This window comes from Pseudoalteromonas luteoviolacea (assembly GCF_021654285.1).
Taxonomy (GTDB): Bacteria; Pseudomonadota; Gammaproteobacteria; order Enterobacterales; family Alteromonadaceae; genus Pseudoalteromonas; species Pseudoalteromonas luteoviolacea_J.
In genome coordinates this window covers 1-115,343 of sequence record NZ_JAKFZS010000004.1, presented here as the reverse complement: position 1 = coordinate 115,343, position 115,343 = coordinate 1, and the positions used below count along the sequence as shown (strand labels likewise).

Below are 115,343 nucleotides of genomic sequence, written 5' to 3'. Positions count from 1 at the left end.
TGTTGATAAGCACAGATAGCGAGCCAAAGTCTTGTACAATTTTATCAAATACTTCTTCTACGTTGCTTTCAATACTGACATTTGCAACGTAAGTTCTAACGGTTACATCAAATTGGCTAAGCTCTTCAACTGCAGCATGCAACACTTCTTCTTGCATGTCTACAAGTGCAAGGTTTGCACCTAAGCTTGCCATTTTATGTGCCATAGCAAGACCTAAGCCTTGCGCGCCCCCAGTAATAACAACCGTTTTATTTTCTACATTCATAATTAAATTTTAAACCTTTACATTTTAAGACTTTTCAGAGAAAAGTTTAAATATCGCACTAAAATCTTCCGACCCTTTGCCTTGATTTTGCATCAGGTTATACAGATTTTTCGCCAGTGCGCCCATTGGGGTGGCTGAATTTGTCTGCTGAGCGGCCTGCATTGCAAGTCCTAAGTCTTTTGCCATCAAATCCACCATGAAACCCGGTTTGTACTCATTTGAAGAAGGCACATTGTCCAGTACATTCGGGCATGGGTTATACACTTCAAGTGTCCAATTGCGCCCAGAGCTATTGAGCATGATTTCGCTCAATACTTTGGGATCTAAGCCGTGATCTACACCCATTTGGAGTGCTTCGCTGGTCCCTGCCATTAAAATTGACAGCAGCATATTATTACAAATTTTTGCGACCTGCCCGGCACCTATGTCCCCAGCATGATAGATATTTTTACCCATATCTTTCAACACTGTGTGCGCTTTGGCAAATTCTTCGTCGCGTCCACCAACAATGAAAGTCAACGTCCCAGCAGCGGCTCCTGCCACACCCCCAGACACTGGTGCATCAACAAAAGACACGCCCGCATTTGCCAGTGTTTTACCAACAAACTGAGCAGACTCTGCATCTATTGTCGAACAGTCAATAACCAGTGCCGACTTACTAAGGTAGTTGATTAATCCATCTTCGCCAGTATAAATTGAGCGAACATGTTTGCCCGCAGGCAGCATGCTGATCACAAAGTCTGCACCTGCGCAGGTATCAGATACTTTCTTAGCAGCGCTTGCGCCTTGCTCAACTAATTGATTTACCACTTCTTCATTTAAATCAAATACAGTGACATCATGACCTGCTTTGACTAAATTCGCAGCCATTGGGCCACCCATATTACCTAGGCCAATAAATCCAACTTTTGCCATCTTTATTTCCTTACATACTTGCTAATGGGTGGTTTTCATCATCCCACTTTGGTACAAAAAAGCCGTCAACCACCTTACTATCAACCTCAGCAATTGATTTAAAGCGCCAATTTGGCTTGCCGTCTTTATCTATTAACAGTGCACGCACACCTTCTTGAAATTCACCAACCTCACCACAGTGAACGGACATACTAAGTTCTTGTGAAAAACAGGCTTTTAACGATTGACCAGCAAGGCGTTTAAGTTGCTCACTGACCAGCACGGCACTTAAAGGTGAACCATGCTTTAAACCTGCTTGTGCCTTGCTAAGCCACTTATTATCGCTGCTATCCATTGACAAAATATGGTCAACCTGTGCGGCTAAACCAGTGTGTTCCACTAACTTCTTAATGTCTTTTTCCAGTGGCTTTATTGCACTGTTCGGCAATGAATGTGCGCCCTCCTCTATCGATAATAGAAGCTGCGTCAACTTATCATGGTTGAGCACATTCGTTTTGCCCCAGTTCACTTCACTTAAGTTATGAAGCAAAATATCAAAATGATCTGCATTGATGAAATGATCAGCTAATCCGACAAACTTTGCATCATTGGCATTCACAGAGGCGCCTGTTAAACCTAAAAATAGACCAACACCTTCTGGCATTTTGTTGAGGAAATACGAGCCACCTACATCAGGATATAAACCTATGGTAATTTCAGGCATCGCAATACGAGATGTCTCAGTAACTACACGGTGACTTGCACCAGCCATTAGACCAAGGCCGCCACCCATAATGATACCGTTACCCCATAAAAGGATAGGCTTGTCATAATTATGGATTTGATAATCTAGGCGGTACTCTTCGCTAAAGAAGGTTTCCAAGTAATTATTGTCGTCGTCAGCAGCCATCGCTTTGTACAGACTAACAACATCACCACCTGCACAAAATGCCTTTTCGCCAGCGCCTTTAAGCACGACCATGGCGATGCTGTCATCTGCCGACCACTCGCTTAACTGCGGCGCAAGTAAACGAATCATATCTAAGTTAAGCGCATTCAACGCTTTTGGCGCATTTAAGGTCGCAACTGCGACCTTCATGTCGTTATTACAGTGCGCCAATTGGAACACGACTGGCGCGTCTTCTTGGTTTAGTAACTGTAATTCAACCATTAGCCATTCACCCAATTTGCTTTGCGTTTCTCTAAGAATGCGTTCACGCCTTCTTTTTGATCTTGTGTATCAAATAATGTTACGAACAATTCGCGCTCAAGCGGCAATGCACTGTCAATCGTGCCTGTACGACCTTTTTGAATAAGTGACTTACATGCTGTAACCGCAACAGGGCTTTGATCTTCCACTTTTGTAGCAAGTGCCAGCGCAGCTTCTAAAGCTTGACCCTGCTCTACCACTTCTTCAACTAAGCCAATCTTCTCTGCTTTGTCAGCTTTGAGGCGCTCACCGCATAAAATCATACGCTTCGCCCAACCTTCACCAACCAGCCAAGACAGGTTTTGTGTGCCACCCGCACAAGGAAGCAGACCAACCTTTGCTTCAGGCAGTGCCATTTGAGCTTGTGCTTCAGCAATACGAATATCACACGCCAACGCCACCTCTAAACCGCCGCCCATTGCAAAGCCATTAATGGCCGCAATTGATACACCACGGAAGTTGCTCAGTGTTTCGAATGCTTCACCAAAGACACGCGACATATCGGCAGCAACGCCTTTGTCACCATCTGCAAATACATTTAAATCAGCACCCGCTGAGAAGAACTTCTCACCTTCGCCGGTAATGACCAACGAGTAGATTTCTTTATCCGCGTTTAATTCGTTTACCAGCTCTTTTAAGCCAACCAGCGTGTCACGTGTCCACGTGTTTGCAGGTGGATTAGACATAGTAACTATTGCAATGTGACCACGTTTTTCAAGTTTTAATTGTGCAGACATTTATTTGCTCCTTATAAAACGCTTGCAGCGCCTTCGGCTAAAATTCGACGGGCAATGATCACACGCATGATCTCGTTTGTGCCCTCTAAGATTTGGTGAACGCGCACATCACGTAAATGGCGCTCAAGTGGGTATTCTTTGATATAACCATAACCACCGTGGATCTGCAGTGCATCATCACACACCTTTGTGCCTACATCTGTCGCAAAACGTTTTGCCATCGCACAGTAAGTGGTTTTCTCCGGGTCATTGCTATCTAGTTTAAACGCTGCCAAGCGAACCATTTGGCGCGCAGCAACCAGCTCAGTGTTCATGTCAGCAATTTTAAATTGCAGTGCTTGGAATGCAGCCAAAGGTTTTCCAAACTGCTGACGTTCTTGCATATACTCTTTTGCTGTATTCAGTGCTTGCTGCGCAGTACCAATAGAGCATGTGGCAATATTGATACGACCACCATCAAGGCCTTGCATTGCAAATTTAAAGCCTTCGCCTTCTTTACCCATCAGGTTGGCAGCTGGAATTCTGACATCTTCAAAGGTAATTAAACGTGTTGGCTGTGCATTCCAGCCCATTTTCTCTTCGGCTTTACCATAAATAACGCCTGCCGCATCCGCTGGGACAACAAATGCTGAGATCCCTTTAGGGCCTTCTTCGCCAGTACGTGCCATGACAACTAACACGTCCGTCTCACCTGCACCAGAGATAAACATTTTTGAGCCATTTAAGACATATTCATCACCTTCAAGCACCGCTTTGGTTTTAAGTGACGCCGCATCAGAACCTGAACCAGGTTCCGTTAAGCAGTAAGATGCTAATAATTCCCCCATTACCAGCTGGTCCATATATTGGCTCTTTACCGCATCGGTACCAAAACTGGCGATCATCCAAGTTGCCATGTTATGGATAGTCAACATCGCTGTCGTCGCGGTACAGCCCATAGACAGCTGCTCAAAGATAATGCTTGAATCTAGGCGAGATAGACCTAAGCCACCCGCTTCTTCTGGTGTGTATAAACCGCAAAAACCCAACTCACCCGCTTGTTTAATTACATCTTTAGGAAAAATATGCTCCTGATCCCAGCGCGCAGCATTTGGCGCAAGTTCAGTCATAGCGAATTGGTAAGCGGTTTCGGCGAATGCCTGTTGATCTTCATTCAGATTAAAGTCCATAAAAGACCTCTCTTGTTGTCGTATCAAGCGATTTTCATCACTTGTTTTTATTCTTGTTGCACCTGATCTGCGTCAGGCGGTACTACTAAAAGCCCAGCATAGGTACTGGGCTTTGGAAATATATTGGATTAACGTAAGTTAATGCTCATATTAGGGCCGGTTACCGCTTCATCAGCAAACCAGCGAGATGTGATAGTCTTCGTCTCTGTGTAGAAACGAACACCTTGTTTACCATACGTGTGCACATCACCGTAGAAAGAGTTTTTCCACCCCGTGAATGAGAAGAAAGGAAGTGGCACAGGAATAGGAATATTAATACCCACCTGACCTACTTGAATTTCTTGTTGGAATTTACGAGCAGCAGCGCCGCTTGCTGTGAATAACGATACACCGTTACCATATGGGCTGTTATTAACCAGCGTGATTGCCTCTTCAAGCGTATCAACAAACACACAATTTAATACTGGACCAAAGATCTCTTCTTTGTAAATGTCCATGTCTGTTGTCACATTGGTAAATAGTGTTGGGCCTACCCAGTTACCGTTTTCATAACCTTCAACGGTAAAGTTAGAGCCATCAAGTAAACAAGTTGCACCTTGCTCTTTGCCCGATTCAATCAAAGACAGAATACGCGCTTTTGCTGCTGCTGACGTTTGTGGGCCATACGCAGCTTCCGGATCATTCCACACACCCGGACGCACTTTTTCAAGGCCCGCTTTTAAGTCATCAACCCATTCTTGTGATTTGCCGACAAATACAGCAACTGAAATACCCATACAACGCTGGCCAGCAGCACCCACTGATGCACCAACAAGGTTATTAATTGTTTGCTCTTTGCTCGCATCAGGCATAATTACCATATGGTTCTTAGCACCTACACAAGCTTGGACGCGTTTAAGGTTTTCCGTGCCTTTACTATAAATGTATTGACCAACACCACACGAACCAACAAATGAGACCGCACGGATCTCTGGAGCTTCTAAAATCTGGTCAACTTGATCTTTGCCACCATGCACAACCTGTAACACCCCTTTTGGCGCACCGGCTTCTTCGAATAATTCTACTAGGCGCATTGGTGTTAGTGGGTCTTGCTCTGATGGTTTTAGTACAAATGTGTTTCCGCATACAATCGCCATTGGGAACATCCAAAGTGGGATCATTGCAGGAAAGTTAAATGGCGTGATACCCGCACATACACCAAGCGGTTGAATGTATGAATATGTATCAATGTTACGTGCTACATTTTCAACGGTTTCACCCATCATCATAGCTGGCGCATTAGCTGCTTGTTCAACTACTTCAATACCGCGCCAAACATCGCCTTTGGCATCTTCGAATGTTTTGCCAAGCTCATGACAAATGATGGTTGCGATTTCTTCTTGGTGCTCTTTTAATAATGCAGCATAACGCATCATGATACGTGCACGCTCAGGTACAGGGACATTCTTCCAAGTTTGGAACGCCTCTTGTGCTGAATTAATAGCTGCTTGTACTTCTTGTGACGTAGCGCAAGGTACCTGTGCAAGGACTTCTTGATTTGCTGGATTAACAACGTCTAACCATTTGTCAGACTGCGACTGTGTGAATTCACCGTTGATGTATAGTGGTACCTGGTGCATTTTGCACTCCTCCCCAAAAAAACTGAAAGTAGCGCCGCGTTAGAAATTAGTATAAGTGCGGCGCTTTGACGATTTTAAACTTCTACTGCTAGTGCAACCGCCTCACCACCACCGATACACAGTGATGCGATGCCTTTTGATAGGCCACGATTGCGAAGTGCATGGATAAGTGTCACCAAAATACGCGCACCACTTGCGCCAATTGGGTGACCTAGTGCACATGCACCGCCATTGACGTTAACTTTTGCACTATCAAGTTGCATTTCATTGATAGCAAGCATAGTTACCATGGCAAATGCTTCATTGATTTCCCAAAGGTCTACGTCTTCTTTTGACCAACCTGCTTTATCAAGCAATGAGTTCATCGCACCCACTGGCGCAATTGTAAACTCAGCTGGCGCTTGAGAATGTGTAGCATGTGCCACAATTTTACATAGCGGTGTTAAGCCATGTGCCTTTGCTTCTGACTCACTCATCAAAATAAGCGCCGCTGCACCATCTGAAATAGATGACGAATTAGCTGCTGTGATGGTGCCGTCTTTTTTGAAGGCTGGACGTAGTGAAGGAATTTTATCTGGACGCGCGTTACCTGGCTGCTCGTCTGTTGTTACTTCGATGTCGCCTTTGCGAGTAGAAATAACATGCGGGATAACCTCATTGTCGAAGTTGCCGCTTTCAATTGCTGCGTTTGCTTTACTTAATGAATTAAGAGCAAACTCATCCATATTTTCGCGAGTAATGCCATATTGATCTGCAGTATCTTGAGCAAAGCAGCCCATTGCTTTTTTATCATATGCATCTTCAAGACCATCAGCCATCATGTGATCGATAACTTGATTGTGGCCCATGCGCATACCACCACGCGCATTTGGCATGAAATATGGTGCATTTGTCATGCTTTCCATACCACCTGCAATCGCAGTTTTGATACTACCTGATTTAATTAAATCATGAGCGAACATGGCTGCTTTAAGACCTGAGCCACATACTTTATTGATAGTTGTTGCACCAGTTGAACGTGCAAGACCTGCATGCAAAACAGCTTGGCGCGCTGGCGCTTGGCCAAGGCCCGCAGGCAGTACACATCCCATAATAACTTCATCGATGCTGGCATCCGATAAACCAGTATCATTCATGACAGCTTTAATTGCAGTTGCACCTAAATCTGTTGCAGCTGCACCAGATAGGCTTCCCATAAAACCACCCATAGGGGTACGTTTGGCTGCTACGATGACTACGGCTTCGTTACTCATTTAAAACTCCTGTTAACAAGCAAATTGCTTGCTTTTAGTAATCTCTTACGTCGAGCATACCTAAAATTTACGTTTACGCCAACGTAAATCTAAAAACAAGCGCTTTGCGATTTTCAAAAATGTAAAGTTTACTTGCACAGCTGTCTTGCCAAGTTGGCATTTTACTGCGCATTCCCTTGCTATATCCCATGTTTAAGAGCAAATTAACAAAGCATATAGTGCCTTATGCGAGCTAAAAGTAGTTCAAGATCCAGATTTTGCATATGCGACTAAAGCATGATGCAAAAACGACACTTTACCTTTACGTAAACTTCACTTATATTGATCTAATCAGTTTCGAAGTAAGTGTGTAAATAATGCAAGACACCAATAAAGAACCAACCTACTCAATAAGCGAACTCGCTAAGGAATTTGACATTACCACACGAAGTATTCGTTTTTATGAAGATCAAGGATTACTTTCGCCAGAACGTAATGGTCAGACCCGAATTTATTCAAAACGAGACAAAGTGCGCCTCAAACTTATTCTGCGCGGTAAGCGACTTGGTTTTACGCTTGCCGAAACTGGTAGATTGTTTGAGCTTTATGATGCAGACAAATCCAGCGAAAAACAGCTCCATACTATGCTGCAATTAATAGAAGAAAAAAAAGCAGATCTAAGTCAGCAGATGGATGACATAAAAGTCGTCCTCATGGAACTGGTGACAGCAGAAAGACGCTGTCTAGATACACTAAAAGAATTACAAGACTAATCAGTACACAGTATTTGTTCGCTGAGGCGTATACCAAAAGCAGCCTCAGCCACCCGCTAGGGTATAACACAAATTCTCACACAGGATGACAACAAGATGAGCACAGTATCACTATATAAAGAACTCAATTTTGGACTTGGTGAAACCGCAGATATGATCCGTGATCATGTCAATAACTTTGCCACCAGCGAAATCGCGCCATTGGCAGAAAAGACCGACCAAGAAAATAACTTTCCAAATGAGCTATGGCCAAAGTTTGGCGAAATGGGCTTACTCGGCATCACTGTGCCAGAGGAATTTGGCGGTGCGAATATGGGCTATTTAGAGCACGTAATCGCAATGGAAGAAATTAGCCGTGCAAGCGCGTCTATTGGTTTGAGCTACGGTGCACACTCTAATCTGTGTGTAAACCAAATCAACCGCAACGGTAACCAAGCACAAAAAGAAAAATATTTACCTAAGCTAATCAGCGGCGAGCACATCGGCGCATTGGCAATGAGTGAGCCGAACTCAGGTTCTGATGTAGTTTCAATGAAACTCAAAGCCGAGAAAAAAGGCGATAAATACGTCCTGAACGGCAACAAAATGTGGATCACCAATGGTCCTGATGCCGATGTATTTGTTATATACGCCAAAACTGAATTAGATGCAGGCCCTCGCGGTATTACCGCTTTTATCGTTGAGCGTAACTCTCCTGGTTTTTCTACTGCGCAAAAACTCGATAAGTTAGGTATGCGTGGTTCAAACACCTGTGAGCTTGTATTTGAAGACTGTGAAGTGCCTGAAGAAAATATTCTAGGTACGTTAAACGAGGGCGTTAAAGTCCTCATGAGCGGACTTGATTATGAGCGCGTTGTATTAGCAGGTGGCCCACTGGGTATCATGCAAGCATGTATGGATGTGGTTGTGCCGTATATTCATGAGCGTCAACAGTTCAATCAATCAATTGGCGAATTCCAATTGGTACAAGGCAAAATCGCAGATATGTATACGCAAATGAATGCGGCGCGTTCGTACGTATATACAGTAGCAAAAGCCTGTGACCGTGGTGAAACCACCCGTAAAGATGCCGCTGGCGCAATTTTATATGCCGCTGAACTTGCCACCAAACTTGCTCTAGACGCGATTCAGCTACTTGGCGGTAATGGTTACATCAATGAATACTCAACTGGTCGACTTTTGCGTGATGCCAAACTCTATGAAATTGGCGCAGGTACGTCTGAAATACGTCGTATGCTGATCGGTCGTGAGTTATTCAATGAAAGCCGTTAAGGAGAAGTGGCATGACGGTATTAAATACTTCAGTTAATACGCATGACCAACAATTTAAAGACAACCATGACGCTATGGCGTCATTGGTTGCTGATTTAAATGATAAGGTCGCAAATTTAAGTCAAGGCGGTGGCGAAGCCCTCATTGCTCGCCATCAAAGTCGCGGTAAACTGTTTGTGCGTGACAGGATTGATACCCTACTTGACGAAGGCTCTCCCTTTTTAGAAATTTCTCAATTTGCCGCGTTTGGCGTATACGAACAAGACATTCCATGTGCTGGTGTTGTCGCTGGGATCGGACGCGTTAAGGGCGTCGAATGTATGATTGTTGGCAACGACGCGACTGTAAAAGGCGGTACTTATTTCCCTTTAACAGTTAAAAAGCATTTAAGGGCGCAAGAAATCGCAGAGCGTTGCCACCTACCATGTATTTATTTGGTCGATTCTGGTGGCGCTAATTTACCTGAGCAAGACGAAGTATTCCCAGATAAACTGCACTTTGGCCGCATCTTTTATAATCAAGCCCGTATGTCAGCCAAAGGCATTCCGCAAATTGCCGTGGTCATGGGTTTATGTACCGCAGGTGGTGCCTATGTACCCGCCATGGCTGATGAAAGTATCATTGTTAAAGAGCAAGGTACGATTTTCTTAGCTGGTCCGCCTTTAGTAAAAGCGGCTACTGGTGAGGAGGTCAGTGCAGAGGATTTGGGTGGTGCAGATGTACACTGTAAAGTGTCTGGTGTGGCCGATCACTATGCAGAAAATGACGAGCACGCCCTCTCAATTGCACGCCAATGTATTGAACGACTAAACCATCAGCGCCCTACCCAACCTATTCTAAAAGACATCAAACCACCTAGATATGATATTAGAGAGATCTACGGCATTGTCGGTACCGATCTTAAAAAACCATTTGATGTCAGAGAAGTGATTGCGCGCATCGTGGATGACTCTCAGTTTGACGAGTTTAAGCGCTACTTTGGCGAAACGCTTGTCACCGGCTTTGCCGAAATATTTGGTCGTCCAGTAGGGATCGTCGCAAATAACGGTATCTTGTTTTCAGAGTCGGCGCAAAAAGGCGCACACTTTATCCAACTATGTGCACAACGTGATATTCCTCTGTTGTTTTTACAAAATATCACTGGGTTTATGGTTGGCCAAAAATACGAAGCCGAAGGCATCGCCAAACATGGTGCCAAAATGGTTACCGCTGTGTCCTGCGCCGACGTACCTAAATTTACGGTACTTATTGGTGGCTCATACGGCGCTGGTAACTACGGCATGTGTGGTCGCGCATACGAACCCACCATGATGTGGATGTGGCCAAATGCACGAATATCCGTCATGGGCGGTGAACAGGCAGCTGGCGTACTCACACAAGTCCGTCAAGATGGCTTAGCGCGTAAAGGCCTGAGCATGAATGACGACGAAGTTGCTGAGTTCAAAAAGCCGATTGTCGAGCAGTATGAAAAGCAAGGTCATCCATACTACGCCAGTGCAAGGCTGTGGGATGATGGCATCATCGATCCAGCAGACACACGCAACGTATTAGGTCTGGCGCTAGAAGCTGCGGCGAACGCGCCGCGTCAAGAATCTAAGTTTGGTATTTTCAGAATGTAGGGGGCGTACATGTCTGTCACTTTAAATATTACAAAGAGCAAAGTGGCGATTTTAGAATTAAGTCGCCCTGAAAAACACAATGCATTTAATGCTGAAATTATCGCAGAGCTAATCAAAACCATTGATTATGCCAATGAGCTAGACATTCGCGCATTGGTTTTAAAAACCAATGGTAAGCATTTTTCAGCTGGCGCTGACTTAGCTTGGATGAAGTCAATGGCGGATAACAATTATGAAGAAAACGTCGCTGACTCTCTAGAGCTGGCAAAGCTGATGCAAGTGCTGGCTTCCTCCCCTCACCCAACTCTATGTTTGGTACAAGGTGCTGCTTTTGGTGGCGCTCTTGGCCTTATCGCATGTTGTGATATTGCGGTTGCAACACCCAATGCGAAATTTTGCTTGAGTGAGGTCAAACTGGGCCTTATCCCTGCGGTTATTAGTCCATATGTGATTAAAGCGATTGGCGAAAGGCAAGCGAGACGTTACTTTTTAACGGCTGAAGTCTTTCAAGCTGAGAAAGCCCTCGAGCTTGGGCTTATTCACCAGATCAGTGACAATTTAGAGCAAAGCGAAGAGTACTTCATTGAGCAGCTTTTAAATAATGGTCCAACTGCCGTCAAAAGTGCAAAGTCTCTGATTGATGAAGTCGCTGGTAAAGCCATCGATGAGCAACTGATCACACACACCGCAAAACGCATCGCTGAAATTCGAGTAAGTGAAGAAGGACAAGAAGGTTTGAGTGCCTTTTTTGATAAACGCGCGCCTAATTGGCAACCGACGGCAAGCGAATAAGGAGAATAACATGTTAAAAAAAATCTTAATCGCTAACCGAGGTGAAATCGCCTGCCGAGTCATGCGCACCGCAAAACGCTTAGGCATGAGTACAGTCGCGGTTTATTCAGAAGCGGATGCCGATGCACTGCATGTAAAACAAGCAGATGAAGCCTATTTCATTGGCCCAGCACCTAGCAAAGACTCATACCTTGTTAGTGAACGTATTTTAGAGGTTGCCAAGCAAAGTGGCGCTGATTGCATTCACCCAGGCTACGGCTTTTTGTCAGAAAACGATGCTTTTGCGAATGCCTGTGAAGAAAACAATATTGTTTTCATTGGCCCACTTGCCAGCTCAATCGAAGCCATGGGGTCAAAAACCCGCGCAAAAGAAATCATGGCACAAGCCAATGTTCCACTTGTGCCAGGCTACTACGGCCAGCAGCAAGACACCGAGTTTTTAACCTCAGAAGCTGAAAAGGTTGGCTACCCAGTCCTTATCAAAGCCGCTTTTGGTGGCGGTGGTAAAGGTATGCGTGTTGTCAGAAGTGCTGATGAATTTTTGAGTGCATTAGAAGGCGCTAAGCGCGAAGCTTTGGCAAGCTTTGGTAACGATCTAGTGTTACTAGAGCGTTTTGTCGATAAACCGCGCCACGTAGAAGTACAGGTGTTTGCTGATAACCATGGCAATTGCGTGTACTTGGGTGACAGAGATTGTTCTTTGCAACGACGTCATCAAAAAGTCATTGAAGAAGCACCAGCACCCGACTTAAGTGATGCGCTACGCAAAGAGATGGGTGAAGCGGCTGTTCGCTGTGCACAAGCCATTAATTATCGAGGTGCTGGTACTGTTGAATTTTTACTGTGCGGTGACGAGTTCTTCTTTATGGAAATGAATACGCGCCTGCAAGTAGAGCACCCAGTCACTGAAATGGTAACTGGACAAGACCTGGTTGAATGGCAAATTCGTGTGGCAAATAATGAGCACCTGCCACTTTCGCAAGAGCACATCACATTACAAGGCCACAGCTTCGAAGCACGTATTTATGCTGAAGACCCTGAAGAAAACTTCATGCCCTACTCGGGTAATTTAGCGCATCTGAGCTTCCCTAAAGCACAGCGCGGCGTGCGAATTGACACTGGCGTGCAACAAGGTGATGAAATTAGTCCGTTCTATGACCCAATGATCGCCAAATTAATTGTGCACGGTCACGACAGACGCACGGCTTTGCTTAAGCTCAGATCTGCGCTTAATGAAGTGCACCTAGCGGGTGTGAAAAGCAACATTGCATTTCTACATCATTTAGCTGAACACCCAACCTTTATGGCTGGTGCACCTGATACGCACTTTATTGATACGCAAACAGACGAGCTAACAGCATCTAAAGCACCAAGTAACACTTTAGTTTGCTTGGCAAGTATTGCTTACCTTGCTCATAAACAAGCACCAAAACTCAATACTCCGTGGCAGCAAGTGGGCTTTAGACTCAATCAAGCTCGTAAGCTCACTGTACCATTCACCGAGCACTTTGTCGTTGCACAAGCGCAAGGTCATCATTGGCAAGTTCACTACCAAGACTTTGAACACCGCGTAGAAGCCAAGCTTGAAGGTCACCAACTGATTGCGAATGTTGATGGTAAACGCATGATTGCCGATGTACTCATTGACGAGTCAACAATCACGGTAATGTACGGCCCTTATCAGCACACCTTCGAGCTCAAAACTAAGCACTACGTGAGCGAGCAAGAACATCAGGAGGCTCCTTTGGCTGCGCCGCTCAATGGCACCGTCGTGAAACACTTACAAACAGTGGGAGCAAAAGTCAGTAAAGGAGATCCTATTGTCGTTATTGAAGCGATGAAGATGGAATATACCCTCAACGCACCATTTGATGGCACACTGACAAGCTACTGCTTTGATGAAGGTGAACTCGTAAGCCATGGCGCTATGCTGGCCATTGTTGAGGAAGAAGCAAATGGCTAACTACCCTACTCAAGTCAAAATTGTCGAAGTGGGTGCCCGCGATGGCTTGCAAAACGAGGCCTCAGTCAGTACGCAAAGCAAAATTACGCTTTTAAATGCATTAGCCGACGCCGGATTAAAGCACCTTGAAGCCGGCGCTTTTGTCTCCCCTAAATGGGTGCCGCAAATGGCTGATTCGGCGCAAGTGATACAAGGTATTACACGCAAAGAAGGCGTAGAAATAAGTGCCCTTACACCGAATCTAAAAGGGGCTGAATTAGCCCTTGAAAACCAAGTTGACGAATTTGCTATCTTCACGGCTGCCAGTGAAGCGTTTACGCAAAAAAACATCAATTGCAGCATTAAAGAAAGTATTGAACGCTTTCGTCCTGTGGTTGAGCTTGCACAAAAAAACAACATCAAAGTAAGAGGTTATGTCAGTTGTATTGCAGGCTGCCCCTACCAGGGAAAAGTGGAACCCGAGCAGGTTCTCGCAGTATGTAAACAATTGTTGGCACTCGGCTGTTATGAGATAAGCCTCGGCGATACCATAGGTGTCGGCACGGCAAATCAAATAGAATCACTGCTAAGCTTGCTACTCGAACACATACCAGCACAAAGGCTTGCAGTGCATTTCCATGATACATATGGCCAAGCGCTTGCAAACATTCACAAGGCGCTAGAAATGGGTATTGCAACCATAGACAGCGCGGTTGCAGGTCTCGGCGGCTGCCCTTATGCCAAAGGGGCGTCAGGAAATGTTGCCACTGAGGATGTTATTTACTTGCTGCAAGGACTTGGCATTAGTACCGAAATTGATTTAGAAAGGCTAGCAAAAGCAGGCTGGCAAATTTGCGATGCGCTTAACAAAGCGCCTGTAAGTAAGGTTTCTTTGGCATTAAAAAATACGTGCCAGTCTTAACAACAAGACAATATTGACAACGAGGAGTGGGCTAATGGCCGGTTTCGATAAAGTAGTTTCTAGCTACGAAGAAGCAATGGAGGGTCTCAAAGATGGAGATACCGTTATTGCCGGTGGTTTTGGACTGTGTGGTATTCCAGAAGGTTTAATCGCTGAAATCAAACGTAAGCAGACTAAAGAGCTGACTGTGGTATCTAATAACTGCGGTGTTGATGATTTTGGTCTTGGTATTTTGTTGCACGACCGTCAAATCAAAAAAATCATCGCATCCTATGTTGGTGAAAATGCCCTATTCGAGCAGCAACTACTTGACGGCATTATTGACGTAGAGCTTACCCCACAAGGCACGCTAGCAGAAAAAATGCGTGCTGGCGGTGCAGGTATTCCAGGTTTTTACACCGCAACTGGATATGGTACACCTGTTGCTGAAGGCAAAGAGGTTAAAGAATTTAACGGTCGCCCTTATATTCTTGAGGAATCTATCACCGGTGAATTTGCCATTGTTAAAGCTTGGAAAGCAGACCGCTATGGCAACTTGGTCTTCCGTCATACCGCGATGAACTTCAACCCGATGGCTGCAACAGCTGGCAAAATTACCGTTGTTGAGGTAGAAGAAATAGTTGAGCCTGGCGAATTAGAGCCAAGCGAAATTCACACCCCAGGTATTTATGTTAACCGCGTTATCAAAGGTAACTTTGAAAAACGCATCGAACGTGTTACTACGCGCAAGTAAGGAGATCACCATGGCTTTAAATCGTGAACAAATTGCAATGCGCGTTGCGCAAGAGCTTCAAGATGGTTACTACGTAAACCTAGGTATTGGTATTCCAACGCTTGTTGCGAACTACGTACCTGACAATATGGAAGTGATGCTACAGTCTGAAAATGGCTTACTGGGTATGGGTCCGTACCCAGATGCTGACCAAGTTGACGCAGATATGATCAATGCGGGTAAAGAAACCGTGACAGCAGCCACAGGAGCAGCTATTTTTAATAGCGCAGAAAGCTTTGCCATGATACGTGGTGGTCATGTAGACTTAACGGTATTAGGTGCATTTGAAGTGGATCAGAGCGGCAATATTGCTTCTTGGATGATCCCGAAAAAGTTAATCAAAGGCATGGGTGGTGCGATGGATCTCGTCGCAGGCGCACAAAATATTGTTGTGACCATGACCCATGCTAGTAAACACGGCGATTCTAAATTACTTGAGTCATGTACACTGCCACTGACTGGGGTAAATTGTGTGAAAAAGATTGTGACCGATCTCGCTGTGTTAGAAATAAAAGACGGCGCATTTCATTTGCTTGAGCGCGCGCCAGGTGTTAGTGTTGATGAAATTATCAGCAAGACTGCAGGTAAATTAATCGTCGAAGGCGATATTCCTGAAATGCAGTTTGCGTAAAACGTATATTACGTGGTCAACATAGAAGATTAAAAACTAACACAATTGTACCGACCTCATTCCCAGTGCCAAAGGCGCTGAGTTACCCAAAACCCCTCGCAAGAGGGGTTTTTTTTATCCTCTTGGCTTAGTTTACCTACCCTCATTGCAAAGCAAAGACGATTTACAGGCTTTTTCACCCGACAACATCTTGTAACACTTCAACGCCATACTCGCTATTGAGAAAATCAATTTGTCCTCCATATTGATAGAGAGCAATGAACACTTTTTGCGTAGCAAGAGTAAAAATAAGTAAGTAAATTCAATTTTAATGAGGTGACTATGAAACGCGTGTTACTTTTTCTAGCAACAAACTTAGCCATCATGGTTGTGTTGTCCATTATTTTATCCATTCTAGGGGTTTCCTCTAGAAGTTATGCCGGCATGCTCACCATTGCAGCCGTATTTGGTTTTGGTGGTGCATTTATTTCGCTATATATCTCAAAGTGGATGGCCAAAAAGTCAACGGGTGCCTATGTAATCGAGCAGCCTCGCAATGAGACCGAGCATTGGTTAGTCAGCACCGTGGCAGCGCAAGCACAAAAAGCGGGTATCAAAATGCCAGAGGTTGCCATTTATGACAGCCCAGAGATCAATGCCTTTGCTACAGGCCCCAGTAAAAATGACTCACTCGTTGCTGTCAGTAGCGGCTTACTTGCAGGCATGAGCCAAAGTGAAGCAGAAGCAGTGCTCGCACATGAGGTATCCCATGTTGCTAATGGTGATATGGTCACACTGACGCTGATTCAGGGGGTCGTAAATACATTCGTCATTTTTATTTCAAAAGTACTGGCCAATATTGTCGACGGCTTCTTAAATGGTGATGAAGAAGGCGAAGGCTTTAGCTGGACCTACATGATCTTTGACCTTATCTTCCAAATTCTGTTTGGCTTCTTAGCATCTATGATCGTTGCTTACTTTAGCCGTAAGCGAGAATATGCTGCCGACAAAGGGGCTGCTGACTTAGTCGGTGCACACAAAATGAAAGCTGCACTTGAACGTCTACGTAGCAATCAAGAATCTAAGTTAGAAGGTTCAATGATGGCATTTGGTATCGCATCAGGTAAGAGCGTGGTCGATTTGTTTGCCTCACACCCACCACTTGAGCAAAGAATTGCCGCACTATCTTAGGATAGCGATGTAAACACAATGTATATTTTATAACCATAGGCCCTAACGGGCCTTTTTATGGACGATTTACAAATAATTAAATTTAGGAATTAAATTCAATTTTTACGTAATAAATAGTTATAAAAAATTATATCTTTATATGGCAAAGATATATAATTACTTTCCTTAATATTCTCTATAAAACAATACTTAAGTTCTTTCACCTACGAATAAACCAGTAAATATGTCGTTTATTTTATGACCAAAAGACAGGGAAAGTTACTTTTTGGTTATTTATTAACCCACATTTAACTCAAATCTTAATCTAAACCATACTTTTTGCGTGTATCTATACCGGGCCCATTTGTTTAAAATATGTAACCCACTTTATTGACATAATAGCAATATTCTACGTTCGCAAGGTAAAAAGAAGTATGCTGATCAAAACTCGATTACTCATTTCATTTATGCTCATTGGTCTAATACCAGCAGGTATACTGGCGATGGTCTCTTTGTGGACCGCCTCCACAGCACTTGAAAAACAGGCATATAATCAGCTTACTTCCATCAAACAAATAAAACACAAACAAATTGATGATTACCTTAATGCAAGAAAAGGTGACTTATCAGTTATCGCAAAAAAATGGCAACTTCTCGTTGAGCAAAACCCTACCCTGTCAAACTCAGACCTGGCTCATAACTATCACAGCCTTTTTGACACCTTCATCAATGAGAAGGGGTTTTACGACTTTTTCGTGATAGAACGCGATGGCTTAATTAGCTATACAGTTGCTAAAGAGTCTGATTACAACACCAATCTTGTTACTGGCCCGTTCAATAACTCAGGGCTAGCTACTTTGTTTACTCAAGTCATTTCAGCAAGAAAGTTTATCTTAGCCGACTACAGTGCGTATGCACCGAGCAATAATGACCCTGCTGCCTTCATTGGTATTCCCGTCATAATTGACGGTCAAGTCAACTCGGTACTTGCACTACAACTTTCAATCGATGCGATAAACGCCATTATGCAACAGCGTGATGGCATGGGAGAAACTGGTGAGTCATATCTTGTTGGTAATGATTTCCGCATGCGTTCAGATTCATTTTTAGATCCAATTAATCATACCGTCATTGCTAGTTTTGCTGGATCGGTTGAAGCAAATGGTGTCGATACCGTCGCTGTTCGCCGAGGCTTACAAGGGATCTCTGATACAGAAATTATTATCGATTATAATGGCAACCCTGTTTTATCCGCTTATCTTCCTTATACATTCGCTGGATTAAAATGGGTACTTTTGGCTGAAATAGACAAAGCCGAAGCTTTTGCGCCAGTTTATAAACTCTACTGGATTATTGCCCTTATCTTTTTATTAACTGTTTTATCAGTCGCTGGAGCAACGGTATTGATCGCCCGTTCGGTTTTAAAGCCACTTGGTGGTGAGCCAATTGAAATGCGCAAGATCAGTGAGCGGATCGCTGCAGGTGACCTAAGAGAGCAGTTTGGCCGTGACGAGAACGCCATTGGTGTGTATGGCGCAATGCGACAGATGAACACCTATTTAACTAGCGTGATAGGCACCATAGTTGAAACCACAGCACAGCTGGCTTCTACAGCCACACAGACAAGTGCTGCCAGTGAACAAGCAAACGCTAGCTTACAAGAGCAGCATGCCAATATTGAGCAAGTCGCCGAAGCAATTCAGCAAACGTCTCACTCTATCGATGAAGTAGCAACCAATGCGCGTAATGTTGCCGATTTAAGCTTGGATGCAGAAAAAACATCTTTGTCAGCAAACCAAACTCTCAGAGATACAGTCGTACAAATGGAAGCGCTCAGCACCGCCGTTGAGAACTCAGAAACGGCCATTAAAGAAGTTGAGTACAATACGCAAAATATCAGCCGCGTTATCGAAGTTATCCAAGCTGTGACTGAGCAGACTAACTTGCTCGCACTCAACGCAGCCATTGAAGCTGCGCGAGCAGGAGAGCATGGGCGTGGATTTGCCGTTGTTGCTGACGAAGTCAGACAGCTTGCACAAAAAACTCAAGCATCTACTGCCGACATTGAAAATATGATTGCCAATCTTCAGTCTACATCACAAACAGCCGTATCTGAGATGCATGCATCCGCTGAAGCGACTAAACAGACGATCACAGCAGCCAATGACAGCGCCTCTTTACTTGAGCAAAGTGTACATCAAATCAATCAAATAGCACTGAGTGCGCAAACCATTGCTCAGGCGGCTCAAGAGCAATCTGCGACGACGGAAGAGATTTCATATAATGTTGAGTCAATTAGACAAGCGGCTATTGATAACGCTGCAGGTGCAGATCAAGTTACCAGCGCGAGCCTTGAACTAGATAAGCAATCTAAAACCCTGAAACAGGTTACATCAGCCTTTAAACTGCCTCAGCAATTACACTAGTCTTTAGTGAAATTCAGCAAGCGCCTAACCGCGCTTGCTCAGTCCATATGTAAACCCACCTGCCAATATAAGCATTGCACTTGAAATCATCAAACAGGCTTCAAGGCCATAAAACTGATAAACAAGACCAGATAATACCGTACCTAACAATCTGCCCATTGCATTAGCCATGTAATAAAAGCCAACATCCATCGACACGCCATCACTATCAGCGATTTTCACGATTAAGAAACTATGCAACGATGAGTTAACGGCAAATACGGCGCCAAATATCAATAAACCAGCGATAATCACTATCTTAGGCTGCCAGTTTAACCACAAACCCAAAGCCAGCATAGCTGGTATAATTGACAGTAAGGCGACCCACTTGAATGCTTGTTGGTAATTACCACCTTGCTTTGCTGTGATTTTTGGCGCGTTCGCTTGGACTATGCCATAAGCGATAACCCAAAACGCCATAAAACCGCCAACCCACCAATGATCCCAACCAAATGTTGAGGCCAAAAAGACAGGTAAAGCCACCACAAACCAAACATCGCGTGAAGCAAACAAGAACAAACGCGCCGCCGCCAATAGATTTAACTGGCGACTTTTAGAAAACAGTTCATTGAACTTGGGTTTATTCTTTTTCTTACCTAAGTCTTGCTTCAACAACACTAAGCTTGATATCCAAGTGATTGTCAGCATTGCTGCCATAAACCATAAAGCGCCTTGAAAGCCCAGTAAAGTCAGTAATAAGCCACCAAGGAAAAAACCGACCCCTTTTAAGGCGTTTTTTGAACCAGTAAGTAGTGCTACCCACCCATACAAAGTACTATCTTGATCTTTCGGAACCAGTAATTTAATGGCACTTTTGGCACTCATTTTATTGAGATCTTTGGCAATACCAGACAAAGCCTGCGCGACCATGACATAGGCAATTGTCAGCAATTGCTCATCTAATGCCAACATAGACACAGCCACTATCTGCAAAAATAGCCCTATATTCATGGTTTTATTTAAGCCAAGACGTGCGCCTAACCAGCCCCCCAATAAATTGGTAACCACGCCAAAGATTTCATAAAACAAAAATAACGAGGCAATCGCCAGTGGGCTGTATCCCAGTTGATGAAAATACAGCACCACCAACATACGCAGCGCACCATCTGTCAAGGTGAATGACCAATAGTTACCAGTGATAACAAGGTACTGCTTAATTTCTGGTGATAGCCTTGCCATAAGTGACTGCGTCATGATGTTATCCCCAGCGCTTATCGATAACCAAACGGACTAAATCTGCGGTTCTATTTGCATAGCCCCACTCGTTATCATACCAAACGTATAATTTAACTTGCGTGCCATTGACCACCATAGTTGATGGCGCATCAACTATGGCACTTCTTGGGTCCGTTTTATAATCTATTGATACAAGTGGACGCGTTTCATACCCTAATACGCCTGCAAGTTCACCGTTTGAAGCTTGCTCCATCCAGCTGTTAACCTCTTCGATACTGGTTTCACGATTGACTTCAAATACGCAATCCGTAATCGAAGCATTCGTTAGAGGTACTCTCACAGCGTGACCATTTAACTTACCCTTCAGCTCAGGGAAAATATGCGTGATTGCCGTTGCTGAGCCCGTCGTCGTTGGAATAAGACTCGTGCCGCATGAACGCGCACGGCGCAAATCTTTATGCGGTGCGTCAATGATGGTCTGTGTATTGGTAATATCGTGGATTGTCGTCATCGAGCCGTGTTTAATGCCAATATTATCCTGTAGCACTTTAACAACGGGCGCTAAGCAGTTAGTCGTACAAGAAGCCGCTGTCACTATCGGATGCTGCTCAACATCGTAATCCGTGTGGTTTACACCCATCACAACATTTAATACCCCCTCTTCTTTGACTGGTGCAGTCACAACCACTTGCTTCACACCTTGAGCAAAAAAAGCAGCGAGCTTCTCTTTGGTTTTAATCTTACCTGAGGCTTCTATTACAAGGTCACACATCGACCAGTCATTATCAGTAACGGACACTTGCTGCGTTACTGCAATGCGCTGATCGCCAATGATCATCTCACTGCCCTCACTCAACGCCTCATGTTGCCACTTGCCGTGTACAGAATCAAAGTTCATCAAATGTGCTAAAGTAAGTGCATCGCCTGCGGGATCATTTATCTTCACCAACTCTATACCTGGCGAATTCCACAGTGCACGCATAGTCAATCGGCCCATTCTGCCAAAGCCATTGATCCCAACTTTAATTGCCATCATCTTTTCTCCCATTATTTAGCCATTCGCATATGTCGTTATGACTGTTGACAATGCGCCCAGCAACTTTAATTAACACGCCTCACTTTGCGTTAGTACCGACATTAAGTATCTCAGTACGCCATGCAGACAAAATTATGTCTATTGATGAGGATATTTACAATATACGGAAAATCATATATTCATTTTTCCATATATGCAAACACTCACTTGTAATGATTTTGTATCATTTTTATTAATTTTATTTGAAACTTTTTCGCGATTTACTAACATGAAATTAGAAGTAAAAAGCAATGTTAATTTGAAAGGAGTTAATCACTATGAAGCTTAAAGTCACCAAAAAGCCTTTGAAAAAATTGAGTTATGATAGCCTACCACTTGATAGAAAACTGACTCCACTGGTCGGGGGCGCGGGCTTAAGTAATGGCCCAACACAAGAATGTGAAACCTACTACCACTGCGATTCCGAGACGCCATAATTGAGCCACTGAACATGCAAACGTTGTCTTTTCATACGGCAACGTTTGCTTACTCGTTAAATCTTTCCTGCTCATTACCGATTGATGATAAACTACAACAAATCCCAGTTGTTTCGAGTACTTTAGATTGGATAAGAATACCTACATCCCAGAAAACTTTATCGAAGATGTTAAAACCTACCTACCTGAGCATTTAAATTTAGATGACTTCATTGAGCATTGCCAAAAACCTCTTAGGCTGTCTATACGCGTCAATACACTCAAAATGTCCGTCGATGATTTTAAACTCGAAGCAAAAGCACTCGGTTGGCAAATAACACCTGTGCCTTGGTGCCCAGAGGGCTTTTGGATCAGTCGCAGCGAAGAAGAGCAAGCGAACCTGCCTATAGGTAATACAGCCTTACATCTCAGTGGCTGTATTTATGTGCAAGAAGCAAGCTCAATGCTCCCGCCTTTAGCATTACGATCTGAAATAGAAAATATGGACACTGATCAATATGCTGTGCTCGATATGGCTGCGGCTCCGGGCTCTAAAACCTCACAGCTTTGTGCCTTAATGAATAACCAAGGCCTATTGGTTGCCAATGAATTCTCATCTTCTCGGTTAAAAGTGCTTGCCGCCAATATGAAGCGAATGGGGGCAGCAAACTGTGCATTATCACATTTTGATGGCAAAATATTTGGCGACTACATGTATGAGTGCTTTGATCACATACAGCTTGACGCGCCATGCTCAGGTGAAGGCACTGTAAGAAAAGATGCAAACGCACTTAAAAATTGGTCAATAGAATCTAATATCGATATCAGCGATGTGCAAAAAAGCCTGATCAAAAGTGCCTTTTTAGCGCTAAAACCTGGCGGTAGTTTAGTGTACTCAACTTGTACACTGACCCCTTTAGAAAACCAACAAGTGTGCTCATTTTTACTAGAAGAATTTTCAGGTGCTGTAGAAATCACGCCACTTGACGACCTTTTTAACAATGCGAGTCAAGCCACCACAAGCGAGGGATACTTGCATGTCTGGCCACAGATTTTTGATAGTGAAGGTTTCTTCATAGCAAAATTTAAAAAGCTCGCCTCTGTTGAACACCACGATCAACAGCGAAAAAAAGGGGCGTTTCCTTTTGAAGCTTTTCCAACTAAAGCACACAACACCTTCGCGAGCTATTTAAAGAAGCAATTTAAGATTAAACAGCTTCCAGGTGCGCTCATGCAGCGCGATAAAGAGCTATGGCTATTTCCCGAAAAGCTTGCAGATGTGCAAAACAAAATAAAATATGCGCGCTTGGGAATAAAAATAGGCGCAATCCACAAAAATGGTGTGCGGTTAGAACATGAGCTTGCCACCGCACTTGGACATTTAGCGACTGAAAATGTACATGCACTTACTGAAAAACAGGCTGTAGACTACTTCCAAGGTAAAGATGTACGTTTAGAAAAACCGACTAATGAGACGGGCGAAGTCATACTGACTCTGTGCGGTGCCCCTGTGGGTCTTGGCAAATGGCAAAAGGCGAAGATTAAAAATAACCTCCCTAGAGATTTAATTGCACAAGGTCAGTTAATAACTTGGGTATAACCTGATTAGAACTTTTTGACAACTTTAAGATTATTAATTCATATGAGCGCAACACTCTGTTTTTATTATGTTTTAAAAATGTCATTCTGTTTGTAACTTTTGTAATGCATTTACTACACTTAAAGGACTTTCTACTTCTCCCTTATGTTTTAGAAGGTGTTTAAGTTAGCGCACGGCTCCAAATGAGCCTTCCCCTACGCCCAGATTCACACATTACTGGGCGTTTTTTTATGTCTAAAATTTCAATCCAAATCTGCAATAATCCTGTTCTCTAAGTCTATTCAAATTGCCATTTTATACATTACATATTTTTAGTTGAATAAAGTAGCAAAAGAAAATATGATTTACATACAAAATGCTACATAACGTATAAAAATGGGTATTGTAAAAATTTCCGAAGAACTGCATGAAGAGATCCGCCTAGCTAGCCAAGTGATGTCTCGCTCAATCAATTCACAAGCTGAATTTTGGTTGAAAATGGGCCGCCTAGCTGAGCAAAACCCGGACAAGCCGTTCGCACAGTTAATACAAATAGAATTAGAGCAAGTAAAAAAGAAGCAATATGAAAGCAGTGATAATTAAGGATCAAGATCAAATCGTTAAAATGCGACGCTCCGGACAGATGTTAGCAGCCGTGTTTAAAGCTCTGGATGGCTTCATCAAACCTGGTGTCACCACGATGGAAGTGAACGACTTTGTCGAAGCCTATATCACAGATGAGCTTAAAGCAATTCCGTCAACCAAAGGTCAATATGGCTACCCATATGCAGTCAATACGTCACTTAATGAAGTTGTTTGTCATGGTATGCCAAAAGCGAACCAAAAAATAAAATCGACCGATATCATCAATGTTGATATCACGCTCAAATGTGATGGTTACCTTGCCGACTCCAGTAAAATGTACGTCATGGAGGCCGCTCAAGGACTTGCTAAAAAGCTTGTAAAAACCACCTACGAAGCCATGTGGCAAGGTATAAAACAAGTTAAACCTGGTGTAAAACTGGGAGATATTGGCTATGCAATTCAGTCATATGCGCAGCGACATGGCTATAGTATTGTCAGAGAGTTTTGCGGTCATGGCATAGGCACTGAGATGCATGAAGGGCCTGATGTGCTTCACTTTGGCAAACCTAATGAAGGGTTAACTCTACAAGCTGGCATGACATTTACTATTGAACCTATGGTCAATCAAGGCCAACACAAGGTGAAAACCTTAAAAGATGGCTGGACCGTTGTGACACGAGATAGAAAATTATCAGCTCAGTGGGAACATACCATTTTGGTTACAGAGACAGGCTATGAAGTCCTGACCTTGAGAGAAGAAGAGCCGCTGGCGATTCAATAAACTCATTTCTGTTCATCCAGTTTTTCATTGTGTCTCAAAGTAATAACGATGATTTTTGCTTCTAAGTTAACGGGCTTACTGATCATTTAGAACGGTATTGATGACCAACTCAGTTTAGAACAGCAATCAAAAACTTTGCGCAAAAATCATATAGAACTGTTTGCCGTTAATAAAAGCACAATACAGCAGGTTTGAAATGTAATTTGGATAGTTGAATACTCGAAATAGAGAGTCGAATATATATCAACCCTCTATTTCAATTAAAATTACAGCTTCTTCATTTTATAAATTAAGTTAATATTTTTATCCCCAAAGAACACGCGTTTCTGCATCACTACGTGTGTGAGAGTCTCATTAACAATGCGATACTGATTCAATACCCTAAAGCCTTCATCCGGGCACGCGTTATCCACCAGCTCTCCTGAACAATATGCGGTGATCACACTGCCATCGTCTTGATAAGCTACCATCTGTGTTGAATAAGATGACTCTGTCTCATACACTCTCAGCTCTGTTTCTGAGAATTTATAAATACTACCATCCTCATATTCAAACGACGTGCTTAAAAAATCTGATTTCCCGAACCCTTCTTCGAACTCAGTGAGCAGGTTTGCAAATTGATATGGCGTGACATGACCCTGGTTAGTCACGACAGTTGTCAAAAAGTGCTCAGTACCATTCGCTACTTTAAAAACACCAATATTAGAAATGATCCCTTCATAGTCAATCGCTATGTTTCCATTTGCAATATCCAATAAGACATCTTGTTCTGTTGCTTCTCGTTCAGTGCTACCTATCATTAGCTTGCCAGAGTGCTCATCACTAACCGTAAAATATGTTCCTCGATATCGAGCAAAAGACTCCTCTTCTACTTGGTTATTCAAATAAAATTGAGAAAAATACGGCTTGCCATATTCAACGCTAAAATCCTTAACTCTATTAGCATGAGTTATAACGCTAATACTATTTTTTGGCGTAAATGAAGATTTTATCTTTGCTGAAAGTTCTTCACTGCGATCTGCATCTGGAACAAGCACTCTCTGATAATTAAGATCAAATATCGTAAATTGTTCAGAACCGTATAAAATATCTAGCGAATTGTACTGATGCTCATAAGCATAGTGTTGTGGGCGATATGTCACATCATCCCTGTAATAGTCATTATATTTTTCTATTGATTTCTCAACAATATTACCAATTTGATTGTTCACGATTTCTGCACCGACTCTGATGCTATTTAATTGCGGACTGCCATAGAATCGAGCTTTTAATATATCCAGTGAGAAATCCGCTTTTTGATTTTCAAAATCAATGTGTCCAACCAAAAAACTCGAAGAGTTTCTATCTCCATGATAAGGCACGTGGTATTCCATAGATTGAGAAATCTGAGGCATATCTTGCTTTATCAACGTCTTGACGACCTGCTGTTCAGCACCACCTTCATATACAACACGGATCTGCGAACCTGACTGCGCAATTACACGAAATGGGAAAGGCGCATAATCAAGCTCACCCAATTTACACTCATACTTTTTAACGTAACACTTTATCTGCTGCAGCCCTGAGTTTTCAGAACCTTCTGAGCCATAAGATAGGTAAGTGAACTGGTTATCATGAATAGCTACCCCTTGATGTTCACTGCTGAAAGCAAAAATACTTTTTTTATCTTGGCTTTCCCAGCCACCAACCAAAGATTCATAGCTGACATCAATTTCTTCCCACTTTTGAGGGTTATCTTTAACCATGATCTTTAAATCATAATCAGCACTGGCTTTTCCATCAAAGAGCGTCATGGTTATAACGTGCTCTCCCACAGAGAATAAGTCTGGGTTCACAGTAATCGTTAATGTTTCAGGACCATTAGACTTAACTACCCAATTATGGTTATCAGACATTGTCACAGATATCTTATCTGATTCTTTATCATTTAAAGTGAATGTAAAGGTATTTGACTCTAACGCCAATACTTCATGTTCTAAATTACCAGTAAGCGTAGGTGCAGTATTCGGCTCAGAGTCAGAACCTCCACAACCAGACAGAATTGAGGCGAGTAAACTCGATATAAATAGCTTTTTCATTGAATATTAATAATTAGTAGTATGAAATTAATTTAATTTTACTTAAAGAAAAACACCCTATTCAAACGAAAAAATTCAAAAACACAAAGAAAAAACATACTGTAAACAAACAAAAAACAATAAAGATTACTTTTAAATCGATTCATTCTATAAACGTTGTTTTGACCTGAACTTATTTTTCTCTAACTTAAAGTTTTCTAAGCAATAAAAGTGAATTATCCCAGCTTTTATTGCTTATATAGCTGATTATCTTACAGCTTCATTGATGCACTTTAATGTCAAGCATGTCAGTTTAATTTTCTAAATACTTGTAACGCAATTTGTGAAAGCATAAACAATGTGAACGTAAATATAAGCCCAAACAGCATCACGGGATCATAACCCTCAATCACGGCCGAAATGGCTCTCGCGAAAAAATTAAAAAAGAAGTACATCGATGCGGGTAAAATCAGCAACCACGCTTTTTTATAAATACCAATGGCGGTGATTATTGCCAAACTTAAAGTTGGCGCACCCAATGTGCGTAAATTAGTAAAGCCATAATCTGACACTGCGTTAAAACCACTTGGTTCGTTAATAATCGCAGGAAAAAACATGGCTGTTAATGCCGCCGAGCCCAGAATAAGTACAAACATGCCGCATAACACTTGTGCGAATTTGATCATAAAAATAGCCTATCTATCTGTTATTTGATGACAAACATTTTATTTGAACTGACCGTACCTAACTTGCACTATTCGGTCACGGATTTATATTTTTCAGTCAGACTGGGCTTTTCTCAATTCAGTTGGCGTGATGTTAAAGTGCTGCTTAAATGCCCTTGAAAAATAACTTAACTCCTCAAAACCGCATTCAAGTGCAATGTCGGTAATGCGTTTATTGGTTGTGTTTATTTGCTGTTCTGCCTTTTCTAAACGCTTCAATACAAGGTATTTGTTAGCACTTGTACCATACACTTGTTTGAATTTTCGATTAAAGGTTGATGTGCTCATATGACATAAAAACGCCATTTCATCGACCTTCAAAGGAGAATATAAATGTGCTTGTACAACCTGCTGTAGTTTTGGTTGGTTCGGTAAAAACAGCTCGCTCAGAAGTGGCGTAACTTGGCTGCTTGAGTCAGCTTGTATGATCAGCTCTATTAGCTCTTGTACCTTTAAAGCAATCAAACTATCTGTCATGTCATCTGGCTGAGCAATGTACTGTTTCAACAGCGTAAAATAGCCCATGAGTAGTTTGTGATTTGAGATCACCGCGGCTGATCCAGATTCTGAACTCTTTAAATTTAAGTGAGTGCCTACAAACCTCTCAGGTAATGAATTCTTATATATTGATTGAATTAACGACTGTGTTAACCTTACTCCGACAAATTCAACTGCATTGCCTTGTGGGCTGTCTAACCAGCGATTAATGAAGTTATCAGCCTTCATCAACAACGTATCCCCCGTCTTTAAAGACAAAGTCTTACCTGCGCAAATTAAAGATGATTGCCCTTTGAAGATATGTATCAACCGAGCTTCATTAACTAAGCCATCTTGGTAGGTAAAAGGCGCAGAAAACTGCCTGAGCCCCATTACGACTTGAGAGTCGTAGTACAAGGTCTTTAAAACTGGTTTATGTTCTGATGTCATCTAGCTGAATTAACTTTGTGGGGTATCAAACAGTTTAAAGGAATGAGTTGTGCCTGTCCTAATTTATTCTCTACCGGCCAAGCGCATATCGCATAGAACCTAATAAATTTTACGCTCATTCACGATTTAATAAAGGTAATGTATTTCGACTTACTTCAACAACAAGCAATGTACGTCTATATTCGCAAAAGAAACTTAGTACTGGAGAATGTATAGACTTAAGGAATTACCAAATTTATGGACACATGGGGACAATTAACAGTTTTAAACACTCCATTTGCGGCGAAAAGCCGTGCCAAATAAAGCCATAAAAGATTAAACAGAGAGCGTGTTACACACTCTCCCTCGCTACTTCAAATAAGATTGTACTCACCGCAGTTTTTAAATCACTGGCTGGCAACAAGGTGTCAGGAAGTAGCTTGGCAGAAATAGACTCTGTGTAGGATTGCAATACAGGGCTAAGTTTACATGGGCTAATGCGGCCTTCTTTGATGCCACCAAAGGTATTCATCAGGACTTGCCGGTTTTTTTGCAGCTCCAAGATTACCGCGCTGCGGATCGGGCTATTTTGGCAAAGGTGCTTTTTGCATGCACGAATTGCAATTTCCATAAACGCAGAAATTTCTTCATTACTGTGAGTTGGCTTATTTAAGCTTGTGCGCTTACCCTGTTCACTCGAGATAGGGGTAATGCTGTTTTTAAAACCAAGGGCTCTTTCACCAATTAGTTCCATTTCATCACTCGTTAACATCAGCTCGCCAAATCGCGCAAAGTACATCGCTTTATCCATTTCGTTTTTTAGGATAATTATGCGGGTAATTTTTCCGGTGTACATTACACTTTATTACACGCCCTGTTATAAAATATAAATTTGTTGCGCCATATACAAAGCGATACAATACGGCTTTTAATCCACAGAGCCTGCTATCGTGCAATTTGAAGTTGAAGCCATTGGCCATATAGAATCCCCTTATAAGCAAAAGTTTGCCATTCCAAGACAACCAAGACTGGTACCAGAGGCCACCGCAAAGCTGATATTCAGCGAGGCATTTAACCGTGAAGAATTTGTGCGAGGCATTGAAGAGTTCACCCACCTTTGGCTGCTATTTAGATTTCACGAAACCGCTGACAAAGGCTATTCGGCGCTAGTTCGCCCACCAAGGCTAGGCGGTAATGAGCGCAAAGGCGTATTTGCTACCCGCGCAACCTTTAGGCCAAATGGCATTGGCATGAGTGCAGTCAAGCTAGAAGGTGTTGAATATAAAAATGGCCAATTGGCGCTGCTGCTCTCTGGCATAGATTTACTCGATGGCACGCCAATCGTGGATATAAAGCCTTATCTGCCCTATTCAGATGCACTGCAAGGTGCCTCGGCAGGATTTGCCGATACGCGCCCTGAAACCGAAATGACGGTGTCATTTAGTGAGCAAGCCCAAGACTTTATCGAAAAGCAGCGTCAATATCCCGAGCTAATGAGCTTTATCAGCAACGTCTTAAAGCAAGATCCAAGACCTGCCTATAAAAAGAAAAAACAACAAACACAAAGCTATGGCATGAGTCTGTACGAATTCAATATTCGCTGGCAAGTTGAAGATGAGCATAACCATGTCATCGAAGTGAGCGCAGAGAAACCGCAAACAGCCAAAAAACCACAAGAATAAATATCTTTACAGCGAAAATAACTCTTTTTTAGCACCTTAGGCACTGTTAAACTACGTGCCTAATTAAAAACACATAACATTGAACGGAACAAGCATGCGTACCAGTCAATATATTTTAGCGACTCTTAAAGAGACGCCTTCTGATGCCGAGGTGGTCAGCCACCAGCTAATGCTACGTGCGGGTATGATCCGCAAACTCGCTTCAGGTTTATACACTTGGTTGCCGTCAGGTTTAAAAGTACTTCGTAACGTAGAAACTATTGTACGCGAGGAAATGGAAAAAGCTGGCGCAATCGAAATGTTGATGCCTGTCATTCAGCCTGCTGATCTGTGGGAAGAATCTGGCCGCTGGGAACAGTTTGGTCCTGAACTACTAAGAATTACCGATCGCCACAATCGTCCATTTGCACTTGGCCCAACGCACGAAGAAGTGATCACTGACTTTGTACGTAAAGAAGTAAGCAGCTATAAGCAATTGCCTTTAACACTTTATCAAGTACAAACTAAAGTACGTGATGAAGTTCGTCCGCGTTTTGGTGTAATGCGTGCACGTGAATTCACCATGAAAGATGCTTACTCTTTCCACCTAGATGACGCTTGTCTTGAAAAAACATATCAAGTGATGCACCAAGCATACTGCAATATTTTTGAGCGTCTAGGTCTAGATTACCGTCCAGTTATTGCTGACACAGGTTCAATTGGTGGTAGCGTATCACACGAATTCCACGTACTTGCTGAGTCTGGTGAAGATGCGATTGCATTTAGCACTGAAAGTGATTACGCAGCAAACATCGAAAAAGCTGAAGCACTGGCGCCTTCAACTGAGCGCGCAGAGCCAAGCAAAGAACTAAATACTTTCGATACACCGAACGCAAAAACCATCGCAGAGCTTGCTGAACAACACGGTGTTAAAGCGCACAAAGGCGTTAAAACACTGATTGTATACGGCGCTGAAAACGAAGACGGTGAGCGTGGTCTGGTTGCATTAATCGTTCGTGGCGATCACGAATTAAACGAGCTAAAAGCTGAAAAGCTACCGCTTGTTGACTCTCCGCTTGAAATGGCAAAAGAAGAAGACATCGTTGCTGCAATTGGCGCAAAACCTGGTTCACTTGGTCCAGTTGGCCTTGATATGCCAGTGATTGTTGACCACAGCGCTGCTGTTATGTCTGACTTTGTTGCCGGTGCAAACAAAGATGGTGTGCACTACAGTGGTATTAACTGGGGCCGCGATGTCGCTGAGTTCACAACGGCTGACATTCGTAACGTAGTTGAAGGCGATCCAAGCCCGTGTGGTCAAGGTACTTTACAAATCAAACGCGGTATTGAAGTAGGCCATATCTTCCAGCTTGGTAGCAAGTATTCAGAAGCAATGAATGCAGGCGTACTAGGCGAAAGTGGTAAAAACCAAGTCATGACCATGGGTTGTTACGGTATTGGTGTATCACGTATCGTGGCTGCGGCGATTGAACAAAACCACGATAAGTTTGGTATTAAGTGGCCTCAAGCCCTTGCACCATTCGACATCGCAATCGTTCCGATGAATATGCACAAGTCTCACCGCATTCCTGATATCGCAGAAAAGTTCTATGCGGACTTAAAAGCAGCAGGTCTTGAAGTATTGTTTGACGATCGTAAAGAGCGCCCAGGTGTCATGTTCAACGATATGGAACTCGTGGGTGTACCATTCACCTTAGTCATTGGTGAGCGTAACCTTGATAACAATCAGGTTGAGCTGAAAAACCGCCGTACTGGTGAAAAAGTCATGTTAGACATTGATTCAGCAGTTGCTGAAATCTCTAAGCTAATGGCTTAACTCTCCCCCATTTTAAAAACGCGCCTAAATGGCGCGTTTTTTGTTTTACCTGCTACCTTTGCAGAAAATGTCATCTTAGCGTCTCAATACTGATAAAAGTTTGTCATCTCGTGCCTTTACCGTAGACATTATTACGCTTGAGAGTAAACAAGATGGAGCAAACTTACTACCCCAGCATATGGATTTCAGATGTGCACCTTGGCTATAAAGACTGTAAGGCTGAATTCTTATTAGACTTCTTAAATTGCACGCGCTGCGATACCCTGTATTTAGTGGGTGATATCGTGGATCTTTGGTCTTTAAAAAGGCAGTTTTACTGGCACCCGAGCCACTATCAAGTTTTAGAATGTATTCAGAAAAAAGCTGAGTCCGGTACGCGTGTTATTTATATCCCGGGTAACCACGACGAGACGTTTCGCAATTATGTGGATATGACACTGTTTAATGTTGAAGTGCACCACACATACGTACATACCACCTCTGCAGGTAAGCGTTTCTTATTGCTACACGGCGATGACTTTGATTCAGCCACCCGCTACAACAAATTAATCAGTATTATTGGCGATCAAGCCTATGACTTTTTGCTGTTTTTAAATCGTTGGACCAATCGTGTGCGTAAGCTCTATGGCGGACACTATTGGTCGCTGGCTTCTTGGCTTAAAAACCGAGTGCATAAAGCGCGCGCAGCGATTGCGGCATTTGAGCAAGCCGCTGTGCACGAAGCAAAAAAACAAGGCATGGATGGCATTATCTGTGGCCACATTCACCAGCCCAGAATTAATGTCACCGACGGCATTGTGTATTGCAATGATGGCGACTGGATAGAAAACTGCACGGCACTTGTTGAAAACGAGCAAGGCCGCATTGAATTACTGCACTGGTCTGATATACAAAAAGTATTGAACGTCGTTGAGTTAGACACACAAAATTTAGACGGCGTTAAAGCCGCCTAATTGCTATCTAAATAACACAGACTCTTTGCTAAACCAGCGTATACAAAACATCAGCAATGCCCCAGCAAGCAGTGCTGAGGCAACAAAAATCATCACCACGGCACTGTAGTCTACGGTGCCTTTGATGATCTCTTTAATCGCTAAGGATACGTTGGTAATGGGGATCCAAGCCGTAGTGGTATTAAGCGACATATTCGGCATCACTGACACGACAATGGGCACAAACACCAGCATGCTCAGCGGCCCCATATAGTTTTGCGCCTCTTTGAACGAACGTGCATAGATTGAAATTGCCAACACCAAGGATGAGAGCATCACAGCCACAGGCAGTAACAGTGCAAAAATCAGCATAAAGTCCCCAAGTGTCACGCTAGAAAAAGCGTCTTTGATGGTGTCTAACACCCCTATTCCGCTCGCAATACTTATCCAAATAGCCATGCTAGAGACGGTCACCAAGGCACAGGCGATGGAGCTTGCCAATATTGTTAAAAACTTACCCAATACCAGTTGCGTACGCGTCACAGGGGTCAACAACAAGGTTTCAAGGGTGCCCCGCTCTTTTTCCCCTGCCCCCAAATCAATCGCTGGGTAACTTGCGCCCATTAAAACAAGCGGGATCAACATATAAGGAATTAATGCACCGAGCTTTTCACCGTAATTTTCACGCTTATCTGCGGTATCGACTTTGGTAATGGTGATCGGTTTTAGAATTGCACTATGATGCGCTTTAGGCGCCCCTAAAGCTTCTAACGTCGCAGAGCGAATGCCTGCGGCGTATTTATTAATCAGCTTTTCCAATCGCTTATATACAAAGTTAATCGATTGGGCATCATTAAATACCACATGCCAAACGGCTTGCTCTGGTGTGACACTCACTTGCTTATCTTGCTGCTTAGGGATCTCAATACCGACATCTATTTTCCCCGCCTTTACAGCGGCTTTTAATGCCTCGATGCTGTCAAACTGCTCATCCCCTTCATACGGTTTAAAGCTTTTATGATAAAACAGCATTTGTGTAAACTCTGGAGAAAGCTCTGCATTAGCAAGGTAGTAAGTATGCACCTTTTGCTCCGCTTCAAAGGTGGTCTTTGACGCTAAAAACCCTAGCAAAGCAAATAAAATAGGAAAGATAACGATGGGCAGGGCAATGACAAAAAACAGGGTTTTTCTATCACGCAGTAGCTCTTTGACTTCTTTTAAAAACACTTCAAACATCTGCACATCCGTGATTAACAATATTCAAAAACGCATCGTTTAGCTCAGTACTCTGCCCTGCTGTTTTAAACGCGTCTATGCTGCCAGAAAAACGACTTTGCCCCTTATCTATTAAGCACACGCTATCACATAATAAAGCGATTTCATCAAGGTGATGCGTAGAAAACACCACTGGGGTATGTGCAGATTTGAGCTCACGAATAAACTGAATAATGGTTTGCTTGGTCATAATATCTAAGCCTGTAGTTGGCTCATCCAGCACAACCACATCGGGTTGATGTACCACTGCTCGGGCAATATTGGTTTTTTGCTTCATGCCTGTTGATAAATGCTCAGCGCGTTTATCTAAAAAGTCGTCCATTGCTAATTGACTAAACAATTCATCACAGCGCACTTTGAGGGCTTTGCCTTTCAAACCATGCAATTTAGCAAAGTACTCGACATTCTCTTTTGCCGTTAAACGACCATATAAACCTGTTGTACCAGATAAAAAGCCAATGGCTTTTCGACCTTTCAAGGGGTGCTTGACAATGTTATGTCCAGATATTTCAATGCTGCCAGCATCAGGCTTGAGCGCAGTTGATAACATGCGTAACGTGGTGGTTTTTCCCGCACCATTGGGGCCTAGCAGCCCCAATACTTCACCTCTATCACAGCGAAAAGACACATCTTCCACAGAATGAAAGAAACCATCACGCTGCCTTGCGTCGCCACGACTGGTGGTATTTTCTAACTCTTTGGCGAGCTTAAAGCGTTTTTTCAGTCCGTTTACTACTATCACTTATCTTCCTTCTCTTAGGCCTAAAGTAGCTTTCATCCGCATAAAATGCTTCATCTTGCGTGTCATAGTGCCAATCAGGTATGCCCAACAACGGAATGGGTGACATCTGTTTATTGTCATCCAGCACCTTATCCATTGTGATCAACTCAACCAAGCGGCTATCCAAGTGCGCATATTGCTCAAGTAGAGGGAGAGCAGTAAAAGACTCGTCAACTTGAATACACAGCAACTTGCCCGTTAGGCCGATAAACGGGTTAGTCAGCATTTCGTAATTGGCATGACCAAAAACGAAAGGCAGAGCTTCTGCATGCCACTTATCCTTTTGCACAAAGAACGCGTCATGCCATAAATGCGAACGCAAATCTTCTTGCCATTGCATATGAGGCACCGCGAGTACTAATCCGCATTCATCAAACAAGGTTAACGCATTGCGTTTGCGACTGCGCTCTTTTAAGCCGTGCAGTGCTATTTCTTCAATGTGGAGTTTATTAAGTAGACTTTTGGTTTTTGGAAATAAGCACCAGATCATCGCCCCAAAAAAGTCATGCCAGTTATGCTCTCGTGTCGGTACCTGACCGGTTTGCGCAATGATCTCCTCATAGTAACGTGTTTCTTCTTCCAGCTTACTGTTTTCAGTAAAAACAACGTGTTTACCCTGTGCGTTTTGCTGGTTGGTCTGTGCATTTAACCACTCAAAGCTTGGCCAGGTATCAAAGGCTTGTAAATTAAATATTGCCTGTAAATGCGCAAAAGGGGCTTGCGCAAACAATTGATTTTGCCAATTTTCAGGGGGAGTAAACTTTTTCATGCTATCTATGCGTGCTCATTTCGCAAATTGTACTATTGCGCGCATTTTACCAAATACACGCGACGGCGCAAAAAGATAAATAACGTCTGCATACTTTTCCATCTACCTAGCACCATACATCGGCTAAAGTCGAATTTACTTTGCAATTATGGTATTAATTAGCCCGGAAGTAATCTCATAAAAAAGAAAGGTCATGAAACTAAAATTAACACTGAGTGCTTTGTCGCTTGCCATTTTAGCAGGCTGTGCAACGACAAAAAGCAACACACCTGAAGACATTGTCACGGCATATAATAGTATTAATGCCGAGCAACTAGGTGAACACATCAAAACGCTTGCCTCTGACGAGTTTGAAGGCCGCGCGCCATCAAGCAAAGGCGAAGAACTAACGCTTGCTTATTTGACTAAACATTTCAAAGCATTGGGTTATGAGCCGGGCAACGGCAATAGCTTTTTGCAAGAAGTACCGCTGGTATCAATCGAAGCCGATCCAAACATGACGCTAAAAATCGGTGAGCGCAGCTACCCGTATAAAAAGGGCATGGTCATGGGCACAAGCCGCATCAGCCCAGCACAGTCTCTAAACAACTCAGAACTGGTATTCGTTGGTTACGGTGTCAATGCGCCAGAATATGGCTGGAATGACTACAAGGGTCTGGATGTAAAAGGTAAAACGGTTGTTATGCTGGTAAACGATCCAGGTTACGCAACAAAAGACCCTAAAGTGTTTAACGGTAATACCATGACTTACTATGGACGTTGGACATACAAATATGAAGAGGCAAGCCGTCAAGGTGCTGCTGGTGCCATCATTATTCATGAAACAGCGCCTGCATCATATCCATGGGAAGTGGTTGAGAACTCTTGGAGCGGTGAGCAGTTTGGCTTCCAAAAAGAGAACAACAACATGGACCGCGTTGCAGTGGAAGGCTGGATCAGTGTTGATGTTGCAAAAGAGCTCTTTGCAGATGCAGGCCTGAACTTTGAAGATGCCAAAAAGAAAGCTGCTGAAGGTGCATATCACGTAGACATGGGCGACTTAACTGCGTCTGTGGATGTTAAAAGCACTATCAAAAAGTCTGTATCATATAACTTCATCGCCACGCTACCGGGCGCTAAAAAGTCAGATGAGCACATCATTTACTCTGCGCACTGGGATCACCTAGGTGTCGATCCTAACCGTAAAGGCGATAAAATTTATAACGGTGCACACGATAACGCAACAGGCACAGGCGGTATCATCGAAGTGGCTGAAGCTTTTGCTAAATTACCTCAGCGCCCAGACCGTTCGATCACCTTCTTAGCGGTCACCGCTGAAGAGCAAGGTTTATTAGGCTCTAAATTCTACGCTGAAACACCGGTCATTCCAGCAAACCAGACTGTTGCAAATATCAACCTTGATGCCCTTAACTTACTTGGTAAAGTAAAAGACATCAGCGTTGTTGGCCTTGGTAAATCATCACTTGATGGCGTACTTAAAGAAGTGGCAGATGAGCAAAATCGTTCAATCTCAAATGAGTCAAACCCATCTGCGGGTATTTACTACCGTTCAGATCACTTCGCTTTTGCTAACATGGGGATCCCGGCTATGTATGCAGGTGGCGGCCATGAACCATTCGACGATGCCACAGCCAAATACCGAAAGCGTATGAGTCTTGTGCTACGTGGTTGTTACCATCAGCCATGCGATCGCTACAGAAAAGAGTGGGATCTCAGTGGCGCAGTCCAAGATCTTCAACTATTTTTCAAAGCTGGTTACTTAATTTCTCAAGAAGAAGCGTGGCCAACTTGGAGTACAACATCCGAGTTCCAAAGAAAATAAATGGAAATGATATTGATTTTCATTTAATTTAACACTAAAGTGCAACTGTTATTAGGTTACCGGTTGCACTATATGCTCTCATATTCTCGTTCTTATCCGTTCAAGGCGGCTTCTCAATTTGCCTATCTGGCAGCAAATAAGCGGTTGATACTCCCGTTATTATTGATAGCAACTCTATTTTATGCACCTATTCGTGACATTGCGTTAGGCACGCTAGCTGACGCGTTTTTCCAAGTCAGTGTGTTTGTTGCAGGTACCTTAGCAATTTACTACTATCTCGTTGAAAAACTTCCCCAATTAGAACTCAGTTACTTAAATAAAAAATCTCCTGCACTTGAAGTCACCATGGCTGCCGTGCTTGGGGCATTACCCGGCTGTGGCGGCGCCATCATCGTTGTAACCCAATTTACCAAAGGGCAAGCCAGTTTTGCCTCCGTCGTTGCCGTATTGACCGCAACCATGGGCGATGCAGCATTCTTGCTTTTAGCAAAAAAACCGCTTGAAGGCATGGCCATCATCTTACTAGGCATCGCAGTCGGTACCGTCAGCGGCCTAGCCGTAAACCTGTTTCACAAGGCCGATTATTGCAGACCAAAAGCCAATGACACACAAGCAGAAGACTGCGACCCACCCACTTTTGCCGTACGCATGAGTGAACCTGTATGGAAAATAGTCCTGTTCCCTTGTATCGCGATTTCACTTGTTATGGCTTTTAACATGGACTTAGGACAATTTGAGCAACCTATCGAGTTACTCGGTGCGGGCATGGCCATCTTCGCGGTAGTTATTTGGGCGTTGTCATCCAAAGGAAAAACCTATAAGCAAATTACGGCAGAAGAAGAAGAGGTTAAGCCCCCTTCTCGATTAGCAAAAATCCTTCAAGACACGCACTTTGTCACCGCTTGGGTAGTGGCAAGCTTTATGATTTACGAACTGTCGGTTGCTTTATTTGGCTTAGACTTAGCAGCTTGGTTCACAGAGTATGCGATTTACGCACCGCTTATTGCGATCATGATTGGATTACTACCAGGCTGTGGCCCACAAATAGTGGTGACCAGCTTATATATTCAAGGCGTATTGCCATTTAGTGCATTAGCAGCAAATGCTGTCGCAAATGATGGTGATGCGTTGTTTCCAGCGATAGCCCTTGCGCCAAAAGCAGCACTGTTAGCAACAGCCTATTCAGCAATACCCGCCTTGTTTGTCGGGTACGGTATTTACTACTGGAACCTACCCTAACCTATTTCAATTCGCATATTCACAACCAGAACAAAAAAGCGACCTCATGGTCGCTTTTTCATATCTATTGTTTATCGAACTGGTCTAGTTACTTTTCTATCCAAGGTTTAACACTGACCAAGTTTGCAAGCACATTAAATCGAGCATTGTCATTTTCCCAGCTGTCATTGACATGAAAACGACAGCGGTTCAATTCACAGCTGACGCCTTCACCACTCAAAGCGACGTTGCTTGCAAATTCCACCGTAACACCTTTTTGCTCAGGTAACATGAAAGATAATAGCTTACCCACAAATACACCTGACAAATCGCTCAATAGTGTCTCAAACTCAGTGTGTAGTTGATATAATTTGTGTTTAGTAAGATGTTGATTAGAGAAGTATGCAGATTCAATTTGGATCTTAATCTCACAATAAGTCGCCGTCTCAGGTTTTACAACTACCACTGCTTTGTCTTTATCAAGCTTTTCGTCAATTGGTAACATTAACTGCGCATGTTCAGTGTAGTGCAGCGGCATTGAAGTTTGCTCAGTAACTATGTTTCCCTCTGCAATGGTGCATGGCTTTTTACTTTCACCTTCAACCAAATAGAAGTTCACTCGAGCAAACTCGAACTCACCTTTTTTGACCACCTTTAGGCGGTCATAAAAGCCTTCATAAGAGGCCACAAACTCTTCAGCGAAACAACCAAAGCTACTAGATAGCAGTAGCAGTGGTAGGATCCTATTCTTCATCAAAATAAGCCTTGTTATGTCTGATCATATCATTGAGTTCTTCAATGTAATCTTGTCCACGTTCAGAGTATGACATTAAACCCGGCGTCAGAGCTGTCGCGGTGATCTCTTTTTTATCAGCCCTAAGCTGCGCACGAACTGTGCGAAGCTCACGATAAGCATCATGTGTATTTATATTTCTAAAATACGAGGTAACCGATGCCCTGACCGACTTAAATGCTGCCACTTCATGTGCGGCCTCATCAGCACGGCGCTTCGGGATCATCCCGCACCCTGTACGGTAACACCACTGACCGAAAAAGTTCAAACCGATCCGTGCAAATCGAGAGGTCCCCCATGCAGACTCATTGGCCGCCTGCATTAATGCTAACTCTTTCGGGATAATATCAACTCTATCAAGGGCCAATTTTAAACTCTGAACAGTGATCTCTTCTTGATCTATCTTATAAAGTTGAAAGATAGTCTCTACACGTTCAATCTGCACATCACTGAGCGACTCATCAAACTGCAACATCATCAATGCAATTTCAATACTCGCTCTTTGTTGCAAAATGACCTTATTCTCAGCCTCTACATGAGGTTTAATGAAGTCAAAAAAGGTCTTTTTCTTAGTCGCAATGTCTTTAATAAACGCAAAGTCAGGTAGCTGCACATCATGTAATGGCTGCTCAGGTAATTCGACTTCAGGGATCTCAACGATAACTTCTGGTACTTCTACTGGCTCTGGCTTTTCCGGTGGTTCGGTTATAAATGGATAAATAATTGCGTACAAAGAAACTGCAATTAATAAAATCTTGATCAAATTAGAACGCATGATTCTCCTCTCACTAGTACCTACCAAACGAGCTATCTGAACTTCCTTTGTCAGAGAAAGACTCGTTGTACTTAGTTCATCTCATAAAACGGCGACCGATTATAGCAACAATCGCAGTTAAACGCGAATTTACGCCTATCCGTCGCTAAAATAAGCTTTTTTCCAGTCACACCAAGTAATTACATTTTTAACTTTGCATCGCTATACTTAGCTTACAAAGATGGAATAAGACAATAACTAGCCACGTAGAGTACCTTATGACCCAGCCCGTATGGCAACAAAGATTGCTAGATCAAATAAAGAATCGCCCCAATGATAATCGCTCAGCATGGCAAGTAGACCGCTCTCGGATCATCCATGCAGCTGCTTTTAGGCGCCTGCAATCAAAGACGCAAATCATGAGCATTGGCGTAAATGACTTTTACAGGACACGGCTAACACATTCACTAGAAGTATCTCAGATAGGCACTGGCCTATTGCGTCACCTCAAGCTGCAAAACCCTGACTTTGAGCACTTCCCTTCAGCAAGCCTGATTGAAACCATTTGTCTTGCCCACGATATTGGTCATCCGCCTTTTGGTCATGGCGGAGAAATCGCGCTCAATTATTTGATGCGTGATTACGGGGGATTTGAAGGCAATGCACAAACACTGCGGATCGTTACTAAGTTAGAGCCCTATTCAAATGGCTATGGCATGAACTTGACCAGGCGTACGCTGCTCGGTTTTATAAAATATCCAGCGCTCATCTCTGCATTACAGCTTAAACCACAAAGCATTAACTCGCATCAGCGCTTTATCTACACCCAAAAATGGTTCCCCGCTAAGGGCATTTATGATTGCGATAAAGACGTTTTTGATTGGATATTGTCGCCTTTGCCCAACAAAGATAAAGCCCTTTTCACAACACACAATCCCATTGATGAGTTTAAATCTAAGACTATCTACAAATCTCTTGATGCGGCCATCATGGAATATGCAGACGATATTGCTTATGCAGTGCATGATTTAGAAGATGCGATTGCCACTGGCACACTCAGTGAGCGCGATTGGTATAACTATGCGATGCCTGAATTTAAAAAAATTAACTCCCCTTGGCTTGAGCAAAACCTGTCGAGTTTAACGCATCGCCTTTTCTCTGATGATGAACCGCTTAGAAAAGACGCCATTGGCGAACTGGTCAATATCTTCATTGTTCACTGTGCTTTGGTACAACACGATGCAGAGTTTGACGACCCCTTGCTCAAAAATACAGTTAAGCTCGGCGATGAATTTGAAGCCATCCTCAAGGTCCTTAAACAATTTGTATACCAAAGACTCATTCGTGAACCGACTATGCAGCAAATTGAGTTTAGTGGTCAGAATATGTTGATTGATTTATTCGATGCATTTTCCAGCGACCCAATGCGTTTACTGCCTTATACTGCTCAATCTCAGTACCAGCAAGCTCAAAGTAACACGGCAAAAATGCGAGTGCTTGCAGATTATTTATCTGGCATGACTGATGAATACGCAAGACGCTGTCATGCACGTTTATTTGGCAATAGCATGGCGAGATTATAGGGTGCGTTCTGTGATATTTTTATGCCTACAAATGGAGATAAAAGATTAGTGTTTTGAGCGAGCTGCATTAAACACTGCCAAGTTGTATTGTCACTAATTTATAGTTTGTTTTTCATACAGTCGTGTTAGCCTAATTTTGGTGTTAATAAATTAAAAAAGGAATAACAATGAAATTAAAACTACAAAAAGGCAACTTAAAGAACTTGTCGAATGATAATGTGACTTTAAACAAGCAAGTAACTAACTAAGCAGATCAATGGTGGTATTAGATGGTACGCAACATGGGAGTGTACAACTGGTTGGCACCGTTGTGAGCCATAAATTATCCTATAAACATGGGGTCAGCTGACCTCATGCTTTTCATAGCCTTTCTAAGCTCATTTCCCACCTCCCCTTTCAACAAATAACATCAATCCAAATTTTCATAAAAAAATCATTTGAGTAAATACAAAATGCGAGTTCTGGATAATCAGAAAGATAAAAATATCGCTTTGCCGTTTTTTGGGGCTAGATCAAAAATAGTGAGTCTGAAGGTAAATGGGTGGTAGCGTCTACCCCCCATCAAAAAGGTTGGTTATTTTAGTTTGTCACTGACGATTGGGTAATGATCCCAGACGTTTTTATCTGCAAGTGAACGGACCAATTTAACGTACTCTGCATGTGTCCAAGCCAGCGGTGTTGCCGAATTTGTGCCTTCACCTAGCTGATAACCAAACGGGTTAACACCGACGCCATCCCAAACTTGCTCTGGTAGCATCAAACCTTCGTTGGCAAAGTGCTCCATGCCACGTACATAGGTATGCTTAATACGCGTCACAGCTTCTTTGTTTAAGCCCTTAGTCGCAGCGGCAGCCGCTATTTCATAATGGCCTTTTTCACCTGTAAAGAATGGCCATACACGACCACGCTGTCCCGGTGTATTTTGATCGCCCTCAGCATAATTAGTCCCTTTTACTTCATCTTCGCCATAGCCATCGTTACCGTAACGACGGTAGCCTGGGTACGAATTTGGATCGCCTGCAAAGGTAAAGCTGTATTTTACACGCAAGTTTTCAGGTAACGTTTCATCTTCGTACTCTGGCAGTGTTTTCAAGATACTAGGCGCATCGGCATCCCTTACACCATAACGTACCAACTCTAAGAAACCACCATCAATGATCTGACGCTTATCAAGTCCTGTACGGCCATTGTTATCACCCAATTTTGTGGCGGTGTTTGGGTTCTCGTCTCGTGCGATACGGAAGAAGTATTCACCATCTGTGTCTTGGCCTTTCAAGTTACCTTCGGTGGTGAACATCAGCTTTTCAACAGTATCGTTATACTGTTTAGCAGTATCTAGATACCTTTGCTCACCGGCTTTATCACCTGCTAGCTTAGCGATGTCGCTTGCTGTCACTAAGCCCGCAATCACCGCCGCGGTTGTCGAAGGAGAATACCCGTCTTGCTCTTCCCAGCGCTCTTGTTGGGTCGCCGGTGGTGCAATTTGCGTGTCATTCCACAAAATCTTTGCCAGACCACCGTCTACTAGGAACTCTGCCGCAGGTTTGAGCATGCGCTCGTACCAGTAAACTAGCTTTTCATCACTTAACACACCCGCTTGCCACAATTTCCAAGCAAGCATGATCGGCATCGCTGTTTGGTCAAGCTGAACGCCTACCCACTCTAACTCACCATCAACATGTGTCTTTTGTAAAAACCAGCCAGTATCGCCTTGGTTACCCGGTGTGCCATCCATCACTTGAACTTTTTCAAGGTATTCAAATGAGGTTAGCGCTGTATCTGGGTCGCCCATCGCCATGAACGCCATAGCGACTTGATAGAAGTCACGCACCCAAACAGCTTTATATCCTGTGTGACCTTGCTCAGCAGCAACTGTGTCACCCCATGGGTTAGAAAGTGATGCAATGAGCGCTCCGGCATGCGTTTTATCTTCCTGTGCTTTTAAGACTAATGCACTGACATTTAATAATTTACCGCTGTCAGTGGTGTAGTTTGAAAGACGCTGCATAGGTTCAAGGCTGGCTAAGTAATCTTCCCAACCTATGTGTTCGCCTTGGCCATTGTAGTGTGCAAGAACTTTGTCATAGCCTTTATTTAGCGCAGCGGCACCTTGAGCGAAACTATCCGCTTGTGACTTGCCAAAGCTCAACGCAAGGTCAAAGGTCGCAGATCCCTTAACTTCACCAAGCTCTGCAAGCCAGTTTACATTGCCTTTTGTATCACCCGTGCTTTGGTAAGTACGCGTCAATGCATGATTTTTCTTAAGTTCATTCAGATTGTCACTACTACCTGTAAAACCTACCGATACTTGCTCAAACCCTGTACTACTTTGCAAGGTTAAAAAGTTATCAGCTTCCCAAGCAACCAAACCTTTGTCTGTCACGGTTGCTGAGTCATTTAGGCCGTTATTATTTACATATGGGTTGACGTTCACAAACGCTTTTACACCGCTCAGCTGCGTATCTACTTTTGCTCTAACAAATAAAGTCTGGCCATCAGGGTCCGTGAAAATGTGTTTCTCTAGTGTAAAGCGACCTTGCTTGTCTTTGCTGACAACTTTATAAGCCAGTGATAAAGGGCGACCTTGTGCATCTTTATAAAGATAATCAATAGACACATCTAACTCATCGCGCTCAGTCACAGTAAAGTCTTTACCTGTCACCACAAACTGCATATCACGAATTTGAGCTTGGTGAATAAGGCCGAACATGGTCTCAGTGATCATGCCTTTGGCAATTGAAAACCAAACTTTAGATACTTCACCTGTTTGTGCATCATTTGCATACTGGCCATTTTTATAGGCTTCATAAGACGTGCCAATGCCCGTTTTATCTGAATAAGTCCAAAACGGCTTATCGCCCGGCGCACCGGGTGCGGTCTCAATCTGCTGCGTATTCGTTGCACTACCACACCCAATAAGGCCTGCGGCAATCAGTGCCAACGACAAACATGACAATTTTTTCATTTTTACTCCTCAGTGGCTGTTTTATTGCGCGCTTGTTTTCACACGTGCAACAGACAGCGCCGCTAAAATAAACGACACACCACCAATAACTAATGCATAAATAGGTTGATTCTCGAAAACGTTTCTTAAGATAAGGCCAAGTACACTGGCTGCCAGCAATTGAGGGATAACAATAAAGAAGTTAAAAATCCCCATAAACACGCCCATTTTGTGCGCTGGCACAGCATCGCTTAACATGGCATAAGGCAGAGATAAAATAGATGCCCACGCAAAGCCGATACCTATCATTGGTACCCACAGTAAACTTGGATCTGAAATAAACAAAAAGCTCAATAGCGCACCGGCACCTAAAAGCAGATTTAAACTATGCGCCCATTTGAGGCCAACACGTTTGACCACAAATGGGATACATACGGCTGCTAGCGCGGCAAAACCATTATATGCAGCGAATAGGATACCGACCCAATCAGCGCCATCGTTATAGGCTTTAGAAGTCACATCCGTCGCGCCATAGTGAAAACTGGTTACTGCCGATGTGGTATAGATCCACATTGCAAATAAAGAGAACCAGCTGAAAAATTGCACCACCGCCAATTGCTTCATGGTTTCTGGCATAGTGAATACATCGTAAATGACTTCGTAGAAACCACCGCTTGTACGCTGCTTGTTTTGCAAATAGCCCGCAATGAGAATGATCGCTGAGAACGACAGTAATAGCGCACTTAACAAGTAAAGCTCTTTTTCTAGCTTCAACACGGTAACACCCGCCAAAATAAGCCCACCAATCACACCACTCACAAGTGCAAACTTGGCAAACTGAATACGTTGTTTTGGCTGTGATGATGCTTGTTTCAGCTCTGGTGATTCAAATTCGGCTAACTGCTCAGGTGTGTATTCTCTGGTTTTAAGAATGGTCCAGCCAACTGCCAAAAATAAAATCACACCACCAAAATAAAAGGCATATTTAACAGACTCAGGAATTTCCCCAGGCGCTGCCGTGTTGCTGATCCCAAACCAGTTGGTCATCATCCAAGGCAATGCAGAGGCGATAATGGCACCAATACCAATGAAAAAGCTTTGCATTGCATAGCCTGTTGCGCGCTGCTTTTTATTAAGATTATCACCTACTAATGCACGAAACGGTTCCATCGTGACATTGATTGACGCATCCATGATCCACAGCATACCGGCTGCAATCCAAAGTGTCGGCGAGTTTGGCATGATGAAGAGTGACAAAGTCGTCAATATCGCACCATACAAAAAGAAAGGACGACGACGGCCAAGGCCCGTCCAAGTTCTATCGCTCCAGTAGCCAATTATCGGCTGTACAATCAATCCTGTGAGTGGCGCTGCCACCCACAAAATAGGAATATCATCAACTGATGCGCCTAGCGTTTGGAAGATTCGGCTCACATTACCGTTTTGTAACGCAAAGCCAAATTGAATGCCCATAAAACCAAAGCACATATTCCAAATTTGCCAGAAACTCAGTTGTGGTTTTTGTTTTTGCATAATTAGTTCTCTAGCTCATACACAACACTGGCAAGCGGTGCCAAGGTGATGTTGAGTTGATTATTTTTAATGACAAGTGTTGGGTGAGATTCCAACTTATCGACGACTTTGCCTTGCCACCCCTCTGGTAATTCAATCGTAACCTGCTGCGCATTATCAGCATCAAAGTTACTTGCCACAATAACTTGCTGAGCGGCATTATCACGTGCAAATGCCATCACTTTTTCAGCTGGCTTGTTAGCACTCTCTAATGTGTTCAGTTGCACCAGTGCGCCATGTTGAATAGCAGGCATTGAGCTTAAGTTCATGAGCTTTTTGTAATATTGACGTAATGCCTTTTGCTCATCACTTAGCTGGCCACCGTCAAATTTGCCCTTATTCATCCAAGCCTGATGTGCAGGTACACCGATATAATCAAAAATGCTGGTGCGGCTAGGTTTACCAAAACCGGCCATCTCTGAGCCGTCTTCACCGACCGATTGACCGAAATACAGCATAGTCGGTGCTTTACTGATTAAATGGCTCACTACCATCGCTGGTTTGCCTTTTTCAGCGCTGCCTACAAATTCAGGGCTGGCGATACGTTGCTCGTCATGGTTTTCTAAAAAGTGCAGCATGTGTGGTGCTATATCTGACACGCTTAAGTGTGCATCCATTACATTTTGTGCATTGCCAGTGCCTTGCATCAACAGCTTCAAGCTGTCATAAAAGCCCACTTTGTCATATAAGAAGTCCATTTTTCCTTGGTGAATATAAGGGCGATAAAGGGTTGGGTTGTACACCTCAGCCAATAAAAAGGCGTCAGGGTTTTGCATCTTGATGGAAGAGTTTAAAAAGCTCCAAAATTCAACTGGCACCATTTCAGCCATATCGTAACGGAAGCCATCTACCCCTTTATCAAGCCAATATAAGGTGATGTCTCTAAACTTATACCAACTATCCGGTAGGTCTTTATCTTGCCAAAATGCATAGTGTGCACGGTAGTCTTGCTTTGCCATCTCAGCAGGCAGCGTTGGAAAGTCATAGCTGCCATCAGGGCGCACACCGTAATTCACTTTAACGGTTTCATACCAATCATGAATATGCGGCTGCGCAGCTCGTGCGCCATTCCCCGTCCATTTCGCAGGTGATTCTGTAAATTGGCCATCCGCAAGCGGGTGAGACTTACCGCCTAGTACTTGGTAATCAGCAGATGTGGGAACTTTAAAGCCCTGCCCTGTCACATAATAAAAGTTGTTATCACGGGCATAAGTCAGCGATGTATTGTCTTGCGCGCCAAAATCTTTAACCCCTTGCGGCGCACTCAAAGATTGGTAATTTCTTGCAACATGGTTGGGTACAATGTCTATCACTACTTTCATATCTGCATCATGAGTACGCTCAATCAGCGCTTCAAACTCTGCCAAGCGCTTTGCAGGATCTTTTGCTAAGTCAGGGTTAACATTGTAATAGTCTTTAATTGCATAAGGTGAACCTGCACGGCCTTTCACCACATCGGGATCGTCTATACCAATGCCATACGCACTGTAATCGGCAACTAAAGCATGATGTAGCACACCCGTATACCATACATGGGTCACGCCCATGGCTTTAATTTCCGATAACGCCTTTGGTGTGAAGTCATCGAATTTGCCCACGCCATTTTGTGCCAACGTACCCCAAGGCACATTATTGGTATTTGTGTTGCCAAATAGTCGCGTGAATACTTGGTAAACGACAGGTTTTTGCTCTTGTTGTTTGGCTTGCTTACTTTGCTCAGCAGGTTGAGAAGACTGACATGCTGTCAGCAAAACACTGCCTGATATTAAGCTCAGTGCAAGCACCAAAGGTTTTATTGTCATTATCTTGTTGTCATATTGGTATTTTAATTGAGTCTACTGACTTGCAGCCCAGTGTTGAACCACTTGCATACGTATTCAAAGTCGTGATTAATTTCTTGTTCATATAAAAAAACGCGAAGTATGGTAGATACTTCGCGTCATGAAAAGGTATCGTTCATTGTCTGCGGGTAAAAAGGGCTAACTATTAACCCTGTTTTTGACATTAATCGATGAAATGAGCCAGCTGGGCGCGGTGGTCCGAAAAATTTAGTCCGCACCTTCTGATATACTCACGGACTTGATTCATCTCGAACTTATTCGCAGCTTGGCTTGCAGCAACCAATTGACGCTGTTCTGGATAAATGCCATATCCGGCTAACAAACAATGCCAGCTGACAGATGGATAGTATTTATCAATATCCTGCCTATCTAGTTCATCTGATAAATTTTTTCCTTGCACCCAGGTATTTAAAACGTCAAATAAAGACTTTGACAACTGGTTGTTATTCGCATTATCACGCCAATAAGCTGTATCATTGCGGCTGTTAACACGGTAATGCGCGACGATATAATCCCTGATAGCTTGATATCTTTGTGACATCATTCGATTATGCTTGTCTCGCCCTTTGCAACTAAAGTTTTCTTCTTGATAACACTCAATAAATGACTGGACGGTTTCTTGTACTATATGTAAAGCAGTTGCTTCCAGTGGCTCAATAAACCCTTGAGACAGCCCAATTGCCACACAGTTTTTGTGCCAATGTTCTTTTACTTGACCCACTTTCATATTCAGGTGTCTAGCTTCAATATCACTATCTAATAACCCAAGAGCAGCCCTTAATTCCGTTTCTGCTTGGTCCTTATTACAATACCTCGAACTATAGACATAACCATTACCAACACGATTGGTTAAAGGAATATGCCAACTCCATCCGTATTTCCTTGCTATTGACAGCGTTTCCGACGCAATAACATCTCCTTGCTCAGTCGGGAGAACAACAGCGCTATCATTAAACAAATTATTTGAGAATGACTCAAAACCAACCTGTAAATGTTGTTGCAGAAGTAAACTAGAAAAGCCAGAGCAATCAATAAATATATCGCCACTTACTTCCAGCCCAGATTCGCAAATTAATGCCGAAATTGTGCCATCGATGTCTTTTCGCACATCTTGTACTCGAGCCTGAATGTGCTCAACACCAAAGCGTTTTGCTTTTTCTGCCAGTAACAGCCCTAGCTTTGCAGAGTCAAAGTGATAACCGTAGTTGATTTCAAACGGAAAGCTTTCAGCTGCAATAGGTGCTTTTGCATGTTCAGCTAAATAAGTTGCTAAAAAGAACGGATCTGGATGACCTTCTAAATCAACCCCTTTTCTACGCACAAAACTATTATGAAAAAAAGCCGGCGCAGAGTAGTCATCGGGCTGTGCAGGAAACGGATGAAAGTATTGCTCAAATCCGGGTCTCGTTGACCAGTTTACAAAGCGTATGCCATTTTTATAGGTCGCATTGCATTGTGGCATCCACTCTGACTCGGGCACTTCAATAAAATCCATAAAGGCCTTGAATTGCGGGGTAGAACCTTCTCCGACGCCGATGATACCTATATCGGGTGACTCAATGACGCTAATACAAATATCTTTATCACACCAACTCTTTGCAATTAGGTTTGCCGCCATCCAGCCAGCGGTTCCTCCACCTAGTATGACAATTTTTCTGCTATTCATTGTCTTTCTCCTGATATACCGCACCGTAAATATTATATAAAACAAAGCCACCAAAACATTCGTTCTGATGGCTTTTATTTCAAGCGACTAACTATGCTCGCTAAAAGCTATAGTTGAAGCCTAAGAAGTACTGGCGACCGAATACCTTGTCTTCTCCAGTTCTCAATGAGCTACCTAGATTTGACGTATTGGCTTCATCGGTCAAGTTATTGATCTGGAATACCGTTTGTACCCCATTATCAAAGTCATACGTTGCCTGCCAATCAACTACCGTGTACTCATCAGCTGAGGTTGGAGAGGTACCGCCCGGTGTCGCGCCTAAGTATGTATATTCATCACGATAACGAATGTTGAAATGCGTTGTAAACTTATCAATATTCCAGAATACGGTCGCGCTCCAAACATTTTTCGACAGGCCCGGTAAACTCAATTGCTTATCAGGGAAATTACCACCACCATCAATGGTTGTTTCACTTTCAGTATAAGAGTAATTGGCATTCAGACCTAAACCAGAAAATACCCCAGGTAAACTATCAAATAATGTCGTGTACGCGAGCTCAATACCACGGACATAGCCGCCTTTGTCATTGTTGCGCGTTGTTTGATATTGTCCAGGAACAAAACCTTGCGGGACTTCTAGACCAATCGTAGACCAATCTATTTCGCCCTCAAAGTACGTTACATCTTCGATTAATGACTCTATATTCTTCCAAAATAGAGCAGCAACAAATGCGCCGCCATCTTCAAAGTAATGCTCATACGACAGGTCCATTTGATTCGCTCTGAATGGATCTAGGTTTGGATTACCTTTAGACCAAACATTGTATCGTTGGCTTTCCCCATCATTTGCAGTATCTGCCCACGAACCTGCACCACCGCGCAATTGGTTAACTGGTGGGCGGCCCATAACTTTTGCAGCAGCAAAGCGAATTTGATCTTGCTCAGTAATACGGAAGTTAAGGTTTAGTGACGGCAAAATATCAGTATATTCTGGACCATAGTTTACATGACGATAATCCGTGCTCGTAACACCATTATCATCGGTAATTGCATCACCAACTTCATCACCTTGTATCTGTTGGATACCAATCGACTTCGTATCGGTGCGCACAGCACGTACACCAAAGTTACCGGAAACTGGAATATTTCCAATTTCAGTATCTATGTTAGCCATTATATAAGCTGCAAAAACTTCTTCTTTGACTGCGCCACTCTCAACCAGTGTCCAGTTATGCTCCCAAGTTTGCTGCCCGTCATAGTTGCCAGCTCCAAATACAGAGTCCGCAATTCCCACCATATCTAAATCTAGGTAATCAAAGCCACCACCATTTTTGACGGTCACAAAGCCAGTTAAGTCATGTGGAACACATGCGTGATTTTGGTGATTGAACTCACACCCTTTATTTGTCACAATCTCGCCGTTTGGTAAACGGTAGCCGTTTTGTCCCTCACGGGCTCCCCAACGGAATGTCGAACGCTGATCAGTAAACTCACGCTTAGACCAGCGTATACCGACTTCAACTGCAGAAATAACGTCATGTTCAATATGATATTTGAAATCAAGATTGGCACTATCGATCTTATCGGTGTATTTGTGTGGGAACTGCTCCCAATCACCCAAGCGCATATGAGATAGATCAGTGTAATCATGACCTAACACTAACGAAGCTGCATCAGTGTTGTTATGATCAAAAGCAAAATATTGATTGCTCAATTCTTGCCATGTTTCTACAACTGTGCCGTCTTCCAATGTTCCCGTGCCAAACTCATAAGCATGCATTGATGCAATCATATCGCGACGCGTTTTTTCACCTTCACTGTGTGCAAGGTCGAAACTGATTTCCCACTTGTCTGTCGAGTACTCTAAATTTAAGCCAAAGCTATCTGTGGTCGACTCAGTTGATTGATCTTCAGAGCGCATTTCTATCCATGGCCCTGCTGAGTCACGAATGAAATACTCACCCGCCACTAAGAATCGGTTTTTCCCCTCGCCGTCATACTTGGCGTTTCGTAATTCGAACAGTTCTTTTGCACCATTGGTACGTGACAAACCTTCTACGTTCAATCCATTTTTACGATCTTCTGAATCGAACGTCGAATGAAAATAGTCAAACTGTGCTTTAAAGTTGTCCGTAGGTTGGTAGACAAGTGTGCTCATCATACCTAGACGCTCATCAGCACCAGCGGTATTTCTATACTGATAGCCATTAAATGAACGTTCATATTTTTTACCGTCGCCATCAATATCACGTGCGGCTTCTGGAGAATGGCCAGAAAACTCAACTGAGCTATTTGGCTGATTCAAATATGCAGCGCCAATACCAAAGCCCACAGTTTCATCTAAAAACTTGCCTTGGTAAGAAAAACTCAAGCGCTCACCATTGGCATCTGCATCAATATCTGATGCAGCATCATTATGAGAAAACCTTACACTAGTATTAAAGTTATGCGTATTTTCTGCATCTAGCGGGTTGGCCGTTTTCAACTCCACAGTACCTGCCACGCCGCCTTCTACAAGAGATGCTTTTGGCGATTTATAAACAGCAGCCTGTGTAATTAGTTCTGACGGATATTGATCAAAAGAAATCCAACGACTACCTGCCGAGTAACCACTGGTACTGGCTTGCTCACGGCCATTTAATGTTGTTTGAATGAAGTCTCCGTTCATACCACGAATATTAAGCTGAGATGATTGACCGCTATCTCTTACGGCGGTAACGCCTGGTAGACGGCTCAATGCATCTGCGATTGAAATGTCCGGCAAAGAAGCCAAGTCTCCCGCATCAACCACTTCAGATACGGTATCGCCAAATCGTTTCTTATCAATCGAAGCTATGATACTGCGGCTGATCCCACGTACCTCTATCACTTCTACTTCTTCGTTTATCTTTGCTGTTTGCTGCTCTTGTGCGCTTACAGTGTGACTTACACCAGCTGCGATGAGTGCAGCTGTTAATAAGCTTGGTTTGAACGTAGACATAATGTTTTATCCCAATTAGCTTTTTTGTACGTCGCTTTGTTGTTATTTACCTAATGCAGAGATTGATAGTAAAACTGCAAAAATAAATTCATTTGACGTTAATTTTGTTGTCACCCGCCATATTAGCGTTGTGACTTGGCTAGCCACAACTTTATGCATACGTATTCAAAGAAAGGTGAGCAGGCATGAACTTCAAAAAAGTCGTCTTAAAAAGCTTATAAACCTATGCTTTTATTAACTTTATTTAAAATGCAACCAAAGTTAACAATTCCAGCAATACATTTAAGTATATTTTACAAGCAAGTAACTCAAGCGCTAAGCAGAAAGAGTATGACATAAAAATCATCATATAGTTGAGTGTTGAATACATTAAAATGAAATTGGTATTACCAATTTTAATCGCCAAAAGGCTCGTAAAAGCAGAACAGCGACTTTCTTCACTATAAATTGGTAAAGATGATTTAGTAAACCTTCAATTGTCAGAGATTTGTCAAAATTTCATAATATTTTAAATGCATACGTATGCAGTTTTTTTACTCAAATGCATGCATGCCGTATGCTTTTCGACAATATTAACGACCAGAAGCACTTTATACTTTTAGCTGGCTTAGTTCGCTTTAAGAAGTGGCTTCACTGCACAAAGCTGGAGAATCGTGCATGGCGCAAAATGAATGGTGGAAAGGTGCGGTAATCTATCAGGTTTACCCACGCAGTTTTAAAGACACCAAAGGTGATGGTATTGGTGACCTTAATGGCATCATTGAACGTCTTGACTACATAAAGTCATTAGGCGTTGATGCGATTTGGATATCCCCATTTTTTAAATCGCCGATGAAAGACTTTGGATACGATATCAGTGACTATCGAGATATTGATCCTATGTTTGGAAATATTGAAGACTTTGATAACTTGATTGCTCAAGCGCATCAGCGTGATATCAAAATTATTATTGATCAGGTTCTCAGTCACACTTCCAATGAGCACCCATGGTTTGTCGAAAGCCGTCAAGATAAAAACAACGAAAAATCTGACTGGTACGTGTGGGCTGATGCTAAACCAGATGGCAGTCCTCCTAATAACTGGTTGTCTATTTTTGGCGGCGTTGCGTGGCAATGGGAACCGAGAAGATGCCAGTACTATTTACACAACTTCTTAACTGAGCAACCTGATTTAAACTTCCACAACCCGCAAGTTCGTCAAGCGGTATTAGACAACGTCAAATTCTGGCTAGACAAAGGTGTGGACGGTTTCCGTTTGGATGCGATTAACTTCTGCTTCCATGATAGTGAACTGAAGGACAACCCTGCTAAACCAAAAGAATTGAGACAGGGCCGAGGGTTTAGCGAAGACAACCCTTACGCGTTCCAGTACCACTATTACAATAACACGCAACCGGAAAACTTGGATTTTATGGCTGAGATCCGTGCCCTGCTTAACGAGTATCCGGGTACGGTCAGTTTGGGGGAGATTTCGTCAGAAGACTCTCTTAAAACCATGGCAGAGTACACATCCGGTGGTGACAAACTGCATATGGGATACAGCTTTGAGCTACTGACCAATGATTACAGCGCTGAATATATTCGCGAAACGGTATCACGCCTAGAGGCTGTGATGACCGAAGGCTGGCCATGTTGGGCATTTAGCAATCATGACGTTGAACGTGTAGCCAGTCGCTGGTCTAAAGACGGCCAAACAGTAAACCCTCAGCAAGTGAAAATGCTCACCGCCTTACTTGGCTCACTGCGTGGCAGCGTTTGTATGTATCAAGGTGAAGAACTTGGATTAGGTGAAGCACAGGTTGCATTTGAAGACCTTCAAGACCCTTATGGCATAACATTCTGGCCAAACTTTAAAGGCAGAGATGGCTGTCGCACACCAATGCCTTGGTCTGTGGAACAAGCACATGCTGGCTTTACACAAGGTAAGCCTTGGTTACCTGTTGCTGATGCACACGCGCAAACTGCGGTAGATCTTCAAGAGCAGGATGATAATTCTATCTTGGCACAATATCGCGCATTTTTAGCTTGGCGAAAAACGCGCCCAGAGCTTGTCACAGGAAATATCGAATTTGTAACGACCAAAGAGCCAATTTTAGCCTTTTATAGAACATTAGAAGACAAAAAGTTGCTTTGTTTGTTTAATTTGACGGAACAAACTTCTGAATTTGTGGTCGAACAAGACATAAAGGTTTCCATGGATGAACTGGCTCACCAAACCGGTGAGCTAAAAGCAGGTACCGTCACCCTGCCCGGTTACGGCTGCTATTTCGCATCTATCTAACACAGATGACCTCAAAAGCCCCATTTATGGGGCTTTTTCATTCCTTTATTAAATTCTTAAACGCACTAATTTTCAATGCTTTACTATAGTACCAACCTTGATGTACTACCACACCACGAGCACTGAGGTAATCAGCTTGTAATTGTGTTTCAACGCCTTCGGCTATCAACTTTTTCTCTAATTTATCAGCCATTTCAATCACTGCGTTCAATACAGGGGATTGCAGATTATCAAGCCCAATAGAGGCCACAAAACTTTGATCTATTTTCAACAAGTCTATTGGAAAGCTCTGTAAATATTGTAATCCACAGTAACCCGTTCCAAAATCATCAATGGCAATCTCAACCCCTAACTCCACTAGCTGATAAAGTACCGACTTAATTTTAGTTTGGGATAACACGTCTCGTTCAGTGAGCTCTATGGTCAAGTTATTAAACACACTCTTTGCTTCACACAATTTTTTAATATAGCTTGGGCAACTCAAGAGGTAGCCATTGACATTAAAAGAGACTTTAAAATCTGGCTTAACTGCTATTACTGGCGCCAGATCAGATATCGCTTTATCTATTTGGTATAGAGACATCTCCAAAACGGTGCCGTCTCGCTCGGCCTCAGGTACAAAGTAAGTCGGTCCAAGCTCTCCCTCCACAGGATGCATCCATCTTATCAATACTTCAGCACCGAGAATATTTTGCGTCTTTGCATCAATTAAGGGCTGATATACATTGAATAACTCTTGTCGGTTTAGTGCCCCTAGCAACAAGGCTCGGCTACTTAACACGCGTTTATCATAATGGTTGAGTAATAACACCAGACCTAACCAAGATAATACGTACATCAAGCAAAGTGCAGTTAGCCATACTGGACTTGGCAGACCTAAATAACGCGCATTTTTACTGACCACGACCGATAATTGCGGCACATTTTTAAATGGTCTTATATGTATAAACTTACGGGTTTGATCATCAAATACTTTCTCAAGCTCAATGTTTTGCACTACAGGGAAAATCGAGTGCCCTAGCGGCAAGCTATAGTCGCCTTGTAAAAAGACCGGGACCCCAGTTTCACTATCCACAATGGCGATGTAATCAAGTTCACTGTATTTACTCAAGTGCAGCATATCCTTTATCCACTCGGTAGGCAGCAAGGCATTGACCTCATAACCGTCATGCCGAGTTCGTGCCAATACAAATGCGGACACTTGCAAAAACTCAGAAATAATGGGGCCATGATATCTTAGCCCTCGTTTCTTAGGTGGCTCGCTAATGAACATAGGGGTAGGAAGTAAGCCAAAAGAATTGCATACGAGCTCGCCACTGGGGTTAACAATGCCAATTTCGCTCACTGCTGGGTGTTTAAAGACGAATTGCCTCATCTGTTGAATGGTTGCAGCAGAGCATTGCACATCAATGCTATCGGATTGATGTAAAAAAGTATCAACATTATTTAGCTGAGATCCAAAATCGAGTATGACGCGCTCAGCCATCGCCCTAACATCAGCTCTATTAGATTCTGCATGCTGAATGTAAATAAACGTGGATATAAGGCCAAAAAGAAAAGAGCAGATCAGCCAAGAAACTACAACATTTTTAGAATGATTAGTCCAAACTGACAGCCTCTGACCCAAGTTAGAACCTCAAGATAAAAGAAGTTACGAAAGTGTAGAGAGTTAATATTACCAATATATGACAAAGGGTTTACCCTTGCGAGTAAACCCTTTGATGTAAAGCCTTACAAATAAAGGGGAGAAACTACCCCGTTATTTGGCTTACAGGTTCTTGCTTGTGCCTACTTCAACACGAGTTTTTAACTTCTGACCTGGTCGAAAAGTTACTACACGCCTTGCAGAAATAGGTATATCTTCTCCAGTTTTAGGATTTCTACCTGGGCGTTGTTTTTTATCACGCAGGTCGAAATTGCCAAAGCCAGAGAGTTTAACCTGCTCTCCGTTTTCAAGCGCTGAGCGGATTTCTTCAAAAAACGCTTCAACTAAGTCTTTGGCATCCTTTTTATTTATCCCCAGTTTTTCAAATAGGTGTTCAGCTATGTCGGCTTTAGTAAGCGCCATATCTAGTCCCTCAACGATGCATTAAATTGTTTGGCCAATTCGGCCACGACTCTGTCTACAACTTCGTTGATATCTTTCTCTTCGAGCGTTTTATCAACGTTTTGTAGGGTTAGGGCGATGGCTAAACTCTTATAATCGGGTTCAATACCTTTGCCCTTATACACATCGAATAAGTTTAGGTCAACTAATTGATTTCCGCCAACTTTCTCAATGCTTTCTAAAATATCGCCTATTTTTACATCATCTGCAACTAAAATAGCAATATCTCTGCGATTTGATGGAAATTTTGAGATACTAACCGCTTCTGGCAGCTTTCTTTGTGAAATTGCATCCACTTCTACCTCAAATACAAACGCTGTGTCGTTCAATTCTAACGACTTTTGTAATTGAGGGTGTATCGCACCAATAAATCCAACTTTTACGCCATCAGCATAAATCGCTGCTGATTGACCAGGATGTAAACCATCACTTGCTTCGGCTTTAAAAGTAAATCTAGCAGGGTCGTTGCAAACTGCAAGTAATGCTTCAACATCGCCTTTAATATCAAAGAAATCAACTTTGCGACTTTCAATACCCCAGTGTTCGTTGTGCGTATTACCATAGACAATACCACCAATCACTGCGCTTTGACGTACACCGTTTTCTGCGCTTTCGTCTTTAATGAACTTTAAACCATGCTCAAAGAAACGAATACGTGATTGCTGACGGTTTTGGTTATATACCAAGGCGTTCACAAGACCCGGCATTAAACTCACACGCATTGCTGACATTTCAACAGAAATTGGGTGAGGTAACACAAGCGCATCGCTTTGTGGATGAAGCAGTGCTTGCTTCTTAGGGTCTACGAAGCTGTACGTAATAGCTTCTTGGTAACCGCGAGCAACAAGTTCATTGCGGAAACGTGAAACTGGTACAGATGCCTCTTGGTGATCTGTCATTTTAAGTGCTGCAGTTGGCGCAACATTTGGAATGTTGTTGTAGCCAAATACGCGTGCAACTTCTTCGATAAGATCTTCTTCAATACTGATATCAAAACGGTAACTTGGCACTTGTGCTTGCCACTGACCCGCTTCAACCGATACCTCAAGGCCAAGACGTGTCAAAATATCAGTTACTTTAGCATCTTCAATGTGATAACCGATAACACGGTCTAAACGCTCACGACGAAGTGTGACTGATTTCGCCGCAGGTAAGTCAGCATCAGAAACCGCTTCAACAACCGGACCTGCTTCACCACCCACAATTTCAAGTAGCAATGCCGTCGCACGCTCCATAGCATCACGCTGTAGCTGGTGATCTACACCACGCTCGTAACGGTGAGATGCATCAGTATGTAGGCCATAACTACGTGCTTGACCAGCAATTGCAAGTGGGTTGAAGAAAGCACTTTCAAGTAGGATATCTTGAGTACCCTCTTTAACACCAGATGCTTCACCACCAAAAATACCCGCCATTGCTAACGCTTTTTCGTGGTCAGCAATCAGTAATGTTGATGTATTAAGCTTAGCGGTATTGCCATCTAGCAATACTAATTCTTCATCTTGCTGTGCTTTACGTACCTTGATGCCACCAGAGATAGCAGCAAGGTCGAATGCGTGCATCGGATGACCTAGCTCAAGTAATACATAGTTAGTCACATCAACAACAGGGTCAATTGAACGAATACCTGAACGACGTAGTTTTTCTACCATCCAAAGTGGTGACTCAGCGTCAAGGTTAATACCCTTGATAACACGACCTAAATAACGAGGACATGCGTCGCTATCTACTAGCTCAATATCAATCTTGTCATCAATGGTTGGCTCAACTGTGTCGATAGTAACTTCGGTTACATCTAGACCGTTTAATACACCCACTTCACGTGCAAGACCTTTAATACCTAAACAGTCACTGCGGTTTGCCGTTAAATCAACATCGATGGTTACATCATCAAGCGCGAAATATTCACGAATATTTTGACCAGTTGTAGCATCCGCTGGTAATTCTAAAATACCATCAGAGCTTTCTGCCATGCCAAGCTCTTCAAACGCACAAAGCATACCGTGAGAAGGCTGACCGCGTAGCTTCGCTTTTTTAATTTTAAAGCCGCCAGGTAAAACCGCGCCAACTTTAGCTACCGCTACTTTTAGACCTGCACGGCAGTTTGCTGCGCCACATACGATGTCTAGTAGTTCTTCTTCGCCAACATTTACTTTGGTTACGCGAAGCTTGTCTGCATCTGGGTGTTGGCCACACTCAACGACTTCACCAATGACTACACCATCAAAATCACCAGCAACCGGATCTACACCATCTACCTCTAAACCTGCCATAGAAAGCTGTTCAGAAAGAGCATCCGTATCAATCGCAGGATTTACCCACTCTCTTAGCCACTTTTCACTAAATTTCATTTTTGGTTCGCTCTTATCTGAATTGGTTTAGGAATTTTAAATCGTTTTCGAAAAATGCACGTAAGTCGTTCACGCCGTAACGTAACATCGTCAAGCGCTCAACACCCATACCGAAGGCAAAACCAGTGTATTTTTCAGGGTCAATTCCGACTGAACGTAAAACATTAGGGTGCACCATACCGCAACCAAGTACTTCTAACCATTTGCCGTTTTTGCCTTTTACATCTACTTCAGCAGACGGCTCAGTGAATGGGAAGTATGAAGGACGGAAACGAATTTCCATGTCTTCTTCAAAGAAATTACGCAAGAAGTCGTGCAAAATACCTTTAAGCTCAGTGAAGCTCACGTTCTCATCTACCATAAGGCCTTCAACCTGATGGAACATTGGCGTATGTGTTTGGTCGTAATCATTACGGTAAACACGTCCAGGAGAGATAATACGAAGTGGAGGCTGCTCAGCTTCCATGGTACGGATCTGTACGCCACTTGTTTGAGTACGTAAAACAAGCTTTGGATTAAAGTAGAACGTATCGTGGTCAGCACGCGCTGGGTGATGCTCAGGAATATTCAAAGCATCAAAGTTATGAAAATCATCCTCAATTTCAGGACCTGATTTTACTGCAAACCCGAGCTCACCAAAAAATGATTCAATACGCTCAATAGTACGCGTTACAGGGTGTAAACCACCTGTAGGCGCTGTACGTCCAGGTAAAGTCACATCAATTGTTTCTGCTGCTAGTTTTTGCTCTAATGCAGCATTTGCAAGTGCTTCACGTTTTTCGTTAATTGCAGTTTGTACCTGGTTTTTTGCTTGGTTGATTACTTGGCCAGCTTCTTTACGCTCTTCTGGCGCTAGCTTGCCTAGGGTTTTTAATAGCCCAGTAATCTCACCTTTTTTACCAAGGTAGTTAACTCTGACTTCCTCAAGTTGCGCAATCTCACTGGCACTTGAAACGGCTTCAAGCGCTTGCGCTAAAATATTCTCTAAGTTCATTCTATACCTGATCTGGTTGAGGTAATTTGCCTTTTCTGAATCAGTTATGATAACTGAAAGGTGGGGCTAGATTCTAGCCCAAATTCACAGCTTTAGTGTTGCTTTTATAAAAGGAATGGTAAGTTTTCGCTGTGCGGCCATGGATGCGTGGTCCAACTTGTCCAAAACATCCAATAATGCTCGCATATCTCGGCTTAATCTGGTCAATAAAAATCGTGCACATTCATCACTTAATTCAAGCCCACGCATGTGCGCACGCTTGACCAGCGCCTCAGCTTTATCATCATCACTCATGGAACGGATCTGAAAGGTGGTACCCCACGCCAATCGAGATTCTAAATCAGGCAATTCGATGTTAAGCATATTTGGTAAGAGATCCGCGGTCATCACCAAACACTTTCCCGCTTCGTTAAAGCGATTAAAAAAGTTAAAGAGTGCTTTTTCCATCGCTTCATCACCCGCCACTAGATGCACGTCATCAATACAGACTACATCGAGCGCATCTAGGCCTTCCAATACATCAGGGCCAAATTTAATGACCTCTCTCAATGAAAGTAAAATGGTTGAAAGGCCAAGTTCTTGAGCGTGAATACACGTTGCATACAACAAGTGGGATTTACCAGAGTCGGCCAAACCACACAAATAAGTAAATTGGAAACTCGCCTGAATGTCGCTCAGCGCTTTCTTTAAATGCGTGACTTCCAGTGATTCTTCACCACCGAAATAAGACGTGAATGTCTCATCATCCGGTAGTGTTACAGGTAAAGCTAACTGCATAGGATCTAACATGATTACTGCCCTACCCAGCTGTACCTTAAGTTTTCAGCGCTGACGACTTGGTGAAATGCTCTGGGATCGACGTACACTTCAAACGATTGCTCAAGTTTAAGTGATTTTTGTAAATCTGACACAGAAGATAAATGCTCAACTTCAAATTGAACTTGTTGCCTGTTGCGATAGATGACATCGACATTATTGACAGTACTAATAGTTAATAGCTCTCTTTTCGCTCGCTCGATTTTATCAAACGTTCTTAATCCATCCACCGTGATCACGGTGCTATTGGTTGCGTAAGACTTGGTGGGGTCAATGATATATTCGCTCGCCAACGCCGCTGACATGTCATTAATCATTGAAATCAATAACTGCTGCTTGTCGCCCACAAGTTGTACAGACTCAAACATATCCGCGTCAGTATACCGCCAATCTAGTTGCCAGCTGCTAGAGTTTGGCTGTTTAAATAAACGTCCTGTAATCACTCGCTCAGCATTATAACGGACCGATGCAGCTTCAACTGGCTCAGAGAAATTTCCCCATACCTCTGCAATACCAACCTGAGCGCGGTCAGTTAAGTCCATCAAGGGCACGACAACGGGGATCCCCCACTCAGCTGCCGTGTCATATATTAATCGCTCTAATTGTGGGTAACTCTCTTGCGTGACAAAGTCGCGCCTTAGGTTATCTTCAATCACCAACCAAATAGCGATTAAAGGCCGTCTGTTACCCCACAAGCCAAAACCACTTTCCCTGACTAGGTTTTCAACTTTTTCTGCTTCAAAGCGCACTCTTATTTTCAGCTCTTGGTTAGCATGCTCGATATACTCGTACTTGAGCATATAATCTGAAATACGCCTTTTGCTTTTTTTAATTACAGGGTGGTTACTATGGCCGGCCTTGCCAGTGAGCTTTTTAATCACTTGGTCAAGTGCATCTTGACTCGCCTTGGCCCGAGTGGCTCGCGTTTTATCGTCCACCACTAACGTCGCTTCATATAGATCCGTTACCTCTATCGCAAACGTCGAGCTGCACATCCAAAAAAGACAAATTAAGAAGAGTTTTTGTGCCATTCGCAACCATCTAAACAAAAATAAAGTTTGATCCTAATGCAATCATACACGCTGGTAAAGCCATGACGATACATTTAGGTCGCAAAATAAATTTGATTTTTTCCTTTACCTTTCGCTTCGTACAATGCCAAGTCCGCATCATGGATTAAAGCTTGCGCATCAAACGATTGGTTGATCACCGAGGCAATACCAATACTGCAGCCGCATTGCACTTCAATACCAGATTCTAAAGTGATGGAAGATGACAGAGACTTCAGCATCCGCTCGGCTAACTGAGTTAATGACTGTTTGTCTATTTTTTCAGTTAACATCACGACAAATTCATCGCCGCCTAAGCGACATACAAAGTCATAGCTGCGTAATGTTTGATTGAGTCGTTCACTGACCGTTTTTAACACTAAATCACCGCTTTGATGGCCATGGTTATCATTAACGGGTTTAAAATCATCGAGATCCAAATATAAAACATAGACAAGAATATCCCCACGTTGAGACCGTGCAGATAATCTTTCTAGCTCTTTAAACAAATATTTTCGATTGGCAAGTCCGGTCAAACTGTCATGTAAAGAGTCATGTTCTAGTTGCTGTTGTAAGGACTCTCTCACTTCTATTTCATGCTCAAGCTTTGTTAAGCTCTCTTTGAGTTCAGAGGTTCGTTCTTGCACCTTGGTTTCAAGCTCTGTTTGATAACTTTGCAATACTCTATTGGCTTCTATCAAGGCTTGCTGATTGTTGAATGCATCCAGTGCAGACGAGATCACATGGCTGATGGTATACAGTACATCCACTATCATGCCCGAATATTCATTCTCTTTTCGATAAGATTGAATAATGAACGCACCTAAATGCTGATTGCGATTAACAAGCGGAAAGCACAGCCACTGCATAGGTACTGAGCCCAAGATGTTGACTTCGCCCGTCTCAATTAACTGTTCAATATCATGCTGATTGAAATTGCACACTTTATGTGATTTCAGCGCAAAGGCTGTCAATGAGTGTGAAATATCGTCTAAAGACAAATTATCTAACTCTTCAGCCTCGATATCGTCTTTAACATCATGAAAGTACGGGAAAGATAAATTCCCATTTTCTTGGTACAAGACAACGTAAAAATTGTCTGCATAAGTTACTTTTTGCAATATACAATGAATGTCTAACAAGAAGCGTTGAATTGAATCTGATGTATTCAAACACGCCACTATATCCGTCATGCTATCGATCACATAGCCGCTATCTACCGCCTCTACAGCTATTTTTTCCATCGCGTATCCCTCTGTAACTATTAACGCTGCGCACTAAGCCTAACTGCTCAAAGTTTAGACAAAACTTTAACCTTTTGCAGTATTTGAAAAATGACATATTTATGTCAACATAACAATTTACACTATATTTACAAAAATAATAATTAATATGAAAACCTTTATGCAAAGACAAACTTTTATTGTCTTACATGTGATTGCCATTGTGATAACTATCGGCAGCATGTTAACAGGCTTTAGAATTGCCATCATTAGCCAAGACTGGTTAGCGCCCATCTCTGCGCTTGTACCACAAGGTGCAGTACATAGCTGGCACCTTGGCTTCTCTATCGGGCTGACCTTACTCGTGACAGTATTTATTGGTTACACTATTTTGGCACCTTTTCGCAGTTATCCATCAATTTATCATAAGTTAATTAACCACTTAGGGTATATCAGCATTTCTCTTGTTGTCTTATCTGGCTGGGCTGTTTGGGCAAATTTTTACAGTCACGAGGCGCGCAGTATCCACCAAATCGCTATGTGGCTAGTGGTCAGCTACTTTATTCTTCATGCTTGGGTTTATATCTTGCAAAAAGGCCGTGGGGTATTTGCCGCAGTATTGCCAAAACGATTCAAAATGACACATGTCAGTGCAGTGCTGTGCTTAGTTCTCTTGGGCGGGTTTGTTCACACTCTTACTCTAAATGCCAGCCATCAGCTTGATGTGCACACCATTGCCGATACCACTTTCATTGAAATTGATGGACAAGGTAATGAACCTCAATGGCAAGATGCTGATACATTTACTGTCACCACCATAGGTGGAGCTAACTTTGAAAATGGCAGTACCGATGTCTCTATTAAAGCACTAGCAAATCAATATGAAAGCTACTTTCTTATTTCTTGGCAAGACAACTCAAAAAGCACCAATCATTTACCATTATTAAAAACCCCCACTGGCTGGCAAGTACAAGAAAATGGCTTTTATCGATTTGACGAACGTACATTTTACGAAGATAAATTTGCGGTTATGCTTTCCGATGGCTGTGAGGTTGCTGGTGATAAAACTTATTACTCAGGTGACAAGCCACTCAAGAACAAGCCTAAAAATTGGCATGGCAAAGGGTATCATGCCAGCTTAGATGGCAAGGTTCGAGATTTATGGCATTGGAAAGCCGTGCGAACCAATGACATGTACCTCGCTGATGATAATTTTATCGGACCGCCCAGCAAACACCTCAAAGGCAAGCGTCGTTACTCTGCGGGTTACCAAGCGGATGGAAAAGAGAGCGGTGCTTATGTCATGAACTGGCAATGGTACAGCACCAAAGGCATATCACCTAAACGCTTACCTAAAAAAATGCAGTCACACCAAGCAGTGCTACCCTGGTTCGGTTCAACTCCTTATCAAAGTGCGCAAGATACCTACCCAATAGGTACATTTTTACCCTCGGTTTTGTATCGTTCTAACCGTTTTGAAGGAGATAGAGCTGACGTGCGGGCTAGAGGACAATGGCACGATGGGCGTTGGACTTTAGAGCTCGTTCGCAAACACAACACCCACTCCAAATATGATGTACCACTGCAAACAGGAACCTGTATGTGGGTCTCTGCTTTTGATCACGCACAAATTGCCCACACCCGCCATATTCAAGCAATAAAACTGAGGTATTCACTGTGATACAGCGACTAATTATATCAGCCCTGATCCTAGCTGCTTTCATCGGCATTTGCTTGTTGCCGCAAGCTCAGCCTAAATTGAGCCAACATAAACGCTTCACCAAAATTACCCAAGGAGGTGACAAGCTCTCTCCATGGCAAGGCCCATGGGCATGCGTGCACGACAAGCAAAATCATATCTTGTGGGAAGTCAAAACCGACAACGAAAGCATTCATGATGGTTATTGGACTTACTCTTGGTTTGATGGTGAAAAAGGTAAGCAAAACTTTGGCGATTGTTATTTTGAGCCAAACCGCTGTGATACCCATGATCTTATTCGTCAAACCAATCAACAAGGGCTGTGTGGCGTGTCAAAATGGCGATTGCCTACAGCCAAAGAACTGCATAGTCTCATTCAGGCGCCGACATCTCCGGCATTACCGCATATCGCCAATGACTTTTTCATACATATCAAACAAGGAGATTATTGGAGCTCCGAGCACAGTCAGCCTTTGGCTAAACAATATCGTCAAGGCGGCCAAGGTGCAACCGCCATTAATTTTCATTTTGGTAAAAGTTACACACTACCCTACCGAAATGCCGCATTTGTAATGTTGGTAGCTGATCTACCAACTGCAAATATCCAACCGCAGTTAAGTCGTCGCGAAATAAATACACATCAGAAACAGGAATGAAAACTATGAGAGCCCTCCATTTTGGCCTCGCTTCAACGTTAATCATGGCAGGAAGCTGCTATGCAGGGAGTGATTATCACCGCATAGTTTGGGATGGCAACCCAAGCAGTCAAGCAACTATTGGCTTCACACCAGCCGGTGGCTCAAATCACGTCGTTAAATATGGTACTAGTACAGACGAGTCTAGCTGGACAACAAAAGCTGTGACTGCAAGCCACACTTTTGCAGGAAGCCTAAGCAACCAATTTGTGAAACTAACCGGGCTGCCTGCTGATTCAGCGATTTACTACCGAGTGTGTGATAGCACTGGATGTGGTCAGCATTTATGGTTTAAAACGGCACCAACATCGACAACAACGGGCTTTGTTGCCATCGCCGGTGGTGATACCCGCACAGGCTGGACCACACGTCGTTCAGGCAACCAAATGGTCGCCAAAATCAGACCTTTGTTTATCATGCACGGTGGTGATTATACCAATGCCAACTCAGCCTCTGAGATGAAGGAATATCTTAAAGATTGGCAGCTGACCTTTTCAAGCGACCTGATTGGCGGACAAAACTACAAACGTGTATACCCATTTGTCGCTACGCATGGCAACCATGAAGATGATAACTATAAAACCCTGTGCCAAGTGTTTGGGGTTGATTATAACAATGACGGTCAATGCACCAGTGCTGATACCTACGGCGCTTTCAACGTGTCTAACTTGCTTCGTGTCTATACGCTAAATAGTCAATATAAAAACAGTGGCTGGTCAAGCTACGCAACAGCAATGAACAACTGGCTAAAGCAAGACTTACAGAGTCAAGGTAACAGCGCAAAATGGCGCGTAGCTCAGTACCATAAACCTATGTATCCTCACTACTCTGGCAAGTCTGACAATACAATCTTGCATACGTGGTGGGCTAATAACTTTTACGACCACAGCATGAACTTGGTAGTCGAGTCCGACACACATATCAATAAAATCACTGAAGCGCTCAAACCTTCCGGTAGCAACTTTGCAAAAACCACGACAGGCGGAACAGTATACGTGGGTGAAGGCAGTTGGGGGGCACCAGCACGCTCAGCGAATGATCCTAAATCTTGGACCATTGACTTAGCCAGTATCCAACAGTTTAAGGTGCTCTCTGTAACCCCCAATAAACTTGAGGTAAGAACCGCGCAATTTTCATCTTCAACTAATACCCTATCTCGTGAGCAGCGTGCAGCAGACCCACTTGCATTACCGGGCAATGTAAACTGGTGGTACGCAAGCGGTTTAGGTGATGTGCTACCACTTGTACAAAGCACATCTGGCCGTTCAATTATTGATACGCCTGACTTACCAAACCCGAATGTTCTTGAAAATGACGTACCAGCGACAGGTTTGACTGGCGCAAAAGGCAGTAAAACCATTTACACCATGGAAGTACCTGCAAACACCAATCAACTATCATTTACTTCAAGCGGTGGTACCGGTGATGTAGATATGTATGTGAAGTTTGGTTCTGAGCCAACAACATCCAGCTATGATTGCCGCCCATACAAAGATGGTAATAATGAGTCGTGCTCTATCACAAATATTCAAGCGGGTACGTACTATGTCATGCTAAATGGGTATGCGACCTACAGTGGTGTTTCACTGGTTGGCTCATACAGCACAGTTGCCGATCCGGGTAACAAACAACAATGGACAGGCCTGTCGGCAAGCAAGTCAAACTGGACTTATAAAACCTTTGAAGTACCTGCTGGCAAAGCTAAATTAACGGTAAAAATAAGTGGTGGCACTGGTGATGCTGATCTGTATATTCGCTCAGGCAGCCAGCCAACAACCTCAACGTATGATTGTCGCCCTTATGAAAATGGCAACACTGAAACGTGCACCATTACCAACCCAACTGCAGGCACATGGCACCTTGGTGTTAGGGCTTATGAAACCTATAACGGCGTGACTTTAAGCGCAGAATATTAAGCTATACGTCGATTGCCCCTTGCGAAGTGAGCGTTTGCCCATATTATGTTGGGCATATTCACAAGGGGCAAGTTATGAACTTTTTACATACAATGGTGCGCGTAAAAAACTTAGACGCATCACTTAAATTTTATTGTGACCTACTAGGGCTGGTTGAAATTAAGCGCAAGGACAGTGAAAAAGGTCGCTTTACACTCGTTTTCTTGGCTGCACCTGGCCAATTAGAACAAGCACAAGACACCTTTTCACCTACGATTGAGCTCACCTATAACTGGGATACGGAAGAGTACACTGGTGGCAGAAACTTTGGACACTTAGCATTTGCTGTGGATGACATTTACGCACTATGTGACAAAATTCAACAAGCTGGTGTGACAATAAATCGCCCGCCAAGATGCGGACATATGGCGTTTATCAAATCACCTGACGGTATTTCAATTGAACTACTGCAAAAAGACAAACCACTAGAGCCGCAAGAGCCTTGGTTATCTATGCCAAACACAGGGTCTTGGTAAGCAACTGAAAAAAGCGGATCTTGAATCCGCTTTATTAAATCAGCTTTTTTATTCAGGGATGTGATACGAGCTCACTAATTCCTTCATGTATTTTTTAAATGGAAGCGATCCCGTTGTCTTTTGTAAAGGTCCAAACTGGTACTTATTATCTTTTGGGATCAGTATCGCTCGATAATATTTTTGATGGGATTGATGTGACAAAGACAAGCTGGTCCACCAGCCGTTTTTCTTAGCAAAGTAAAAAAAGGTGGGACGGCTTACCACGGCAAAGTCGAGCTTTTGCTGTAAAATCAGCTCAAGTAATTCTTTTTCACTCTTAGCGTCCACCCTCGTCAGCTTCTCCCTTCGCTCAGCTTCTGCCAATTTGGGGTAATAATAGCCTTCAACACCGCCATATTTTTTTCCATGCAGCGACGCTTGGCTTTGATAATCAAACGGTTTTTTTATGCTGGAGACAAATTCATCTGTGTCATAAAAAAGCGGGTCACTCCAGACAAACTTTTGCTGATCAACGTCGTCAAACCATAAAGGGTTCACGCCCAATACAGCTCCTGCCAGCGTGTTCCGTTCAAGTTGCTGCCGGATCTGCTCTTTGCTCATCAACACCAGCTCATATTGCAGCTTAGGCTGAAACTCGTTTAACAGATTGACAATGTCAAAGTACAAGCCCTTTTTATCCGCCAAACTCTCGATATAAGGCGGTTTGTTATGGTAAGTAAACAAGCTTAATCGTTCTAACTGCTCACTTTTCACACTCATTGATAAAAGGGCAAAGACACCCAGTACAAATAACTTTAGCAACATATACCCTGACAATGACTAAACAGCTCTAGTTATAATTTATCCTGTCGCTGTTTAGTCATCAAGTTTTACACAATAAAGTTAGTTGCAATAACCTTCATTGTACCGAACTAACACTGTTGCCCCTTGGTGCATACCAAAGACTTTAAGGTAACCCCAATATTGGCTTTGCCCGGTCAGATTAATACACTCGCTGTTTCCTTCTAATGCAGAACGCGCCTCAACATTGGTGTCATTGGGCCAGCCTTGGTTACTGTATTCTAAAGTTAAGTCACCACTGCCATGCGCTGTTTGAATACTAATACTGCCCTGCTCTTGCACATTCTCTAGGCTAAACCACATAGGTGCTTGACTTGTTGCCAAACAAACAGGCGTGCCCGCGCTTAGCCTGCCGCCAGATAAACCACCTTGGGTAGCACACAGATCAGGTAAAGTAGAGGCTGGCGGTGTAAAGTCAGCAACCAAGGTTACATTTTCAAAGCGGTTATATCCGCGCAACATGATGAAATAGTCACCGGTTAATGGCTGCGCGATCTCACATCTTTCGGCATTGCCGCCAACATACGGACGACAATCGTAACTATCCAGTGTCGGTAATTGTCCTTGTTTAACATAAAGGTCAGCATCGCCTGAACCACCTGACGTCGCGATCACTAAATCAGTGGCGCCTGGCGGTATAGTGAGTTTAAAGTACTTAAATGCATCTTGCTCAGCTGCCACTGTGACAGACTGCCCTTTAAGCAGGGTCACCACGTTATTGGCCGTTTCTGATACTTCTACCGAGGTCGACACACTGGCTTGTGCACCTTGCGGATCGCTCACGGTTAGCGAAACTGTATAGGTACCCTGTGCACTGTAGAAATGAGTCGGGTTTGCACTGGTACTTTGCGCACCGTCACCAAATTGCCATAAATAAGTCAGTACTTGCCCTTCCGGATCTGTACTTCCTTGACTGCTAAACTGGATGTTATTACCAATCGTGCCTGAGTAGGGCCCATTGATAGATGCAACGGGCGCTTTATTGTCGTCACTTCCTGCAAGTGCTAATGTCCATTGCGTAAACTCCTGATCATAGCGCTGTGCCCAATCATCGACTGTTGTCTTGTATCCCGACCAGTTTCCTTCTCTGGTATGGGTAAGCATGACTTTCAACTCTTCAAAGTGGCGTTCAAACATAAAGCGCACCGCTAAGTAACCCCAACGATAAATTCGGTCTTGATCAAAACCTGCATACGTCGTCGCAAATATCTCATTCAAACGATAGGTGCTGCCATCTTTTATCGTATCGATGGCTGCCTGGTTATCATTTAAGTTAGCAACATACTCGGCAACCCCTTCACTCCACCAAACAATCGCTTCAGTTGGCGCATTAAAATCACCATACAAATCAAATCGGCCATCAAGGTAATGTACATATTCGTGCTCTAGGTTCCAAACAAAGTGGTCCGCTTTGGCATAGCTTGCCTCATAGGCAATAAAATTAGCCTGATTACCGACTTTACTGGGGTCACCCTCCAAGTACATGCCGCCATTATTGGTATCAATCTTAAAAATTGCTTTAGCATATTTGCCATAGTCACTGCTGCTATCAAAAATATTCACCTGTAACATGGTATTGTTGTCATCTGCCACGGGGGTTTGGTTGGTTGCAAGCATCTGATGAAAACGCGTCTCTTCAAGCGCCATGGTCTGACACGCCGCGAGGTGCTGCTGAGCAGTCATATTTTGTGAACGGATCCGAATTGTTGGACTACATTGATGTGTTTGAGACAATGCCTTTTGCGTCAGTATTTGTTCAAAATTACAAATGCCAAAGGTGTCACAATCAGCGTAATACGTTGCCACATCTGCCGCAGCGAGCCAGATCCCATCTCCATAACCAAAGCTTTCAAAACGGCTAAATAAGTCTTTCAACGCCGTATCAACCATCGGCTGAATTGGGGCGTTTTTATAGGTTTTTAATCTCGCTAACTCACTGGCTGAGTTGATGATCAGGTATTCGGCATCTGAGCCAATCATCCAGTTTTGTTTTGTAAATTCAGCAAGCATGTTTACCAGCTCACTGTCTGATTGCACCTTAGCCACAAACTCCGCATTCCACTGCCCACGATACAGTATGGTAAAAATGCCATTTACCGCACTGCGCATATACCATTTATCCTCGTAAGACTGCTGCCACTTTAATAGCCATGCTTTAACAACTGGCAAATAGACATCTTGCATTTCGGAAGAGTCCATTGACGTGATCACTTCTTTCAATACTTTGCCATGGGCATCTGAATTGTTGTAAAAATGCGGGCTTTTTACAAACTCGTCTATGGCGGCACGTACCTCAGGTTTTAGACTCGAACCAAAGCTCACCGAGTCATTGTAAAACTCCACATAATACCCAGCGCGAATAAATAGAAATAAAGCTTCCAATGGTGCACTGCCATTTCCGTCATAACTCGTCGCCAATGACTTTGCACGAATTGCTGCTGCACGCATTTTTTCTGTGGTAAATACGGATGTTTGAAGGTTGCTCGATGCACTAAATAACTCATTAACACAACTTGCGCCTTGCTGCACAACCAGATCTGCAATACTCGCTTCATTCGCTTGCGCCAACAAATTAATGTCACACTGCACGACAGCAGCCTGTGTCTTCATTGTCATAAGGGCAGAATTAAGAACACTATCTGACTGATTGAGCAGTGCATTTTGTGCAGTTGGCGCTTTGTCATGCACGACTTGACCATGCTCATCACCGTGATTTAGGTGTTGCAATAGAGATGTTTGCAAAGGTTTAAAAGCTCGATCATTAACTTGATGAGCAAAAGACTGTAAACTACACGCCACCAAGGGTAGCGCTATAGCAAGTGATTGTATTTTCATAATATTACCTTTTAAAATGTGTATCCAAACCCACTAACTGGGCACACTTTTTTAACACAATAGCAATATTGCATACAATATATTTTATATAATATTATTTCATAAATAGCAGGATAAATTCTTTATCTTGATATTTGAAATACTGGATTATTCCTATTGGAATGGCATTGCTTTAACACTTAAAAACGAGGTAAAGCAAATAAAAACAGGTGGTTATAGAAGTTTTTGGACGAAATATGTCAAAGGGGCAAAACGGCCATTAAGCTGTGGTCGTTTTGGAAGGTTAGTCAGAGGTATTTTTATTTACATATTGAATATTCACCACCCCTTGATTGCGCATAGTCACTAACAGTGTTTGTTTTTCCAATCTCAATGGATATTCGCCATCTGGTAAATTCTTGCTCGCTAAATTATTTAGCCCAGTAATTAAACCGAGAGTTTGTGCCTCATCATGGGAAGGAATATGGACTTGTCCACGGGCCTTAAAATAATCAACGCCTTTATCAACTGCGCCTTCCACGACAGACTTAGCAATTTTTCTGCTTGCTTCATTTTTCAGCGCTTTAAAAAATAATGATTTAAATATAGTTGCGATCATGGCAGTGCCTTAATGCTGAAACTTAACTTTATTGTGACATATGAAATTATTACACTCCATTACACTCACTGATTAAAGCAGCTTTTAGATTTAAGATCCGTCACGAATTAGATACAAATCGTTTCTAAATGTTTCCTATATATACACTTTAAATTGATGCTCATAGTAAGGCTGCTTTTATATCTCGCCAACGTGTATTGTCGATAAGCGGGTCATGATCTAACTTCATAAAATGCGCTGTACCACCAAGCTCATTAAAACTAGCTACTTTTGCATGGCGTGCAGCACCGTGTGTGATCGCTGCCAATGCGTGTAAACGTGTGAGGCATTGTCCAGGGTCTAATGTACGCTCATCGCAAGAGTAGTTTTCTGGCATCGCTTCAATATCGCGCTCGGTAGCTATTTCGGCTAATCGTAATGGACACAAAGGCTCTCGCGGAAAATCACTATGCAGGCATAAATTGCTACCGTTGTGTAAAATGCGATTGCAAGGCACAAATAATTCATCATAGTGATAGTCGTGCACCCATTTATATCCACATGTTGCCAATCGGCCGATAGCAATGGCGACAGACCCCCTCTCATCAAGGCGCTCTAATTGAGATGTTTTCATTACCTCACAGTGATCTACCCGCGCAAGCTCGTCAATATGAGTTTGATAGGTGTAATAAGTGGAAAAACGATGTTTGTCCGAAGTACTTTGAGTGAGGTTATCAAACAATAATTCTACAAAGTGGCTTTGTAACGCGACCTCAAAATGACTGACCCCACGCTTCTTTCCCTGATCTACAATCGTATTAAATGTATTTGGTAGCGTACCTAGTTGCCCCAATAACTCCTTATCACTAAACGCCCAAGGCAAAATAGACATGCCCTCTGCATCAACATAACCCAAAGCCTTAATCGACTCGATAAACCCACTAAACGCAGGTGATCTGCCAATGGCACTTTGTTCAATTCTTTCTAAAAGCTTGCTATTAACAAACGCCATAGAAAAGTTATTACTTACAATGCAAACGGGACGCTCTAAGCCCAACTCATCCAGTGCAGCAACATTTAAGGCACTCAGTGGTTTGCCCCAATTAAGTAGATAGGGATCTAACCCAAAGCAAAAAAGACAATCAACTTTATCCAAGCTGCTGTTCAAATAATCCAATGTATTGAACACATAGGATAAATTGTAATCGTGCATCACACGTTTAGCACTGCCACATAAACCAAATAAACCAAATAAACCAACATCTGCATAGCCACGACACAATGCGGACTCTACAAGGTAGCAGTGCACAGTAACACAACTCGGAGTAATCACTTCTCCCTCTTGCAAGCTATGAACTCTTAGCATGGTTGGACGCCTTTTCACATCCTGATAGACCGCGTCAAATGTACCTATGCTGAGTAGTTGGCCATTGCAAATTGATAGCGCCTGCACTTTAGAATCTGAGTGTAAGAAGTCTCGATAGATAACGCCTTCATAACGGCTATCGTACACATCGATAAACATTTCAGTATTCGCACTGGCCGAGCCACTGCTGAAATTTGAAAATACATTAGAGCTATATTTATCTGCCAGTCGATTAAGCCAAGTTTGAATAAACGCGCTTTCCATTGGGTGATTTTGCAGCATGGGATTAAGAAAGTGCATAAAAAGATCACTCCTAAGCCAGTCAAGGGCAGCTCAACGAAACAGATTCGTTTATCGTGTTAACTGTCTAAGGCTAGCCAACTGGTTAAATAAAGAACATTACACCATATTACAGCTACGCTTATTCTCCATAAATAACGGGCTTAACATCTAGCAATGTGCGCGTCTTGGTTTTTCATGTACACTAGCAACCAAGTGTATTAATCCAGCATTATTTAATTTATTCAGCTACTTGGAAGTGCTATGGCGAATTTCTCTACACATTTAAAAGCGTCCACCATTGTCAGTGCAACGCTCAGTTCATTGCTATTGAGCATCGCAGAGGTAAATGGCTTTCAAGCGCTTGGGTTATTTATTGTTGGCGCATTAGCTGGGTTATTACCTGATCTCGATTCAGATAAGTCCAAATCGCTCAATAGTCTGTTTAGTATTTTTGCCATTTTGGTAGCGGGAATTTTACTGCTGAATTATCAATTTAACTCTGTCATCGAGACCTGGCTCATTGGCGCACTGATCTATGCTGGCTTTATGTATGTGATTAAGCCTATTTTTGAGCACTTCACAGTGCATCGCGCCACGTTACACTCAATCTCGGCGGTCATTATGTTTTGCTTGCTCACATTTCATGGCACCATTTTGCTTGGTATGAGCTTACACATCACTGCACTTTGCTGTTTATTTGTGTTTGTCGGTGCAATGACGCATTTAATCCTAGATGAGTGTTACAGCGTCGATATAGACAACAAAGAGCTCAAAGCTTCCTTTGGCACAGCGATGAAACTCATTGATTTAAGATACCCTTTAACTTCTATATCCCAACTAGGGATAACAGCTATGTGCCTATATTTCGCAATGCCTTACTTTGACGATATCTCTTATTTAGTAATGAATTGGCACGACAAATTACAGTCTCTGAACTTTTTACCTGATTTAGACAACCTCTCTTGGCAAAGCTTAATTTCATAAGATGAATTGACGCCTAAGCTTTGTAAACACAAGCTATGCAAACAATACTGTACAATTGAATTCGACGCAGTAATTTCGTATAGATGCCAAGTTGTGGTAAGTTACGCGCTCAAAATTATTCGTTACCTTAAATTAAAGGATATCCGATGGCTGAGTTTTTTAATCAAATCAGCGGCCTGTTGTGGGGACATATTCTTATATACCTCCTGATCGCAGCCGGTGTTTTCTTTACAATCCGACTTGGGTTTATTCAATTTGCTCAATTCCCGCATATGGTCAAAGTCATGGCCAATAGCCGAAGCGGCGCCGGTGAAGGTATCTCTTCATTTCAGGCATTTTGTACCTCACTCGCAGCACGTGTGGGCACTGGTAATATGGCCGGTGTGGCGGTCGCCCTTTATTTAGGTGGTGCAGGTGCTATTTTCTGGATGTGGCTTATCGCCTTAATTGGTATGGCTACCAGTTTCGCAGAAAGCGCACTCGCTCAGCTTTATAAAGTAAAAGATGAAGATGGTAACTACCGAGGCGGGCCAGCTTATTACATGCAGTATGGTTTGAACAAGCGCTGGATGGGGATATTATTCTCACTCTGTCTTATCCTTGCTTTTGGCCTAGTATTCAATGCAGTACAATCAAATTCCATTGCGGCAGCATTTGAAGTGGCATTTGATGTACCTAAATATGTAATGGGCATTGTGCTTGTTATTGGTTCTGCGTTCATCATTTTTGGTGGTCTGAAAACCATCGCACGCTTTGCAGAGCTCGTTGTACCATTCATGGCATTAGCTTATCTGTTAGTTGCCCTGTACGTGTGTTTCAGCAACGTTGAGCTACTACCAGATGTGTTCATGCAGGTGATTAACAGCGCATTCGGTTTGGAACAAGCAGCTGGCGGTGCAGTAGGCTATGCCGTTATGCAGGCGATGATCCAAGGTATTAAACGCGGCTTATTCTCTAACGAAGCCGGTATGGGTAGCGCCGCCAATGCTGCTGCAAGTGCAACACCCAATCCAAATCACCCAGCATCACAAGGCTACGTACAAATGCTTGGTGTATTTGTCGATACCATTGTGATCTGTAGTGCAACTGCAGCCCTGGTTTTATTATCAAACCAGCTGGTGCCTGAATCAGGTGTTACCGGTATTGCATTAACACAGGCCGCCCTTGTAGAACACGTTGGTCAATGGGGTGCAATCTTCATAGCCATTGCTATTTTCTTCTTCGCATTCACATCGATCGTTGCGAACTACAGCTACGCTGAGACTAACCTAATGTTCTTGCAAGAAAACAAGACTGCCATGATGGTATTCCGTCTGTGCGTATTAGGCATGGTAATGTTTGGTGCTGTTGGTGAACTTGGCCTGATTTGGACACTGGCTGACATCTCAATGGGTATGATGGCCATTGTGAACGTTGCTGCATTATTCATGTTGTCGGGTATTGTGATCTGGCTTGCCAAAGACTACAAAGCCCAGCTTAAAGAAGGTAAAACACCTAAGTTTGACCCAAGCAGCCGACCTGAAATAGCAAAAACGCTTCCTAAAGGTATTTGGCGCAAGTAAATTACCACTCACCTTAATCTAAAAAAGCGGCAGTTAATCTGCCGTTTTTTTGTTCTCCTTGCCATTCAAAGCCATTAAATCCACTAACTTATATTAAGAGACCATTAACAACAGGATGAACACCATTCTTAGAAAGACAACAATTGTTATAGTATAACATTTCAAATATAATGCGCGGCAACCGTCACACAAGTGTGAAAAATTGGAGTATGTAATGCAAAGTGATAATCAGCCGATCTCGGCTATTCCAACTAACATCATCACCGGCTTTTTAGGGGTTGGTAAGACCTCCGCAATTAAGCACCTACTTGCGCAAAAGCCTGAGGATGAAAGATGGGCTATCTTAGTCAATGAGTTTGGTGAGATTGGCATTGATGGTAATTTACTCAGCGGCAAAAAAGACGAACAAGTATATATTCGCGAAGTACCCGGTGGGTGTATGTGCTGCGCATCTGGCTTGCCAATGCAAATTGCACTCAATCAACTACTCAGTGAAGCTAAGCCGCACCGCTTACTCATTGAACCCACAGGGCTTGGACATCCCTTAGAAGTACTGCAATTATTATCAAATCAATATTACCAGCAACTACTTAGCCTTGAAAAAGTCATCACCCTAGTCGATGCACGAAATCTTACTGATACCCGCTACACAGAGCATGCCACATTTAATCAGCAAATCGCCATCGCTGATGTCGTGGTTGGCAATAAGCTAGATTTATATCAAGGCACTCAAAAAACACAGCTTGAGCTATTTTTGGCCGAAAAAGGGTTTGATAGTAAGCAATTAGAGTTTTGCTCACACGGACAACTCAACCCCCAGTGGCTTAGCGGAAAAACAATCAATAACGCAAAACCGCCTTGTCATCACCACCATCACCATGATGCCGATCCCGCAAGAGACATTAACGCAGAGCCTTTCCCTGAAGATGGCTTCCTAAAAGCTCAAAATGAAGGGGAAGGCTTTGTCAGTGTCGGCTGGCGTTTTGCCCCCGAGCAAGTATTTGACCGAGATAAGCTGAGAGTATTTGTCACAAGTGTCGACGCGGAACGTTTAAAGGCGGTGTTTATCACCATGGATGGCATTTTTGGCTACAACAAAACAGCCGATGGCACGACAGAAATAGAACTAGACGAATGTATTGAAAGCCGCATTGAGATCATTGGTGAAAACCTAAGCCCAGATCTTGAAGCTACTCTTCTTACTTGTTTAGTAGCCCATCAATAAACACTTACTGACAATAATTTATTAGATTAATTTCAACAAAACTTTAAACAAAGGAGGAGGTTACAAGCATCCATAAAAACCAGCTGTAAAACAGCTTTAATAAGCGAATCAAAGAAAGAAAATAAAATGAAAACAAACACATCAATACTCATTGCCGCATTTGCAACACTGGTATTTTCAAGCGTTACCAATGCATCCGCAATAAATCAAACGAAAGGGAACTTTGAAGACAAGTTCCGACAATTAGACGAAGTGTTGCCAACACCAAACGTGTATCGCAATGCTGCGGGGGAGCCAGGGCAACAATACTGGCAACAAAAGGTAGATTATAAGATCAAAGTCTCACTTGATGAGCAAAAACGTCGATTGACAGGTCATGAAAAAATCACCTACCACAACAACTCCCCTTATCGTTTAAAGTACCTTTGGGTGCAGCTCGATCAGAATATCTTTAAAGATGACTCCATTGCCAATATGGCAAACAACTTTGGTGGCGTTGGTCGCCGAGGCCCTTACACCGAGCACGGTGATGAAAATAAGCCAGCAAAAATCAGCTTAGGTGAGCTCAGACGCCAACAGTTTATGACGGACAATGAACTAGGCTATGAAATAAGCGCAGTCACGGATCATCGTGGCAAGAAACTCAGCTTTACCATCGTCGGCACACAAATGCGAATAGACTTACCTAAGCCACTGAAATCAGGTGACTCGGTTAAATTTGCCATTGATTTTGCATTTAACATCGTAGAAGAAGACGCTGTATCTGCCCGCTCAGGATATGAGCACTTTGCTGATGATCAGCGTCCAGGCGGTAACGATATATTCTTGTTAGCGCAGTGGTTCCCAAGACTCCATGCTTACACAGACTATGAAGCATGGACTAACAAAGAGTTTTTGGGCCGTGGTGAATTCACATTAGAGTTCGGCGATTATGAAGTTGAAATCGATGTGCCTGCCGACCATATTGTCAGTGCCACGGGTGTATTAACCAACCCAAAAGACGTGTTAAGCAAAACCCAGCGTAATCGTTTAAAAGCTGCCAAAACGGCCAAACGCCCAGTCTTTATCGTTACCGAAGAAGAAGCGCTTGAAAACGAAAAAGCGGGCACAAACAAGCGTAAAACTTGGAAGTTTAAAGCAGAAAACGTCCGTGATTTCGCATGGGCGTCATCGCGTAAATTCATGTGGGATGCACGCGGCTACCAGCAAGGCGGTGAAGAGATGCCATTGGTTATGGCCATGTCTTTCTACCCAAAAGAAGGCGGCGACCTGTGGAAAAAGTACTCAACTGAGTCTGTGATCCACACCATGGAAGTCTATTCACGCTTTTCTTTCGATTACCCCTACCCAACTGCACAATCAGTCAATGGCCCTGTCGGCGGCATGGAATACCCCATGATCACCTTCAATGGTCCACGCACCGAGCTGCAAGACGATGGGACACGTACCTATTCTCAAGCAGAAAAACGCTTTTTAATTGGCGTAGTGATCCATGAGGTCGGGCATATTTATTTTCCGATGATAGTTAACTCTGATGAGCGCCAGTGGACATGGATGGATGAGGGCTTAAACAGCTTTTTAGATGGCGTAGCAGGGCGCGAATGGGATCCAAACATTCCTTGGGGTGTTGAGCCAAGAGACATTGTCGGCTACATGAAATCTGAAAATCAGGTACCAATCATGACGCAATCTGATAGCGTCTTGAATTTAGGCCCCAATGCCTACACTAAGCCCGCTGCCGCATTGAACATTTTGCGTGAAGTGATCCTCGGTCGTGAGCTGTTTGATTTTGCATTTAAAGAGTTCTCAGAGCGGTGGCGATTTAAACGCCCTACCCCATCTGACTTTTTCCGTACCATGGAAGAAGCCTCAGGTGTTGACCTAGACTGGTTCTGGCGCGGTTGGTTCTACTCCACCGATCATGTCGATATCTCCATCGATAAAGTTTATCAGATGCGCTTAGATACTTATGATCCTGACATCGATTTTTCGCGTCAGCGTCAGTTTGAACAAGATAAGCCTTCTTCATTATTTGTTGAACGCAACAAAGCCGAAGGCAAAAAGTTGTGGGTAGAGCTCAACCCAGATATTAAAGACTTTTATGATGACAATGACAGATTCACCGTCACCAATAAAGAGCGCAACGAGTACAAAGAGTTCTTGGAATCTCTTAAGCCTTGGGAGCGTAAAACACTTGCCCGCGCACTAGAAGAAGACAAAAACTATTATGTACTGGAGTTTTCGAATATTGGCGGTTTAGTGATGCCGATTTTACTCGAGCTAACCTATGAAGATGGCAGTAAAGAGAGCCAATATATCCCTGCTGAGATCTGGCGCAGAACGCCTAAGCACGTTCGCAAGCTAATCGTCACCGACAAAGATAAAGTACTGACCAACGTAGTTGTCGACCCAGGTTGGGAAACGGCCGATGTGGATGTAGAAAACAACCACTATCCACGCCGTATCATTCCTTCTCGTGTTGAAGCGTATAAAAAAGCCAAGAGTAAAAACAAGGTCAAACGCGACATCATGCAAGATATCAAAACAGAGCTTAAAAATGATAAAAAGGAAGTAAGTAATGACTAACTACCTGCATACTTTTATTATTACATTGGCTTTATTGCTCAGCGCGGTGGTTTTTGCACATCAACAAAAAGCAGCTGAAACCACGGTTTTATTCAATAAGAACTCAGACCAATTAGAGATCATGCATCGCTTTTATCTGCACGATACTGAGCATGCGGTCCAGTCTTTATTTGATAAAAAAGCCGATATCCTTAATTCAAAAGCAACCCAACAGCAATTTGCAGATTACGTCGCGAAGCACTTTCAGTTGAAAGCACTGAATGACCAGTCAGTCGAATTAACCAATGTAGGTTTTGAAGTTGAAGGTAAGTTTTTTTGGGTTTATCAAGAAACAACTCTACCCAAGGAAGTACAAGGCTTAAAAATGTATAACGGCTCACTGAGAGACCTTTGGCCTGCACAGATCAATATGGTCAACGTGGAAGGCAAAGGCAAGGTACGCACCTTGTACTTTAGTCGCAATGATAAGTGGCTCGTGACCAAGTTTTAGGCTTGAAAACACCTAATGACAATCAGGGAGCTGCCTAATGGAAAGCTCCCTTTATATTTTATCTTACAAAGATGTATGTTGTGCCGTTAGTGATTTTACTCGTCACATTACCGCTTTTGAAGAAACCACCGCTGTAGTTATAGATATCAGCATAGTTCAGCATAGAATAATCAGAGCCCTTACCATCACAGCCTTCTATTTCATCCCAGAATAGTCTGAATACGCTATACCCTGTCATGCCATGGTTTAGGCCAAGTGTATCTTGTAATGGGATACAACGCGCGGTCTTTAATTTATCCATATCAGCAATAGAATAATAGCCAGCATCACGCATCGTCATCATCATTTCTTGGCTATTGTTTTTAAAGTGGAACCACTGAGGATCAGTCAAATGGAAATTATCCACAAACGAAGTGATATTTTGCGTCTCGGTATAATGTGACGCGTAATTGTTTGCACTGCTGTACTCTTTACCCGGCACATAACGAATGGCCATTAATGTCCAGCCACCGCCTTGATTTTCCATATCACAGAAAGTAGTAAATTCAGCCAAACCGCCCACACCATCCGGATCTAATGTATAAAACCCTGACAATGCACTTGGATCGCTCTCTAACACTGCCTTACAACTGCTGTTGCCAATATTAGGTTGCACTTGTTTGTTAGCTCTAATTGTCGCGGTGTCATTGCCATGCAACGTAATATCTTGAGCAAATAGGTGTCCGTCGATATCTAGCATGTTGATCACTTCATGTATATGAGTGAGCTCAGCATCTTTTGACTGTTCTTCTTGTAAAAACAGCTCATGGTTTTCAAACTTAATCGTCTGCTCGTTAACTTTAGCTTGGTTTAAGTTGTAAGTTTGCCCTGAGTCCAACTGACCCGTTTTGTTAGGTGCGTACACAGCCAAATAAGCAACTTTTTGTGAAACCCGAGTATTTCCAGTTGTTTGTAATTCTTGATATTGAATTTTAGCGTTAAAACCGATCTGGTTAACATTATTGGCTCTGGCAACGTATGCAAAACCACTGTTATCAGATTGCGGACTTAAAAATAAATAGGGTACTTGATCATACTGCTGAGAAAACTCAAACGTTTGGCTGGCAGTACTCATATCAAGTACGCCCACTTCCCAGATTGACCCATCGGCCATAGTATGGATACCAGCCCCTAATGTAAGCGTTGAGATGGTCTCGTTGGTATGCGTGCCATCTAAATACTCCCACTCTTTATAACTTAAGCTAAACGAGCCGTCAGAGTTCTTTGTCAGTGAAACTGCACCGGGATCTGCATGTAAATTGCTGACAACACCAGTTACAACCACCTCATTGGATGTTGTTGGCACCAGCACAGCATTATGACTGACTGTATTTTCAACCAAAACAACAGCGTTTACAGAACTTGCAGCAAATACTGCCGCAGACAATAGAGCGAGTTTAAACATTTACTTTTCCTTATGTTTTACTAGGTATGAGGTCGCATCATTGCAAACCTCGCAATTATGCTAACAAAACACGTCCCTTTTTGACATACGAAAAAGTTATTTTATTAAGGAAAATCAATATATTAATAATATTATATTAAAACAAATACACCATAGTTACCGCAATCATAAATACGACAAACCCTTAGCGAAAAGCACCTCATTGGCCTAATTTAATAGGATAAAACACAACACTCAGTATGCAAAAACTGCTTTATGATCATTTAATGTCCAAACAAACCAATTAGTTATTGCCTTTTAAAATAAAATCATTATAGTGACAACCAAGTCGGCATATAGCGCAGCTTGGTAGCGCACTGTCATGGGGTGTCAGGGGTCGCAGGTTCAAATCCTGCTATGCCGACCAACTTTTCCTTACCCTATTCAATAAGTTATATCAATTACTCGTCTTGTTTTTCGCACTTAGTTTTTTCAATTATTAACTTTATATCGCACATTTATCGCACCACATTAATCTAAATTTATTTTCTCATTTTCAGGTTAAATTAGGTGTTGATTGGGGGGGATATATAGGAAGACAGCTAATGGCACCTTTGTTACCTTCCTCACGATAGAATTTTATAAAAGCTTTTCAGAAACAGTTTGTAATCGACGGGCAATGAATCTTGGCAGCTCATATATGACCTTATGCTTTCAGCAATTGGCTTAGGATTGTGCCACTATACCTAACAGGTGGTTTGAACTAAAAGCGGACGGCCACTCTAGCCCGTTTTTGGACAAAAATGAGATATGAACCAGAGCACACTCTGGCTTTTAGGAGGAGGCCAAATTCACTTACCAACTACACTATTCAGTGGTAGGAATGGTCCCATTTTTTATATATTCAATAGTAGCTGTGATCTTGGTTGCGTTGCTAAAGAGCCTTGCCAAGTAAGCACTAGGGTAATGAGTATCAATTAAGGTTTCTAGTTGGCTTAACAGTGTTTCGAAGTTCTCATCAATGCTACCAGTGTCAAGTTCAATCAATGTAGTCGCTCTCCTTAAATTATTAACTTGTTCCATCAGAATAGCGGCAATTACGCGGTTAGCATGAGTCAAAATCCCATAGCGCTTTTTGGCAGTTTGCTGATCTGTTTCAGATAGCTTTATTTTAATCAAACGTTCAATATATCGATGATGTTTTACTACGTTAATTAACTTAACGCCACTTATAGTTGGATTGAAAACAGAACGATATTGATTCCCCTCTAGATTTTCGAAGAACTTACCTCGAGCGCTTTTCAAAGTAGCTAAAGTAGTAGCGTTCATTGTGAGACATGCTAACCCATCAAGAGCCTCATCAATATCTATGAATTTGTCACCTGTTGGAGCTTGGCTACTTCTTAGTAATTGATACGTATACTGCTCAACTGCTAACTCATCTCTCAAACGCAGTTGTTCCACATGCTGCGATGCAAAGTCGCGTCCCAACACGCGGTTCTGATGGTTATTTGCCCGAGTAATTAAATCTATGGTGTCTTCACTTTCACCATGTGGGATATGAATAAATCTGATCTGAACCTTTATGTCAGATAGTTGGGTAGGGTCACTTTCTCCCACATACCCTATGCTACTAACTGTTTGAGCACCATTTATAATACTCACATCTGAAAAGTTAAAGCGCCCTCGTGTTCTATCTCTATCGTTATTACGTCGATAAGGTTGCACATCTCGAACTAGTACAGTAACGCCATTATTGAAGAACCAAAATTTATCAGGGTTATTCTGAGCTGTATCCCTAATAGACTCGTTCACATCAGTCTTACCTAAAAGGTTTCGAATATTTTTGGTAAATAAATCTGAAGAATGCTGTTGCCACCACTCATAGATTTGATCTCCTCCAACTGTTCCATAATATGCTGTGTAGGGAGCTGTGATTTTTCCATACTCTTCTAACTCAACATCTGCTATGTCAACTGAATTGGAGTGTTGTACCCGCATCCATTCAGTGAGATCTTCTGCGGAGACTAGATGTACTTGAAATGGTAAGTCATTCTCTGGGGTATCATGACCAACAATAGCCGCAGCATTTAACTCTCTTTGCCACTGCTGCATATCAATTAAAATTTCTGCGGCAGCACCCCGTTTGCCTGTATGAGCCATTACAAATTTAAACCTGTAATCGATAGAGTCTAATGCTTTAGCTATATCGGCTCCTGATGCTTGTAGGATTTGATCAAAACGCCCAAAGTCACACTCTTGTAAGTGTTCACAAGCATTCTTGAAACGTAAAAAGTCTGCCGTATTCCAAGTAGCGTTTCCTGATTGGTTAAACTTAGATTGTACGACCACTACTATTTTTTCTGCGTGGTTCACAAATATACCATCTATGCCACCATCTTCAGCACTATCGCAAACACCTTGAGCAGATTGAACGTCATCTGCTTTTCCTAAGTAATGGATAACAAAAGCAGCTATAGCTCTACTAGACATCTTAACTGAATAGTCAGAATCAGTTTCACGACAGTTTCGTTTGTGTATATTTTCTTCAAAACGTTCTTTTAGTGAGTTACCTATTCGTTGTGCAACGACTCCAGCCGTAGCTCTTGCAGCAGCAGCGTTATCTTCTGGTGTTAAATTGTGAACTAATGCCATTCAAAGCCTCCTACTTATTGATATTCCTATTGATTAACTTTAACACGAATACTTGATCACTAATAGTTAATCTGAAGCTGAAATAAACAACCTTTGTCGATTCTCTGATTACGAGCCTCACGATTAACAAGATTTTTTGGAACCATCACTTAATTTTTTAGGAGTGTAGGATTTGTACAGCAGTTTGCTGACTAAATAGTTCTTATTATTACTTAGTGTGCCCTAAAAACACTTTGGGGCAGAAACGAGTTAGCTTCAAGGTCCACTTATGGAGCTTTGCGACTTTCAGGTTTGATTAAATACTATTAACCTCTTCCTGGTAGACCAAGTTAAGACTTACTTAAATAAATTACACCTTTCGTTGGTTTGGAAATTCCGGTATTTACCCTTAGCTAAACCAATACCGTTTCACAGTTCGTAACCCTAATCCAGCCCTCTCGGCAACTTGCCTCTGAGTTGGCTTTTTGCCTGTTTCATTGATCAATTCGTTAAAAGCTTCTCGCACGTTCTCTTGAGAGTTATTTCTCTTCTTAGTAGCCGTATCTTTGGCCGCTTTTTTCTGCCTTTGCTTTATTTCGTCACTTGATAACTTAACTTTGGGCGTCGTACACAAGTATTCAGGACGGTAGTCAAGTAAGTCTTCTAGGTATTCAGCTAGTGTGTCTTTTTTGTATTTGTAGAAAGTGCTTTTTGCCGTTTTTGTCAGTCCGTCTAACTCTTCGAGTGAAAAACCTATCAGCTCATCATTTATTTTTACCAGCTTTTCAAAAGCAGTGTCTTTATTTAAATGTTGCAAGGCAACAAATAGGATGAAAGCTGTTTTATCACGTTTGCCTTTAGGAACCTTGCCTTGCTTACGAAAATGAATTTGAAGGGTGTTTATACATTTGAGCCACCAATCCTTAATGTTGTGACCGTAACGCCTTTGAATTTGTTGTTTCGGTTTATTGCTTTTAGGTTCAATTGGCAACCTAACAACTCTCAATTCTTTTTCTAGTCTCAAGCTATCTCTTAATGACTCCAAATTGAGATAGTTTAGTAGCTCTTCAAATTGGTACTTAGGGCCACCGCCAAAAAACCTCGCTTGTAAACCTGTTCGCCCATGAACAGATCCTGGTATACGCAGATTTCCATAAGCCCTTTTTGATGCGGTCGTGTCGATGTACCATAACGAGCGTATGCTTTGTAAACTTTCAATTAATATGTTTGCTATCGCTTTCCACAGTTCTTTATTAACTTGAGAAGCGTCAACAGGAGCGTAAATCCAATATAAATGAATCCCGCCAGAACCCGAGCAAACATAGCCTGTAAATGGTGGTATCTTATTCTTTTGTAAAATTTGAATAACTTTTTCAATTAAGTCATGTTCAAGCTCTCGCACCTTGCTTGCGTCAACTTTTTCAGTAACATCAATATCAACCCAGTTAGCCCTGAAAAGAGCCAAATTTATCGCTCTTGGCCAACTAAAAAACTCGTTTGGACTATAGTAATTGTTAACCGCTTCGCTTTTACTGTTCAATACTCCTTGAACATATCTAGTTGTTTTTATTTTAAAAGTTTTTAAATCTGTGACCTTGCTGGACTTTTGGCTTCCCAATAAAAAGATCTTTTTACCTGATTCGTGGTTATGACTAAAAAGTGCCCTCACATATTTGGGTGAATGAAAATCTATTAACTCGTAAAAGTCTTTTGGTGAGGCAATAGCATACTCAGGCCACGACAAAGGTGGCCTTTCTTGTAAGGCAAGCATATAATTTGAAGATGCAAAGTGCGGTTGGGGTGTCGCCGGTCAAGCAGCCCCTTTCGCCTTCCTTACATCTTCACCCCTTCAAAACGAGCTAGCCATTGCTCAACGGTTTCCCGTATGAACAAACGTGATTTTCCCAACTTTATTGAAGGTGGTGCTAAACGCTGTACTTGGTAGCTCTCTGGATTTTCACCAGCTTCTATTGCTTTAGATTGAGCACTAATTCGGTTGTGGATTGTACGTGGTGATAATTGTAGTAGGTCAGCTAAGTCTTTAACTGAAATAGTTTGAGATGATGACATGACAGTCCTCCAATACGTTTAATGGAGCGAAGGGCATCATTCATGCACGTATGCACGATGCTGCATATGCAGCAATGTCTTTCCTCTTTACGTATTGAAGGCAGCTATAAAAGCGCCTGTTTTCAGTCACCGAAGTGACTCCCCTCGCAGTAACGCAGCAAACGTGCGCATTTGTGAATATAAATGATTGAGTGTGAGGTATCAAGAAATTGGGAGTAACTTTTGCGCTAGTAATTTACTAGTCTTCTAATTTAAGATAACCGTTTAAATAATTGGATAAAAATATAAGCAGACAGTGCACTTTAACGATACTCAACCCAAAATGTGCGCTACGTAAGGAAACCATGAAACAAAATCTACATTGGCGCTATTATCTCTCGTTAGAATCAGATGTATGCGCTTTGTCTCGATACATACACTTTGCCCCTGACAATTTCAAAACATACTCTATAGAATTGGCCAAACTCTATCTTGCAATTTGTGCTGAAGTTGAGGTGGTACTCAAAGAGATATGTGATATATGCCCCTCCACAAAGGGGAAAAATGCAAATATAAATATTTATCGTCAGTGGATAGTGGAAAATCAACAAGGGTTGATAGCGGAGGAAGTGCTGTCCTTTGAGTTCGAGCTAAAATACATCCCATGGAAAGCATTTGAAGAGGGTAAATCTCCCTCTTGGTGGTCAGACTATAACAGCGTTAAACATGAACGCAGAAAACACTTCCACAAAGCCAACCTCGGTAACGTATTAGAGTCTCTCGCGGGGCTTTATATTGCGAACCTATATCTAGAAAGGGAGTTATTAGAACGATCTGGCTACAGTCATTTTCCCAAGAGTATTGGTGAAATCTACTCAGGGCTTCCTCTTGGCCAAAAACTATTTCAACCTTTTGGGCTGCACGCAGACTTGATGAACTGGGGTTAGCCCACAATAAGCAACGATACTTAACATGGAAAAAGTAATGGATATTAATAAGTTAAAGGAATACTTTTATAACAACTTGGGCACCATATTTTGGTCATCAATATTACTACTTGGTGGGTCGATTTTTACTATCTACTATGCCCATATCCGCTACATGCCAAGTTTTGACTTTCAATCTTCGTCGATGCTCTTAGGAGCAAGTGCTATTACCGCTTTCTTTATGCTTGTGATTATCGTTGTGGTTTTTATCTTACCTGGTGAGTATTGGTATCGAACCTTCGGCAAAAGAATTCAAGAAAGTACACACTCTAAAAGCAAAAGTGAAAATTACAAAAATTCCCTTTGCGCAAGTTTATTTCTATTCCCACAAGCGACTATGTTCACATCTTTGTTTCTGGTTGAGAAGCCATATTGGAAAGGCCTGTTAGAAATAGGAATTATTTTATTTGTCACAATGGCTTACATTTCTACAAAAACAGTCTCCCTCTTGGAAGTTCCTAAAAAAAGTCAAAATAAAATGGTTGAGGCTATAGAATACTGCTGGGCATCATTTATAAGCATTGTCGCATCATTATACCCTCTGCTGTTACTTACTTCATTATCAGATAGGGCTGTTGATTTACAGTCAAACGAAATGACCATTATCGCAATTGTTACAATACTAGGTATAAATACGATAGTTGCGATGAGGCCAAATAGGATCTCAGCATTCATATTCTATGGGATTATTTCATTATGCACCCTTTCCATAGTGCTACTCAGCTTCAATGCAAGCACATCGATCTCCAAAGCTGTAATACAGCTTTATGGATTTGGGAACTTTGAAGTCAAAACCCTAACGCTTAAAAAAGAAGCATGTAACTATTTAAAAGCCCAAAACCTACATGCCATTAACAGCTCAACCGATTTTTGTATCTACAAAGACGTTATTATCTTATCTAGCCTTGGTGAAAACTACTTCATAGAGATTGGGGAACTAGAACACATAGTTGCCAAAGACCTTGTCTTATCTTGGTCTAGAGAAAGAAAAACAAGTAATGCACAGGCTGAAAACGACGAACTTGCAAAGGAATAGCATGTTTTGTGTAGTCTAAAGGGCTGAACCAATCCATATTTCAGCCCTCTTTATAACTTAAAAAAGATGTAACTCTTAATAATAAAACTCTCCCCTATCATCGGCTTCTCGTGCTTCTTGCTTCGTATATTCATCACCATAGAAGTTTACGTTACCCATCCCATCATTGTGTTCATCAATAAACTGGTCTTGGTCTGATTTTTTATCGTCGATCATGACTTCAAGCGCTATTAACGCGGTTGCTTTCAGTGCTTTTAAAAACATAGTTTAGCCTCTCACATTAAAACTAAGGATTCCTGAGTATCAGAATACCATTAAAGCTAAGAGACTCTTAGTTTTCAAGAGTTAATTGATTTACGATGAAAACAAATGACGAGTCGCCCTTTCCAAAGCGCTTAAAAGAGGCTCGAAAGAGGAAAGGTTTATCTCAAAAACAGTTAGGTATTTTGGCAGGAATGGACGAGTTCTCAGCCTCTGCGAGAATGAACCAGTATGAAAAAGGGGTTCATGCGCCTGATTTTAAAACAGTCAAAGCACTCGCTAAAGTTTTAGACGTACCAACTGCCTTTTTGTTTTGTGAAGAGGATGGACTTGCTGGGAGAATAGCTGATTACAAAGGTAGTTAACTCACCATTTTATTTGACCTGACCTACCATTTGAGGCTTTTGAATTAGCCTACACCTTACATATATCCTCGCCTGCAAATTTGCTAAAAACCAAGCCCTTTTCACCGAGGCATCATGAGCAATTTCCTCCTCTTTTAAAAGGGGCTACGCCCCCCGCTATGTCGAAGCGATAAATCGCTCGCTTCATAGCGGGGGGCTTGGTTTTGCTGAGCTTATACGCAGATTTTTATTCGCAGATTGAAAGCTGTCTTATTTAACGCTAACCTAAACTTGATTTAGCCCTTTGGGCATTGAAGAAAAACGGCGCTGCTCAGCTGCCGACAACTCATAGTGAGGACCCTCACTGTTTTAATATTTATGTCATGCCGCGCCACATTTATGGCGCTTTTCAAATTCGGCGCTTCATTGCTGCCGCTTCCACGTATCTGAGGTTTTTATTTTAGGCGAGATCAGTCCGAGCCTTGCGCAGTTGCGCTTAACTGGGGCGAATAGGCTTTAGTGCCGCTGAGCAACTGTGTTGCCAGTTAATCTTACAACCAAGGAACAAGCATGACTTTTAACCCCAATATTGAAGTCGCTTTATTAAAAGCGCAAACAAAACTACGTGCCCGTAAACGTCATAAATCATCCAAACTTGATAAGTACCGAACTCAACTTTGTAAACTATATGACGCGGGTGCAACTAAAGCTGAGTTACAACGCTGGCTTGCCATGAGAGGTATCGTTGTGCAGTGGACGACTGTTAAGCGGTGGCTCGATAAAAATGCCTAAATTTGCCAAAGCCAGCACACAAGCCAAAAACGTTATCAAAGGGTTGACCAAAGCAAAACATATACGCTCTTTAGGCACAGCTAGAAACTACGAACAGGCGCTAAAAACGGTTGCCAGCTGGTCAAAGGATATTGGTATAAACGGCATCCAATCTATGAGCATTGAACAAGCCCGAATTTATCTCGACTACCGAGCTGAGATTGTCGGCCAAAAAGCCCTAGATATGGAGCGTCAAGCAATACAAGCTATGATGCAACTAAACGGTAAGCTACAGCCAAAAGCAACACTCTATCGAGTTAAGTCATGTTTAGAAGAAATCAAGCGTTCTCGGGCTTACACTAAAGATCAAGCCAGAGCTATTTCACATCGGCAAACAGCAAAGCATCAACTCGCTACACAAATCGCCTATGCCGCAGGTCTGCGCGCCCATGAGCTGCTAACACTTGCCAAAACTAGTGAGCGAAGCCCAGACAAACGCCCTGCCTTAGATTCAAAATGGCATGGTCGAAGCGGCGAGCTATATACCGTGCAAGGTAAAGGCGGCTTAATTCGCCATGTGCTAATTCCAACCACACTCGCCAATAAGCTAGAACAACAACGTTTAGCACAACCTATCACGGTAGTAGACAGAAAAATTAACTACCTTCAGCGCTATGATATTGCTGGCGGTAAAAAATGGTCAGACTCTTTCTCTAAAGCCTCAAACCGCGCATTGTTATTTTCGACTGGCGCGCATGGTCTTAGACATAGCTATGCTCAAGAGCGGATGGTTGAGCTGAAAAGCTTGGGGTATAAATATGAAACGGCCTTAGAGAGCGTTTCGCAAGAGATGGGGCATTTTAGGGCTGAGATTACCGAAGTTTATTTATCGTGACTGTTTTATATGACAAAACTCTAATTGACACCTAAACTCAGCAAGCCACCAAAATTGTTACTCCATAGCTTAGCATGTCTACTTTTTACATTTCATCGTCAATATGATGTGCATTTTACAGTCAATTATATCTATTGAACTTCCGAACTTATATCTCTCTTTGGCATTAATATATGTATCTTTTTTACTTTTATCCATGGGAGTGATACTCCAATAACGCCCATTTAATTCTTCATGAGGGTTAACTACTTCTAATTGCTTTTTCTCTATTGAATCGTAAGCTGTTACTACTGCAGCTCGAGGTAAAGCATTTTGCCAAAGTGTAGCAGCATTGATTGTTTGTCTAGAATCAGACAATACTAGATCAAATTTACTTGCTAAGTACGAATAAGCTTTTTCAGATAACTTATTTCCTCGATGGTTTTCATCAATGAATGTGGAGCGTATCTGAACCCCTTTAAGGTATCCATCATTATAAGTGGTAACACCGACAGCACCTATAACTTCTCTTTTTAGTTCATTCAGTTGGATACCTGTTATCGTTGATAGGTGTTGAACTAGCTCTTTGGAGCTTACAACACCATCACGCTCATCCTTAAAATCTTCTAATGAATCAATAATCCACTCATCCATAGCATAAACTAAATTACAGATGAGAATTTGTTCATCAAGCTCTCCTTTAGGGCATTTACTTAAAGCAATTTGATATAATGAATATACTGGGGAGAGGTAAAGTTGTGTTGAGGATTCATCTATATCTGTTATAGATAAATCTTCTAATTTATATTCGAATTTTTCTATTAGCTGAGGCATTAAAATCTAAACTTCAATAAGGTTTAGACGAAACAAGAATTATAAATTTCACCACTATAACTTATTGAGTTATCGTTAATAAAGTTATTAAAAGCTCTTTTTGCTTCAGTCCTAAAAAGCTTTCGACTACCTTTATCAACATCACCGACCAAAGACAAAACTAGATGATTGTTTTTGTACTCAGCTTCAGCAATAATAGCCATTTGACGGTCTTTGCTATGAGTCAATTTGAACAGTACAAAGCGCTTCGTCATTACAGTTTCATTGATAATTCTTACATCCAAATTCTGCTGTAATGTATTAGAATAGAAGGTAAAAGCACGTTTAGCATTAAGTAAGCGTATCGACGATCTTTGCATTTCCCCTCCTAAATTAAAGCTAAAAATTGGATAATTACTGGTAAGAGTATAACAACTTACTACCCTCTAAGAGGTCTGACCAGTTTCACTGTGCGTTTGTTCCACTTTACTAATGCGCTGCGCCTCTTCCCCATATACTCCTGCAAGTTATATACCTTTTGCATTCCCTGCAATTGGTGATTGAGTATCTTTTCAACCACTATCGGATCAGCGCCAATATCATCATCACCTAAGCGAGTTGCCATTGTTCTGCGCAGGTCATGGGGAACAAATTTAGGCACGCCTAGCTCTTTTTGCTTTCGGTTTACGGCTCTTGAAAGAGAGTGTCTATCAATAGGCTGCTCACCTACGGCGCTCGTGGTGCAGGTGGTACTTGGGAACACGTACTTTGAGCCTAAATAACTGAATGAAGCGCGCAGTTCATCAAGCATAATGATCATATTTTGGGTGATTGGCACTTTATGGATTCGCTCCCCGCCTTTGTTTTGCTTTACTCGCTCGGCGGGAATAGTCCAAATCATTTTATCAAAGTCGAATTCTTGCCACTGCGCGCCTGTCACTTCTATCGGTCTGCAACCAGTTAAGACGATAAACTTAAGGGCATAGATCACTTGCGTGCTTACGCCTAGCTTAGGCAAGCGTTCGAATACTTGTATCAGCTCTTCAAATTCAAGAGCGCGTGTACGCGGCTTTTCAATACCGCCAACGTTCTTTTTCTTGGCGGTGCTAATGGGGTTGCCCTGCATTAGGTCACGCTCAACTGCAAAGTCGAACATTTGTTTAAGAATTGAAAGGGTTTTATTGGCTTGAGTGCCTGCCCCCCTGTCGGTTATTGGGTCTAATACTTTGCTCAAAATGTCTCGACGGGTAATATCTTTTAATTTAACGCCCCCTATCGCTGGTAGCACGTCTTTATAAAACATACGCTCAACTTCTATGGGGTCTTTGCGATTAACCTTGATATAGCGCTCTAAGAACTCTGAAACTAATTCTTGTACCGTTGGCGCTTCAGCTTCTTGTTTTTGCGCTTTGGTTCTTTCTTTTTGTTCAATAAATACATCAATACCGCGTGATACATCACCAATGTATTGCTTTGCTAGCTCACGAGCTTTAACAACGCTCAAGGCTGGCGCACGGCCTAATGCTAAACGCCTTTCTTTTGAGCCTCGGCCACCTAATCGATAATACAAATAGTAAACTAAAGAACGCTTCCCATCTTTGTTAGGCTTGCCAACATTGAGGTAAAAACCTGATAGCTCAGTATCTGTTATTCGGGTGATCTCTAGTGGAATATTTTTGATCACCGACTCTGTTAATTTTGCTTTAATTGACGCCATTTATCGCACACCTAACACATAGCTAATAAATTTATCGCACAGTTATCGCACCAACTGGTTTTAACTCACGATTCATCACGTTGCTTCACTATGTATAATTTACAGCGTAATTATTAGCAACAGCAATAAGTTAGATTTTATTCGGACACCTCACGATGGGTCACGCTTGTCCATGATTGTACACGTTTGAACACAGTTAATTTTTATGGGGTGTCAGGGGTCGCAGGTTCAAATCCTGCTATGCCGACCAGCTTTCCTCTCCCTATTCAATTACTTATATACCCCCTATTTTCATTCTTAGTTTCTAAGGTATTTTATTTTTATTGCTTTTGTAGCGCTTTGATATCTGTACAGTGCTTAGTTCAGTCATTTTTCATACTGAATTCAAATAAATAACCTTAAGCTCTTTGAGCCTACAAACAGGTATTTGTTATCTACGCCACCAAATTACTCATTTGTACAATGAAAACTTTAGCTTTGATGATATTGTAGCGTACAAAGTTCATATCTTTAGAACGGGCAGCCTTTAAGTCCTTCATAAATTAAACCCCAAGATTGAATATCTCATTATACCTTCTATGGTTCAAAGAGGTTCAAAGAAGTCCTTTGAAACATACTTTTTTTGGCCATTCTTAAACTAAATATTTAAATTAAAGGTTAAATGAACTATGGGAAAGTTTATGTTTTGGATTGCAGTTATTGGATTCGCGCTATCTGTAATCATTCCAGCTATTGAAGACGCCAGCATCCCGAAGTTAAATGACGAACAAACCCAAAGAGTTTGCAAAGCAGCAATAGCAACAATTTTTAACAAGCCTATCGATATAGTCAAAGTTTCTCACGTTACTGGTGATGTTATTTACCTAAAATACACTCGCTCTGAAGACCAAACCGTATGGAAAAGTAAGTGCTATTTAAAAGGTAAGCGAGTAGTCTGGGGATCAGTAGGAAATGGGACATCTGGCCGCTGGCGTTTACACCAATACGACCCTGTTGTAACTTGGACCTTAAAGTCTGGCCGTATAGTAATAAAAGACAAAATTTCTGAATCAAGCGAAACTACAAAGGTTTTTAGTTTATAAACCTTTTTAAAATTTACAAATTAAAGTATAGCTGACATATATGGAAACTCCATTTATGTCAGCTACACTTTCACCTCTTTACAAAGATAAATATTATGGAAAAATAAAATCAACCATTATAAATTAAACTTGAAAACAACCAGATTTATATTAAAGTACTATTGTAAGAATATAATAAGAAAGGGAATTCATGGATATAAAAAATTCATTGCGAAATTCACAACATAATTTAGTGAATAATAATGCAGCTTTAGAAAAATCGAAAGCTACAACCATTGAAGCACAATCTCCTGTAGAAAAGCTCAATGCAGCCCCAGCATCGATTGAAAATACGTCAGTTGCAAGCGAGGAGGAAATAAAAAGATTTCAACAAGAAGCGTATGACTATAATGTTAAGAACTTTGAAATTCAGGACAACACACAAGCGGCTTTTGCCACAACACTAAAAGAGTTTGAAAAGTTTAAAGATACACAGTCAAGTTTACATCCTAATATAGATTTAAGCTCGCTCGATCTTGCTCAAGAAGAAGATGGTACACTTCAATTGGTAGGTGGAAACATATCAGCCACACTCCGTGCCAACTTGGAAACGCAAATAAATGCCAATGATGAGCTTAAAACTGCTTATAAACAAGTGCATGAAGGTATGGCTGATATTGTTCGTTATTTTGATGTAAATAGTAATGCAGAAGCCAAAGACTTTTACGGTAAATTTAGGCTCAACGAATTAAGTAGCAGTTTTGAGAAGCAATTTCATGACGATGGTTTTGGCCAGGATTATCATACATTAGAAGAAAAAGTATTAAGCAGCTCTTTACTATTCTCCTATAAAATGACTGACGCAATAAACCCAAGAATAAATATATCAGTATAAAATTGCGTGGGAAAAGACTGAAGTAGGTTAATTAGAGCATTGCCTTCCAAGAATTAACATCAAGTTCAATTAACCCAACTTCAAAACCACCTAAGAATACGAAAGTAAAACATCGGATTTAAACCAAATTTAAATGCAAAATCACTTTATTTATATAAAGGAAAAACCACACCATTAAAATATGATACTTTAGATTAATTAATAACAGTTATGTGAACCACTACCTAAATGTATAATTTCCTAAAGTACACAAAGATGCGTAAGGATAAAAGCCTCATCACTCTAAATAATACTTAACAAGATTGATGATAAACAAGTATTGATAGTACCAAACTCAATTTATATCACCTTTAATCCCCTACAGATCCCAAAACAGAAAAAAACACTCACCATTCCGATATCTTAGTTTTTAAAGGCTTTGTTGCTCAAATAGGCCCTTGTAGTGCCAAAAACAGCGAGATGTGACTTTTTCAATCTTGAATACAGAGTGTGTCATCCGTGGCCTCCTCTCATTAAATTAAAATAGCTATAAAATATTGTTAAATATATTCTCTCTGTAACCGATATAGTAAAGATAAAATCATGTAATAAGGAATATGACATGAAAATTGTTGCAAATGCGGGGCCACGCCTGCATGCAAAAAATAATCAGATTAGTGATGAAATGAGACATATCGCCCCAAGCAGTCAAAAGGGCCTCAAAGTAGATCCAACTAAACATTTCATCAATTCAGAGCCGACACACCCTGCTGAACTGACGCAAGCTAAGTCTGACAACGGTAAACTCACCGCAATAATTTACAAGGCCAACGGAAAACTCGACCTCCCCCCCAGATACGAAAAACACAGAGACTTACTTGAAAGTGCCATCAACTCTACCAGCAAGCTGTATTTGCACGAAACCCCAGCCGCAGCGAACAGGATCGCAGAAGAATATGAAAAAGTGTCTGCAGATTTGTATGAACAAAACCCGCAACTAACGCATAAAAGCTGGGGCTTTTCAGTTGATGAAACGGGCAAACTGGTTGCTACAGGCCACTTGAGCCAAGCAGACAAGCAACTTGTTGAAGAGGCTTTAAATAGCAATGACGAGCTAGTCAGTGCCGCCAAAGACTTTAAAACCAGCTTTTTGGAAGGACTAGAAATTGAGCGGGGTAGTGCCGGTACAAGTCAGTATTGGGGCAAATATGATGTGAACGAAGGCAACTTTGCTCAGATCATCGATTTTAAAGAGATGATCGAACAAGGCAGTAATAACGAGATCGAAAGAGAGAAAAGTGGCTATTTGCTCAATAAGTGGGAATGGACGATCAATATAGCCGACCAGCTACAGGCAAAAGCAGAACCTACTTTTGCTAAATAATTATAAGGAATAAACTGTGGCATCCAGTTCAATCTATACAAGCTTTAAGTCGATTAAATAAAATTAGAATATACTTCAATGAAATAAGGAATATGGCATGAAGATTGGCAGTAACCAAGGAGCAATGCAATATACCAGCAATCAAACTCTTTCAGAGATTTTGGGGAATAAAGCACCTCATCAAGGCGTGGCTAAGAGCGCAGATGATACGCTCAGCAAAAAACTGGCTAATGATATATTCACTCCCTCAAGCACTGACTTTTCAGAATATGAAAAAGTAAATTACACACCGGATGGCCGCTTAAACCTTCCCCCAGATTTTGAATCGCACCGAGGCGTAATAGAAGCGATTTTTACCTCTATGGATAAACTTTATAGTGATGCCCCTAAAGCGGCTCAGCGTATGTTTCAGGCATTCTCTGGGTTAGAAGATAAAATACTGCGTGGTTCACCCGAATTGAGTCATAAAGACTGGGGATTTTCGGTAAATGAGCAAGGTGTTCTAGTTGCTACGGGCCAATTATCTAAAGCACAGCGTGATGTGATAGAGACTCACCTCAACAGTAACAATAGTCTGGTAAAGGCCGCGCAAGATTTCAAAGCCCATTTTATCGAAGGACTTGAAATGCAAAGAGGAGACTCGGGTAAAAGCCAATACTGGGGCAGATATGATGTAAACAATGAAAACTTTGCCGATATTATCGACTTTAAATCGATGATGAACCAAATAGCAAACGCCAATGAGAGTAAAACGGGTGGATTTGAATGGCGCTCAAAAAGCCAATATGCGTGGGAACAAGGTATGGTTGCACAATTGCAGGCCAAGGCTGTGTCTAAGTTTTCAGCTTAAATGCTCAGTCATCATCAAAGTTAAAACACCATTATTTTAATAACTAAAATAAATTTAAACCTTTTGTGATTATGGTGCGTCAAACAAGACATTAATAAGAATAAAAGGAATAACGCCTCAATGATGAAAGTTTTAAAAATAATGTGCGCGCTTACAGCCGCTTCATGTATTGGTATTTTTTCGGCAAATTCACTAGCAAGCAGTAATACTTCACACGCTCTACAACATACCATTTCGGCTAAGCAAGCCAGCGAAGATTTTGATCAATGGTTCAACTGGTTGCACCAAACTCATCCCGATTTATCACACAGTGTGCAGGATGTAGATAAGTTCTACGACACCGTTACGCAAATAAAAACCGAGTTAGACACGCCGATGACTGCAATGGCATTTTGGCAAAAAATAGCACCGCTTAATTCAATGCTAGCTGATGGACATTTAAAAGTAGGTCATGGTTCATCTTCTCAGTGGAGACAGTGGATAGCCCAAGGCGTAACACTATTCCCTTTCGAAGTGAATATTAAAGATGACGGTCTCTACGTAGCCCGCGATCTAGGCGAGCAAAGTAGCAAGTATCAAGGCGCAAAAATACAGTCTATTAATGGCACAGACGCAAAAACACTGTTAAAGCAATTACTTGTAAATACCCATGGTGATACACTCGCATTTCGCAAAGATGTATTACAAAGCCAGTTTAACCGTTTGTATTATATGACCTTTGGTCCACAATCATCATTTAAAATAGAATATCAGCAAAATAATAAAGCAAAACATGTAACGCTCGGTGCAAAAGCTGCCATCCCAACCGCGCTGGCCAAATCGTCGTTCTCCGATGAATTTAATGTTTCTTACCACGATAAAACAGCAGTTCTCCAGGTAAACACGTTTGCTTGGGATGACTTCAAACAGTTTTTAAACTACATGGACTCAGTATTTACTGAGATAAAAGAAAAACAAATTAATCATTTAATTATTGATATTAGCCGCAATGGTGGAGGTAATGATGATATGTGGATGGCAGGTATTATGCGCTATATCGCTGATAAGCCGTATCGCCACTTTTCTACTTACCGTTCAAAAGTGCTACTAAAATACAGAGATCCTGGTCAACTCGTTGGTGCAATTGAGCAAGGCGAAAACACCCGTTTAATCGAACCGGAAACGCACTTACCTAATTTCTATCATGGCAAAACGTCTCTTCTGATTGGCACGGGCACTTATTCATCGTCTATTGTGTTTGCCAATACAGTGCAAGATCACCAATTTGCTCAGCTAATTGGTAAACCAACTGGTGGCCGAAGCACGCAAAGTGGCGGCATTCAATTTATGCATTTAAACCATAGTCAGCTTCAGATGATTTCACCACGATTTATTCTCACTCGTCCAAGTGGCAATCAACAAATGACACCAGTCCAGCCTGAGCTGTCTATTGAGCAGCTTGCGCTTCCAAAACAAATAAAGACGATGCTTTAACATCGCCTCTAAGCAAACGTCATGTGTCACAACATGGCGCTTGCTTTAATATTCATCGCACCACCGGCTTTCATGAGCCCCAAATATACGTTTATTGCTATCTAACTCTCTAACATAATTCATAAATTTAGGGCCTCGTTGCCCAAGCTCTTCGCCTTATTCAAGGTGATTAGATGTAACCAAGCCACTTCTGCACCCTCGTGTATGGGTGCATGACATCCAACTAAAATCTTTTATACGTATTCTTTGCAGCCTCAAAATTGAATTGAGTGTCACATATACCTTTACGCCTTTTTATACTCATCACTAATCTGTAATATCACTAATCTGTAATATCACTAACTTGTTGGAGTGACTCAACAGGTATGAACCTAAGACTCCTTCTCGATAGCTGCGATAAAATCGTTCAAGAACTACGTAAAAGACATGCATGAACACACCATTTATGCCATCCTTATTTACCCATTATGAAAACAACTTAACCGCTAACCCTTCTATAAAGACCGTTTAAGAACGTGACTCGCTGTAACCATTGCCTTATGCACAATAGTTGGGCATAGTCTGTGCAGGTTACAAAGTTATAATGGATGCACTCACCTTTCAGGATAAAGGCCCACATAGTTTAAAATTATGTGTCATTTCTTTGTGTCATTTTATTAATTTAGGATATGTATTAGGGTTCTAATTATGCTTAAGATGCCACACTCTGTACTTTGGGTTTATGCGCTTTCTACAGCCACACTTTCAACCTTTGCCAATGCAAATAGCTGTGAGGGAGAGTTGTTTTCTATTAACTCTGGTCGCGGTGCACCAGGCGTATTATTTAGCTTGCAAGAGCAAGACAAGGCCGCCAAAGCATTGTCTATGGCTGAATTTAGCTCAGCGGCGATGGCTTACGATTCAACGCTTAAACGTATGTACTACACCTCTTCACCAATGCCATTTGAATATAAAGTGGATTTAAGTGAACTAGATGCGCCCGCAGAGGAGCTTGCGCAGATCCCCGTTCAGGGTGACCGCTTTAAGTACAATCGCTTAGCGTACTACGACTTTGAAACCAAAACACATCACAGAGTGGACGGTATTACTAAATCGTTGATTGGTATGACATATGATGCGCAAAACGATCAACTGTTGGCTAATAGCTACAGCAAGCTGTATAGCATTGACAAATCAAACGGCAATGCAACAACCTTAATGCACTTTGACGGTGTTGAAGGTGAGTATCGCGGTGACCTTGTGATCAAAAATGAAGAACTATATTTGGTCACTTCAAGTGCTGTGTACTTGATTGATCGTAGCGATCCGCAAAACTACAGCATGAGCAAGCTGTCTGACCATAATTTAATTGCTGTAACAGGCGCGACCCTTGCGCAAAATGGCGACATGCTCATTAGCCGTACAGTCATAAATGATCATGGTCATCAGAATCAATCTGAGCTTTATAAGCTCAACCCAAACACGGGGGGTACGTGTTTAGTGGCGACTTTACCACTGCGTATCAACGATTTGGCGACCAATACCGACAGCTCAGTTGCTTGCTATACCCAAGACCCGTGCGCGTTAGACAATAAAATTACTTTGCTTTCTAACACCATTGTGAACGACTTGGATCACACGTGGCGCACCTATGGCCTTGGCAATACAAACTTTTATGCGCCCGCTGTATTCACTTCAGCGCCTACCTTTAATGGTGGCCATGGTGGTGCAAACCGCTTACAAAATGTGTCTCCAACTTCATTCGAAGTGGCATTTAAAGAATGGAATTATCTCGATCAAGTGCACCCTAATAGAGAGTCATTTGATTACATGGCACTGGAACAAGGCCGCTATACAATGGCCGATGGCACCGTATTAGAAGTAGGCAGTTTTGAGTTATCTGGCACTAAAAACTTTGACAGCATTAGTTTTGAACAAGCGTTTTCTGCTAACCCCTATGTATTTTTACAAGTGCAAACCTATGAAGGTGGCCACACCATTGCAACGCGTGTAAAAGATATTTCAACAACGGGCTTTAAAGCCGCATTCTTTGAGCAAGATACGCTAAATGAAGGCCATACCACCGAAGCAGTATCTTACATTGCGATTGTCCCAAGCACGGGCTCGACCGGTACACTCGACACCCAAGCCGGCGCAAAAGGTTACAGTTTATTCAGTGCCGATATTGATCATAATGGTGGCCAAATTGGCGAGCACTTTTACGTGTTAGCCGAAGAAACCTCTAAAGATGCAGAAACGGCACATACGCTTGAAACCTTACACGTGCTCGATGTTGCAGGTGTAAGCTTAGTTCAGCAAGTGAGCAGTAATGGTGGGGATAACTTAAGTATTCGCCGTATTCAGCAGTAAATATCTTATCTTAAGCAATAAAAAAAGCCTGTACAGCTATGCACTGTACAGGCTTTTTATTTTCCGCTCATCGTTTGCATTCTTGTGCGTCCTGAAAGGCCTTTGAGATCACAATACTAAACGAGGTACACTGCCCTATTGGCGACTGGTTTTATACCAAGCTTAATAAATATAGGGAGAAAAAAACTTACACCCAACGCAAATTTATCATATGCGATATTTTTAATGGCTTAGACGATGCAACCAGTATGAGATTTATTTGCGTGTTTTTAACCTAAACAAGCGTTATCGATGTGGCTATGGGTGCGGCAATAAAATGAGCATACAATGACAAGACTGGCAAATGTTTGCCTGTTTGGTCTGAGCTTATACGCACCTATATGGCTACTGGAACAATAAAACCCGAGTGGCCCGAAATTTGCTAATTTACTCTGTTCGTTTTATCTGCTTTTGGTTGAGAGGAGCAACTACGCAGTCAAGACACTCTAGACAGAATCTCAAAAGGAGCTGAATTATGCAAATTTCCCATTACGCAGGTGCGGGAGAACCCTATTATAATCGCACTCAGTCTATTAAACATGATCAATCAGTCAAAGAGTCGAGTACGCCATCGGATGAGGCGTCTTTTTCTACTCGTCTTGAAGGCAAAACAAATTTGACTTACCTAATTAAGCCGGAGCACGTCAAAGTAGTAGATAAAGATCAGTTCGCTATGTTAAATCAAGACATGAGTCCGCTGTCTTCCAAACATACAGACTTGGCCGACTATTATAAACAACAGGGTGAACAGCAGGATGTTGTTGGCATGATCAACGTTGATGGTCAGGTTATGGCCTACTTGCGAGGAGATGGCTCTTACGCAGGTCGCAGTGGAGTACAGGATTTGTTCCGTCAGGCTGGCGGCGATATGGCTAAGTTGAAGTCGTTGGTTGAACAACATTACCCAGGAAGTGGTGAAGTTGAGTTTTTTGAGCAAGGCGAAGGGCCAACAAATGCAGAGGTCTTTGAAATGTTTAATGGTAGCTCTTACCAAGACTACGCTCAAAAGCAGATCGCCATTCATAAGGAAACTGAGTTCAACGAGATGTTGGCACAAGATCAAGCATATCGAAGAAAGCTGATGTTCGATCAGACACCTCAAACATCGGTATTTCGTGTCGGTGGTCAAGTGGTCGGTAGTATGGATGATCAGGGGTTTGCTGATGTGGGTCAGGCGTTGACTGCCATGGCTGATCAGCGAGGCATTCAACGAGAACAACTCAAATCTCTGTTTACATTAGACTTTGATAGATCACCAGAAGACTTTAAAGCAATGCTCAATGACGTGTTTGGTGATGATGTGCAACTGGAAACCTTCAGCTCACAGCAAGCCCCAAGCCGCGCTGAAGTTCGAAGCATGGGTTTATAGATACCATGAAACGTGGTGCGAGGGCTGCCAAATCAATACGAGCCCATTAGACGTGAAGTCTCGAACGTTGACCCGCTTAAAATCATATAGAAAAGCCAGCCAAGTCTGGTTTTTTATTTTTCGATATCGCCTGCTTGAGCATAGCCGAAGTCTAAATTGATACGAAGAATTAACTTTGGCACTTAAATCAACCACTTTGATCCTATGATTACTTTTGATTACACTGCCCTTTTAATTAACTTTTTAATTACAACACCACTCTCTTCGGATACTATCGGTGCCGGATATTCCCTCCTATTGGATGGCAGGATATTTTATTGAAAGGTTAATTTAATACATACATCAAAAGGAAAGTTGCAAATGATTTTAGCTAGGTTTCTAACTATGCTCTTTGCTGTTTTCACTTGCATTTCATATGCAAGTGAAAGTAGTAGCAATACATTTACGTCCCAAACGCTGGGTAATTTAATTCAACATGGTGACTTTGAAAATGAAAACTTATTTAAGTTTCCATCTAATAGCAGCAACGTCGCCTATTTAACAGATCAATCTCCGATCAACGGAAAGCAAAGTGTAGAAGTTAATTTTACGGACTTTGATACCTATAGTCCTTACTTTCACAGATATGTTTTCCCTGAAAATACTCAACTTTCAAGCTTACACTTCAGTGGCTTAATAAAAATGGTGTCAGGATTTGATACAGAGTCCATTATTGCCGAAGCGCATTTGACTTATCATAGCGATGGGATATACCCGTATACTTATGAGCGAGTAACACTCTCACCTGGTCATAACTCAAACACATCATTCAAAGTTAATCTCCCATTGGATGAAACCAGAAAGATAAAGCATGTGTATTTAAAGTTTATGCACAATCGAAATCAGCAAGATCTAACCGTATTGCTTGATGATTTGGCGCTTCATGTTATTCCAAAAGGGACTAATAACCTGATCCCGCATGGCGACTTTGAAAGTGAAAACTTATTCAAATTCCCTTCAAATAGTAATAGCACCGCGGGTATGACAAGACAGTCTCCTATCGTCGGCGAACAAAGCGCAGAAGTGCACTTTACTGACCCTAACGTATATAGCCCTTACCACCACACGTATACTTTCCCAGAAAACACGCAGCTTTCTAGTTTACACTTTAGCGGGCTATTACAAATCACCGCTGGCTTTGACACTGAATCAGTCGTTGCTGAGGCACATGTCACCTATCATAGAGACGGCAAGTACCCTTACACTTATGAGCGAGTGACACTCTCTGGCAATGCAGTCACACCTTTTCATGTGAACTTACCCTTAGATGAAACCAGAAAGATAAAGTTAGTACATTTAAAGTTTATGCATTATCAAAACAGCCAAGACATGTCTGTACTTCTTGACGATCTTGCCCTTCACGTCGTTCACACAGAGCGTCCTAATTTAATTCCTCACGGCGATTTCGAGCACGAAAATTTATTTATATTTCCATCAAATAGTAGCGGCGTTGCCCACTTAACAAATCAATCTCCTATTCGTGGAGAGCAAAGTCTCCAAGTCCAATTTACGAATTTTAGTGTATACAGCCCTTTCTACCATACTTATGTATTTCCTGAAAATACCCATTTGAAGAGTCTGAATTTCAGTGGGCTGTTGCAAATGCTGACCGGTTTTGACACTGAATCTGTGATTGCAGAAGCACATGTCACTTATCAACGTGACGGTCAGTATCCCTACACTTATTCGCGAGTAACTTTATCGGGTAATGGTAATTCCGTGACACCATTTGATGTCCATTTACCATTAGACGAGACCAGAGCGATCAAGTTGGTGAATTTAAAGTTTATTTATAACCAAAATCAGCAAGATACAACCGTTCTATTGGATGATTTAGCTTTGAAGGTAGAAGCTAAATAATACATTAAGCACAATATTTTTATATGTTTTCTTATACAGGCAGCCATCGCTGCCTTCTCATCTTAATGTGAGCACACACTATATATGTAAAGGTGTCTGTCAATGAATAAGTAACATGGGAAATTGATAGCCAAAAATTTTAATTTTTCATATAGACTAAAAAAATAAAAAAGCTTAATCACTTTTAATCACCCATAAATTTTCTTAGGTATGATTTTTATATAAACAATAGTTTTTTATTTAAAAACCACCAAAATAGATTTAAGCATTGACAAGAATTTAAAACCCTCAACATGAGCAAAGTGGCTCACATTGAAGTAAACCTTAGAGAAGAACATTAAATAAGTTTAATGTTTAAAACTGGATAATTTAATTTTTGATAATTATTATGAAGTGTAACTAGACTAAAAATAATAAATATCATGGCCTATCTAATACATTTTTTAAGTATCTCTCTTATCACACTTGCACTGACATTTCCAACTGACGTAGAAGGGAGTAGCAGTACTGATCCCATTGAATATTGCGAAGACTGCGCTAACGGAGTGAATAAATTTCATTTTTTTTCCGAAATATTAGAGAGCCGCCAAAGGGTCGATGTTTACCTGCCTGAAGATTATGATCTAGGTGCTGATGATGTCCGCTACCCAGTGATATATACCCTAGATGGCTGGACACTTTCTGAGTTGGTGGGCGGAGTTGTTAGGCACCTTAGCCAAACTGCTTCAATGCCAGAAGCAATCGTTGTTTCCATTGACCAACACTATGCCAAAGGTATAACACCACAACTGTACAACAATCAAAGTGGTTGGTCTGATGATCCAAAAGATAAGGCATTCTGGTCTGATAAAAACGCCGCAGATGATTACCTTAACTTCTTAAAAAACGAACTAATACCATTTATTGACAAGCACTATAGAACCAATTCTTTTAAGGCGTTAATAGGCATGTCACCCACAGCAAGCTTTGCCATGCACAGCTTGATCTCCGAGCCCGAATTATTTAATGCGCATTTTCTGTTTGCTGCAACAGATGTCATTGGTATGGGATATACATCTGAAAAGACCTTGATAGATAGTTTGGTCGAAACATTAAGTAAAAGGCCTGCTCATAAAGGTATTTTATACGTTGCATCGTCAATGCGAGAGGCAGACAAACAACCAGCCCAGCAAAAAAATGTAGAGAAATTAACGAACGCCCTAAAACCATTTAAAAACTTTAAAGTAAAGGCTGAACACATAGAAAACTATGGTCACTACCCTATGGCTGTAACTGGGCTACTATCCGCGCTTGATTTAGTTTTCCCTAGAGCAAAGTTCGACTCAAGCAGCATACTCAATCACATGCGTGAAAACCCACAGAATGGCACTGTTACAGAGCAATTAATGCAACATTATAAAACCCTTAGTGATTATGTTGGTTTCGAAATAAAACCCTATTCCAATCTCACAAGAAACGCCAATAGCCTGCGTGCAGTAACGAGAATGTTACGTAAAGAAGGTCGTTTTGATGAAGCGATTGAATTAGGAGAGATGTGGGTACAACAACAGCCCAAATCTGCCTATGCATACTATAAACTCAGCGAGAGCTACCTGGCCGCTGGTATATATAAGGCCGCAAAAAAGCAAAACTCAAAAGGCCTAGATATTGCTAAAGCAAATAAAGACCCTAATATAGAACATTATATAAATCAAAAAGTAAACATTGAGAAGCAGCTCAAAACTCAAGCTCAGGAAATAAATAATGATTAGGATTTATGCATAAATTATAATAGATTCACGGTTTTAGCACCATTTTACTTAAATCTAGAAAAATATATAAAAATATATAGCATGAATATTTTATTAATTGAAGACGATAAACAAATAGCACAATATATATCCAAAGGGTTTAAAGAAGCAGGTCACCATGTTGAATGGGTAGATAATGGAAGAACCGGGTTTACACTCGCAATAGAGCACCCGTATGATGTGTGTATTGTCGACAGAATGCTGCCAGAACTCGATGGTATTGCGATTATTAAGGAGCTTAGAGCAATCAATAACTCAGTCCCGATTATCATTTTATCAGCCCTGTCTGACGTGGATGAGCGGGTAACTGGCTTAACCTCAGGTGCAGACGATTATTTGGTTAAGCCATTTGCATTCAACGAGTTAGAAGCCAGAGTAAATATCTTAGCGAGCCGTAATAAAGCTTCACAGACAAACGACACATCTACAATTCAATTTCAAGACATAACACTAAACCTCATCTCTCGCGAAGTTAGTGCTAATGACTCAATTATCGAATTAAAAAACAAAGAATTTTGTTTATTAGAAGTTATCATTCGTCAACCTAATAGAGCTTTCTCACGCACCATGTTGATGGAAAAAGTATGGGGCTATAACTTTGATACGAATACCAACATAATTGATGTGCACATAAGCAACCTCAGGAAAAAAATAGAATCGGTAAGCACAAAGTGTGTGATCAAAACATTGAGAGGTGTTGGCTACACATTGGAAAAAATTAATCATGAGTAGTTATATCGGCAGACTTGCTTTGATTTATGCCGGTATCTGCGTTGTAACACTCGTGATGCTTTTTCCGATTTATAAAGAAATTGAATCACAGCAGAAAGAAAATATTCGCAGTATGTTGGCCCCCGATTGTCCTTACTGTAAGTTACGCAAACTATATATTAAAGACGGTCCCTTTGCGTTGAAGCAATATCTCGATCAAAACGCCAAATGGATTAGTGTTAAGTTTTTAACGCTCAATAAGTTAACATGCTTTTCATCGTCTGTTTGGTTACAACAAGAGGTGAGTAAAGCCGCAGAACTCATAAGTTCAGACAAGTTATATGTCACATTCAATATTAACCCGTCCGCAGGTAAAAAGCTGACTCTCGTCTATTTAGAGCTCGGTAATTATGTAGTGGTAGAAGAAAAGCTTTTTAAGCCAGCAAATAAAGCAACTGAAGTCGCAGATCAAGCAAATAATTACTTAGCACTTAGCCTATTAATAACGCTAGTTATCATATGTGCTTTTTTGTTGTCGACACTGTACATAGCACGAAAAATCTATAAAAAAATAAACAATATCAGCCTTATCTCCGAGTCCATTAGCAAAACAGGAGATTTATCCAAAAGGATACCGGTCAATGAGGACAACAACGAGTTTAATCGTCTTGCAAAGCAATTGAATCAGACTTTTGCAACCATTGAAGCAAAAGTCAGCGACATAACTAATATGTCCAACACCCTAGCACATGAGCTAAAAACCCCATTGACCCAACTCGCACATCAGATTGAAGCGTTAAATATTCCTCATGACGAATATATCACTTTAAAAAGTAGTGCTGATAATGCGACCGAAGTATTCAACTCCATACTGCGGATCTCGCGTTTAGAATCAGGCAATGCACGACTAATAAAAGAGCTATCTAATATAGAAGAAATTATCACGGATTCTGTTGATTTGTTGTCGCCACTGGCAGATTTAAAGCAGCAAAACTTGCAGATGAATCTCAAACAGATAAAGGCCTTTGTAGACAAAAACTTAATTTTCCAAGCCGTGCTGAATCTTCTAGATAATGCAATCAAGTATGCACCTGATCAGTCTGATATTACGATTTCAACAATTATCAAAGAGCACACATTAATGATTTCAATCCAAAATGCTTGCGGGCCTATAGAACAGAAGGAGCTTGATAATTTGACAAGCCGATTTGTAAGAGGCTCAAACGCCAACAATAATGATGGGCTTGGACTAGGCTTAACGTTGGTAAATGCCATTGTCGCTGCACACCAAGGAGAGTTAAAGCTTGAGGCTACAGCTGAAGGGTTTAAAGCTTCATTATTAATTGCTTTTAAAACTGAATAAAAATCAACAGTAAATATTCACTTACCAGAGCCTTAATTACCCCTATTAAGGCTTCCACTCCTAGTATAAATCATAAAAATATAAACAAATTAATACCCCCACCTTATATAACACACAACTAAATTTATATTTATTTTCGCAACGTGTGATCCTCATAAATGCAACTATCGTAATAAGGCCTGCTAGTGAAAAAAATTCATTGGCCATTAAAATCAAACAAGGATATTAAAAATGATAAAAATAAAGAGTAATTTACTAAAAGTACTATCACTCTCAGGATTAGCTGTACTTGCCACTCCGTCTTTTGCCGCAGTTGATGTATTCGCTGCAAACTCTGCTTGTAAAACCCTAGTAGGTACGACGGAAACAGCTGGAAGCGGCGGGATTTCAAATGGTTCAGGCGGACTTAGAGCGACCTCTGATCTAACAATTATTTCTTGTGTATTACCAACTAACACGCCAACCCCCGGCGTCGAAGCATTTATTTTAGATAAAGAAGTAGGCCTTAGCTTCGGTAGAACAAATAGCCAAATACCGAGCTTTAATGGCACTACGGCATGCAGTTTAACGGCCTATGACCTATTTGGTAATGTGAGGTTTTCAGACACCGACTTTTCAGATCAAACAGGTAAACGTACCTTATACGTTAGATCAACTCGTTCAAACACAAATGGATATTATGGCTTTGCTTGTCGTTTAAGCCGCGGCGATGAATTATATATGTATCAACTTTACCCGAAAGGACTTGAGCCGGGTACATTCTAAGTATTAAAAACTAAGCTTATTGTATATAAAGTGTGAGTGTACTCACAGGTGCACTCACTTGTATGTCAGACTTATGTACTCTTCGCTTTAAAATTAGACCTTAATAATAACAATACGATAAAAACGTTCAAGGTAAGCTCTCTATGAAAATCATCGTCTGTATTTTTTTTACAGCAGTTACCACTGCTTTTTTCACAATTAACTACTTAAAAATAGACCGCCAGTCAGGCCTCTCACAGAGTGTTAAAAAAAGTGACTCAGAATACCTTTTAGAGTCAAGCAAAAACAGTGAGCAAACATTTACCAACAATGTTGATAACCAAGAATCGACACGAGGTAGTATAGACTCACTGATTGAAACACAGACCGCATTACTCAATACCTTAAAGAATATGAATAACCGACTCACTGAATTAGAAAACCGGTTAAACCTACTCGAACCTCAAGCTACGCCATCGGCCCAGTCATTAGCTCGACCTATTACCCAGGCACAGCTTCAAGCTGCAATCTCAGACAGCAATGCGCGACAGGACTTTATGCAAGCAGAAAACACGTTTTACAGCCAAGGCCATGATCCTGCTTGGGATACACAAATGACCTCAGCCCTTGAAGACGTCGAAACAGTCCTGCGCAGCACGTTTGATGATTCAGTACAGATCAGTGCCCAAGAATGTCGCAGTGATAGCTGTCGAGTGGAGTTTTCACTAGAGCGAGACGACATCAGTTTGCATCCCCTGATGCTGGCTGCGCAAGGTAGTAGCAAGATGTTTTTTGATGAGCAAATCATCAACGGCCAGAAAAAAACCATCGTTATCTATCAGCGTTAATATGTAACTATATTCACGAGCATTAAAGCACATAGCACGCTCCAAAGATTGCTAGTGCTTTAAACCCTCTTTAAGCTTTTTTATACAGCCTTACCTAAGTATAGATTTAACTTTGTCCACACAATATTACCGGTAAAATTGCAGAGGTATTTGACACTGTTTTACCGACTAAATTCGTATCAAATTCATAAATTGCGTCCTGAGAAATTTAATTGATATCACTAAGCACTTTGGTTATGTTTTGTTCAAACCACAAGGAGAAGAGATATGACAATAACAGAACATACTTTGCAAGACGTTTATGATTATGCAGTTGTATTGACAAATCAAAGCTTTGAGTGCAACGAAGCATATATGCAGCATACTGTGTTGCCTTGGTATTTTGTGAGCGCACTATCACGCGCTGCCGAAATGAATGTAGTAGACCAAGAATTTGCCAAAAATAAAATCAGCGACTTAAAACTCAAATATCACCTTCACAAATCAACACCTCTGGTTACATGTGACTCTGAAATACAAGTATATCAAGGCCAACATAATCAAATAAAACACGCTTTAAGCCTAGTTATTCCATCAGGTTATATCTTCACAGGTACCAATATGTTCCCACAGCTTTGTGCATCATTTGCCTCAAAAAACACTATTGTAAATACTCAACCAGCCCAAAATACGCAATATAATATTTCGGTTATTGCAGAGCAGGCCAATGTATTAAGTCAGATAAGTAAGACCAATGGGGTGTCAAATGAAACAATTTCTAAGTTAATTGACGCGCTACGATCAGATGATAAAGATGCTTTTGACCAATGGAAACAAACTGTTGGCAAAAGCGTAGCCGATAAAATCATTGAAGCAATTATCAAGTTACTGCTCTTTCCTGCAAGCTAACGTCGTTATTGACTATCTAAGCAAAGGTTTGTGGTTTGAAAGTCTCGAGCAATGCCGCTTTTACGATTTCAAACCCCTTCAAGGCTCATTGCCATACTAAACACTCGCTAAAAACGGATAAGTAAACAAGCAAAAGTGCATGAGGTTAAACACAAAGTGTATATAAATAGGCACTAGAATATTATTGGTTTTTTGATAGCCATAAGCACAGCCGACGCCCAACAGCGTCGCGATTAAGGTATATGCAGCCCCTGCTGGAAAATGCACAATACCGAATAAAACACCTGAACATACTATCGTAAGCGCTTGCTGATATCTTTGGTGTTGAAAAGCCTTGTGCATCTGAGTTTGTATAAATCCTCTAAAAAATGCTTCTTCTGCATAACAAGTGATAAATAAATTAGTGACTATCCAGCCTATTAATATGGGGCTCAGTTTTGGGTCCCACTCAACTAAGCCAGACACAACACCACCCGCTAGTCCACATAAAATGACCAGGGTTGAGACCATCAAAACCTGACTCATACCCTTGTTATTGCTAGCGCGCATACGTGGCACCACAATCGACATTAGCGCAATAGCGACCATGAGTTTGTCAAAGTTTAAATGTTTAGAAAACGGCACTGCGTTTTCGCTGACCAAATAGGATTCAATCACTAATGGATTATTAAACCCGGGGAATGCATGAACAAAAAATAAGATAGAAACGACAAATATGCCTATGCCAAGCAGCCAGCGAACTCCACTTTGTTTGCAGTAGTTAAACCCATAACTCATTAAAAACAAACTTAGCACGCCAATCACACCATAAGTCTCAACAACGCCAAAACTATAAGCGCATAGAAGCGAAATCAAGGCTAATACGAGTGCAGTGAGTTGCATAGCAAAGGTCACAGCACAAATCGCTAACAAGGCAGGAAGAAAAGATAAGATTATGCTTGTACTCAGAGTTAAGCCAAACAGTTCAAAAAGTGAATTCATCTCAATAGCTACTTAAATTTTCACTCATTTGGGCGAAAAAATGCTGTTATTACAAAGTGGTGCATGAGAGTGTACGATGGTTCTAGTCAATTGAATAGTAAAATATAGCCCAGCAAAACTGGGCTCAGCTCAATTAGCAAATTTGCGCTGTTGGGCAAAATACTGGGGCAGTATGACAAGCACCAAAGTCGCGACTATAGGCTGATGCACCACCGCCAATTTGACGTGTTTGCTTATCGTTTAAATTTTTAGTGCTGCTTAATTGTTTTAAGTTTACTTTGTTCAGCTTCATAATAAGTCCTGTTGTTAAATTAAATTGTTTTTATATAGATATGCAGTAAGTACACCGCTTATCCAAACAAGACTGTGTTTAATTAATGTACACAATGCAAGCTTGAAATGTTTCGATTATGTATCTTAATTTTTAGGCAATTGTTTTATAAGTCATTTATTATATTGAAATTTTATCATGTTGGGTAAAATTGACAGCGCGACACAAATCAGTCTATTCAAAATAATTCATTGCACTCAGAGCATAAAACACGCTCTCCAAAACCAAAAAAATCGATGCCGATAAAATTCGGAATTATTTCTCTAAACAAAACACTCCGTTATGTATAGCATCAGCTAGTCACACACTGGTATTTGCATAAGCTGCAGATTTACATCTCTAGCTCAAACTGAGTATCGGCAACCACGTTACCATTTATCTGCAATTCAACTTTGTGTACACCAGGGTAATAAACGCGCGTCGTGATGGGCTTAATTGTATGACGTTTTTTAAGCGAAGTTTGGCTGTTAGGCGCTAACTCTAGGGTTTTCCATTTAAACACTTTTGGTGATGTCGAACCATTGGCTTTTTGATGGTGCACAATATAATCAATCATGAGTGATTGCGTTTTATTATCGCCACTCTCAATGTTTGCCATCAATTCAATGTAGGAACCAAATTTAAGTTTGGGTGCAGAGGTACTCAGTTTTACATTCGATAACTGAGCCACTCTATAACCAAGCGCCTCTAAAGTACCAACATGACCATTTTTTACCAATGTTCGACAGCCATGCTTTATCAGTGCAGTTCGCTCAGGACTTGCATTTTGTAACCACTCAATGGCCACTTCACACACCCTATCGGGGTGGTCCTTAGCGATGTCATTCAAGTTATTTGCAACAGAGCGCCTTACATATTCACTGGGATCATCTTTGAGCAATGACAGCAACTCAATGACGGGCTCTGGATCATGAACAAACTTTTTTAAGCGTAAGCCCCAAGGAAGTCTTGGGCGACATCCCTCACTTGCAAGTCTTCTTACGTCAATATTGTCATCCTGTGCCCATGTCTTCATCACTTCTAAAGTACGCTCTGGCTCTGCTTCCAAAAAGTATCTTATTGCAAATTCAGCTGTATTTCGTTTTGTCAGTGCTTTTAATAAATGCATAGAGCGCTTAAAATCTGCCCTGCCCCTTTTAGCCACATAGTCAGCCATAGGCAAAATTGCCCAGCCAGAAATACCATTTTTATCGCTTACCGCAGAGCTCCACTGCCCTTCGATTTGATCTCCCAACGACAGCTCAATAATGCGTGCTGCTTGTTCAAAGTCTTGCGGTAGATACATCTCCATTACGTCACAAATTCGGTTACTGCGCTGTTTAAACTCAAGGCTATTAAAGTCAAGACTAATTTCTTTTATAAACGCGTCATAAGAGAAGTCAGGATAAATACGTTGAAAGTGGCGTGCCATGGTGTGCACTAGGTCTAAATCAAAAACGTTTTTGAAAGGTTCTGGCATAATATTTAAACACTCTAGGGCGCATTGCTTCTGTTATTGAGTAAACATACATGCAAAGCAACACAAATAAAAGCGCCTAAAAGCACTAAGAAAACAAACCTTAGCCTCTCACTTAAATAAATACAGCTCAATTATTATCAACTGCTATTACGGTATTAAGTCCGTTTATGTCACCTATAAAAGCTCTACTTTTTGAGAAAAACACAGGCGTTAAATTAAATTTAAAAATATGTAGCAAAAAAATCTATTAAATTAAAAGAAAAATACCACACATTAAAATATTAATTAAATTTATTATAAACCCATAAAGGGTACACACTTTGCATGATTAATAAAAATCAGTTTTTTATTATAGAACATGAATTCAATAAGGAATACTTTTGCCGCACCATGGAAAATTTGGCAGCAAAATACGGCAATTGACAGTAGTACAAAAAAG

General features: G+C 41.9%; 94 protein-coding genes and 1 tRNA gene (1 of these 95 running past the window's edge). 50 read left to right on the top strand and 45 right to left on the bottom strand.

The window, feature by feature from the left end; all coding sequences use genetic code 11:
* The 7 genes from L1077_RS04650 to L1077_RS04620 all read right to left on the bottom strand — a co-directional run.
* On the bottom strand, positions 1-265 hold the 5' end (the start) of the coding sequence (locus L1077_RS04650) for an SDR family oxidoreductase (protein ID WP_237135788.1). It extends 497 nt beyond the left edge of the window; the window shows 265 of its 762 coding nt (coding positions 1-265); its start codon is at positions 263-265; the stop codon falls past the left edge of the window.
* A 24-nt stretch (positions 266-289) separates the two neighbouring features.
* A complete protein-coding gene (mmsB, locus tag L1077_RS04645) occupies positions 290-1,180 on the bottom strand; it encodes a 3-hydroxyisobutyrate dehydrogenase (protein WP_237135787.1) in 891 nt (296 codons plus the stop codon).
* Positions 1,181-1,190: 10 nt separating this feature from the next.
* Positions 1,191-2,330: an enoyl-CoA hydratase/isomerase family protein gene (locus L1077_RS04640; protein ID WP_237135786.1), complete on the bottom strand. Its 1,140-nt coding sequence runs from the start codon at positions 2,328-2,330 to the stop codon at positions 1,191-1,193.
* On the bottom strand, positions 2,330-3,106 hold the full coding sequence (locus L1077_RS04635; RefSeq protein WP_237135785.1) for an enoyl-CoA hydratase: 777 nt from the start codon (positions 3,104-3,106) through the stop codon (positions 2,330-2,332). The genes L1077_RS04640 and L1077_RS04635 overlap by 1 nt, the downstream gene beginning before the upstream one ends.
* Positions 3,107-3,117: 11 nt before the next feature.
* Complete coding sequence (locus tag L1077_RS04630) at positions 3,118-4,275, bottom strand: acyl-CoA dehydrogenase family protein (RefSeq protein WP_046357796.1); 1,158 nt, start codon at positions 4,273-4,275, stop codon at positions 3,118-3,120.
* Positions 4,276-4,403: 128 nt separating this feature from the next.
* Positions 4,404-5,894 (bottom strand): CoA-acylating methylmalonate-semialdehyde dehydrogenase, encoded by a 1,491-nt coding sequence (locus L1077_RS04625; protein ID WP_039607936.1) that lies wholly within the window; start codon positions 5,892-5,894, stop codon positions 4,404-4,406.
* Positions 5,895-5,968: 74 nt separating this feature from the next.
* On the bottom strand, positions 5,969-7,147 hold the full coding sequence (locus tag L1077_RS04620) for a thiolase family protein (protein WP_063362432.1): 1,179 nt from the start codon (positions 7,145-7,147) through the stop codon (positions 5,969-5,971).
* A 356-nt stretch (positions 7,148-7,503) separates the two neighbouring features.
* Between L1077_RS04620 and L1077_RS04615 the strand changes: the two genes are divergently transcribed.
* The 10 genes from L1077_RS04615 to L1077_RS04570 all read left to right on the top strand — a co-directional run bounded on the left by L1077_RS04615 (position 7,504) and on the right by L1077_RS04570 (position 19,424).
* Positions 7,504-7,899: a MerR family transcriptional regulator gene (locus tag L1077_RS04615; RefSeq protein ID WP_023400459.1), complete on the top strand. Its 396-nt coding sequence runs from the start codon at positions 7,504-7,506 to the stop codon at positions 7,897-7,899.
* 96 nt (positions 7,900-7,995) lie between these two features.
* Positions 7,996-9,171 (top strand): isovaleryl-CoA dehydrogenase, encoded by a 1,176-nt coding sequence (locus L1077_RS04610; RefSeq protein WP_039607934.1) that lies wholly within the window; start codon positions 7,996-7,998, stop codon positions 9,169-9,171.
* An 11-nt stretch (positions 9,172-9,182) separates the two neighbouring features.
* A complete protein-coding gene (locus L1077_RS04605; RefSeq protein ID WP_237135784.1) occupies positions 9,183-10,790 on the top strand; it encodes a carboxyl transferase domain-containing protein in 1,608 nt (535 codons plus the stop codon).
* Positions 10,791-10,799: 9 nt separating this feature from the next.
* Positions 10,800-11,582 (top strand): enoyl-CoA hydratase/isomerase family protein, encoded by a 783-nt coding sequence (locus L1077_RS04600; RefSeq protein WP_237135783.1) that lies wholly within the window; start codon positions 10,800-10,802, stop codon positions 11,580-11,582.
* Positions 11,583-11,592: 10 nt separating this feature from the next.
* Positions 11,593-13,545, top strand: coding sequence for an acetyl/propionyl/methylcrotonyl-CoA carboxylase subunit alpha (locus L1077_RS04595; protein ID WP_237135782.1), 1,953 nt, complete (start codon positions 11,593-11,595; stop codon positions 13,543-13,545).
* Positions 13,538-14,446, top strand: a complete 909-nt coding sequence (locus tag L1077_RS04590) for a hydroxymethylglutaryl-CoA lyase (protein ID WP_237135781.1) — start codon at positions 13,538-13,540, stop codon at positions 14,444-14,446. The genes L1077_RS04595 and L1077_RS04590 overlap by 8 nt, the downstream gene beginning before the upstream one ends.
* Before the next feature lie 34 nt (positions 14,447-14,480).
* A complete protein-coding gene (locus L1077_RS04585; protein ID WP_039607929.1) occupies positions 14,481-15,179 on the top strand; it encodes a CoA transferase subunit A in 699 nt (232 codons plus the stop codon).
* A 10-nt stretch (positions 15,180-15,189) separates the two neighbouring features.
* The gene (locus tag L1077_RS04580) at positions 15,190-15,849 is read left to right on the top strand and encodes a 3-oxoacid CoA-transferase subunit B (RefSeq protein WP_237135780.1); all 660 of its coding nucleotides are present in this window, start codon (positions 15,190-15,192) and stop codon (positions 15,847-15,849) included.
* Between the two features lie 321 nt (positions 15,850-16,170).
* Positions 16,171-17,019, top strand: coding sequence for a protease HtpX (gene htpX / locus L1077_RS04575; protein WP_237135779.1), 849 nt, complete (start codon positions 16,171-16,173; stop codon positions 17,017-17,019).
* Between the two features lie 413 nt (positions 17,020-17,432).
* Positions 17,433-19,424 (top strand): methyl-accepting chemotaxis protein, encoded by a 1,992-nt coding sequence (locus tag L1077_RS04570; protein ID WP_237135778.1) that lies wholly within the window; start codon positions 17,433-17,435, stop codon positions 19,422-19,424.
* Between the two features lie 24 nt (positions 19,425-19,448).
* On the opposite strand, the gene arsJ is transcribed toward L1077_RS04570, so the two are convergent.
* A complete protein-coding gene (gene arsJ / locus L1077_RS04565) occupies positions 19,449-20,657 on the bottom strand; it encodes an organoarsenical effux MFS transporter ArsJ (RefSeq protein ID WP_237135777.1) in 1,209 nt (402 codons plus the stop codon).
* Positions 20,658-20,661: 4 nt separating this feature from the next.
* On the bottom strand, positions 20,662-21,672 hold the full coding sequence (locus L1077_RS04560; RefSeq protein ID WP_237135918.1) for an ArsJ-associated glyceraldehyde-3-phosphate dehydrogenase: 1,011 nt from the start codon (positions 21,670-21,672) through the stop codon (positions 20,662-20,664).
* 320 nt (positions 21,673-21,992) lie between these two features.
* Here L1077_RS04560 and L1077_RS04555 point away from each other — a divergent pair, with 320 nt between their 5' ends.
* From L1077_RS04555 to map, 4 genes are all read left to right on the top strand, one after another.
* Positions 21,993-22,151, top strand: coding sequence for a hypothetical protein (locus tag L1077_RS04555; RefSeq protein WP_155731828.1), 159 nt, complete (start codon positions 21,993-21,995; stop codon positions 22,149-22,151).
* A 127-nt stretch (positions 22,152-22,278) separates the two neighbouring features.
* A complete protein-coding gene (gene rsmF, locus L1077_RS04550) occupies positions 22,279-23,730 on the top strand; it encodes a 16S rRNA (cytosine(1407)-C(5))-methyltransferase RsmF (protein ID WP_237135776.1) in 1,452 nt (483 codons plus the stop codon).
* 375 nt (positions 23,731-24,105) lie between these two features.
* Complete coding sequence (locus tag L1077_RS04545; protein WP_063362441.1) at positions 24,106-24,312, top strand: ParD-like family protein; 207 nt, start codon at positions 24,106-24,108, stop codon at positions 24,310-24,312.
* Complete coding sequence (gene map / locus L1077_RS04540; protein ID WP_237135775.1) at positions 24,293-25,075, top strand: type I methionyl aminopeptidase; 783 nt, start codon at positions 24,293-24,295, stop codon at positions 25,073-25,075. The genes L1077_RS04545 and map overlap by 20 nt, the downstream gene beginning before the upstream one ends.
* A gap of 266 nt (positions 25,076-25,341) precedes the next feature.
* On the opposite strand, the gene L1077_RS04535 is transcribed toward map, so the two are convergent.
* The 4 genes from L1077_RS04535 to L1077_RS04520 form a co-directional block, all read right to left on the bottom strand.
* Complete coding sequence (locus tag L1077_RS04535; protein ID WP_237135774.1) at positions 25,342-27,153, bottom strand: hypothetical protein; 1,812 nt, start codon at positions 27,151-27,153, stop codon at positions 25,342-25,344.
* 287 nt (positions 27,154-27,440) lie between these two features.
* A complete protein-coding gene (locus tag L1077_RS04530; RefSeq protein WP_237135773.1) occupies positions 27,441-27,818 on the bottom strand; it encodes a hypothetical protein in 378 nt (125 codons plus the stop codon).
* Positions 27,819-27,911: 93 nt separating this feature from the next.
* Positions 27,912-28,784: a helix-turn-helix domain-containing protein gene (locus L1077_RS04525; protein WP_237135772.1), complete on the bottom strand. Its 873-nt coding sequence runs from the start codon at positions 28,782-28,784 to the stop codon at positions 27,912-27,914.
* A gap of 331 nt (positions 28,785-29,115) precedes the next feature.
* On the bottom strand, positions 29,116-29,562 hold the full coding sequence (locus L1077_RS04520; RefSeq protein ID WP_237135771.1) for a hypothetical protein: 447 nt from the start codon (positions 29,560-29,562) through the stop codon (positions 29,116-29,118).
* Positions 29,563-29,713: 151 nt separating this feature from the next.
* Here L1077_RS04520 and tsaA point away from each other — a divergent pair, with 151 nt between their 5' ends.
* The 3 genes from tsaA (at position 29,714) to L1077_RS04505 (ending at position 33,214) form a co-directional block, all read left to right on the top strand.
* Positions 29,714-30,445 carry a tRNA (N6-threonylcarbamoyladenosine(37)-N6)-methyltransferase TrmO gene (tsaA, locus tag L1077_RS04515; RefSeq protein ID WP_440589536.1) on the top strand — a complete coding sequence of 244 codons (732 nt, stop codon included), beginning with the start codon at positions 29,714-29,716 and terminating at the stop codon, positions 30,443-30,445.
* Between the two features lie 94 nt (positions 30,446-30,539).
* Entirely contained in the window at positions 30,540-32,261 is a 1,722-nt protein-coding gene (locus L1077_RS04510) for a proline--tRNA ligase (RefSeq protein ID WP_237135770.1), read from the top strand.
* 152 nt (positions 32,262-32,413) lie between these two features.
* Positions 32,414-33,214, top strand: a complete 801-nt coding sequence (locus L1077_RS04505; RefSeq protein WP_046358177.1) for a UDP-2,3-diacylglucosamine diphosphatase — start codon at positions 32,414-32,416, stop codon at positions 33,212-33,214.
* A gap of 3 nt (positions 33,215-33,217) precedes the next feature.
* Here the strand turns inward: L1077_RS04505 and L1077_RS04500 are convergent, their stop codons facing one another.
* Genes L1077_RS04500 through L1077_RS04490 form a run of 3 tightly spaced genes read right to left on the bottom strand, consistent with a single transcriptional unit; the run spans position 33,218 to position 36,018 of the window.
* Positions 33,218-34,429, bottom strand: coding sequence for an ABC transporter permease (locus L1077_RS04500; protein WP_237135769.1), 1,212 nt, complete (start codon positions 34,427-34,429; stop codon positions 33,218-33,220).
* Positions 34,422-35,210 carry an ABC transporter ATP-binding protein gene (locus L1077_RS04495; RefSeq protein WP_237135768.1) on the bottom strand — a complete coding sequence of 263 codons (789 nt, stop codon included), beginning with the start codon at positions 35,208-35,210 and terminating at the stop codon, positions 34,422-34,424. The genes L1077_RS04500 and L1077_RS04495 overlap by 8 nt, the downstream gene beginning before the upstream one ends.
* The gene (locus L1077_RS04490; RefSeq protein ID WP_237135767.1) at positions 35,176-36,018 is read right to left on the bottom strand and encodes a DUF3025 domain-containing protein; all 843 of its coding nucleotides are present in this window, start codon (positions 36,016-36,018) and stop codon (positions 35,176-35,178) included. Before L1077_RS04490 ends, L1077_RS04495 begins: the two co-directional genes overlap by 35 nt.
* A gap of 193 nt (positions 36,019-36,211) precedes the next feature.
* Here L1077_RS04490 and L1077_RS04485 point away from each other — a divergent pair, with 193 nt between their 5' ends.
* Both L1077_RS04485 and L1077_RS04480 read left to right on the top strand, forming a co-directional pair.
* A complete protein-coding gene (locus L1077_RS04485; protein WP_237135766.1) occupies positions 36,212-37,840 on the top strand; it encodes a M28 family metallopeptidase in 1,629 nt (542 codons plus the stop codon).
* Positions 37,841-37,912: 72 nt separating this feature from the next.
* On the top strand, positions 37,913-39,079 hold the full coding sequence (locus tag L1077_RS04480) for a putative manganese transporter (RefSeq protein ID WP_237135916.1): 1,167 nt from the start codon (positions 37,913-37,915) through the stop codon (positions 39,077-39,079).
* Between the two features lie 88 nt (positions 39,080-39,167).
* Here the strand turns inward: L1077_RS04480 and L1077_RS04475 are convergent, their stop codons facing one another.
* Together L1077_RS04475 and L1077_RS04470 are read right to left on the bottom strand one after the other, a co-directional pair.
* Entirely contained in the window at positions 39,168-39,812 is a 645-nt protein-coding gene (locus L1077_RS04475; RefSeq protein WP_237135765.1) for a DUF2987 domain-containing protein, read from the bottom strand.
* Positions 39,802-40,626, bottom strand: a complete 825-nt coding sequence (locus tag L1077_RS04470; protein ID WP_237135764.1) for a glucosaminidase domain-containing protein — start codon at positions 40,624-40,626, stop codon at positions 39,802-39,804. The genes L1077_RS04475 and L1077_RS04470 overlap by 11 nt, the downstream gene beginning before the upstream one ends.
* Positions 40,627-40,883: 257 nt before the next feature.
* Here L1077_RS04470 and L1077_RS04465 point away from each other — a divergent pair, with 257 nt between their 5' ends.
* The gene (locus L1077_RS04465) at positions 40,884-42,188 is read left to right on the top strand and encodes an anti-phage deoxyguanosine triphosphatase (protein WP_237135763.1); all 1,305 of its coding nucleotides are present in this window, start codon (positions 40,884-40,886) and stop codon (positions 42,186-42,188) included.
* A 574-nt stretch (positions 42,189-42,762) separates the two neighbouring features.
* Here the strand turns inward: L1077_RS04465 and L1077_RS04460 are convergent.
* The 5 genes from L1077_RS04460 to L1077_RS04440 all read right to left on the bottom strand — a co-directional run bounded on the left by L1077_RS04460 (position 42,763) and on the right by L1077_RS04440 (position 53,191).
* Positions 42,763-45,153, bottom strand: a complete 2,391-nt coding sequence (locus L1077_RS04460; protein WP_237135762.1) for a glycoside hydrolase family 15 protein — start codon at positions 45,151-45,153, stop codon at positions 42,763-42,765.
* A 21-nt stretch (positions 45,154-45,174) separates the two neighbouring features.
* On the bottom strand, positions 45,175-46,665 hold the full coding sequence (locus L1077_RS04455; protein ID WP_237135761.1) for an MFS transporter: 1,491 nt from the start codon (positions 46,663-46,665) through the stop codon (positions 45,175-45,177).
* Positions 46,666-46,667: 2 nt separating this feature from the next.
* On the bottom strand, positions 46,668-48,506 hold the full coding sequence (locus L1077_RS04450; protein ID WP_237135760.1) for an alpha-amylase family protein: 1,839 nt from the start codon (positions 48,504-48,506) through the stop codon (positions 46,668-46,670).
* A 202-nt stretch (positions 48,507-48,708) separates the two neighbouring features.
* The gene (locus tag L1077_RS04445; RefSeq protein WP_237135759.1) at positions 48,709-50,211 is read right to left on the bottom strand and encodes a tryptophan halogenase family protein; all 1,503 of its coding nucleotides are present in this window, start codon (positions 50,209-50,211) and stop codon (positions 48,709-48,711) included.
* Positions 50,212-50,311: 100 nt separating this feature from the next.
* On the bottom strand, positions 50,312-53,191 hold the full coding sequence (locus L1077_RS04440; RefSeq protein WP_237135758.1) for a TonB-dependent receptor: 2,880 nt from the start codon (positions 53,189-53,191) through the stop codon (positions 50,312-50,314).
* Between the two features lie 657 nt (positions 53,192-53,848).
* On the opposite strand from L1077_RS04440, the gene L1077_RS04435 reads away from it, so the two are divergent.
* Positions 53,849-55,471, top strand: coding sequence for an alpha-glucosidase family protein (locus L1077_RS04435; RefSeq protein ID WP_237135757.1), 1,623 nt, complete (start codon positions 53,849-53,851; stop codon positions 55,469-55,471).
* Positions 55,472-55,508: 37 nt separating this feature from the next.
* On the opposite strand, the gene L1077_RS04430 is transcribed toward L1077_RS04435, so the two are convergent.
* From L1077_RS04430 to L1077_RS04400, 7 genes are all read right to left on the bottom strand, one after another.
* Entirely contained in the window at positions 55,509-56,957 is a 1,449-nt protein-coding gene (locus L1077_RS04430; RefSeq protein ID WP_237135756.1) for an EAL domain-containing protein, read from the bottom strand.
* A gap of 282 nt (positions 56,958-57,239) precedes the next feature.
* A complete protein-coding gene (gene ihfA, locus L1077_RS04425; protein ID WP_023400419.1) occupies positions 57,240-57,539 on the bottom strand; it encodes an integration host factor subunit alpha in 300 nt (99 codons plus the stop codon).
* Between the two features lie 2 nt (positions 57,540-57,541).
* The gene (gene pheT / locus L1077_RS04420; RefSeq protein ID WP_237135755.1) at positions 57,542-59,929 is read right to left on the bottom strand and encodes a phenylalanine--tRNA ligase subunit beta; all 2,388 of its coding nucleotides are present in this window, start codon (positions 59,927-59,929) and stop codon (positions 57,542-57,544) included.
* Positions 59,930-59,942: 13 nt separating this feature from the next.
* Positions 59,943-60,923 carry a phenylalanine--tRNA ligase subunit alpha gene (gene pheS, locus L1077_RS04415; protein ID WP_039609339.1) on the bottom strand — a complete coding sequence of 327 codons (981 nt, stop codon included), beginning with the start codon at positions 60,921-60,923 and terminating at the stop codon, positions 59,943-59,945.
* A gap of 84 nt (positions 60,924-61,007) precedes the next feature.
* Positions 61,008-61,712, bottom strand: a complete 705-nt coding sequence (gene hda / locus L1077_RS04410; protein ID WP_237135754.1) for a DnaA regulatory inactivator Hda — start codon at positions 61,710-61,712, stop codon at positions 61,008-61,010.
* A 2-nt stretch (positions 61,713-61,714) separates the two neighbouring features.
* On the bottom strand, positions 61,715-62,770 hold the full coding sequence (locus L1077_RS04405; RefSeq protein ID WP_237135753.1) for a DUF2066 domain-containing protein: 1,056 nt from the start codon (positions 62,768-62,770) through the stop codon (positions 61,715-61,717).
* 74 nt (positions 62,771-62,844) lie between these two features.
* Positions 62,845-64,032, bottom strand: coding sequence for a sensor domain-containing diguanylate cyclase (locus L1077_RS04400; protein ID WP_237135752.1), 1,188 nt, complete (start codon positions 64,030-64,032; stop codon positions 62,845-62,847).
* A gap of 160 nt (positions 64,033-64,192) precedes the next feature.
* Between L1077_RS04400 and L1077_RS04395 the strand changes: the two genes are divergently transcribed.
* The 4 genes from L1077_RS04395 to gloA all read left to right on the top strand — a co-directional run bounded on the left by L1077_RS04395 (position 64,193) and on the right by gloA (position 68,836).
* Positions 64,193-65,692, top strand: coding sequence for an ethylbenzene dehydrogenase-related protein (locus L1077_RS04395; protein WP_237135751.1), 1,500 nt, complete (start codon positions 64,193-64,195; stop codon positions 65,690-65,692).
* Positions 65,689-66,366, top strand: coding sequence for a DUF1566 domain-containing protein (locus L1077_RS04390; RefSeq protein WP_237135750.1), 678 nt, complete (start codon positions 65,689-65,691; stop codon positions 66,364-66,366). The genes L1077_RS04395 and L1077_RS04390 overlap by 4 nt, the downstream gene beginning before the upstream one ends.
* Before the next feature lie 5 nt (positions 66,367-66,371).
* Complete coding sequence (locus L1077_RS04385; protein WP_440589535.1) at positions 66,372-68,321, top strand: pre-peptidase C-terminal domain-containing protein; 1,950 nt, start codon at positions 66,372-66,374, stop codon at positions 68,319-68,321.
* A 74-nt stretch (positions 68,322-68,395) separates the two neighbouring features.
* Positions 68,396-68,836: a lactoylglutathione lyase gene (gene gloA / locus L1077_RS04380; protein WP_237135748.1), complete on the top strand. Its 441-nt coding sequence runs from the start codon at positions 68,396-68,398 to the stop codon at positions 68,834-68,836.
* Positions 68,837-68,884: 48 nt separating this feature from the next.
* Here the strand turns inward: gloA and L1077_RS04375 are convergent, their stop codons facing one another.
* The 4 genes from L1077_RS04375 to L1077_RS04360 all read right to left on the bottom strand — a co-directional run bounded on the left by L1077_RS04375 (position 68,885) and on the right by L1077_RS04360 (position 74,754).
* Positions 68,885-69,640 carry a transporter substrate-binding domain-containing protein gene (locus L1077_RS04375; protein WP_237135747.1) on the bottom strand — a complete coding sequence of 252 codons (756 nt, stop codon included), beginning with the start codon at positions 69,638-69,640 and terminating at the stop codon, positions 68,885-68,887.
* Between the two features lie 78 nt (positions 69,641-69,718).
* Complete coding sequence (locus L1077_RS04370) at positions 69,719-72,511, bottom strand: collagenase (protein WP_237135746.1); 2,793 nt, start codon at positions 72,509-72,511, stop codon at positions 69,719-69,721.
* Positions 72,512-72,794: 283 nt separating this feature from the next.
* Positions 72,795-73,109 carry a hypothetical protein gene (locus L1077_RS04365; protein WP_237135745.1) on the bottom strand — a complete coding sequence of 105 codons (315 nt, stop codon included), beginning with the start codon at positions 73,107-73,109 and terminating at the stop codon, positions 72,795-72,797.
* Positions 73,110-73,269: 160 nt separating this feature from the next.
* Positions 73,270-74,754 carry an amidohydrolase family protein gene (locus L1077_RS04360; RefSeq protein ID WP_237135744.1) on the bottom strand — a complete coding sequence of 495 codons (1,485 nt, stop codon included), beginning with the start codon at positions 74,752-74,754 and terminating at the stop codon, positions 73,270-73,272.
* 243 nt (positions 74,755-74,997) lie between these two features.
* On the opposite strand from L1077_RS04360, the gene L1077_RS04355 reads away from it, so the two are divergent.
* The 5 genes from L1077_RS04355 to L1077_RS04335 all read left to right on the top strand — a co-directional run bounded on the left by L1077_RS04355 (position 74,998) and on the right by L1077_RS04335 (position 81,583).
* Positions 74,998-75,720, top strand: a complete 723-nt coding sequence (locus tag L1077_RS04355; RefSeq protein WP_063362089.1) for a metal-dependent hydrolase — start codon at positions 74,998-75,000, stop codon at positions 75,718-75,720.
* Between the two features lie 146 nt (positions 75,721-75,866).
* Positions 75,867-77,282: an alanine/glycine:cation symporter family protein gene (locus L1077_RS04350; protein ID WP_237135743.1), complete on the top strand. Its 1,416-nt coding sequence runs from the start codon at positions 75,867-75,869 to the stop codon at positions 77,280-77,282.
* A gap of 214 nt (positions 77,283-77,496) precedes the next feature.
* Positions 77,497-78,507 carry a CobW family GTP-binding protein gene (locus L1077_RS04345; RefSeq protein WP_237135742.1) on the top strand — a complete coding sequence of 337 codons (1,011 nt, stop codon included), beginning with the start codon at positions 77,497-77,499 and terminating at the stop codon, positions 78,505-78,507.
* Between the two features lie 126 nt (positions 78,508-78,633).
* On the top strand, positions 78,634-81,093 hold the full coding sequence (locus L1077_RS04340; RefSeq protein ID WP_237135741.1) for a M1 family metallopeptidase: 2,460 nt from the start codon (positions 78,634-78,636) through the stop codon (positions 81,091-81,093).
* A 4-nt stretch (positions 81,094-81,097) separates the two neighbouring features.
* Positions 81,098-81,583: a DUF6702 family protein gene (locus tag L1077_RS04335; protein ID WP_237135915.1), complete on the top strand. Its 486-nt coding sequence runs from the start codon at positions 81,098-81,100 to the stop codon at positions 81,581-81,583.
* 58 nt (positions 81,584-81,641) lie between these two features.
* Here L1077_RS04335 and L1077_RS04330 read toward each other — a convergent pair whose 3' ends face one another.
* Positions 81,642-83,027 (bottom strand): fibrinogen-like YCDxxxxGGGW domain-containing protein, encoded by a 1,386-nt coding sequence (locus tag L1077_RS04330; protein WP_237135740.1) that lies wholly within the window; start codon positions 83,025-83,027, stop codon positions 81,642-81,644.
* A 329-nt stretch (positions 83,028-83,356) separates the two neighbouring features.
* Here L1077_RS04330 and L1077_RS04325 point away from each other — a divergent pair.
* Positions 83,357-83,433, top strand: a tRNA-Pro gene (locus L1077_RS04325).
* A 440-nt stretch (positions 83,434-83,873) separates the two neighbouring features.
* Here the strand turns inward: L1077_RS04325 and L1077_RS04320 are convergent.
* From L1077_RS04320 to L1077_RS04310, 3 genes are all read right to left on the bottom strand, one after another.
* Positions 83,874-85,661 (bottom strand): AIPR family protein, encoded by a 1,788-nt coding sequence (locus tag L1077_RS04320; protein ID WP_237135739.1) that lies wholly within the window; start codon positions 85,659-85,661, stop codon positions 83,874-83,876.
* 388 nt (positions 85,662-86,049) lie between these two features.
* On the bottom strand, positions 86,050-87,411 hold the full coding sequence (locus L1077_RS04315; protein WP_237135738.1) for a hypothetical protein: 1,362 nt from the start codon (positions 87,409-87,411) through the stop codon (positions 86,050-86,052).
* Between the two features lie 62 nt (positions 87,412-87,473).
* Positions 87,474-87,710 (bottom strand): helix-turn-helix domain-containing protein, encoded by a 237-nt coding sequence (locus L1077_RS04310; protein ID WP_039609355.1) that lies wholly within the window; start codon positions 87,708-87,710, stop codon positions 87,474-87,476.
* 344 nt (positions 87,711-88,054) lie between these two features.
* Here L1077_RS04310 and L1077_RS04305 point away from each other — a divergent pair, with 344 nt between their 5' ends.
* A complete protein-coding gene (locus L1077_RS04305) occupies positions 88,055-88,636 on the top strand; it encodes a hypothetical protein (RefSeq protein WP_237135737.1) in 582 nt (193 codons plus the stop codon).
* Positions 88,637-88,673: 37 nt separating this feature from the next.
* Positions 88,674-89,711 (top strand): hypothetical protein, encoded by a 1,038-nt coding sequence (locus L1077_RS04300; RefSeq protein ID WP_237135736.1) that lies wholly within the window; start codon positions 88,674-88,676, stop codon positions 89,709-89,711.
* Between the two features lie 75 nt (positions 89,712-89,786).
* On the opposite strand, the gene L1077_RS04295 is transcribed toward L1077_RS04300, so the two are convergent.
* Entirely contained in the window at positions 89,787-89,975 is a 189-nt protein-coding gene (locus L1077_RS04295) for a hypothetical protein (protein WP_237135735.1), read from the bottom strand.
* Positions 89,976-90,070: 95 nt separating this feature from the next.
* Here L1077_RS04295 and L1077_RS04290 point away from each other — a divergent pair, with 95 nt between their 5' ends.
* The 3 genes from L1077_RS04290 (at position 90,071) to L1077_RS04280 (ending at position 91,982) form a co-directional block, all read left to right on the top strand.
* Positions 90,071-90,337: a helix-turn-helix domain-containing protein gene (locus tag L1077_RS04290; RefSeq protein ID WP_039609358.1), complete on the top strand. Its 267-nt coding sequence runs from the start codon at positions 90,071-90,073 to the stop codon at positions 90,335-90,337.
* Positions 90,338-90,886: 549 nt separating this feature from the next.
* Positions 90,887-91,108, top strand: a complete 222-nt coding sequence (locus L1077_RS04285) for a hypothetical protein (RefSeq protein WP_039609359.1) — start codon at positions 90,887-90,889, stop codon at positions 91,106-91,108.
* A complete protein-coding gene (locus L1077_RS04280) occupies positions 91,101-91,982 on the top strand; it encodes a site-specific integrase (RefSeq protein ID WP_237135734.1) in 882 nt (293 codons plus the stop codon). Before L1077_RS04285 ends, L1077_RS04280 begins: the two co-directional genes overlap by 8 nt.
* Positions 91,983-92,060: 78 nt before the next feature.
* Here the strand turns inward: L1077_RS04280 and L1077_RS04275 are convergent, their stop codons facing one another.
* From L1077_RS04275 to L1077_RS04265, 3 genes are read right to left on the bottom strand one after another with little or no spacing between them, the layout of a single operon-like run.
* Positions 92,061-92,795 (bottom strand): hypothetical protein, encoded by a 735-nt coding sequence (locus L1077_RS04275; protein ID WP_237135733.1) that lies wholly within the window; start codon positions 92,793-92,795, stop codon positions 92,061-92,063.
* Positions 92,796-92,818: 23 nt separating this feature from the next.
* Positions 92,819-93,154, bottom strand: a complete 336-nt coding sequence (locus L1077_RS04270; protein ID WP_237135732.1) for a hypothetical protein — start codon at positions 93,152-93,154, stop codon at positions 92,819-92,821.
* A 59-nt stretch (positions 93,155-93,213) separates the two neighbouring features.
* A complete protein-coding gene (locus L1077_RS04265) occupies positions 93,214-94,491 on the bottom strand; it encodes a tyrosine-type recombinase/integrase (RefSeq protein WP_237135731.1) in 1,278 nt (425 codons plus the stop codon).
* Between the two features lie 680 nt (positions 94,492-95,171).
* On the opposite strand from L1077_RS04265, the gene L1077_RS04260 reads away from it, so the two are divergent.
* From L1077_RS04260 to L1077_RS04195, 14 genes are all read left to right on the top strand, one after another.
* Complete coding sequence (locus L1077_RS04260) at positions 95,172-95,573, top strand: hypothetical protein (protein ID WP_237135730.1); 402 nt, start codon at positions 95,172-95,174, stop codon at positions 95,571-95,573.
* A gap of 190 nt (positions 95,574-95,763) precedes the next feature.
* Positions 95,764-96,447, top strand: coding sequence for a hypothetical protein (locus L1077_RS04255; RefSeq protein WP_237135729.1), 684 nt, complete (start codon positions 95,764-95,766; stop codon positions 96,445-96,447).
* A gap of 601 nt (positions 96,448-97,048) precedes the next feature.
* Positions 97,049-97,810 carry a hypothetical protein gene (locus L1077_RS04250; protein WP_237135728.1) on the top strand — a complete coding sequence of 254 codons (762 nt, stop codon included), beginning with the start codon at positions 97,049-97,051 and terminating at the stop codon, positions 97,808-97,810.
* Positions 97,811-97,907: 97 nt separating this feature from the next.
* Complete coding sequence (locus L1077_RS04245; protein WP_237135727.1) at positions 97,908-98,660, top strand: hypothetical protein; 753 nt, start codon at positions 97,908-97,910, stop codon at positions 98,658-98,660.
* Positions 98,661-98,780: 120 nt separating this feature from the next.
* Entirely contained in the window at positions 98,781-100,133 is a 1,353-nt protein-coding gene (locus tag L1077_RS04240) for a S41 family peptidase (RefSeq protein ID WP_237135726.1), read from the top strand.
* Positions 100,134-100,820: 687 nt separating this feature from the next.
* Positions 100,821-102,482 (top strand): H-type lectin domain-containing protein, encoded by a 1,662-nt coding sequence (locus L1077_RS04235; protein ID WP_237135725.1) that lies wholly within the window; start codon positions 100,821-100,823, stop codon positions 102,480-102,482.
* Between the two features lie 514 nt (positions 102,483-102,996).
* On the top strand, positions 102,997-103,890 hold the full coding sequence (locus tag L1077_RS04230) for a hypothetical protein (RefSeq protein WP_237135724.1): 894 nt from the start codon (positions 102,997-102,999) through the stop codon (positions 103,888-103,890).
* Positions 103,891-104,250: 360 nt separating this feature from the next.
* Positions 104,251-105,789 carry a hypothetical protein gene (locus tag L1077_RS04225; protein ID WP_237135723.1) on the top strand — a complete coding sequence of 513 codons (1,539 nt, stop codon included), beginning with the start codon at positions 104,251-104,253 and terminating at the stop codon, positions 105,787-105,789.
* A gap of 422 nt (positions 105,790-106,211) precedes the next feature.
* Entirely contained in the window at positions 106,212-107,540 is a 1,329-nt protein-coding gene (locus L1077_RS04220) for an alpha/beta hydrolase-fold protein (RefSeq protein WP_237135722.1), read from the top strand.
* Between the two features lie 81 nt (positions 107,541-107,621).
* Positions 107,622-108,311, top strand: a complete 690-nt coding sequence (locus tag L1077_RS04215) for a response regulator transcription factor (RefSeq protein ID WP_237135721.1) — start codon at positions 107,622-107,624, stop codon at positions 108,309-108,311.
* The gene (locus L1077_RS04210) at positions 108,304-109,653 is read left to right on the top strand and encodes a HAMP domain-containing sensor histidine kinase (protein ID WP_237135720.1); all 1,350 of its coding nucleotides are present in this window, start codon (positions 108,304-108,306) and stop codon (positions 109,651-109,653) included. The genes L1077_RS04215 and L1077_RS04210 overlap by 8 nt, the downstream gene beginning before the upstream one ends.
* A 231-nt stretch (positions 109,654-109,884) precedes the next feature.
* Positions 109,885-110,418, top strand: coding sequence for a hypothetical protein (locus L1077_RS04205; RefSeq protein ID WP_237135719.1), 534 nt, complete (start codon positions 109,885-109,887; stop codon positions 110,416-110,418).
* Between the two features lie 143 nt (positions 110,419-110,561).
* The gene (locus L1077_RS04200) at positions 110,562-111,245 is read left to right on the top strand and encodes a hypothetical protein (protein ID WP_237135718.1); all 684 of its coding nucleotides are present in this window, start codon (positions 110,562-110,564) and stop codon (positions 111,243-111,245) included.
* A gap of 267 nt (positions 111,246-111,512) precedes the next feature.
* Positions 111,513-112,133, top strand: coding sequence for a hypothetical protein (locus L1077_RS04195; RefSeq protein WP_237135717.1), 621 nt, complete (start codon positions 111,513-111,515; stop codon positions 112,131-112,133).
* 96 nt (positions 112,134-112,229) lie between these two features.
* Here L1077_RS04195 and L1077_RS04190 read toward each other — a convergent pair whose 3' ends face one another.
* The 3 genes from L1077_RS04190 to L1077_RS04180 form a co-directional block, all read right to left on the bottom strand.
* Positions 112,230-113,114, bottom strand: a complete 885-nt coding sequence (locus L1077_RS04190) for a CPBP family intramembrane glutamic endopeptidase (RefSeq protein ID WP_237135716.1) — start codon at positions 113,112-113,114, stop codon at positions 112,230-112,232.
* Positions 113,115-113,247: 133 nt separating this feature from the next.
* Positions 113,248-113,406 carry a hypothetical protein gene (locus L1077_RS04185; RefSeq protein WP_155731878.1) on the bottom strand — a complete coding sequence of 53 codons (159 nt, stop codon included), beginning with the start codon at positions 113,404-113,406 and terminating at the stop codon, positions 113,248-113,250.
* A gap of 370 nt (positions 113,407-113,776) precedes the next feature.
* Complete coding sequence (locus tag L1077_RS04180; RefSeq protein WP_237135715.1) at positions 113,777-114,904, bottom strand: DNA alkylation repair protein; 1,128 nt, start codon at positions 114,902-114,904, stop codon at positions 113,777-113,779.
* Between the last annotated feature and the right edge of the window lie 439 nt (positions 114,905-115,343).

Coding starts and splice junctions, on each gene's coding strand:
- L1077_RS04300 (WP_237135736.1), top strand. CDS start 88,674: ATGGATATTAATAAGTTAAAGGAATACTTTTATAACAACTTGGGCACC.
- L1077_RS04295 (WP_237135735.1), bottom strand. CDS start 89,975: ATGTTTTTAAAAGCACTGAAAGCAACCGCGTTAATAGCGCTTGAAGTC.
- L1077_RS04585 (WP_039607929.1), top strand. CDS start 14,481: ATGGCCGGTTTCGATAAAGTAGTTTCTAGCTACGAAGAAGCAATGGAG.
- L1077_RS04640 (WP_237135786.1), bottom strand. CDS start 2,330: ATGGTTGAATTACAGTTACTAAACCAAGAAGACGCGCCAGTCGTGTTC.
- L1077_RS04385 (WP_440589535.1), top strand. CDS start 66,372: ATGAGAGCCCTCCATTTTGGCCTCGCTTCAACGTTAATCATGGCAGGA.
- L1077_RS04245 (WP_237135727.1), top strand. CDS start 97,908: ATGAAGATTGGCAGTAACCAAGGAGCAATGCAATATACCAGCAATCAA.
- L1077_RS04635 (WP_237135785.1), bottom strand. CDS start 3,106: ATGTCTGCACAATTAAAACTTGAAAAACGTGGTCACATTGCAATAGTT.
- L1077_RS04365 (WP_237135745.1), bottom strand. CDS start 73,109: ATGATCGCAACTATATTTAAATCATTATTTTTTAAAGCGCTGAAAAAT.
- L1077_RS04445 (WP_237135759.1), bottom strand. CDS start 50,211: ATGAATAGCAGAAAAATTGTCATACTAGGTGGAGGAACCGCTGGCTGG.
- L1077_RS04230 (WP_237135724.1), top strand. CDS start 102,997: ATGCAAATTTCCCATTACGCAGGTGCGGGAGAACCCTATTATAATCGC.
- L1077_RS04330 (WP_237135740.1), bottom strand. CDS start 83,027: ATGTTTAAACTCGCTCTATTGTCTGCGGCAGTATTTGCTGCAAGTTCT.
- L1077_RS04265 (WP_237135731.1), bottom strand. CDS start 94,491: ATGGCGTCAATTAAAGCAAAATTAACAGAGTCGGTGATCAAAAATATT.
- L1077_RS04185 (WP_155731878.1), bottom strand. CDS start 113,406: ATGAAGCTGAACAAAGTAAACTTAAAACAATTAAGCAGCACTAAAAAT.
- L1077_RS04440 (WP_237135758.1), bottom strand. CDS start 53,191: ATGTCTACGTTCAAACCAAGCTTATTAACAGCTGCACTCATCGCAGCT.
- L1077_RS04345 (WP_237135742.1), top strand. CDS start 77,497: ATGCAAAGTGATAATCAGCCGATCTCGGCTATTCCAACTAACATCATC.
- L1077_RS04475 (WP_237135765.1), bottom strand. CDS start 39,812: ATGAAGAATAGGATCCTACCACTGCTACTGCTATCTAGTAGCTTTGGT.
- L1077_RS04255 (WP_237135729.1), top strand. CDS start 95,764: ATGGATATAAAAAATTCATTGCGAAATTCACAACATAATTTAGTGAAT.
- L1077_RS04375 (WP_237135747.1), bottom strand. CDS start 69,640: ATGTTGCTAAAGTTATTTGTACTGGGTGTCTTTGCCCTTTTATCAATG.
- L1077_RS04480 (WP_237135916.1), top strand. CDS start 37,913: ATGCTCTCATATTCTCGTTCTTATCCGTTCAAGGCGGCTTCTCAATTT.
- L1077_RS04470 (WP_237135764.1), bottom strand. CDS start 40,626: ATGCGTTCTAATTTGATCAAGATTTTATTAATTGCAGTTTCTTTGTAC.
- L1077_RS04310 (WP_039609355.1), bottom strand. CDS start 87,710: ATGTCATCATCTCAAACTATTTCAGTTAAAGACTTAGCTGACCTACTA.
- map (WP_237135775.1), top strand. CDS start 24,293: ATGAAAGCAGTGATAATTAAGGATCAAGATCAAATCGTTAAAATGCGA.
- L1077_RS04620 (WP_063362432.1), bottom strand. CDS start 7,147: ATGAGTAACGAAGCCGTAGTCATCGTAGCAGCCAAACGTACCCCTATG.
- L1077_RS04190 (WP_237135716.1), bottom strand. CDS start 113,114: ATGAATTCACTTTTTGAACTGTTTGGCTTAACTCTGAGTACAAGCATA.
- L1077_RS04400 (WP_237135752.1), bottom strand. CDS start 64,032: ATGGAAAAAATAGCTGTAGAGGCGGTAGATAGCGGCTATGTGATCGAT.
- L1077_RS04250 (WP_237135728.1), top strand. CDS start 97,049: ATGAAAATTGTTGCAAATGCGGGGCCACGCCTGCATGCAAAAAATAAT.
- L1077_RS04360 (WP_237135744.1), bottom strand. CDS start 74,754: ATGCACTTTCTTAATCCCATGCTGCAAAATCACCCAATGGAAAGCGCG.
- L1077_RS04450 (WP_237135760.1), bottom strand. CDS start 48,506: ATGACAATAAAACCTTTGGTGCTTGCACTGAGCTTAATATCAGGCAGT.
- L1077_RS04320 (WP_237135739.1), bottom strand. CDS start 85,661: ATGGCATTAGTTCACAATTTAACACCAGAAGATAACGCTGCTGCTGCA.
- L1077_RS04525 (WP_237135772.1), bottom strand. CDS start 28,784: ATGACATCAGAACATAAACCAGTTTTAAAGACCTTGTACTACGACTCT.
- L1077_RS04220 (WP_237135722.1), top strand. CDS start 106,212: ATGGCCTATCTAATACATTTTTTAAGTATCTCTCTTATCACACTTGCA.
- L1077_RS04590 (WP_237135781.1), top strand. CDS start 13,538: ATGGCTAACTACCCTACTCAAGTCAAAATTGTCGAAGTGGGTGCCCGC.
- gloA (WP_237135748.1), top strand. CDS start 68,396: ATGAACTTTTTACATACAATGGTGCGCGTAAAAAACTTAGACGCATCA.
- L1077_RS04195 (WP_237135717.1), top strand. CDS start 111,513: ATGACAATAACAGAACATACTTTGCAAGACGTTTATGATTATGCAGTT.
- L1077_RS04605 (WP_237135784.1), top strand. CDS start 9,183: ATGACGGTATTAAATACTTCAGTTAATACGCATGACCAACAATTTAAA.
- L1077_RS04560 (WP_237135918.1), bottom strand. CDS start 21,672: ATGGCAATTAAAGTTGGGATCAATGGCTTTGGCAGAATGGGCCGATTG.
- L1077_RS04355 (WP_063362089.1), top strand. CDS start 74,998: ATGGCGAATTTCTCTACACATTTAAAAGCGTCCACCATTGTCAGTGCA.
- L1077_RS04340 (WP_237135741.1), top strand. CDS start 78,634: ATGAAAACAAACACATCAATACTCATTGCCGCATTTGCAACACTGGTA.
- L1077_RS04455 (WP_237135761.1), bottom strand. CDS start 46,665: ATGCAAAAACAAAAACCACAACTGAGTTTCTGGCAAATTTGGAATATG.
- L1077_RS04615 (WP_023400459.1), top strand. CDS start 7,504: ATGCAAGACACCAATAAAGAACCAACCTACTCAATAAGCGAACTCGCT.
- L1077_RS04305 (WP_237135737.1), top strand. CDS start 88,055: ATGAAACAAAATCTACATTGGCGCTATTATCTCTCGTTAGAATCAGAT.
- mmsB (WP_237135787.1), bottom strand. CDS start 1,180: ATGGCAAAAGTTGGATTTATTGGCCTAGGTAATATGGGTGGCCCAATG.
- pheS (WP_039609339.1), bottom strand. CDS start 60,923: ATGAACTTAGAGAATATTTTAGCGCAAGCGCTTGAAGCCGTTTCAAGT.
- L1077_RS04215 (WP_237135721.1), top strand. CDS start 107,622: ATGAATATTTTATTAATTGAAGACGATAAACAAATAGCACAATATATA.
- L1077_RS04395 (WP_237135751.1), top strand. CDS start 64,193: ATGCAAAGACAAACTTTTATTGTCTTACATGTGATTGCCATTGTGATA.
- L1077_RS04465 (WP_237135763.1), top strand. CDS start 40,884: ATGACCCAGCCCGTATGGCAACAAAGATTGCTAGATCAAATAAAGAAT.
- L1077_RS04350 (WP_237135743.1), top strand. CDS start 75,867: ATGGCTGAGTTTTTTAATCAAATCAGCGGCCTGTTGTGGGGACATATT.
- L1077_RS04290 (WP_039609358.1), top strand. CDS start 90,071: ATGAAAACAAATGACGAGTCGCCCTTTCCAAAGCGCTTAAAAGAGGCT.
- L1077_RS04205 (WP_237135719.1), top strand. CDS start 109,885: ATGATAAAAATAAAGAGTAATTTACTAAAAGTACTATCACTCTCAGGA.
- L1077_RS04580 (WP_237135780.1), top strand. CDS start 15,190: ATGGCTTTAAATCGTGAACAAATTGCAATGCGCGTTGCGCAAGAGCTT.
- L1077_RS04435 (WP_237135757.1), top strand. CDS start 53,849: ATGGCGCAAAATGAATGGTGGAAAGGTGCGGTAATCTATCAGGTTTAC.
- L1077_RS04600 (WP_237135783.1), top strand. CDS start 10,800: ATGTCTGTCACTTTAAATATTACAAAGAGCAAAGTGGCGATTTTAGAA.
- L1077_RS04460 (WP_237135762.1), bottom strand. CDS start 45,153: ATGAAAAAATTGTCATGTTTGTCGTTGGCACTGATTGCCGCAGGCCTT.
- L1077_RS04270 (WP_237135732.1), bottom strand. CDS start 93,154: ATGCAAAGATCGTCGATACGCTTACTTAATGCTAAACGTGCTTTTACC.
- L1077_RS04235 (WP_237135725.1), top strand. CDS start 100,821: ATGCTTAAGATGCCACACTCTGTACTTTGGGTTTATGCGCTTTCTACA.
- L1077_RS04535 (WP_237135774.1), bottom strand. CDS start 27,153: ATGAAAAAGCTATTTATATCGAGTTTACTCGCCTCAATTCTGTCTGGT.
- L1077_RS04485 (WP_237135766.1), top strand. CDS start 36,212: ATGAAACTAAAATTAACACTGAGTGCTTTGTCGCTTGCCATTTTAGCA.
- L1077_RS04505 (WP_046358177.1), top strand. CDS start 32,414: ATGGAGCAAACTTACTACCCCAGCATATGGATTTCAGATGTGCACCTT.
- L1077_RS04275 (WP_237135733.1), bottom strand. CDS start 92,795: ATGCCTCAGCTAATAGAAAAATTCGAATATAAATTAGAAGATTTATCT.
- L1077_RS04625 (WP_039607936.1), bottom strand. CDS start 5,894: ATGCACCAGGTACCACTATACATCAACGGTGAATTCACACAGTCGCAG.
- ihfA (WP_023400419.1), bottom strand. CDS start 57,539: ATGGCGCTTACTAAAGCCGACATAGCTGAACACCTATTTGAAAAACTG.
- arsJ (WP_237135777.1), bottom strand. CDS start 20,657: ATGACGCAGTCACTTATGGCAAGGCTATCACCAGAAATTAAGCAGTAC.
- L1077_RS04610 (WP_039607934.1), top strand. CDS start 7,996: ATGAGCACAGTATCACTATATAAAGAACTCAATTTTGGACTTGGTGAA.
- L1077_RS04595 (WP_237135782.1), top strand. CDS start 11,593: ATGTTAAAAAAAATCTTAATCGCTAACCGAGGTGAAATCGCCTGCCGA.
- L1077_RS04260 (WP_237135730.1), top strand. CDS start 95,172: ATGTTTTGGATTGCAGTTATTGGATTCGCGCTATCTGTAATCATTCCA.
- L1077_RS04200 (WP_237135718.1), top strand. CDS start 110,562: ATGAAAATCATCGTCTGTATTTTTTTTACAGCAGTTACCACTGCTTTT.
- L1077_RS04630 (WP_046357796.1), bottom strand. CDS start 4,275: ATGGACTTTAATCTGAATGAAGATCAACAGGCATTCGCCGAAACCGCT.
- hda (WP_237135754.1), bottom strand. CDS start 61,712: ATGTTAGATCCTATGCAGTTAGCTTTACCTGTAACACTACCGGATGAT.
- L1077_RS04315 (WP_237135738.1), bottom strand. CDS start 87,411: ATGCTTGCCTTACAAGAAAGGCCACCTTTGTCGTGGCCTGAGTATGCT.
- L1077_RS04570 (WP_237135778.1), top strand. CDS start 17,433: ATGCTGATCAAAACTCGATTACTCATTTCATTTATGCTCATTGGTCTA.
- L1077_RS04510 (WP_237135770.1), top strand. CDS start 30,540: ATGCGTACCAGTCAATATATTTTAGCGACTCTTAAAGAGACGCCTTCT.
- L1077_RS04490 (WP_237135767.1), bottom strand. CDS start 36,018: ATGAAAAAGTTTACTCCCCCTGAAAATTGGCAAAATCAATTGTTTGCG.
- L1077_RS04530 (WP_237135773.1), bottom strand. CDS start 27,818: ATGATCAAATTCGCACAAGTGTTATGCGGCATGTTTGTACTTATTCTG.
- L1077_RS04285 (WP_039609359.1), top strand. CDS start 90,887: ATGACTTTTAACCCCAATATTGAAGTCGCTTTATTAAAAGCGCAAACA.
- L1077_RS04520 (WP_237135771.1), bottom strand. CDS start 29,562: ATGTACTTTGCGCGATTTGGCGAGCTGATGTTAACGAGTGATGAAATG.
- pheT (WP_237135755.1), bottom strand. CDS start 59,929: ATGAAATTTAGTGAAAAGTGGCTAAGAGAGTGGGTAAATCCTGCGATT.
- L1077_RS04405 (WP_237135753.1), bottom strand. CDS start 62,770: ATGGCACAAAAACTCTTCTTAATTTGTCTTTTTTGGATGTGCAGCTCG.
- L1077_RS04430 (WP_237135756.1), bottom strand. CDS start 56,957: ATGGCTGAGCGCGTCATACTCGATTTTGGATCTCAGCTAAATAATGTT.
- L1077_RS04545 (WP_063362441.1), top strand. CDS start 24,106: ATGGGTATTGTAAAAATTTCCGAAGAACTGCATGAAGAGATCCGCCTA.
- L1077_RS04240 (WP_237135726.1), top strand. CDS start 98,781: ATGATGAAAGTTTTAAAAATAATGTGCGCGCTTACAGCCGCTTCATGT.
- L1077_RS04225 (WP_237135723.1), top strand. CDS start 104,251: ATGATTTTAGCTAGGTTTCTAACTATGCTCTTTGCTGTTTTCACTTGC.
- htpX (WP_237135779.1), top strand. CDS start 16,171: ATGAAACGCGTGTTACTTTTTCTAGCAACAAACTTAGCCATCATGGTT.
- L1077_RS04280 (WP_237135734.1), top strand. CDS start 91,101: ATGCCTAAATTTGCCAAAGCCAGCACACAAGCCAAAAACGTTATCAAA.
- L1077_RS04500 (WP_237135769.1), bottom strand. CDS start 34,429: ATGTTTGAAGTGTTTTTAAAAGAAGTCAAAGAGCTACTGCGTGATAGA.
- L1077_RS04180 (WP_237135715.1), bottom strand. CDS start 114,904: ATGCCAGAACCTTTCAAAAACGTTTTTGATTTAGACCTAGTGCACACC.
- L1077_RS04210 (WP_237135720.1), top strand. CDS start 108,304: ATGAGTAGTTATATCGGCAGACTTGCTTTGATTTATGCCGGTATCTGC.
- L1077_RS04370 (WP_237135746.1), bottom strand. CDS start 72,511: ATGAAAATACAATCACTTGCTATAGCGCTACCCTTGGTGGCGTGTAGT.
- L1077_RS04555 (WP_155731828.1), top strand. CDS start 21,993: ATGAAGCTTAAAGTCACCAAAAAGCCTTTGAAAAAATTGAGTTATGAT.